Annotated in this window: 103 protein-coding genes and 1 pseudogene (1 of these 104 running past the window's edge); 74 read left to right on the top strand and 30 right to left on the bottom strand. The window is 56.5% G+C overall.

Annotation, left to right across the window (positions count from 1 at the left end):
• The 13 genes from C0U40_RS09490 to purU form a co-directional block, all read left to right on the top strand.
• On the top strand, positions 1-288 hold the final stretch of the coding sequence (locus C0U40_RS09490; RefSeq protein ID WP_101655541.1) for an efflux transporter outer membrane subunit. It extends 1,071 nt beyond the left edge of the window; only the last 288 of its 1,359 coding nucleotides appear in the window; its start codon lies beyond the left edge, outside the window; it ends in the stop codon at positions 286-288.
• Positions 278-1,048 carry a DUF1499 domain-containing protein gene (locus tag C0U40_RS09485; RefSeq protein WP_219619777.1) on the top strand — a complete coding sequence of 257 codons (771 nt, stop codon included), beginning with the start codon at positions 278-280 and terminating at the stop codon, positions 1,046-1,048. Before C0U40_RS09490 ends, C0U40_RS09485 begins: the two co-directional genes overlap by 11 nt.
• Before the next feature lie 12 nt (positions 1,049-1,060).
• Complete coding sequence (locus C0U40_RS09480) at positions 1,061-1,600, top strand: hypothetical protein (RefSeq protein ID WP_101655539.1); 540 nt, start codon at positions 1,061-1,063, stop codon at positions 1,598-1,600.
• Positions 1,601-2,125: 525 nt separating this feature from the next.
• Positions 2,126-3,376: a sarcosine oxidase subunit beta family protein gene (locus tag C0U40_RS09475; RefSeq protein ID WP_101655538.1), complete on the top strand. Its 1,251-nt coding sequence runs from the start codon at positions 2,126-2,128 to the stop codon at positions 3,374-3,376.
• Positions 3,376-3,663: a sarcosine oxidase subunit delta gene (locus tag C0U40_RS09470; protein ID WP_101655537.1), complete on the top strand. Its 288-nt coding sequence runs from the start codon at positions 3,376-3,378 to the stop codon at positions 3,661-3,663. The genes C0U40_RS09475 and C0U40_RS09470 overlap by 1 nt, the downstream gene beginning before the upstream one ends.
• Positions 3,660-6,593, top strand: coding sequence for a sarcosine oxidase subunit alpha family protein (locus tag C0U40_RS09465; protein ID WP_101655536.1), 2,934 nt, complete (start codon positions 3,660-3,662; stop codon positions 6,591-6,593). The genes C0U40_RS09470 and C0U40_RS09465 overlap by 4 nt, the downstream gene beginning before the upstream one ends.
• Positions 6,586-7,140: a sarcosine oxidase subunit gamma gene (locus C0U40_RS09460; protein WP_286134883.1), complete on the top strand. Its 555-nt coding sequence runs from the start codon at positions 6,586-6,588 to the stop codon at positions 7,138-7,140. Before C0U40_RS09465 ends, C0U40_RS09460 begins: the two co-directional genes overlap by 8 nt.
• A 64-nt stretch (positions 7,141-7,204) precedes the next feature.
• Complete coding sequence (locus C0U40_RS09455) at positions 7,205-7,855, top strand: helix-turn-helix domain-containing protein (protein ID WP_286134882.1); 651 nt, start codon at positions 7,205-7,207, stop codon at positions 7,853-7,855.
• 236 nt (positions 7,856-8,091) lie between these two features.
• Positions 8,092-9,018, top strand: coding sequence for a class II glutamine amidotransferase (locus tag C0U40_RS09450; protein WP_101655533.1), 927 nt, complete (start codon positions 8,092-8,094; stop codon positions 9,016-9,018).
• The gene (locus tag C0U40_RS09445) at positions 9,019-9,696 is read left to right on the top strand and encodes a GXGXG domain-containing protein (protein ID WP_101655532.1); all 678 of its coding nucleotides are present in this window, start codon (positions 9,019-9,021) and stop codon (positions 9,694-9,696) included.
• A gap of 9 nt (positions 9,697-9,705) precedes the next feature.
• Positions 9,706-11,049: an FMN-binding glutamate synthase family protein gene (locus C0U40_RS09440; RefSeq protein ID WP_101655531.1), complete on the top strand. Its 1,344-nt coding sequence runs from the start codon at positions 9,706-9,708 to the stop codon at positions 11,047-11,049.
• A gap of 62 nt (positions 11,050-11,111) precedes the next feature.
• A complete protein-coding gene (gene glnT, locus C0U40_RS09435) occupies positions 11,112-12,437 on the top strand; it encodes a type III glutamate--ammonia ligase (protein WP_101655530.1) in 1,326 nt (441 codons plus the stop codon).
• Between the two features lie 143 nt (positions 12,438-12,580).
• Positions 12,581-13,465 (top strand): formyltetrahydrofolate deformylase, encoded by an 885-nt coding sequence (gene purU, locus C0U40_RS09430; RefSeq protein ID WP_101655768.1) that lies wholly within the window; start codon positions 12,581-12,583, stop codon positions 13,463-13,465.
• A 68-nt stretch (positions 13,466-13,533) separates the two neighbouring features.
• Here the strand turns inward: purU and C0U40_RS09425 are convergent, their stop codons facing one another.
• Positions 13,534-14,091, bottom strand: coding sequence for a c-type cytochrome (locus C0U40_RS09425; RefSeq protein ID WP_180957666.1), 558 nt, complete (start codon positions 14,089-14,091; stop codon positions 13,534-13,536).
• 53 nt (positions 14,092-14,144) lie between these two features.
• Here C0U40_RS09425 and C0U40_RS09420 point away from each other — a divergent pair, with 53 nt between their 5' ends.
• On the top strand, positions 14,145-15,194 hold the full coding sequence (locus C0U40_RS09420) for a lipid A-modifier LpxR family protein (RefSeq protein WP_101655528.1): 1,050 nt from the start codon (positions 14,145-14,147) through the stop codon (positions 15,192-15,194).
• 173 nt (positions 15,195-15,367) lie between these two features.
• The gene (rpsD, locus tag C0U40_RS09415; protein WP_101655527.1) at positions 15,368-15,988 is read left to right on the top strand and encodes a 30S ribosomal protein S4; all 621 of its coding nucleotides are present in this window, start codon (positions 15,368-15,370) and stop codon (positions 15,986-15,988) included.
• A gap of 159 nt (positions 15,989-16,147) precedes the next feature.
• Here rpsD and C0U40_RS09410 read toward each other — a convergent pair whose 3' ends face one another.
• Positions 16,148-17,161: a hypothetical protein gene (locus tag C0U40_RS09410; RefSeq protein ID WP_101655526.1), complete on the bottom strand. Its 1,014-nt coding sequence runs from the start codon at positions 17,159-17,161 to the stop codon at positions 16,148-16,150.
• Positions 17,162-17,452: 291 nt separating this feature from the next.
• On the opposite strand from C0U40_RS09410, the gene C0U40_RS09405 reads away from it, so the two are divergent.
• Positions 17,453-19,204, top strand: a complete 1,752-nt coding sequence (locus C0U40_RS09405; protein ID WP_101655525.1) for a SulP family inorganic anion transporter — start codon at positions 17,453-17,455, stop codon at positions 19,202-19,204.
• Between the two features lie 25 nt (positions 19,205-19,229).
• Here C0U40_RS09405 and C0U40_RS09400 read toward each other — a convergent pair whose 3' ends face one another.
• On the bottom strand, positions 19,230-20,861 hold the full coding sequence (locus tag C0U40_RS09400; protein ID WP_101655524.1) for an AMP-binding protein: 1,632 nt from the start codon (positions 20,859-20,861) through the stop codon (positions 19,230-19,232).
• Positions 20,862-21,039: 178 nt separating this feature from the next.
• Here C0U40_RS09400 and C0U40_RS09395 point away from each other — a divergent pair, with 178 nt between their 5' ends.
• On the top strand, positions 21,040-21,690 hold the full coding sequence (locus C0U40_RS09395; protein WP_101655523.1) for a sulfotransferase family 2 domain-containing protein: 651 nt from the start codon (positions 21,040-21,042) through the stop codon (positions 21,688-21,690).
• 8 nt (positions 21,691-21,698) lie between these two features.
• Here the strand turns inward: C0U40_RS09395 and C0U40_RS09390 are convergent, their stop codons facing one another.
• A complete protein-coding gene (locus C0U40_RS09390; protein ID WP_101655522.1) occupies positions 21,699-22,502 on the bottom strand; it encodes a sulfotransferase family protein in 804 nt (267 codons plus the stop codon).
• A 170-nt stretch (positions 22,503-22,672) separates the two neighbouring features.
• Here C0U40_RS09390 and C0U40_RS09385 point away from each other — a divergent pair, with 170 nt between their 5' ends.
• The 3 genes from C0U40_RS09385 (at position 22,673) to C0U40_RS09375 (ending at position 24,916) form a co-directional block, all read left to right on the top strand.
• Positions 22,673-24,247 carry a DUF5928 domain-containing protein gene (locus tag C0U40_RS09385; protein WP_101655767.1) on the top strand — a complete coding sequence of 525 codons (1,575 nt, stop codon included), beginning with the start codon at positions 22,673-22,675 and terminating at the stop codon, positions 24,245-24,247.
• Positions 24,248-24,258: 11 nt separating this feature from the next.
• On the top strand, positions 24,259-24,642 hold the full coding sequence (locus C0U40_RS09380) for an HIT domain-containing protein (protein WP_101655521.1): 384 nt from the start codon (positions 24,259-24,261) through the stop codon (positions 24,640-24,642).
• A gap of 97 nt (positions 24,643-24,739) precedes the next feature.
• On the top strand, positions 24,740-24,916 hold the full coding sequence (locus C0U40_RS09375) for a zinc-finger domain-containing protein (protein WP_101655520.1): 177 nt from the start codon (positions 24,740-24,742) through the stop codon (positions 24,914-24,916).
• Positions 24,917-24,969: 53 nt separating this feature from the next.
• Here the strand turns inward: C0U40_RS09375 and C0U40_RS09370 are convergent, their stop codons facing one another.
• Positions 24,970-25,470 carry a hypothetical protein gene (locus C0U40_RS09370; RefSeq protein WP_101655519.1) on the bottom strand — a complete coding sequence of 167 codons (501 nt, stop codon included), beginning with the start codon at positions 25,468-25,470 and terminating at the stop codon, positions 24,970-24,972.
• A 43-nt stretch (positions 25,471-25,513) separates the two neighbouring features.
• Here C0U40_RS09370 and polA point away from each other — a divergent pair, with 43 nt between their 5' ends.
• Positions 25,514-28,315, top strand: coding sequence for a DNA polymerase I (gene polA, locus C0U40_RS09365; RefSeq protein ID WP_101655518.1), 2,802 nt, complete (start codon positions 25,514-25,516; stop codon positions 28,313-28,315).
• Positions 28,316-28,579: 264 nt separating this feature from the next.
• Here the strand turns inward: polA and C0U40_RS20200 are convergent, their stop codons facing one another.
• Positions 28,580-29,215, bottom strand: coding sequence for a TetR/AcrR family transcriptional regulator (locus C0U40_RS20200; RefSeq protein ID WP_101655517.1), 636 nt, complete (start codon positions 29,213-29,215; stop codon positions 28,580-28,582).
• A 131-nt stretch (positions 29,216-29,346) separates the two neighbouring features.
• Here C0U40_RS20200 and gndA point away from each other — a divergent pair, with 131 nt between their 5' ends.
• Entirely contained in the window at positions 29,347-30,780 is a 1,434-nt protein-coding gene (gene gndA, locus C0U40_RS09355) for an NADP-dependent phosphogluconate dehydrogenase (RefSeq protein ID WP_101655516.1), read from the top strand.
• A 74-nt stretch (positions 30,781-30,854) separates the two neighbouring features.
• Here gndA and C0U40_RS09350 read toward each other — a convergent pair whose 3' ends face one another.
• Entirely contained in the window at positions 30,855-31,334 is a 480-nt protein-coding gene (locus tag C0U40_RS09350) for an AAA family ATPase (protein WP_101655515.1), read from the bottom strand.
• Between the two features lie 4 nt (positions 31,335-31,338).
• The gene (locus tag C0U40_RS09345) at positions 31,339-31,938 is read right to left on the bottom strand and encodes a DUF1285 domain-containing protein (protein ID WP_101655514.1); all 600 of its coding nucleotides are present in this window, start codon (positions 31,936-31,938) and stop codon (positions 31,339-31,341) included.
• 68 nt (positions 31,939-32,006) lie between these two features.
• Between C0U40_RS09345 and C0U40_RS09340 the strand changes: the two genes are divergently transcribed.
• The 4 genes from C0U40_RS09340 to C0U40_RS20195 are packed head-to-tail and all read left to right on the top strand — an operon-like array spanning position 32,007 to position 38,794.
• Complete coding sequence (locus tag C0U40_RS09340) at positions 32,007-33,026, top strand: AAA family ATPase (RefSeq protein WP_101655513.1); 1,020 nt, start codon at positions 32,007-32,009, stop codon at positions 33,024-33,026.
• Between the two features lies 1 nt (position 33,027).
• On the top strand, positions 33,028-33,921 hold the full coding sequence (locus C0U40_RS09335; protein WP_286134880.1) for a DUF58 domain-containing protein: 894 nt from the start codon (positions 33,028-33,030) through the stop codon (positions 33,919-33,921).
• Positions 33,918-36,701 (top strand): DUF4159 domain-containing protein, encoded by a 2,784-nt coding sequence (locus tag C0U40_RS09330; protein WP_101655512.1) that lies wholly within the window; start codon positions 33,918-33,920, stop codon positions 36,699-36,701. The genes C0U40_RS09335 and C0U40_RS09330 overlap by 4 nt, the downstream gene beginning before the upstream one ends.
• Positions 36,698-38,794 carry a hypothetical protein gene (locus C0U40_RS20195; RefSeq protein ID WP_286134879.1) on the top strand — a complete coding sequence of 699 codons (2,097 nt, stop codon included), beginning with the start codon at positions 36,698-36,700 and terminating at the stop codon, positions 38,792-38,794. The genes C0U40_RS09330 and C0U40_RS20195 overlap by 4 nt, the downstream gene beginning before the upstream one ends.
• A gap of 44 nt (positions 38,795-38,838) precedes the next feature.
• Here C0U40_RS20195 and C0U40_RS09315 read toward each other — a convergent pair whose 3' ends face one another.
• The gene (locus tag C0U40_RS09315) at positions 38,839-39,537 is read right to left on the bottom strand and encodes a DUF599 domain-containing protein (RefSeq protein WP_101655510.1); all 699 of its coding nucleotides are present in this window, start codon (positions 39,535-39,537) and stop codon (positions 38,839-38,841) included.
• A gap of 113 nt (positions 39,538-39,650) precedes the next feature.
• On the opposite strand from C0U40_RS09315, the gene C0U40_RS09310 reads away from it, so the two are divergent.
• From C0U40_RS09310 to C0U40_RS09290, 5 genes are all read left to right on the top strand, one after another.
• Complete coding sequence (locus tag C0U40_RS09310; protein WP_101655509.1) at positions 39,651-41,090, top strand: FAD-linked oxidase C-terminal domain-containing protein; 1,440 nt, start codon at positions 39,651-39,653, stop codon at positions 41,088-41,090.
• Between the two features lie 40 nt (positions 41,091-41,130).
• Complete coding sequence (locus tag C0U40_RS09305) at positions 41,131-42,216, top strand: FAD-binding protein (RefSeq protein ID WP_101655765.1); 1,086 nt, start codon at positions 41,131-41,133, stop codon at positions 42,214-42,216.
• Positions 42,216-43,502, top strand: a complete 1,287-nt coding sequence (gene glcF / locus C0U40_RS09300; protein WP_101655508.1) for a glycolate oxidase subunit GlcF — start codon at positions 42,216-42,218, stop codon at positions 43,500-43,502. The genes C0U40_RS09305 and glcF overlap by 1 nt, the downstream gene beginning before the upstream one ends.
• Positions 43,503-43,600: 98 nt before the next feature.
• On the top strand, positions 43,601-44,413 hold the full coding sequence (locus C0U40_RS09295) for a trypsin-like serine peptidase (RefSeq protein ID WP_101655507.1): 813 nt from the start codon (positions 43,601-43,603) through the stop codon (positions 44,411-44,413).
• Positions 44,414-44,547: 134 nt separating this feature from the next.
• Positions 44,548-45,036 (top strand): Hsp20 family protein, encoded by a 489-nt coding sequence (locus C0U40_RS09290; RefSeq protein WP_101655506.1) that lies wholly within the window; start codon positions 44,548-44,550, stop codon positions 45,034-45,036.
• 275 nt (positions 45,037-45,311) lie between these two features.
• Here the strand turns inward: C0U40_RS09290 and C0U40_RS09285 are convergent, their stop codons facing one another.
• Both C0U40_RS09285 and C0U40_RS09280 read right to left on the bottom strand, forming a co-directional pair.
• Positions 45,312-46,334, bottom strand: a complete 1,023-nt coding sequence (locus C0U40_RS09285) for a Hint domain-containing protein (protein ID WP_101655505.1) — start codon at positions 46,332-46,334, stop codon at positions 45,312-45,314.
• Positions 46,335-47,008: 674 nt separating this feature from the next.
• Positions 47,009-47,539, bottom strand: coding sequence for a DUF1415 domain-containing protein (locus C0U40_RS09280; RefSeq protein ID WP_286134878.1), 531 nt, complete (start codon positions 47,537-47,539; stop codon positions 47,009-47,011).
• A gap of 638 nt (positions 47,540-48,177) precedes the next feature.
• Here C0U40_RS09280 and C0U40_RS09275 point away from each other — a divergent pair.
• From C0U40_RS09275 to C0U40_RS09250, 6 genes and pseudogenes are all read left to right on the top strand, one after another.
• Positions 48,178-48,975, top strand: a complete 798-nt coding sequence (locus C0U40_RS09275; RefSeq protein WP_101655503.1) for a transporter substrate-binding domain-containing protein — start codon at positions 48,178-48,180, stop codon at positions 48,973-48,975.
• A gap of 67 nt (positions 48,976-49,042) precedes the next feature.
• A complete protein-coding gene (locus C0U40_RS09270; protein ID WP_101655502.1) occupies positions 49,043-49,786 on the top strand; it encodes an amino acid ABC transporter permease in 744 nt (247 codons plus the stop codon).
• A complete protein-coding gene (locus C0U40_RS09265) occupies positions 49,786-50,622 on the top strand; it encodes an amino acid ABC transporter permease (protein ID WP_101655501.1) in 837 nt (278 codons plus the stop codon). The genes C0U40_RS09270 and C0U40_RS09265 overlap by 1 nt, the downstream gene beginning before the upstream one ends.
• A gap of 9 nt (positions 50,623-50,631) precedes the next feature.
• Positions 50,632-51,378: an amino acid ABC transporter ATP-binding protein gene (locus tag C0U40_RS09260; protein WP_101655500.1), complete on the top strand. Its 747-nt coding sequence runs from the start codon at positions 50,632-50,634 to the stop codon at positions 51,376-51,378.
• Positions 51,379-51,734: 356 nt separating this feature from the next.
• Positions 51,735-51,872 (top strand): hypothetical protein, encoded by a 138-nt coding sequence (locus C0U40_RS20190; protein WP_180957665.1) that lies wholly within the window; start codon positions 51,735-51,737, stop codon positions 51,870-51,872.
• A 65-nt stretch (positions 51,873-51,937) separates the two neighbouring features.
• Positions 51,938-52,099 (top strand): annotated as a pseudogene (locus C0U40_RS09250) (transposase); the annotation flags it as partial.
• Between the two features lie 331 nt (positions 52,100-52,430).
• Here C0U40_RS09250 and C0U40_RS09245 read toward each other — a convergent pair.
• Complete coding sequence (locus C0U40_RS09245) at positions 52,431-53,906, bottom strand: NAD-dependent succinate-semialdehyde dehydrogenase (RefSeq protein WP_101655498.1); 1,476 nt, start codon at positions 53,904-53,906, stop codon at positions 52,431-52,433.
• Between the two features lie 114 nt (positions 53,907-54,020).
• Entirely contained in the window at positions 54,021-54,434 is a 414-nt protein-coding gene (locus tag C0U40_RS09240) for a PACE efflux transporter (protein WP_101655497.1), read from the bottom strand.
• Positions 54,435-54,678: 244 nt separating this feature from the next.
• On the opposite strand from C0U40_RS09240, the gene C0U40_RS09235 reads away from it, so the two are divergent.
• The 8 genes from C0U40_RS09235 (at position 54,679) to ilvD (ending at position 64,209) form a co-directional block, all read left to right on the top strand.
• On the top strand, positions 54,679-55,755 hold the full coding sequence (locus C0U40_RS09235; RefSeq protein ID WP_101655496.1) for a hypothetical protein: 1,077 nt from the start codon (positions 54,679-54,681) through the stop codon (positions 55,753-55,755).
• A gap of 27 nt (positions 55,756-55,782) precedes the next feature.
• The gene (locus tag C0U40_RS09230; protein WP_101655495.1) at positions 55,783-56,901 is read left to right on the top strand and encodes a hypothetical protein; all 1,119 of its coding nucleotides are present in this window, start codon (positions 55,783-55,785) and stop codon (positions 56,899-56,901) included.
• 19 nt (positions 56,902-56,920) lie between these two features.
• Positions 56,921-58,867: an ATP-binding protein gene (locus C0U40_RS09225; RefSeq protein ID WP_101655494.1), complete on the top strand. Its 1,947-nt coding sequence runs from the start codon at positions 56,921-56,923 to the stop codon at positions 58,865-58,867.
• A gap of 79 nt (positions 58,868-58,946) precedes the next feature.
• The gene (locus C0U40_RS09220; RefSeq protein ID WP_101655493.1) at positions 58,947-60,389 is read left to right on the top strand and encodes a DUF6638 family protein; all 1,443 of its coding nucleotides are present in this window, start codon (positions 58,947-58,949) and stop codon (positions 60,387-60,389) included.
• Positions 60,390-60,393: 4 nt separating this feature from the next.
• On the top strand, positions 60,394-60,663 hold the full coding sequence (locus tag C0U40_RS09215; protein ID WP_101655492.1) for a hypothetical protein: 270 nt from the start codon (positions 60,394-60,396) through the stop codon (positions 60,661-60,663).
• Positions 60,664-60,673: 10 nt separating this feature from the next.
• Positions 60,674-61,336 carry a DUF1523 family protein gene (locus C0U40_RS09210; protein WP_101655491.1) on the top strand — a complete coding sequence of 221 codons (663 nt, stop codon included), beginning with the start codon at positions 60,674-60,676 and terminating at the stop codon, positions 61,334-61,336.
• A 16-nt stretch (positions 61,337-61,352) separates the two neighbouring features.
• Positions 61,353-62,195, top strand: a complete 843-nt coding sequence (locus C0U40_RS09205) for a TauD/TfdA dioxygenase family protein (protein WP_101655490.1) — start codon at positions 61,353-61,355, stop codon at positions 62,193-62,195.
• A 175-nt stretch (positions 62,196-62,370) separates the two neighbouring features.
• Complete coding sequence (gene ilvD / locus C0U40_RS09200) at positions 62,371-64,209, top strand: dihydroxy-acid dehydratase (RefSeq protein ID WP_101655489.1); 1,839 nt, start codon at positions 62,371-62,373, stop codon at positions 64,207-64,209.
• A gap of 65 nt (positions 64,210-64,274) precedes the next feature.
• Here ilvD and C0U40_RS09195 read toward each other — a convergent pair whose 3' ends face one another.
• Complete coding sequence (locus tag C0U40_RS09195) at positions 64,275-65,447, bottom strand: M20 aminoacylase family protein (protein WP_101655488.1); 1,173 nt, start codon at positions 65,445-65,447, stop codon at positions 64,275-64,277.
• Between the two features lie 10 nt (positions 65,448-65,457).
• Entirely contained in the window at positions 65,458-66,612 is a 1,155-nt protein-coding gene (gene argE, locus C0U40_RS09190; protein WP_101655487.1) for an acetylornithine deacetylase, read from the bottom strand.
• 385 nt (positions 66,613-66,997) lie between these two features.
• On the opposite strand from argE, the gene C0U40_RS09185 reads away from it, so the two are divergent.
• From C0U40_RS09185 to C0U40_RS20090, 4 genes are all read left to right on the top strand, one after another.
• Positions 66,998-68,701 (top strand): peptide ABC transporter substrate-binding protein, encoded by a 1,704-nt coding sequence (locus C0U40_RS09185; protein ID WP_101655486.1) that lies wholly within the window; start codon positions 66,998-67,000, stop codon positions 68,699-68,701.
• A 77-nt stretch (positions 68,702-68,778) separates the two neighbouring features.
• A complete protein-coding gene (locus tag C0U40_RS09180; RefSeq protein ID WP_101655485.1) occupies positions 68,779-69,816 on the top strand; it encodes an ABC transporter permease in 1,038 nt (345 codons plus the stop codon).
• Complete coding sequence (locus tag C0U40_RS09175; protein ID WP_101655484.1) at positions 69,809-70,774, top strand: ABC transporter permease; 966 nt, start codon at positions 69,809-69,811, stop codon at positions 70,772-70,774. Before C0U40_RS09180 ends, C0U40_RS09175 begins: the two co-directional genes overlap by 8 nt.
• A 168-nt stretch (positions 70,775-70,942) precedes the next feature.
• Entirely contained in the window at positions 70,943-71,137 is a 195-nt protein-coding gene (locus C0U40_RS20090; protein ID WP_145991918.1) for a hypothetical protein, read from the top strand.
• A 52-nt stretch (positions 71,138-71,189) separates the two neighbouring features.
• On the opposite strand, the gene C0U40_RS09170 is transcribed toward C0U40_RS20090, so the two are convergent.
• On the bottom strand, positions 71,190-72,128 hold the full coding sequence (locus C0U40_RS09170) for a DMT family transporter (protein ID WP_101655483.1): 939 nt from the start codon (positions 72,126-72,128) through the stop codon (positions 71,190-71,192).
• A gap of 167 nt (positions 72,129-72,295) precedes the next feature.
• Between C0U40_RS09170 and hemF the strand changes: the two genes are divergently transcribed.
• The 8 genes from hemF to C0U40_RS09130 all read left to right on the top strand — a co-directional run bounded on the left by hemF (position 72,296) and on the right by C0U40_RS09130 (position 78,723).
• Complete coding sequence (hemF, locus tag C0U40_RS09165; RefSeq protein ID WP_101655764.1) at positions 72,296-73,168, top strand: oxygen-dependent coproporphyrinogen oxidase; 873 nt, start codon at positions 72,296-72,298, stop codon at positions 73,166-73,168.
• Between the two features lie 131 nt (positions 73,169-73,299).
• Complete coding sequence (locus C0U40_RS09160; RefSeq protein ID WP_101655482.1) at positions 73,300-74,112, top strand: S49 family peptidase; 813 nt, start codon at positions 73,300-73,302, stop codon at positions 74,110-74,112.
• A complete protein-coding gene (locus tag C0U40_RS09155) occupies positions 74,109-74,300 on the top strand; it encodes a hypothetical protein (RefSeq protein ID WP_101655481.1) in 192 nt (63 codons plus the stop codon). Before C0U40_RS09160 ends, C0U40_RS09155 begins: the two co-directional genes overlap by 4 nt.
• Positions 74,297-75,106: an SDR family oxidoreductase gene (locus C0U40_RS09150; RefSeq protein WP_101655480.1), complete on the top strand. Its 810-nt coding sequence runs from the start codon at positions 74,297-74,299 to the stop codon at positions 75,104-75,106. The genes C0U40_RS09155 and C0U40_RS09150 overlap by 4 nt, the downstream gene beginning before the upstream one ends.
• 285 nt (positions 75,107-75,391) lie before the next feature.
• A complete protein-coding gene (gene uvrC, locus C0U40_RS09145; protein WP_101655479.1) occupies positions 75,392-77,293 on the top strand; it encodes an excinuclease ABC subunit UvrC in 1,902 nt (633 codons plus the stop codon).
• A gap of 54 nt (positions 77,294-77,347) precedes the next feature.
• Positions 77,348-78,031 (top strand): CDP-diacylglycerol--glycerol-3-phosphate 3-phosphatidyltransferase, encoded by a 684-nt coding sequence (gene pgsA / locus C0U40_RS09140; protein WP_101655478.1) that lies wholly within the window; start codon positions 77,348-77,350, stop codon positions 78,029-78,031.
• A gap of 2 nt (positions 78,032-78,033) precedes the next feature.
• On the top strand, positions 78,034-78,279 hold the full coding sequence (gene moaD / locus C0U40_RS09135; RefSeq protein WP_101655763.1) for a molybdopterin converting factor subunit 1: 246 nt from the start codon (positions 78,034-78,036) through the stop codon (positions 78,277-78,279).
• Between the two features lie 3 nt (positions 78,280-78,282).
• Complete coding sequence (locus tag C0U40_RS09130) at positions 78,283-78,723, top strand: molybdenum cofactor biosynthesis protein MoaE (protein ID WP_101655477.1); 441 nt, start codon at positions 78,283-78,285, stop codon at positions 78,721-78,723.
• Between the two features lie 60 nt (positions 78,724-78,783).
• On the opposite strand, the gene C0U40_RS09125 is transcribed toward C0U40_RS09130, so the two are convergent.
• From C0U40_RS09125 to ubiA, 3 genes are all read right to left on the bottom strand, one after another.
• Positions 78,784-79,122, bottom strand: a complete 339-nt coding sequence (locus C0U40_RS09125) for a hypothetical protein (RefSeq protein ID WP_101655476.1) — start codon at positions 79,120-79,122, stop codon at positions 78,784-78,786.
• Positions 79,115-80,977: an OmpA family protein gene (locus C0U40_RS09120; RefSeq protein WP_101655475.1), complete on the bottom strand. Its 1,863-nt coding sequence runs from the start codon at positions 80,975-80,977 to the stop codon at positions 79,115-79,117. Before C0U40_RS09120 ends, C0U40_RS09125 begins: the two co-directional genes overlap by 8 nt.
• Positions 80,978-81,042: 65 nt before the next feature.
• On the bottom strand, positions 81,043-82,050 hold the full coding sequence (gene ubiA / locus C0U40_RS09115; protein ID WP_101655474.1) for a 4-hydroxybenzoate octaprenyltransferase: 1,008 nt from the start codon (positions 82,048-82,050) through the stop codon (positions 81,043-81,045).
• Positions 82,051-82,061: 11 nt separating this feature from the next.
• Between ubiA and C0U40_RS09110 the strand changes: the two genes are divergently transcribed.
• From C0U40_RS09110 to C0U40_RS09095, 4 genes are all read left to right on the top strand, one after another.
• The gene (locus C0U40_RS09110; protein ID WP_101655473.1) at positions 82,062-82,793 is read left to right on the top strand and encodes a 16S rRNA (uracil(1498)-N(3))-methyltransferase; all 732 of its coding nucleotides are present in this window, start codon (positions 82,062-82,064) and stop codon (positions 82,791-82,793) included.
• Positions 82,790-83,323: a hypothetical protein gene (locus tag C0U40_RS09105; protein WP_101655472.1), complete on the top strand. Its 534-nt coding sequence runs from the start codon at positions 82,790-82,792 to the stop codon at positions 83,321-83,323. The genes C0U40_RS09110 and C0U40_RS09105 overlap by 4 nt, the downstream gene beginning before the upstream one ends.
• Before the next feature lie 153 nt (positions 83,324-83,476).
• Positions 83,477-84,847 (top strand): glutamate--cysteine ligase, encoded by a 1,371-nt coding sequence (locus tag C0U40_RS09100; protein ID WP_101655471.1) that lies wholly within the window; start codon positions 83,477-83,479, stop codon positions 84,845-84,847.
• A gap of 143 nt (positions 84,848-84,990) precedes the next feature.
• Positions 84,991-86,475, top strand: a complete 1,485-nt coding sequence (locus C0U40_RS09095; protein ID WP_101655470.1) for a M10 family metallopeptidase C-terminal domain-containing protein — start codon at positions 84,991-84,993, stop codon at positions 86,473-86,475.
• 16 nt (positions 86,476-86,491) lie between these two features.
• Here the strand turns inward: C0U40_RS09095 and C0U40_RS09090 are convergent, their stop codons facing one another.
• A complete protein-coding gene (locus tag C0U40_RS09090) occupies positions 86,492-86,704 on the bottom strand; it encodes a hypothetical protein (protein WP_101655469.1) in 213 nt (70 codons plus the stop codon).
• A gap of 245 nt (positions 86,705-86,949) precedes the next feature.
• Between C0U40_RS09090 and C0U40_RS09085 the strand changes: the two genes are divergently transcribed.
• Positions 86,950-87,243, top strand: coding sequence for a DUF2312 domain-containing protein (locus C0U40_RS09085; protein ID WP_101655468.1), 294 nt, complete (start codon positions 86,950-86,952; stop codon positions 87,241-87,243).
• A gap of 255 nt (positions 87,244-87,498) precedes the next feature.
• Here the strand turns inward: C0U40_RS09085 and C0U40_RS09080 are convergent, their stop codons facing one another.
• From C0U40_RS09080 to C0U40_RS09055, 6 genes are all read right to left on the bottom strand, one after another.
• On the bottom strand, positions 87,499-88,497 hold the full coding sequence (locus C0U40_RS09080; protein ID WP_101655467.1) for an ABC transporter ATP-binding protein: 999 nt from the start codon (positions 88,495-88,497) through the stop codon (positions 87,499-87,501).
• Positions 88,498-88,499: 2 nt separating this feature from the next.
• Entirely contained in the window at positions 88,500-89,486 is a 987-nt protein-coding gene (locus C0U40_RS09075; RefSeq protein WP_101655466.1) for an ABC transporter ATP-binding protein, read from the bottom strand.
• Positions 89,486-90,370, bottom strand: coding sequence for an ABC transporter permease (locus tag C0U40_RS09070; protein ID WP_101655465.1), 885 nt, complete (start codon positions 90,368-90,370; stop codon positions 89,486-89,488). The genes C0U40_RS09075 and C0U40_RS09070 overlap by 1 nt, the downstream gene beginning before the upstream one ends.
• Positions 90,367-91,344 carry an ABC transporter permease gene (locus C0U40_RS09065; RefSeq protein WP_180957664.1) on the bottom strand — a complete coding sequence of 326 codons (978 nt, stop codon included), beginning with the start codon at positions 91,342-91,344 and terminating at the stop codon, positions 90,367-90,369. Before C0U40_RS09065 ends, C0U40_RS09070 begins: the two co-directional genes overlap by 4 nt.
• 64 nt (positions 91,345-91,408) lie before the next feature.
• Positions 91,409-92,959: an ABC transporter substrate-binding protein gene (locus C0U40_RS09060; protein WP_101655464.1), complete on the bottom strand. Its 1,551-nt coding sequence runs from the start codon at positions 92,957-92,959 to the stop codon at positions 91,409-91,411.
• Between the two features lie 206 nt (positions 92,960-93,165).
• On the bottom strand, positions 93,166-94,089 hold the full coding sequence (locus tag C0U40_RS09055; RefSeq protein ID WP_101655463.1) for a LysR substrate-binding domain-containing protein: 924 nt from the start codon (positions 94,087-94,089) through the stop codon (positions 93,166-93,168).
• A gap of 267 nt (positions 94,090-94,356) precedes the next feature.
• On the opposite strand from C0U40_RS09055, the gene C0U40_RS09050 reads away from it, so the two are divergent.
• Both C0U40_RS09050 and C0U40_RS09045 read left to right on the top strand, forming a co-directional pair.
• Entirely contained in the window at positions 94,357-96,030 is a 1,674-nt protein-coding gene (locus tag C0U40_RS09050; RefSeq protein ID WP_101655462.1) for an OmpA family protein, read from the top strand.
• 186 nt (positions 96,031-96,216) lie between these two features.
• Positions 96,217-97,050: a bifunctional allantoicase/(S)-ureidoglycine aminohydrolase gene (locus C0U40_RS09045; RefSeq protein WP_101655761.1), complete on the top strand. Its 834-nt coding sequence runs from the start codon at positions 96,217-96,219 to the stop codon at positions 97,048-97,050.
• Here C0U40_RS09045 and bhcR read toward each other — a convergent pair.
• On the bottom strand, positions 97,047-97,895 hold the full coding sequence (bhcR, locus tag C0U40_RS09040; RefSeq protein WP_101655760.1) for an HTH-type transcriptional regulator BhcR: 849 nt from the start codon (positions 97,893-97,895) through the stop codon (positions 97,047-97,049). The two genes, C0U40_RS09045 and bhcR, sit on opposite strands and share 4 nt — an antisense overlap.
• Positions 97,896-98,063: 168 nt before the next feature.
• Here bhcR and bhcA point away from each other — a divergent pair, with 168 nt between their 5' ends.
• The 6 genes from bhcA to C0U40_RS09010 all read left to right on the top strand — a co-directional run bounded on the left by bhcA (position 98,064) and on the right by C0U40_RS09010 (position 105,879).
• Entirely contained in the window at positions 98,064-99,254 is a 1,191-nt protein-coding gene (gene bhcA, locus C0U40_RS09035) for an L-aspartate--glyoxylate aminotransferase BhcA (RefSeq protein ID WP_101655759.1), read from the top strand.
• 17 nt (positions 99,255-99,271) lie between these two features.
• The gene (gene bhcB, locus C0U40_RS09030; RefSeq protein ID WP_101655461.1) at positions 99,272-100,231 is read left to right on the top strand and encodes a beta-hydroxyaspartate dehydratase BhcB; all 960 of its coding nucleotides are present in this window, start codon (positions 99,272-99,274) and stop codon (positions 100,229-100,231) included.
• A gap of 14 nt (positions 100,232-100,245) precedes the next feature.
• Complete coding sequence (gene bhcC / locus C0U40_RS09025) at positions 100,246-101,406, top strand: 3-hydroxy-D-aspartate aldolase BhcC (protein ID WP_101655460.1); 1,161 nt, start codon at positions 100,246-100,248, stop codon at positions 101,404-101,406.
• Positions 101,407-101,477: 71 nt separating this feature from the next.
• Entirely contained in the window at positions 101,478-102,443 is a 966-nt protein-coding gene (gene bhcD, locus C0U40_RS09020) for an iminosuccinate reductase BhcD (RefSeq protein ID WP_101655459.1), read from the top strand.
• Positions 102,444-102,589: 146 nt separating this feature from the next.
• The gene (locus C0U40_RS09015) at positions 102,590-103,585 is read left to right on the top strand and encodes a type I glyceraldehyde-3-phosphate dehydrogenase (RefSeq protein WP_101655458.1); all 996 of its coding nucleotides are present in this window, start codon (positions 102,590-102,592) and stop codon (positions 103,583-103,585) included.
• A 17-nt stretch (positions 103,586-103,602) separates the two neighbouring features.
• Entirely contained in the window at positions 103,603-105,879 is a 2,277-nt protein-coding gene (locus tag C0U40_RS09010) for an NADP-dependent malic enzyme (RefSeq protein WP_101655457.1), read from the top strand.
• Between the two features lie 149 nt (positions 105,880-106,028).
• Here the strand turns inward: C0U40_RS09010 and C0U40_RS09005 are convergent, their stop codons facing one another.
• On the bottom strand, positions 106,029-107,459 hold the full coding sequence (locus tag C0U40_RS09005; protein WP_101655456.1) for a uracil-xanthine permease family protein: 1,431 nt from the start codon (positions 107,457-107,459) through the stop codon (positions 106,029-106,031).
• Between the two features lie 54 nt (positions 107,460-107,513).
• Positions 107,514-108,005 (bottom strand): ureidoglycolate lyase, encoded by a 492-nt coding sequence (locus C0U40_RS09000; protein WP_101655455.1) that lies wholly within the window; start codon positions 108,003-108,005, stop codon positions 107,514-107,516.
• 384 nt (positions 108,006-108,389) lie between these two features.
• Between C0U40_RS09000 and C0U40_RS08995 the strand changes: the two genes are divergently transcribed.
• Positions 108,390-109,607 carry a calcium-binding protein gene (locus C0U40_RS08995; protein WP_101655454.1) on the top strand — a complete coding sequence of 406 codons (1,218 nt, stop codon included), beginning with the start codon at positions 108,390-108,392 and terminating at the stop codon, positions 109,605-109,607.
• 77 nt (positions 109,608-109,684) lie between these two features.
• Here the strand turns inward: C0U40_RS08995 and C0U40_RS08990 are convergent, their stop codons facing one another.
• Positions 109,685-110,602 (bottom strand): LysR family transcriptional regulator, encoded by a 918-nt coding sequence (locus C0U40_RS08990; protein WP_101655453.1) that lies wholly within the window; start codon positions 110,600-110,602, stop codon positions 109,685-109,687.
• 96 nt (positions 110,603-110,698) lie between these two features.
• On the opposite strand from C0U40_RS08990, the gene C0U40_RS08985 reads away from it, so the two are divergent.
• The 3 genes from C0U40_RS08985 to C0U40_RS08975 all read left to right on the top strand — a co-directional run bounded on the left by C0U40_RS08985 (position 110,699) and on the right by C0U40_RS08975 (position 114,897).
• Positions 110,699-111,955 (top strand): urate hydroxylase PuuD, encoded by a 1,257-nt coding sequence (locus C0U40_RS08985; protein ID WP_101655452.1) that lies wholly within the window; start codon positions 110,699-110,701, stop codon positions 111,953-111,955.
• A gap of 107 nt (positions 111,956-112,062) precedes the next feature.
• Complete coding sequence (locus C0U40_RS08980; RefSeq protein WP_145991917.1) at positions 112,063-113,202, top strand: hypothetical protein; 1,140 nt, start codon at positions 112,063-112,065, stop codon at positions 113,200-113,202.
• Between the two features lie 96 nt (positions 113,203-113,298).
• Entirely contained in the window at positions 113,299-114,897 is a 1,599-nt protein-coding gene (locus tag C0U40_RS08975) for a phospholipase D-like domain-containing protein (RefSeq protein WP_101655450.1), read from the top strand.
• The last annotated feature ends 446 nt before the right edge of the window (positions 114,898-115,343 follow it).

Raw genomic sequence — 115,343 nt, 5'->3', positions numbered from 1 at the left:
GGTGCTGTCGAGGATGTACAGGTCGCCCAATCGAACCTGTCCCGTTACCGTCAGCGCGCAGCATTGTTGCGAACAGCGGCCAATGATTACGGACGTGCCCTCGCGCTTGCACAGGAAAACTACCGCAACGGTGCGATTACGCTTCTGGATCTGCTGGAAACGGACCGCAATACTTCCTCTGCAAGGATAACAGCAGCCTCTGCCGTGAACGATGCAGCGCAAGCCTGGGCAACCTTGAAAATCGCTACCGGAGCAGGTTCCGCAGCAACAGTGCCACTTGGTAATTAATCGAACGCTATACTCGGGAAATGAAAGGCCTTTTAGACAAATGAAACATACCGGAAAGATCGCGATATTTGTTGCAATTGTCGGGGCGCTTGTAATTGCCCTGATACTGTTTGGGGCGCGCTTGGGGCTGTGGCAGCCGGTTACGGGCTTCGGGCTCTATCGCAGTTATTTCAATCCTTTGGGTGCAATCATCGCCTGTGTGGGCTTGCTCGCACTTGTTGTTCACTTGCTGCGCAAAGAAAAGGGTGGTGCCTTGGCGGGTGCATTTGGCTTGCTTATCGGCCTGGCTTGCCTGACTCCATTGGCAGTTGGTAAATTGAATCCGAAACCGCGCGCAGCGCCCATCCACAACATTTCCACCGACACTGTAAACCCACCAGCGTTTGAGGTGTTGGATGACACCCGAGAAGGCGCAAGAAATTCGCTTGAATACGGTGGCCCCGAACTGGCCGAGGCGCAGGCCGTTGCCTATCCCGACATCGGACCGCTTGAGACAGACATGGCGGCGGGCCGTGCCTTTGAACGGGCTTTGGCAGTGGCACGACAAATGGGATGGGAAATTGTGGCTTCCGATGCAAGCCGCTACCGTTTCGAAGCGACAGCGCGCACATCTGTATTTTATTTCGCTGACGATGTTGTCGTCGTCGTCACCCCTCAGGATTCCGGAAGTCGCGTTGACATGCGTAGTGTGTCTCGCGTGGGTCGAAGCGACCAGGGAGTCAACGCAAAGCGTATTCGTGCGTTTCAAAGCCAATTTTGAAAGGAATGATCCATGAGGACCTATATTTCTAAACTTGCGACCTTGGTTGCGGTTCCGATGTGCCTGAGCCTGCCTCAGTTCTCTTATGCTGAAACGCCAACACTTCAGACCAAGGATCCTGTGATTCACCTCTCTGACAACCTCGATGAAGAGGCCTCCCTTGGGTGGTGCATCGATACGGTCGGCCGCGGAAAAAGCGACAAGTTGCATGCACATTCCTGCAAACCAGAAGGGGACGATGTGCTGTTTTCATTTTCGCCAGAAAGCGGGCTGATTGAATCAGCAACGTATGAAGGGGTGTGCATGGCCTACAATGCCCCCGAGGATGCTACCACGCCTTTCGGCTTGATCGCTTGTGACGACGCAGATGCAAGACAGCATTTTTCTTACGATGCCACCAGTATGGAATTACGCTTGGCCTCTGACCCATCTCAATGCGTGACAGTCGCCGCAACAATCGACGATGCAGGGCCCTACCAATCACGCGATCTTGTCCTTGGGGCCTGCGACGAACTGGAACCCGGTTTCAAGCAATGGGTCGTTAAAGAGTAATCGCGCATTAATCCTTGCCGGAACCGTATTCCGTTCGGGGCTTGCAAAATAACATTGAAACAAAAGGTGCAGGTCGTCCGGATAACCGGATCGGGCCTGCACTTTTGTATTGGTGCTCCCAAAAATGATTTTAATTTGATTTACTATTTGTGTTGAAGCTTGAAGTTTCGGGAGGGCATCGCTGTACCAGCCTCCGAATGTACGCGTGGCACGGGTTTGAGCAAAAGAATCTCTGGCAAATGTATCATGAGGCGGGACATTGTGATGTTTCCGGTTAACACTGAATTCGTTAATCCAGTAATCAGGCGTAGGTGTGGAGTTGGACCTGTGTATAAACAGCGCCAAGGCCGTTACAGCCAAGTATAAGCAGGTTTTTGAAATTTTCCGTAAAATAAACTTTTATTCCCCGTGGGATTGTAGTTAACATCCCGACCAAAGGTTCGTCGCGAAAATGATGAAAAGATTCGTTCGCGTTGTCGCTAAGAGCCGACTGTTGACTTCACATCGATCTCGAAAGGGGATCACATGCGATATTCAGGCTTTCGGGTCATTAAAGAGGCCCTGACCGGGCACAAGGGGTGGAAACCGGCATGGCGTGACCCCGAGCCGGCCTCTTACTATGATATTGTGATCGTGGGGGGCGGTGGTCACGGTCTGGCTACCGCGCATTATCTGGCCAAGGAATTTGGACAGGCCCGCGTTGCCGTGATTGAAAAGGGCTGGATCGGTGGCGGAAATGTGGGGCGGAACACGACGATTGTCCGCTCGAACTACCTGCTAGACGGGAACGAGCCGTTTTACGAGTTTTCGCTAAAGCTTTGGGAAGGTCTGGAACAGGATCTTAACTATAACGCGATGGTCAGCCAGAGGGGGATCTTGAACCTGATCCACTCTGACGGGCAACGGGATGCGTTTATCCGTCGTGGCAATGCGATGATCCTGAACGGGGCCGATGCCGATCTGATGACGACCGAAGCCATTAAAAAGAAATATCCCTTCCTGAATACCGATGATGCCCGCTTTCCGATCAAGGGCGGGTTGGCCCAACATCGGGGGGGAACCGTGCGCCATGATGCTGTTGCTTGGGGCTATGCCCGCAGTGCGGACAGTCGTGGCGTCGATATTATCCAGAATTGCGAAGTCACCGGTTTCCGGATTGAAAACGGTGTTTGCAAAGGGGTTGAAACCTCCCGCGGGTTTATCGGGGCAGGTAAGGTCGGCTGTGCAGTGGCTGGCAGTTCCGGCCGCTTGCTTAGCCTTGCGAATATGCGTTTGCCTATCGAAAGCCATGTGCTGCAGGCGTTTGTGTCCGAAGGGCTCAAGCCTGTGTTGCCGGGTGTGATTACCTTTGGTGCGGGGCATTTTTATTGCAGCCAGTCGGATAAGGGCGGGCTTGTCTTTGGGGGCGATATTGACGGTTATAATTCCTACGCGCAGCGGGGCAATCTGCCGGTGGTAGAGGACGTCTGCGAAGGCGCGATGGCGATCTTCCCGATGCTGGGACGCGCGCGTTTGTTGCGGATGTGGGGCGGTGTCATGGATATGTCGATGGACGGGTCTCCGATCATCGACCGGACCCATATTGACGGGCTCTATTTCAATGGCGGCTGGTGTTACGGAGGCTTCAAAGCCACACCTGCCAGCGGCTTTGCCTTTGCCCATCTTCTGGCCCGCGATGAACCGCATCCGACGGCCACGGCCTACCGGCTGGACCGTTTTGAAAAAGGCTACATGATTGACGAAAAGGGGGTGGGCAACCAGCCCAATCTGCACTGATGATTATTGATCACCCGCTCCTCGGCCCGCGTGACAGCTCCGAATTTACCTATCTGGGCGATGCCCGCCTGATCGACCGCCCCGACCCTGACGGGGGTGATGCGGCGGCGGCGTTCTATCAATATGCCTACCTGCGGGACAATCCCGCTGGCTGGCACAGGGAACTGTGGTTCCACGAAGCCGGAGACCGCTCCTGGCTGGTTGTGACCCGCAACACGCTGACCCATGAAATTTCCAAAGTTGAACTGGCCAGCGATGTGGCCCGAGCGCAGGGGCGGTCGAAATGAGCCAGAAAAACCGGATCGAAGGCGGGCAGATCAATCGCGATGTGCCGCTGAACTTCACCTTTGACGGCAGGCGGTATACCGGCCATGCAGGGGATACGCTTGCTTCGGCACTGCTGGCCAATGGCGTGCGGCTGATGGGGCGCAGTTTTAAATACCACCGCCCGCGCGGCCCCATGACTGCAGGCTCGGAAGAGCCTAACGCGCTGGTGCAACTGCGCAGCGGAGCACTTCAGGAGCCAAACACCCGCGCCACCACGGCAGAGCTGTTTGACGGGCTTTCTGCGACAAGTCAGAACAGGCTTGGCACCTTGTCCTTTGACCTGCTTGCGGTGAACGACCGTCTGTCGAACTTCCTGACCGCAGGGTTCTATTACAAGACTTTTATGTGGCCCAAAGCCTTTTGGGAAAAACTCTATGAACCGGTGATCCGCCGTGCGGCGGGGCTCGGATCTTTGTCGCTGGAGGATGATCCGGATGTTTACGATAAGGGATTTCTGCACTGCGATCTGCTGGTAATCGGGGCAGGGCCGGCGGGGTTGATGGCGGCTCTGACAGCGGCGCGCAGCGGAGCGGATGTGATCCTTGCAGATGAAGATTTCGCGATGGGCGGGCGCCTGAACAGCGAAACGCTTTCTGTCGGGGAAGTTTCAGGTGCGGATTGGGCGGCGGGTACAGTCGCTGAACTTGCTGCCATGCCGAACGTTCGCCTGATGCCGCGTACAACTGTGATCGGGGCGTTTGATCACGGCATTTACGGTGCTGTGGAGCGGGTGGGGGATCACCTCGCGGTGCCACAAGCGGGCAAACCCCGTCAGATATTATGGCGGATTTACACAAAGAAAACGGTTCTGGCTGCCGGTGCAATCGAACGCCCGATCGCCTTTGCCAACAATGACAGGCCGGGCGTGATGACGGCGAGCGCCCTGCGCAGCTATGCCAACCGCTTTGGCGTTGCTGTAGACCGCCGTGCTGTCATTTTTGTCAATAATGACGACGGCTACCGGAGCGCAGAGGACCTGCATGCAAAGGGGATCAGGGTTACGGTGGTCGATCCGCGGCCGGACGTATCAGTGCTTAAGGATTACGAGGTGCTTTCAGGTGCGCAGGTGATCGATACCATGGGGCGCTTGGGGCTGACCTTTGTGAAGGTCCGGCTTGCCGATGGTAGCGAACGGACGATTGAATGTGGCGCGCTCGGCACGAGTGGCGGATGGAATCCGAATGTGCATCTAACCTGTCACCAGCGCGGGCGGCCCCGTTGGGATGACCGGCTTGCGGCCTTTGTTCCGGCGGACCTGCCAACTGGTATGCATGTCGCGGGTGCTGCTGCGGGCGATCTTTCAACTGCCGGCGCTCTGGCGGGCGGCCAGCGCGCGGCACAGGACGCGCTGGCATTGGACGGGTCGATGCCCCCGTTGCCAGAGGCGGAAGATGCACCAGTCAACATCATGCCCTTCTGGTATGTCAAAGGGGGCGAACGGGCCTGGCTCGACCAGCAGAATGATGTGACGGTCAAGGATGTCAGGCTGAGTCATCAGGAGGGCTTCCGCTCGGTCGAACATCTTAAACGCTATACGACGTTGGGCATGGCAACCGATCAGGGCAAAACTGCCAATATGGGCGGGCTGGCGATCATGGCGGAACTGGCGGGTAAGGCCATTCCTGAAGTCGGAACGACTATTTTCCGCCCTCCCTATACACCGGTTGCAATCGGCGCTTTGGCCGGACGGCATCGCGGGGCAGAGTTTCATCCCAAACGCCTGACGCCGTCCCACGCTTGGGCCGAAGAACAGGGGGCGGTTTTTGTGGAAGCCGGCAACTGGATGCGGGCGCAGTATTTTCCGCGTACAGGCGAGCAAAGTTGGCTCGAAACCGTCAACCGCGAGGTTCTGGCGACCCGTAATTCGGTCGGTGTCTGTGATGTGACCACATTGGGAAAAGTCGACGTACAGGGTGCGGATGCGGCAGATTTTCTGAATATGATCTACTGCAACGGTTTTGCGAAACTGGCGGTGGGCAAAGTCCGCTACGGGTTAATGTTGCGCGAAGACGGGATCGCGTTTGACGACGGAACGGCGGCGCGTCTGGCAGAAGATCATTTTGTTGTCACGACCACTACAGCCAATGCGCTTCCGGTGTATCGCCATATGGAATTTGTGCGCCAGTGTCTGGTGCCGGATATGGATGTGCAACTTATCTCTACCACCGAGGCGTGGGCGCAATATGCAGTGGCAGGGCCGAACGCGCGACGTGTGCTGGAACAGATCGTAGATCAGGGCATTAGTAATGAAACCTTCCCCTTTATGGCCTGTGGTAATGTCACGATCTGCGGCGGTTTGCGGGCGCGGTTGTTCCGCATCTCCTTTAGTGGAGAGCTGGCCTATGAAATTGCAGTGCCCACAGCCTATGGCGATGCGCTGATGCGCCGGATTATGGAGGCGGGCGCCGCCTTTGACATCACGCCGTACGGGACTGAAGCGCTTGGCGTGATGCGGATCGAAAAGGGCCATGCTACGGGCAACGAGTTGAACGGGACCACTACAGCGGCGAACCTTGGTATGGGACGGATGGTCAGCACCAAAAAGGATAGTATCGGTGCGGTGCTGTCACGCCGGGAAGGTTTGAATACCCCGGATGATCTGAGAGCGGTCGGCGTGAAACCTGTTGATCCAACCCAACGGGTACCGGCCGGGGCACATCTGATGGCGGCCGAAGGTCCGGTGGATGCAACGCAGGATCAGGGGTATCTGACCTCTGCCTGTTACTCGCCGAACCTCGGGCATCATATTGCATTGGCGTTCCTGAAAGACGGGGCCAGCCGCATCGGAGAAACGATGCGTGTTGTCAGCCCGCTGACGGATGAGGTTGTGGACGTGGAGATTTGCAGTCCGCATTTTATTGACCCAGAAGGGGAGCGGCTTCGTGCTTGAACTGACACCAAAACCCGCAATTGATGCGCCGGATCAAACGATCGGCACGGTTACCATTGCACAAAATACCGGCGTCGCGCTGGCTTCGGTCGCCGCGCGCAAGGGGCAGCTTGCCGCGTGTGAAAAGACATTGAATACGCGTCTGGGGGCTGTGCCACAGGTGGGGAAGGCCGTCAGCGGTAAGGTTGAAACCGGCTTTTGGACGGGAGCCGAGCAATGGATGATCAGCGCCCCTGAAGACAGCCACGAAGATCTGGCGGAACAGTGGAAACGTGTGCTGGGCGCGGCCGCATCCGTTACAGAACAATCCGGCGGTTGGGTCGTGTTCGATGTGAGCGGCGCCAATATGCCGGCAATGTGTGAATTGCTGTGCAGCGTTCCGATCCGCAAGATGGAAACCGGTGACGTTCAGCGCACGATGATCCACCAGCTGGGCTGCTTTGTGATCTGCTGTGATGCAGGCAAACACATCCGTATTCTCGGTCCCCGTGCCTCGGCTCTCAGCCTGCATCATGCCCTGACTGCCGCAGCCACCTCTGTCGCTTGACGGCTGGGGTGGACAAGCCCTGTCTTGACCGCTTCGGGTAATGCCTTAGAACTGGAAAAAATTTATGAAAACGAAAAAGAGTTCTATGGCTGTTGCCCCATTTTCCCAAGATCCTCACAGCTTGCGGGAATCCCGCGAGAAAGTGCTCGAAGTGGCTATCGGCCGCGAGGTGCGGGCGCATCGGCGCAAGCAGAATATCACCGTTGCTGCATTGTCGGAAACAACCGGACTGTCGGTGGGAATGCTGTCAAAAATCGAGAACGGCAATACGTCGCCTTCCCTGACTACGCTGCAATCCCTTGCAAATGCCCTGTCGGTCCCGATTACCATGTTCTTTCGCGGCTTCGAGGAAGAGCGCACGGCGATTCACACCAAGGCAGGTGAGGGGGTGGAGCTGGAACGCGAGGGCACCCGTGCCAACCACCAGTATAATCTTCTGGGGCATTTGGGCGCCAACAAAAGCGGTGTTATCGTCGAACCCTATATGATCACGCTGAACGAAAACTCCGATGTGTTCCCGACATTTCAGCACGACGGGATCGAAACGATCTACATGCTGGAAGGGGAGATCGACTACCGCCATGGCGATCAGGTTTATCCGTTGAAACCCGGGGATACACTGTTTTTCGATGCGGATGCTCCCCATGGACCTGAAGTGCTGGTAAAGCTGCCAGCCCGATACCTATCCATCATCAGTTATCCTCAGAATACCTGACCCTACGGCCACCCCGAAACAATCCGGACACTTGGAACCGTCCGCCGTTTATGGCGCGGCGGTGATGCTGTTCTGTGGGGCTTCGTAACCTTCTCTGGCCGGCGTATCCGCTTCAATGCAGGAAATTCGCCCTCATTAGTGAAAAAATATTCCTGACAGTTGCGCTTCTTTCCTGAGAGTGTTAGCTAGGGATTCGAAAACCTGCACTGTGCAGGGCAACAAACGAGGATAGCTGAATGTGTGGGATTGTCGGGTTGTTCCTGAAAGACAAATCACTTGAGCCGCAGCTTGGCGCTTTGCTGGCGGGGATGCTCGTCACGATGACAGATCGCGGGCCGGATAGTGCGGGTATCGCAATTTATTCCAATGAAACCAAAGACTACTCTAAGATCGTCGTGCAATCCGACACGCCAGAAGTGGATTTTGACGGGCTGGAGGCCGCCCTGAGCAATGCTTCCGGCGTGACGGTAAAAATGGAAGTTTCCAGTACGCACGCAGTTCTTTCGGTGCCAAACGGCTCTATCGATGCGGTTCGCACTGCGATTGTGGCCGTCAATCCGGCGCTGCGGATCATGAGCCGCGGCGACACATTGGAAATCTATAAGGAAGTGGGTCTGCCAAAGGACGTGGCCTCCCGTTTTGCGATTGAGGAAATGTCCGGTAGCCACGGCATCGGCCACACCCGTATGGCAACAGAATCTGCTGTTACTACAATGGGCGCACACCCGTTCAATACCGGCAATGACCAATGTCTCGTACACAACGGTTCACTGTCCAATCACAACAGCCTGCGCCGCAAGCTGCGCCGCGAAGGAATCCACATCGAAACCGAAAATGACACCGAGGTGGGCGCGGCCTATCTGACATGGCGGATGCAGAACGGGGCGACACTGGGTGAAGCTCTGGAAAGCAGCCTGACCGATCTGGACGGGTTCTTCACCTTTGTTGTCGGCACCAAAGACGGCTTTGGTGTGGTGCGTGATCCGATTGCCTGCAAGCCTGCAGTCATGGCGGAAACCGATCAATACGTAGCCTTCGGGTCAGAATACCGCGCTCTCGTCGATTTGCCCGGTATCGAGAACGCTCGCGTCTGGGAGCCGGAGCCTGCGACTGTCTATTTCTGGAGCCACTCCGAGCAGCCCATCAAAGAGAAAGCCGCATAAATGCAAATATTAGACATGGCGGAAATCGAACTGCGCGAAATGAATGCAACGCTTCATGCGCAGGCCGAAAAAACTAACCAGACAGCTTGGGAAATCGTAAACCCCAGAGGCGCACACGCAATTGCCTGCGGTCTGGATGCCCCGATCGAAGTGACTGTAAAAGGATCCACCGGATATTACTGTGCGGGCATGAACAAACAGGCGACGATCAACATCAAGGGCTCTGCCGGTCCGGGCGTTGCTGAAAACATGATGAGCGGCACGGTCGTGATTGATGGCGATGCCAGCCAGTATGCAGGGGCCACCGGTCATGGCGGGCTTCTGGTGATCAAGGGCAATGCGTCCTCGCGCTGCGGGATTTCCATGAAGGGGATCGATATCGTTGTGCATGGCAGCATCGGCCATATGTCCGCCTTTATGGCGCAATCGGGCAATATGGTCGTCTGCGGCGATGCGGGCGAGGCCTTGGGCGACAGTCTCTATGAGGCACGCCTTTTTGTGCGCGGATCGGTTAAGTCGCTCGGGGCGGATTGCGCCGAGAAAGAGATGCGGCCGGAACATCTGGAGATCCTGTCGGATCTGCTGGAACGCGCCGGTGCAGATGCCAAGCCCGAAGAGTTCAAACGCTACGGTTCGGCGCGTGAGCTTTATACCTTCAAGATCGACAATGCGTACTGAGGACAAGCCATGACTGATACAACCAACGGCGCGCCCCGCACGACGCCCATTCAATCCGCGACTTTCTCCAACCCGATCAACGCCGAAATCCGGCGGGCTGCGGCAACGGGGATTTACGACATCCGTGGTGGCGGCGCGAAACGCAAGCTGCCCCATTTCGATGATTTGCTGTTTCTCGGCGCTTCTATTTCCCGTTATCCGCTCGAAGGCTACCGCGAGAAATGTGATACCTCTGTCACGCTTGGGACGCGGTTTGCCAAGAACCCGATCAAGCTGGACATTCCAATTACCATCGCGGGCATGTCGTTCGGGGCTCTCTCTGGTCCGGCGAAAGAGGCTTTGGGCCGTGGCGCGACCCTTGCCGGCACTTCGACCACCACGGGTGACGGTGGCATGACAAGCGAGGAGCGCGGCCACTCCAACAAGCTGGTCTATCAATACCTGCCATCCCGCTATGGTATGAACCCTGATGACCTGCGCCGCGCAGACGCGATTGAAATCGTTGTCGGGCAGGGTGCCAAACCCGGTGGGGGCGGTATGCTGCTTGGTCAGAAGATCAGTGACAGGGTAGCGGAAATGCGCAACCTGCCCAAAGGAATCGACCAGCGTTCTGCCTGTCGTCACCCCGACTGGACAGGACCGGATGATCTTGAGATCAAGATACTTGAACTGCGCGAGATTACCGGCTGGAAGGTGCCAATCTACATCAAGGTTGGTGGCGCACGCCCTTACTTCGATACCACACTGGCCGTAAAAGCAGGCGCGGATGTGGTTGTGCTCGACGGGATGCAGGGCGGCACTGCCGCAACGCAGGATGTGTTTATCGAACATGTAGGGCAACCCATACTGGCCTGTATCCGTGAAGCGGTGCGTGCCTTGCAGGATCTCGGGATGCACCGTGAAGTGCAGCTTGTGGTATCGGGTGGTATCCGCACCGGCGCGGATGTGGCCAAGGCAATGGCGCTTGGGGCCGATGCGGTTGCAATCGGGACCGCTGCTTTGATCGCACTTGGCGACAACGACCCGAAATGGGAGTCCGAGTATAACGCACTGGGCACCACTGCGGGGGCTTATGACGACTGGCACGAGGGCCGCGACCCAGCGGGTATCACCACGCAAGACCCCGAACTGATGCAGCGCTTTGATCCGATTGAAGGCGGGCGGCGGCTTAACAACTACCTTCGGGTTATGACGCTGGAGGCGCAAACCATCGCGCGGGCCTGCGGCAAGAGCCATCTGCACAACCTTGAACCGGAAGACCTGTGTGCTGTGACAATGGAGGCCGCTGCAATGGCCAAAATTCCGCTGGCAGGGACCGACTGGTACCCGGGCAAACCCAACACATCCTACTAAACCATAACGAGGGCGCGGCCGCAGGGTACGCGCCTCATTCTTTGACCACAGGGACACAAGCAATGACAACAGATCTTGCCAAATTTGCAGCCGATAACGGCGTTAAATACTTCATGATCAGCTTCACTGATCTTTTCGGCGGCCAGAGGGCCAAACTGGTACCCGCCCGCGCTATCGCGGACATGCAGGAAGATGGAGCAGGTTTTGCCGGCTTTGCCACATGGCTCGATCTGACGCCCGCCCATCCTGATATGCTTGCGGTGCCGGATGCCGAAGCGGCGATCATCCTGCCGTGGAACCGCGAGATCGCATGGGTTCCCGCCGATTGTGTCATGGAAGGGGAGCCTGTGGCGCAAGCGCCTCGTAATGTGCTGCGCCGCTTGATCAGCGAAGCCGCCGAGGAAGGGATGCGGGTTAAAACCGGTATCGAAGCAGAGTTCTTCCTGCTGACACCGGACGGAGAGCAGATCAGCGATCCTTATGACACCGCCGCCAAACCCTGTTACGACCAACAGGCCTTTATGCGCAGGCTTGATGTCATTCTGGAAATCAGCGACCACATGCTTGAAATGGGGTGGAATCCCTACCAGAACGACCATGAAGACGCGAATGGCCAGTGGGAGATGAACTGGGACTTTGATGATGCCCTTGCTACGGCGGACAAGCACAGTTTCTTCAAATTCATGGTTAAAACAGTTGCCGAGAAACACGGATACCGCGCAACCTTCATGCCGAAACCTGTGGAAGGTCTGACGGGCAACGGCTGCCATGCCCATATTTCGGTCTGGGATCTGGACGGCACACACAACGTGTTCGCGATGGAGCCAAACGACAGCAGCCAGACAGCCGAACTGGGGCTATCCGAGAAGGGGCGCCATTTCCTTGGCGGGATCATGAAACACGCAAGCGCGCTGCCAGCGATCACAAACCCGACGGTAAACAGCTATAAGCGGATCAATGCACCGCGCACGACTTCGGGTGCGACGTGGGCCCCCAATACGGTGACGTGGACCGGAAACAACCGCACCCATATGGTCCGCGTGCCCGGTCCCGGCCGGTTTGAACTCCGCCTGCCGGACGGGGCGGTTAACCCCTATCTGTTGCAGGCGGTCATTATTGCGGCGGGGCTGTCCGGTGTACGCACCGAAGCCGATCCCGGAAAACGCTATGACATCGATATGTACGCAGAAGGCTATAAGGTGCGCGGTGCTCCCAAGCTGCCGTTGAACATGCTGGACGCCTTGCGCGGGTTTGATCGGGACAAAGGGCTGAAAGCCGCAATGGGCGAAGAATTCTCTGCGTCTTACATCAAGATGAAGATGCAGGAATGGGACAGCTTTGTCAGCTATTTCAGCCAGTGGGAGAAAGACAATACCCTTGATATCTGATCTTTCTTGAATCCCGACCCTTTGTAGGATTGCAACTGCCGTTCTTTGCGTCCTAGACATTGAGAATGAACAAACAGGGCTGCCATGACAGGTGGTCCTGTCTGATCATGAATGAAGCGAATTTATTTCCCAAGGAAACGCCCATGAGCAAATATGCCCTTACAGTGACCTGCCAGTCCCGTCGCGGGATCGTTGCTGCCATTGCCGGTTATCTCTCCGATCAAGGCTGTAACATCACTGACTCTGCCCAGTTTGATGACAAGGAAACCGGAAACTTCTTTATGCGGATCAGTTTTGATACCGATGGCAGTGTCGGGCTGGAGGGGCTGTCCGATGGGTTCAAAGATGCTGCGGCAACTTTCGACATGACCTACGAATTCCATGACGAAGCGGCCAAGATGAAGGTCATCATCATGGTATCCCGTTTCGGGCACTGTCTGAACGATCTGCTGTATCGCTGGCGCATTGGTGCGCTGCCGATCGACATTGTGGCGGTGATTTCCAATCACATGGATTACCAGAAAGTCGTGGTAAATCACGATATTCCGTTCCATTGCATCAAGGTCACGAAAGAAAACAAGCCCGATGCCGAAGCGCGGATCATGGGTGTGGTCGAGGACACCGGCGCCGAACTGATCGTTCTGGCCCGTTACATGCAAATCCTGTCCGACGAAATGTGCCAGAAGATGTCCGGCAGGATCATCAACATCCATCATTCTTTCCTGCCAAGCTTCAAGGGCGCGAACCCTTACAAGCAGGCCTTCCAGCGCGGGGTGAAGCTGATCGGGGCGACGTCCCATTATGTGACCGCCGATCTTGATGAAGGTCCGATCATTGAACAGGATATTGTCCGCGTGACCCACGCCCAGTCGCCCGAAGACTATGTCTCGCTTGGGCGGGATGTGGAAAGTCAGGTGCTCGCCCGTGCCATCCACGCCCACATCCACCAGCGTGTATTCCTGAACGGCAATAAAACTGTCGTTTTCCCTGCGTCTCCGGGGTCTTATGCCTCCGAGCGGATGGGCTGACGATTTATCCCCGCTAACAGGCGCGCCGCTGTTCTTTCAAAAGCAGCGGCGCGCCAAATTTCTGCGGATCATTTTTTGACGCGATAGTCCTGATGGCATGCGGAGCAGGTTTTGGCGGTCAGCAGGAAAAGTTCGTCCACCGGAAGCGTTGCATAGGATTCCAGATCATGCGGCGTGGAAGATTCCGGTGCCGCGCCAGAGGGCGGGTTTGCCGCAGCAAGGATCAGCCCCTGACCTTGCAATGCCAGCCTCTCGGCTAGTTCCGAAAACCGCTCCCATTCCTTCCAGATTTTCGGACGTGCCTCTGTGGGGTCCTGCAGGGAACCTTCGGGAAATCCCTCAAGCATGGCATCGCCGGCATGATCCCGCAGGGCCTGCGCTGCAACAGAAATGGCATCCGGATCGGGGGAGGGACTTTTGACCTGTCCCGCGATTGCCTTCATGGAGCCCGCCAGCATCCCCATGGCGTCCATCCGCTGTTTGACCACGCCTGTGGCCTTGTCATGGGCGTTTGCCGGTCCGGTTCCGGCCAGGACAGCCAGCAGAACTACGCTGACCACGGGGGAATTGAATGCTTTGATAAAGAAAGTACCGAACCGTGTGCCTGAGTGAATTTTATCTGTCATGAGGGCTCCCTGCTGCATGTTTTTTTGTTTCGATAGGGGTTCGGGCAGGGGGAATGTCAAGGATAAAGGCAGCGGTGCAACACCTGCGCGAAAAGCTGCGCGTCGCGGGCTTTGGCGCTGTCACGGGTGGATGGATGGTTTTAGGGTGGGCAAAACGAATAAGAGCAGAGACTACTAATATGCGGGTCGCAATTCTTGCAGCACTGGGTGTGATGCACGCCGGTCTGGCGCAGGCCGAAGGCTTTGCCTGGCCGAAATTGGACAATATCGTGGGCGTGTCCCGCCTGTTTAACAATGACTTTCTGGGCGATGGCAATGACCGCTGGCGCACCGGCTCCTATGAGGTTTCCGTGACTTTCGGGGAGCAGGTGCTGGACGGAATGCCAAATGAGCCCTTTTCCCTGATCCAATACCGTCTGCGCAGTGAAATCATCGCGCCTGCGGATCTCTCGGTTACGACGGCCTTTCCCGACCGTGCTTATGCAGGGGTGATCGGCCTCGGGGCTTTTACCCATTTCGAAAAAGGCGGCTATAACCTGTCTTACGGCGGGGAACTGGTTTTTGTCGGGCCTTCCACCGGTGTTGGACGGTTCCAGCGTTGGGCCCACAAACAGATCGGTGCACAGACGCCGAATATGCTCGGCGATCAGCTGGGAGACCATATCTATCCCACGATCCAGGGCGAGATTTCCAGAGACCTGCGGGCAGGGGATGCCCTGTTCCGCCCCTTCGCCGAAGCGCAGGCCGGTGTCGAAAGCTATGCCCGTATCGGGATAGACGCGGTTTTTGGTAAAAACCTGTCCCGCAACTTCTTTGTGCGCGAACCGATCACAGGCCATCTGGTTACGAATGTGCGCAGCAGCGATGCACGCAGCTTCGGCTTTATGATGGGTGGTGATCTGGCCTATGTGGGCGACAGCAAGCTGCTGCCCGAAAGTCGTGGTTACACAGTTGAAAGTTTCCGCCCGCGCGCCCGTGCCGGTTTTGTCTACGAAGGGGAAAGCGCAGGTCTGTTCTACGGGCTGACATGGCTTGGCAAGGAATTTGAAGGCCAGAGCGACAGTCAGGTTACGGGCTCTCTTAATGTGAAGTTCAATTTCTGAGCGATTGGCGGGCAGGGACTGTTGACTCCCTGCGCACAAGGCTTATAAGCCGCCCATCCGCGCAAGCGGTTCATTGGTGTTGGTGGCCCCCGCAAGGGGATGCCTGTCGGGCTTCGGGAAACCGGATAAGACCAAAGGACAACGCCCTTCGAAACCTTAGAAGGAGATCAGCCGTGACGAAACGTACAGCTGCCAAATACAAAATTGACCGCCGCATGGGCGAAAACATCTGGGGCCGTCCTAAATCCCCTGTGAACCGTCGTGAATACGGCCCGGGCGTACATGGTCAACGCCGCAAACAAAAACTGTCCGATTTCGGTATCCAGCTGCGCGCCAAGCAAAAGCTGAAAGGGTACTACGGCGATCTGACAGAGAAACAGTTCCGTCGCATCTACGCAGAAGCTGTTCGTGTGAACGGCGATACAGGTGAAAACCTGATCGGTCTGCTGGAGCGTCGTCTGGATGCCGTTGTATACCGTGCGAAATTCGTACCAACAGTATTCGCTGCCCGTCAGTTCGTGAACCACGGCCACGTGACAGTGAACGGCAAAAAAGTGAACATCCCGTCCTATCGCGTTAAAGAAGGTGACGTGATCGAAGTACGTGACCGCTCCAAGCAAATGGCGCTGGTGATGGAAGCTCTTGCAAGCTCCGAGCGTGACTTTGCAGACTATCTGACTGTAGACGCAAGCAAAATGCGCGCCGAGTTCGTTCGCACACCTGGTTTGGCCGATGTGCCTTACCCAGTTGTGATGGAACCGAACCTGGTGGTGGAATTCTACGCGAAGAACTAATCTTCGCCGACCCTCCGAGAATTCAAGGCCGTTCCCTTCGGGAGCGGCCTTTTTCTTTGCTGCGGTGGCTGTGCAGGAGATATGCAAAGCCACCGGCACTGCCGTGCAGCGGCTGGCTGTTACCAGCGCTTACGCACATGCGCCTTGTCTTTTGGGAGCCTAGTCGTCGCCGCAGATGGATTGCAGGGCGATCCAGTCCGCGTCACTCAGCGGAAGGCGGTAGTTTTCGGGGTAAGGGTCACGGGCGATCAGCTCGGCCGTGCTCTCGCCGCTTGCATCAAGTGCGTAAGCATACGGCGTCGTCGTCATTTGTGTCTCTCTGAAAACGGCCAGCAGGGTTTCCGTATCTGCGCGCACCAGTGGTGCAGTCAGCACCTGCCGTGCATAGCCGGCAAGTGCGGTATCCGGCAGGTCGCCGTTAGCGATGAAGGCCAGCGTGCGCCGTGTGCCGATCTTGCGGAACATCCGGTTCATCGGGTTATCCAGCGCCGCAATCGCCCGCTCTCGCAGCACAAAACCCGCAGCGATTTCCGGACCGGCGTTTTCCTCCACCAGCACGCGGTTCAACAGAATATTCCCGCCGGGCAGATGGGCTGCGAAACGTGCGCCCAGATCGACAATGTGGATTTCCCCGCCCTCCGGCAGCAGCCAGTTTTCAAATTTGTCCAGTGCAGAGCGCCCCAAGGGATCCTGACAGGCGGTACCGGTCAGAACATCCGTCTGACGCAATACCTTCTGCCCGATCTGATGGGCTTTCGCGGCCGGAAGGATGCGCGTTGCATAATCCGCCGAAATCGACGGCAGCCAGAACAGCACTATGCCAAGGGTCAGGGCCAGAAACATTGCACCAAGGCCCCAGCGCAACCGGCCGGGGTGGGGGCCGGTTCGACGGATCGCACGGCGCACTTCGTGTATCGCCCCGTTCATCGTCTCGTCGTCGATTTCCAGCGTTTCGGAGCCGCTTTGATCCGGACTGTAAAGATGGGGGCCATCGCCCGAGGACAGGCTGCGCACAGCGGCAAGAGACCAATGTGTCAGAGGCTTGCCGTTTGCATCGGACAACACCAAGGAGGACGCGCCAAAGGATACGATCACCTCGCGTCGTTGATCCGCTTCGGATTCCCTCCAGAGCCCGAGTGCTTCGAGCCGTTGATATTTTTTGAGCGCTGTCACTGCGTGCCTATACCGGCCTGTGGCCTGTTTTTTCGAGAATCATACACCGTCTTGTTGCACGTGTGTAGGCAATTCTCCGAGTTGTGAAGATTCGGCTGGATGCCACTCTGCATTAAGAGGAAACCGGCTTTTCTTGCTTCAAACAGGACTGTTGGACAGGCTTTCAGGCCAGTGCCGGATTTTTTCCGGACCAGTGGGCATTGTTGTCCCCCCAGTGATTGCAATACGGGGCCAACAGGCGTAGGGGCTGGTTTACACCCTTCCTTTCAGTTCAATTGCCCGGAAGCTGTCATGCGTTATTCAGAGTATTTTCCGCCACTGGAGTGGTACAGCCGCGTCAATAAAAACACCGTTGCTGCGGATGCCTATGCGGGTCTGATCAACGCGGCGCTGGTTCTGCCCCAAGGGGTGGCTTTTGCTACGATTGCGGGGTTGCCACCACAATACGGACTCTACACTGCGATTATTACGGCGATTGTCGCCGCTTTGTTCGGCTCTTCGATGATCATGATCTCGGGGCCGACAACAGCGATTTCAGCGGTACTGTTCACTACCCTGTCGGATTTTGCAGCCCCCGGTACAGCACAGTATATCGAGATGGCTCTCACGTTAACGATCCTTGTAGGGCTGTTCCAGATTGCGGGGGGATTTGCGCGGCTCGGGGGGCTTGTCTCTTTTGTGTCCCACTCGGTCATGACGGCCTTTACCATGGCTGCAGCGCTGCTGATTGCCGTCAGCCAGTTGGCAGGTGTGACGGGGCTTGTGGTTGAAAAGGGCGGCAATATAGCAGAGCGGCTGATGCGGCTGGCGGAACATTGGGACGAAATCAATCTGTACGCGCTGCTGATTGCGGGCACCACGCTGGCGCTGGCGGTGATCATGCAGAAGTTCACCCCCAAACTACCGGGCTTTCTGATTGCGCTGCTGGCTGGCTCTGCGCTGGCTTACGGAATCGATGCGGTGAATCATGGGGTGGAAATGGTCGGTGCATTGCCAAGCATGATGCCCCAACTGGCACCGCCATCCCCCACAGTGCGGGAGGTGGTGCAGCTTGCTCCGGGGGCGGCAGCGATCGCGGTTGTCGGTGCGCTGGAGGCGATTTCGATTGGCCGTGCCTTTGCGGTGCGGCGGCGCGAGAGTTTTGATACCAGTCAGGAAATGATCGGGCAGGGTCTGTCCAACGTGGTTGGCGGCTTTTTCCAGTGCTACGCCGGTTCCGGTTCCTTCACGCGCAGTGGCGTAAACGCGACAGCAGGTGCGGTGACGCCCCTGTCCGGTATCTTCGCCAGCGGCTTTTTGCTGCTGATCCTTCTGTTTATCGCCCCTTGGGTGGCCTATATCCCGAAACCGGCAATGGCGGGGCTGATCCTGCTGGTGGCTTACCGGCTGATCGAGTTTTCAGAACTGCGCCACATTATCACCAGCAGCCGTCCCGAGACCGTCATTCTGGTGCTGACACTGGCAGCCGGTCTGTTCATCGAACTGGATTTCGCGATTTACGTCGGGGTTATCGCGTCGCTTTGTGTGTTCATCTACGAAAGCTCCCATCCTGAACTGCCGGTGACAGCGCCGGTCCTTCAACCCGATGGCACCCGCAAGTTCCGCAATGTAGAGCATCAGGGCGTAACCGAATGTCCGCAGCTTATGATCTTCCGGCTGGACGGCCCGCTGTATTTTGGCAGTGTGGAGAACGTGGCCAAAGCCTATAAGAAAAACTGCGCCCGTGATCCGCGCCAGATCCACAAGATCCTCTATATGAAAGGGGTCGGCAAGACCGATCTGGCAGGGGCGGATTTCCTGATTCAGGCGATAAGGGATGCCAAGGCAGAAGGCGGGTCTTTCCGCATTGTAGCCCTGTTTCCGCCGCTGGTGGACAGCCTCTACCGCTTTCACGTGATCGACGAATTGGGCGAGGAAAACCTCCACTCCAACAAGAGCGATGCGGTGAGCGCGGCGATGAACGACCTCAGCCGCAACATCTGCGAAGGCTGCCTGCGCGATGTGTTCTGGGAATGTGACAACGTGATGCGCAGGGACGACTGATCCCTGCGCCAGCCGGTGCTTTGCGCTACAGGGATTTTGCCAGTTTGCGCAGCTCGAATTTCTGGATTTTGCCGGTGCTTGTTTTCGGCAGCTCCTGATAGATAACCGTTTTAGGGCATTTGAATCCGGCCAGATGGGCGCGGGTGTGGGCGATGATCTCTTCCGGGGCAGGGGCGGTGGCATCCTCTTTCAACTCGATAAACGCGCAAGGGGTTTCGCCCCATTGTTCGTCCGGTCTGGCCACCACCGCACAAAGCGACACCGCAGGGTGGGACATCAGCGTGTTTTCCACCTCGACTGACGAAATATTCTCGCCACCTGAAATGATGATATCCTTCATCCGGTCGGTGATCTGGATATAGCCGTCCGGATGGCGCACCGCGATGTCACCGGAGCGGAAGGCACCGCCGTCAAAGGCTTCTGCCGTGGCCTTGGGGTTCTTGTAATAGCCTTTCATCACCGCATTGCCGCGAATGACGATTTCCCCGATGGTTTTTCCGTCCCGCGGCACCGGCTGGCGGGTGTCCTGATCAACAACGTCGATGTCTTCCATCATCGGGTATTGCACGCCCACGCGGGCCATTTTTGCATAGCGTTCTTCGGCGGGCAGAGCAGCCCAGTCGTCAGGCTCCACACACTCGGTGACATGGCCGTAGGTTTCGGTCAGTCCGTAAACCTGCATCACACGAAAGCCCAGCGCCTCAGCCCCTTTGATTGTCGCGGGGGAGGGCGGGGCACCGGCGGTGATGACGTTAACAGTGTGATCAAAGGCGGCGCGATCTTCGGGCTTGGCATTGATCAGGGTATTCAGAACAATCGGCGCTCCGCCGAAATGGGTGATCTTTTCTGCTGCAATCGCCGCGAAAATCGCCTTGGCCGTCATATCGCGGCAAAAGGTGATCTGCCCGCCCAGAGATGGCATCATCCATGTGTGGTTCCAGCCGTTGCAGTGGAACAGGGGCACGATGGTCAGATATTTCGGATAGAGCCCGATTTCCCAGCTGAGCGCGGTGCCCATGGTCATCAGATAGGCGCCGCGATGGTGGCAGACCACGCCCTTGGGGCGTCCCGTAGTACCGGAGGTGTAGTTGAGCGAAATCGCGTCCCATTCATCGTCCGGTAAATGCCATTTGAAGTCCGGATCGCCGGTAGCGATGAAATCCTCATATTCGGTATTATCACCACTGGCCGGAAATCCTGCCTTGGGGTCGGCCACTTCGATCACCTCGGGCGGCGTGCCGTCCATCAGGGCGATGGCGTCCAGTGCAAGGGGCAGGAACTGGCTGTCCACCAGAACGATTTTGGATTCCGCATGTCCGAAGATGTAGGCAACTGTATCCGCATCAAGCCGCGTGTTGATCGTGTTCAGGACGCCACCGCACAGGGGCACGCCGAAATGGGCCTCGGCAATGGCAGGGATGTTGGGGCAGAGCGTTGAAACCACATCGCCGGGCTTGATGCCTTTTGCGGCCAGTGCCGCGCCGAGCCGCGTGCAGCGTTCGTGAAATTCCTGGTAGCTGTGGCGGCGGTCGTGATAGACAGAGGCAGTGCGGTCCGGAAACACATCCCTCGCCCGTGCCAGATGGCTGAGCGGGGTAAGGGGCACGAAGTTGGCCGGATTTTTATCCAGTCCGGTTTCATCTGCCATTTGCGCCATTAAAGTTCCTCCCAAATCCCTGAATTGCGAAGGATACGATGCCCGCTGGCTTTTGCTTTTTCAATCAGCTTTTCGCAGGATTTTCTGATTTCAGCACGGTCGCCGGCTCTGCTGCCCAAATATCAGCCAGAGGCTTTGATAGGCTTGCGCAGGGCAAAGGGATCGCTAACCTGCAGCCATGATTATTTCCCACGGTCGCCGGTTCATTTTTGTGCATATCCCCAAAACGGGGGGCACATCGCTTTCGCTGGCACTGGAACAGAAGGCGATGAAGGACGACATCCTGATCGGGGATACGCCCAAGGCGCAAAAGCGGCGCAAGCGTTTGAAAGATGCTAAGACCAGCGGGCGGTTGTGGAAGCATTCCAAGCTGGCGGATATTTACGGGCTGGTGGATCAGGAACAGATAGAGCGCTATTTCGTCTTTACGCTGGTACGCAATCCTTGGGACCGGATGGTCAGTTATTACCACTGGCTGCGGGAGCAGGGGTTTGACCACCCTGCGGTAACGCTGGCAAAGGCAGTGGATTTTTCATCCTTCCTGAATGATCGTTCGACCCGCGCGTCCCTGTCAGGGGACGGGGCGGCGCGGTATGTCTGTGACCGCGACGGGGTGGAACGCTGCAATCTGTTCCTCCGGCTCGAATATCTGGCCGAGGATTTGGCGCGACTTGAGGAAGGGATTGGGCTGAAACTACCCCTACCGCCCCATGAAAACAGATCAAACCGTAGTGCCTATCAGACGTATTACTCTGCCGCCGATCAGGCACTGGTAGGGGACCTGTTCGCGCCCGACATCGCGCGCTTTGACTATCACTTCGATGGATAGCTGAAGGTTCAATCGCCCAGTTTTGCGTGAATTTCATCCATATCCGGCTCGGACAGGGGTTCCTTGCGGCTAGGATCGGTCGCGTCATATTTGAACAGCACGAAATCCCGTTTGTAAATTTCATAGACCAGATGCATGGACAGATCGTCGAAATAGTCTTCCACCGGATGGGCGCGCTTGGGGCCGTGGCCTTCGCTTTCGTTGAAACGGGGCATGGTGTCGATATCAAGGGGATGTTTCACCTCGACATTCTTCATGACCTCTTTCATGCCTTCCTTGAAATTCTCGGTGGTGATCACCTTGTCATAGCGCCCGCCGTTTACAATCAGCGTAGAGGCATGGCCGGACACAGCAGACCAGTGAATGTCCGGGTCCATCGGGCGGCGGTATTTGATGGTGTCGCGCGCGAACAGAAGAAAGCGGCGGAAGGACTGGATCTGGTCGAAATCCCCTTCCACTTCGACACCGTACTTGCGCATGATATTGGGCACCAGATTGCCGCGATAGCGTCTGCCATTGCGCTGGATGCCGCAGATTTTGTCAAAAAAGGCTGACAGGATGCGGGTATAGGGGTTGCGCACACAGGTAAAGGTATAGGTGTCCTGCGCTTTCACCCGGTCTGTAATCGGTTGTTGGGAATATTCCTGACTCCATTTGTGCAGCCCTTGGGTGCTGTCGTGAATATCGCCGTCAAAGTAATGCCCGTGGTCGGAATAATACATGATCTGTCCAATGGTCGAACACGCACATTTCGGGATCACGCGATAGACCAAGCTTTCGCTTTCGGTCATCCAGGTTCCTGGAAAGCCCATATCAATACTACTCCTGCTGTGGCCCCTGTGGTGCCGGCCCTTACGGTTTGTTGGCTGTGTCTGATCTACCTTTTGGGCGGAAGATTGCCAAGAAAAAGTGTTTATTGAGGCGATTTTTGCAGATAAACCAACGGGTGAGGTAGCATGACAACAAACAGGCGATGTATCTGATGGCAAAAATTGCCTATATCCTTTTATGCCATAAAGATCCCGAAGCGATCATTCAGCAGGCTGAAGGTCTGACCTCTGCGGGGGACTGTATTTCAATCCACTTCGACGCCAGCGCCAGTGCTGCGGACTACAAAGAGATTACCGATGCGCTGGGTGGGAACCCGAATGTGACATTCGCCAAACGGGTGAAATGTGGCTGGGGGGAATGGTCCCTTGTTCAGGGCTCTCTGAATGCGATGATTGCAGCGGACGCCGCATTTCCCGATGCGACCCATTTTTACATGGTGTCCGGGGACTGTATGGCGATCAAGCCCGCCAGTTATGCCCACCGTTTTCTTGACGATAATGACCAGGATTTCATCGAGTGTAATGACTTCTTTGAAAGTGACTGGATCAAAACCGGCATGAAAGAGGACCGGTTGTACTATCGTCACTTTTTTAACGAGCGAAAGAACAAGGCACTCTTTTACAACTCTTACCGGCTGCAAAAGACTTTGGGCGTGAAGCGGGATGTGCCCAAAGGGATCGAGATCAAGATCGGGTCGCAATGGTGGTGCCTGCGCCGCCGCACGGTTGAGGCTGTCTTGCGCTTTGTAAACGAACGGGCTGATGTGGTGCGTTTTTTCAAAACCACCTGGATTCCCGATGAAACCTTTTTCCAGACTGCAGTGCTGCATCTGGTTCCCAAGGAAGAAGTGGTCAACCGCACCCTCACCTTCCTGATGTTCTCGGATTACGGGATGCCGGTGACTTTCTTTAACGACCAGTATGATTTTCTGCTGTCACAGGATTCGCTTTTCGCCCGCAAGATTTCCCCCGATGCGCTGGACCTGAAGGAGAAGCTCGGCCAGCTTTATGCGGGCGGGGATGTGGAACTGAATATCACGGACGAGGGCCGCACACTTTATAAGTTCCTGACCACACGGGGGCGGGAAGGGCGCCGCTTTGCAACCCGTTTCTGGGAACGGGAAAGTACCATCGGGCGGGAAAGAGAATTGCTGGTGCTGGTTTGTAAAAAGTGGCACGTGGCCAAGCGGCTACTGGAATCAGCCGAACAGGTGGCCGGTGTGCGCGGTTTTGCCTATTTGTTCGACGAGCAGGACACGGCCCTGCCGGACCTTGGCGGTATTGAAAAGACACTGGACAAGCGCGCCCGCCATCGCCGCGCCGTGATGCGGCTGTTGTTCGAGCAAGCCGCCACCAACCGGCTGATGATCTGTGCCGATCCGGCCAATATTGCCCTGCTCGACGATTTCTATTCAGACCGTTGTACCACGCGGGTGCTGGAAATTGCCTGTAGCTTTGACGACGACTACCTGCGCGGACACGCCATTCGCACCGGCCTTGCGGCCCATAGCAGTTCCGAAGACACCCTAAAGCGGATCATCCCCACCATTCGCATGGACTTTTCCTATGAAAGCAATGCAATACGGGACCGGAACTATCCCCATTTTTACAGTATTTCGGACCGGAACGAACCGGAAGACAATATCATGCAGATCTCTACCTTCATGGATATCACCGAAGACAAAGCGCGAGAGATCGCGCATACCCCTTACTTGTTTGCAGACTAAGGACGCCTGACATGCCCTATACTTATGACGATCAGAATATCTTTGCCAAAATCCTGCGGGGTGAAATTCCAAATACAACGGTGCTGGAAACAGATCACTCTCTGGCGTTTCGGGATATCGAGCCTCAGGCTCCTGAACATGTTTTGGTGATCCCCAAAGGCCCGTATGTAACCTATGATCATTTTGCCAATACCGCGTCGGATGCGGAAATCCTTGATTTCACGCGGGCCGTAGGGCGGGTTTGTGACATGTTGGGCGTAGCGCCCTCTGACGGTGAAGGTTACCGCATGATCGCAAATGCCGGAACAAACGGCGTTCAGGATGTGCCCCATTTGCATGTGCATGTTCTGGGCGGGCGGAATATGGGGCGTATGGTTGCAAAGGCGGGCTCTTGAACCTGCGCCACCAAGCCAGCGGGCATCAGAATACCCTTTTCCTTCGGCCCGTTTGCCATTATTTGAAGGGGAACACCAATTTGCAGGAACCAGTGATATGACTATCGAAGCACCGGAAGTGAAAGAAGTAGACAGCTACCGTGTGGCCTGTGACGGCGGCGTCGGCGGCCACCCGCGGGTATGGTTGCAAATCCCCCATGATACAGGCTGGGTCGAATGCCCGTATTGCGATTGCAAATATGTGATCAGAGAAGGCGCTGCAGCCGGACATTAATCCGGCTGGCAAGGCGTTAGAATGACAAAACGGCGGCGGAGCGGATTACAGGCTCAGTCGCCTTTTTCCGTTTTAGGCAATTCCGGTAGTGGTATCCAGCTTTCGCCACACTGAAAGCCGGATTCGGTTTTGCCCGGGAATTTGACCCGCAAATATCCCTCAAGATCGGCTCCGGCCCATGAAATCATCCGGCGCCCCTTGTCCGAGATGGCCACACCCGAGACCACCTTGAAATCGCTGCTGCGCGCAAAATATTTGAAACGCGCGCTTTCCGGTCCACAGGTCAGGGTGCTGGCACCGTTTGGTTTTCCCTCTTCATTGGCCCATGTGCCAAAGCAGGTTTCTCCCTCGCTGGTGCGACCCGAAAGGGTGCCCGACGTCTGGCCAATCGTCGTGCCGTAGAAATATTCCCCCTCACCATCAAGACAGCCCACAAAACGGACGCAATTCTGCGGCGACTCCGGGTCGAATACGCAGCTTGCAGGTCGGGTGTCTGCCATCGCGGAAGGTGCACAAAGCAGCAAAATGGCTATCGCCTTGGAGGGGAGGTTCATCTAATCTGGTCGCTGACTGTTTGGTTCATAAAAAGGTAGGGTCGTGGGTAGCATCGGTAAAGGGCATCATCTTCATTTAATTGACGGTTCAGGGTTTATTTTCCGGGCCTATCACGCGCTTCCGCCCCTTACACGCAAGTCGGACGGACTTCCCGTCGGTGCGGTCAGCGGTTTTTGCAATATGTTGTTCAAGTTTGTCGAGGACAATAAGGGTCATGATGCGCCAACTCACTGTGCTGTGATCTTTGATGCCAAGGGTAAAACCTTCCGAAGCGAGATCTATCCAGCTTATAAGGCGAACCGCCCCCCAGCCCCGGAGGATCTGGTGCCCCAGTTCCCCCTGACCCGAGAGGCGACGCGGGCCTTCAATCTTGCCTGTATCGAAGAAGACGGATTTGAAGCCGATGACATTATCGCGACTTTGGCGGTTCAGGCACGCGATGCCGGAGCGCGGGTTACGATCATAAGTTCGGATAAGGACCTGATGCAGCTTGTAGGCGATGGTGTCGAAATGCTCGACGCGATGAAGAACAAGCGGATCGGTGTGGAACAGGTCGAAGAGAAATTCGGTGTGGGGCCGGACCGTGTGGTGGATGTGCAGTCTCTGGCAGGGGATTCGGTTGACAACGTTCCGGGGGCGCCCGGTATCGGGATTAAAACGGCCGCGCTTCTGATCAATGAATATGGTGATCTCGACAGCCTGTTGGAACGGGCTGCAGAAATCAAACAGCCCAAACGCCGCCAGACCCTGATTGATTACGCTGATCAAATCCGCATCAGCCGCGATCTTGTGACGCTGAAGCAGGATATGACGGTGCCGTTCGATTTTGCCGAAATGGAAGTGCGTGATCCTGATCCGGAAACCTGTCTGGGTTTTCTGACACAAATGGAGTTTCGCACGCTGTCCGCACGGATTGCCGGAAAACTGGGCGTAGAGCCGCCGGTAATCGCCGAACCCGAGGTTCTGGGATCAGCGCCGGTGCCTGCATCGGCTGCTGTCGGCTTTGATGCGGATAAATACGAATGTGTGCGGGACATGGCCGCCCTGCAAGTCTGGATTGACCGGATCAGGGACAAGGGCATTGTGGCCGTGGATACGGAGACCACCGGACTGGATGAAATGGTCGTCGATCTGGTGGGCATCTGTCTGGCGGTTGAGGCGGGCGAGGCCTGTTACATCCCGCTGGCCCATAAGGACGGCGAGGGCGATCTGTTCGGTGGAGCCGAGCTTGCAGCAGGACAAATGGATGCGGCCGAGGCGCTGGCCGCGCTTAAGCCGGTTCTGGAAGACCCCGCGATCCTGAAAATCGGGCAGAACATGAAATACGATCTGAAAATCCTGCGCCGGCAAGGGATCGAAATTGCACCGATTGATGACACGATGCTGCTGTCCTATGCGCTGCACGGCGGGTTGCACAATCACGGCATGGATGCCCTGTCCGAACGGTATCTAGATCACAAGCCGATCAGCATCAAATCCTTGCTAGGCACGGGAAAATCCGCCAAGACCTTTGATCTTGTACCGATTGACGAAGCGGTGAAATACGCTGCCGAGGATGCGGATATTACCCTGCGCCTGTGGCAGATGTTCAAACCGCAACTGCACAGTTCCAAGGTGACAACGGTGTATGAAACGCTGGAACGGCCTCTGGTTCCGGTGCTGGCCGGAATGGAGATGAACGGCATCAAAGTGGACCGTGATGTCCTGAGCCGCATGTCCAACAATTTCGCCCAGAAGATGGCTGCGCTGGAGGACGAAATCCACCAGCTTGCAGGGCGGTCGTTTAATGTTGGCTCTCCCAAGCAGCTTGGTGAAATTCTTTTTGACGAAATGGCTTTGGAAGGCGGCAAGAAAGGCAAAACCGGCGCTTATTCGACGGGTGTCGACGTGCTGGAAGATCTCGCGGCTGAAGGCCACGACCTGCCTGCGCGGGTGCTCGACTGGCGGCAGATGTCCAAGCTGAAGTCTACATACACGGATGCGTTGCAAAACCATATCAACGCGGAAACAGGGCGGGTGCATACCAGCTATTCCATCGCGGGGGCAAGCACGGGGCGATTGGCCAGTACCGATCCGAACTTGCAAAACATCCCGATCCGCAGCGAAGAAGGCCGCAAGATCCGCGAAGCCTTCGTTGCGGAAGAGGGTAATGTTCTGGTGGCGCTCGATTATTCCCAGATCGAGCTGCGTATTCTTGCCCATATCGCAAAAATCCCTCAATTGCAGGACGCCTTTGCAGAAGGCATCGACATTCACGCGCTGACCGCATCGGAGATGTTCGGGGTGCCGCTGGAAGAGATGACGCCGGATGTGCGCCGTCAGGCCAAGGCCATCAACTTCGGTGTCATTTACGGCATTTCAGGGTTCGGGCTGGCGCGGAACCTGCGCATCCCGCGCAAGGACGCGCAGGGGTTCATTGACCGTTATTTCGAGAGGTTCCCCGGCATTCGGACTTATATGGACGAAACAGTGGAATTCGCCAAAGAACACGGCTATGTGCAGACCCTTTTCGGGCGCAGAATCCATACGCCGGAGATCAACGCCAAAGGCCCACGGGCCGGATTTTCCAAACGTGCGGCAATTAACGCGCCGATACAAGGCACGGCTGCAGATGTGATCCGGCGCGCGATGATCCGCATGCCTGAGGCGATTAAGGGATTGCCCGCACGGATGCTGTTGCAGGTTCACGACGAACTGTTGTTCGAGGTGCCGGAAGACGCCGCAGAGGAGACTATCGCGGTGGTGCGCGGCGTGATGGAGAACGCAGCGATGCCGGCAGTGCAGATTGATGTGCCGCTGATCGTTGATGCGGGGCAAGGGGCCAACTGGGCAGAGGCGCACTAAGCGATGCGGAGCGGTATCCGCCCCACGCGTTGAAGCTTTGCGGGGCGGTGCGGGTGCCGGGAGAGGACGACAAGCCCGTGTCTGCAAAGGCGCGGGCATATTTATGAATAAAACCTAAACCTTGAAGCTTCATATATGAAGCTTCATTTAAGACGCTTCATATTTGCAGGGTCATCGGTTTTCCTTGTGAAAATCAATGCAGTAGAAGGATCCTCTGCTAGGGGGCGACCGGACTTTGATCCTGAAGGCCCGAAGACCGCAGCTTCAGATTTGTTCCAGATCCAACCCAAGGGCCCTTAGATTGCGCTGCGTTGTTTCATAGATAACTTCATCCAGCCGCTCATGATCCATCCGTGCGCCCGATTGCGCCAGATCGGCGGCGCCGTGAGTGGCTGACCATGTATACCGGATGTCGGCCACGTCCGGACGGCGCGGCAGCAGGCCGTGATGGTAAAGGTCGCTGCACAGCGCCATGCCCACATCAAACAGGGTGTAACGGGTCAGTTCAGGGTCTTTCATCATCTCGTCGCGGCAAATCATTCCGATCCGCCCGAACATCATGTGCCACAGGGCGTTATTATCATGGGCAAAGGTGATATAGGCGCGGGTCACGGCAAAACAGCGGTCGATCGCTTCCTGCGGAGTTTGCGCTACTGCACCTTCGGGCCGCACGGCCAAGAAACGGTCGCGCAGGTCGAAAAAGCCGATTTTTACGATTGCGCCAAGCAGCGTGTCCTTGTCTGCGAAGTGACGGTAGACCGCGCCGGAACTCACCCCGAGATCACGGGCTGCTTGTCGTAGGGACATCACTTCGATATGTCCCTGACGAGCAGCCTCCAGCGCATAATCGATTAACGCATCGTGAAGATCACCGCGTTTGAGTTTCAGTTTATCCGGCATAATTTTGTGTAAGCATTGCCTAAGAAGTGGTCAATCACGGCGTAGCGGCACAGCGGAGACAAGAAGGCTTTTGGGCTGGACAAGGCGGCGGCTTTGCATTGCACTGGCGGCAGAATGAAAGGAAGCAGATTATGGCGCATGTTGGACTGGTTGGCATCGGAGTCATGGGGCGGGAATTCGCGCTCAATCTGGCAGAAAACGGTCACACAGTAAGCCTGCTGGACCGCGATATTGAAAAATCCCGCGAGGTCGTCAGTGCAGGCAGTGCGCTGAAGGGCGAATTGATCGCCTGCGCGGATGAAAAAACCTTTGTCGAGGGTATGGTAGCACCCCGCTCTGTGCTGGTGCTGGTGCCCTCGGGCGGACCGCTTGACTCTGTTATCGAAAGCCTCACACCGCTGCTGGATCAAGGGGATCTTATCGCCGATCTGGGTAATTCCTATTACAAGGAAACCGAGCGTCGTGTGACTGCCTGCGAAGCAGCGGGGCTGCAGTTTCTCGGGATGGGCATCTCGGGCGGGGCGGAAGGCGCGCGCAACGGGCCCTCTATTATGGCAGGAGGATCGCAGGAAAGCTGGGCACGGATCAAGGGACCGCTTCGCGATGCTGCGGCCAAATTCGAAGGTGAACCCTGTTGTGACTGGTTTGGACCGGGCGGAGCAGGGCACTTTATTAAAATGCTCCACAACGGCATCGAATATGCAGATATGCAAATGATCGCCGAGGCTTACGGGATCATGCGGGATGGTTGGGGTATGGAAGCCGCTGCCATAGGCGATGTGTTTGCAGGCTGGATGGACGGGCCGCTCAATTCCTATCTGGTTGAGATCGCCGCCGAAGTCGCTCGTGCTACGGACCCTGAAACCCGCAAACCGATGCTGGATGTGATTCTCGATCGGGCGGGACAGAAAGGCACCGGGCGGTGGTCCGTGATTGAGGCGCTGCACCTTGGCGCACCTGCCAGCATGATGCAGGCTGCTGTTGAGGCGCGGAATATTTCTGCTGATCTGGAAGGCCGGCGCGAGAGTGCCTTGTTGTTTGGTGCTGCTCCGGAAGGCCGGTTTGACAGGGCACAGAAAGATCAGGACGACGCGCTGAAATCCGCTCTGAAACATCTTGAAAGCGCGATGATCGCCGCGAAGGTCTGCGCGTATACGCAAGGATTCGAAGTGCTGCGCCGTGCCTCGGAAGCGTTTGACTGGTCCCTTGACCTCGCCGCGATTGCCCGGGTCTGGCGGGCGGGCTGTATCATCAGGTCTGTGCTGCTCGACGATATATCTGCTGCGTTCGAGGAAGACGTGACGCGCAAGCTCAGCCATGCGCCCAAATTTACGGAACTTCTGAATGACAACGCAGAAGGTCTGAAGCTGGTGGTGGCCCAATCCGTCACAGGCGGGCTGGAAACGCCTGCGCTTTATGCGGCGCTTTCCTATCACAACGCCAGCCGCACGCAGCATTCCACCGCGAATATGATTCAGGGATTGCGCGACAGGTTCGGGGCACACCGGTTTGAACGGGTCGATGCCCACGGAGAGCTGGTGAACGGGCCGTGGCATGAGCGCTGAACGTAGCGCTTGAGGCAGCCTTGGGTGCCTGCGGCGCGGATATTTGCAGAAAATGGAACCGTGAAGGCTGCGTGTTAAGGTTTGTACGTTTTGATATTGAAGCCTTCATCTTCGGCGGGGCGCTGGAAATGGGCAGCAATCTTGTCGAATTGTACTTCTGTTACGGCAAAGGGGTGTTCGCCCGAAGCGTTGCGGATCTGTAGCCGCGCTTTGCACACCTCGGGTGGCGTATCGAGGAAGTGGAGCGTATGACTGCAACCGGCCTTTTCACACAGGCCATGCAGCCAGCGCCGCTGCTCTGGCGTATTTGCGGGGAAATCCAGCACCAGTGTAAGATCAGCTGCCAGTAGTGACAGCAGATGCGGTTCCAGAACGGTTTTCAGCCGTTCGGAATAGGTGATGTAATCCTGAAGGGTTTTCATTTCCGCACCAAAAAGCGGCGAGAGCCATTCGTCTTCTGCCAGAAGAATCCCGCGATCCTTGGACACAAGTTCTGATGCGACTGTGGATTTGCCTGCGCACACAAGACCGCACATAAAATGGAGGTGTGCCATCGGATCAGTCCAGTTCCTCGGAAGGGATGATCGGGAAGAACTGCCCGCCCGAACGCACGCCAAACCAGCTTTTGCCCTCAACCTCTTCATGGGTGCCAAGGTCTACAAGCCGGTAAAACGACTTGCGGTCGATCAATGCTTCGAGATTGGCGCGGACCAGGATGTACGGGCTTGGCTCTCCTGTTTCCGGATCCCGCTCAACGCGGATCGGGTTGTCCGGTCCGGCCGTCACGACGTCCTCTACCTGTGTTGTGAAGGTCAGCGTCTGATCCGGCCCGCTATTGGTGACATCGAAGTCAATCGCAACAAAAGGCGCATCCTCCACGGTGATTCCGACCTTTTCGACCGGCGTGACGAGGAAATAATCGTCGCCGTCCTTGCGTATGATAGAGGAAAACAGCTTTACCAGCGGTTTCCGGCCGATGGGAGTGCCAAGGTAGAACCAAGTGCCATCCCGTGCGATACGCATGTCGAGATCACCGCAAAAGGGCGGATTCCACAGATGAACCGGTGGCGGGCCCTTTTTGGCAGCCTTGGAAGCAGATTGCGCAATGCTGTCCGCACTGGGCTTGGCGGTTTTTTCGGGCTCTTTCGGATTTGTCATTTGTCCTTGCCACGTTAATTGGTCTTTAATGGGTTTGAAGGTTTCTGTTGCCTAGAAAGGTATGTGACATGTCCGCGAATGCAAGTGAATTAGAGAGTTTGGCCCAAGAGGTGGAAACCGCAACGACGCTGCTGGCGCAATCCAAAGCGGGGATCGCCAAAAGAATTATCGGGCAGGATACGGTGGTAGAGCAGACGCTCGTGGCGTTGTTGTGTGGCGGGCACGCACTGCTGGTTGGCGCGCCCGGTCTGGCGAAAACGCGGCTTGTTGATACGCTTGGCACGGTTTTCGGGCTGCACACCAATCGGGTGCAGTTTACGCCGGATCTGATGCCTGCGGATATTCTCGGCTCCGAAGTGCTGGAAAGCAGTGAAGACGGCGCACGGTCCTTCCGATTTCTCAAGGGGCCGGTTTTCAGCCAGCTTTTGATGGCGGATGAGATAAACCGCGCCAGCCCAAGAACCCAGTCCGCACTGTTACAAGCCATGCAAGAGCGGCAGGTGACGATTGCAGGTCAGGAATATGATTTGCCGGCACCTTTCCATGTGCTGGCCACGCAGAACCCGATTGAGCAGGAAGGCACCTATCCGCTGCCAGAGGCCCAGCTGGACCGCTTTCTGCTCCAGATTGATGTGAGTTTCCCCAGCCGTGAAACAGAGCGGGATATCCTGCTGGCAACCACAGGTGCCGCTGAAGAAGAGGCTACACAGGTCTTTACGCCCGAAACCCTGATGGCGGCCCAGGCCGCGGTGCGGCGTATGCCGGTGGGTGACGCGGTGGTAGAGGCGATCCTTGATCTGGTCCGCGCGGCCCGTCCCGAAGATGAAACCGCGCCGGATTTTGTCCGCGAATCCGTAAGCTGGGGGCCGGGGCCAAGGGCGGCCCAGGCGCTTATGCTGGCAACACGGGCGCGCGCGCTGGTGCAAGGGCGGTTGGCCCCGTCCGTGGACGATGTTGTAGCGCTGGCCTATCCGGTTCTGATCCACCGCATGGCACTCGGGTTTGCGGCACGGGCACGGGGTGAAAAGCTGTCAGAACTGATATCACGCCTGACCGAACGCGCCATAACCACAGAGGCGGCCGCCTGACGTGACCCCAGCCGAACACACCACACCGGAACAGTTGCGCCATGACGCAGAGGAAGCCGCCACCGGTTTTCCGGCGCTGATGGCTGCGGCTGACCAACTGGCAGCGACCATCAGCCTTGGGGCGCACGGGCGCAGGCGTTCCGGTCCAGGGGATGAATTCTGGCAATACCGGATAGCGGGGGCCGGAGATTCCCTACGCGATATCGACTGGCGTCGCTCCGCCCGCGCGGATGCGGATTTTGTGCGCCAGATGGAATGGCAGAACCTGCAAGCGGTGCATTTGTGGATCGACCGGTCCGCGGCGATGGGCTACCGGGGGCAGGACAGCCTTCCCACCAAAGGAGAGAGGGCACGCATACTTGGCCTTGCCACCGCGATCCTGCTGGCCAAAGGCGGCGAGAGTGTTGGCCTCATGGAAGACCCGAATCCGCCAAAACACGGGCGTGGACAGATCACGAAAATGGCCATGCGCCTTGCGGCGACGGGTGGGAAGACCGAATACGGCGTGCCGCCGGGCAAGGATATGGGGCGGGGCAACCGCGCCTTGCTGATCAGTGATTTCCTCGGAGACTGGGATCATGTGCTCGCGGCCTTGTCCCGTGCGGCGGACCAGCGGGTGCAGGGTTGTCTTGTGCAAGTGCTCGATCCCAGCGAAGAGAGTTTTCCTTTCGATGGACGCACGATTTTTCAAAGCATGGGCGAGTCCATCAGCTTTGAAACCCGTCGCGCCCGCGCCCTGAGAGACGACTATCTGGCGCGGCTGGCAGAGCGGAAGGACCAGCTGGATTCCTTAGCCCGCCGCACCGGATGGATGTATTTGTGCCATCACACCGACCAGCCGGCGCAAGCAGCTTTAATGTGGATTTATAACGCGATTGCGGGGCCGTCACGATGATCGGAATTGGGTCTTTGGGATTTCTCGCGCCGTGGCTTTTGCTGGGACTTCTGGCCCTGCCGGTTCTGTGGTGGTTGTTGCGGGCTGTGCCGCCCGCACCGCTGCGGCGGCAGTTTCCGGCGGTGACGCTCCTGCTGGGGCTGGAGGATCGGGAAACGACACCGGATCGGACACCCTGGTGGTTGCTGTTACTTCGGATGGGGGCGGTCGCCGCCGCTATTCTGGCTTTCGCCCAACCTGTACTGAACCCCTCGGACCGGATCGCCGGACGCGCGCCGTTGTTGATCGTACTGGACGGCAGTTGGGCCAGCGCCCAGAGCTGGACCGCACGGCAGGACAAACTCGACGAGATTTTGCAATTTGCCACACAGGATGGCCGCTCTGTGGCTGTCATCAACGCGAGCGATCGCCCGCGCGGCGAAAATCCCCTGTCTTTTGACAGTGCGGATAGCTGGCGGGGCCGGATCAAGGGCGAACAGCCTCGGGCTTGGGAGCCTGACTATTCGGTCTGGATGGAAGCGATTGCAGCGGCTGACCCGTTTGAAACCCTCTGGTTGTCGGACGGGCTGGAACGGGAAGGGCGGGCAGAGCTGTTTGATGTGTTGTCCGGAAAGGGAACGGTTACTGTGGTGCAATCGGATCGGGAGGTTCTGGCATTGCGCGGTATCAACATCGAGGGAAGCGCACTTGGCACGACCGCGCTGCGGCTGGGGACCGGAGACGGAAACCGGGAACCGCGGACCGTATCCCTGTTGGCAGAAGGGCCTGATCCGGCGGGAATCACCCGCAGTCTGGCACAAGGCGAAGGGGCTTTTGGGGCGGGCCAGTCCGAAACAACTGCGTCAGTGGACCTGCCATCGGAACTGCGCAATCGCGTGCGGCGGGTCGCGCTGGAAGGCGTTCGCTCGGCCGGTGCGGTGGTTCTGACAGATGACAGCATCCAGCGGCGCAAGGTGGCACTGATCGGTGGCGGAACAGAGCAGGAAGGTGCGGTTCTGGTGTCCCCGCTCCATTTTCTGCGCAAGGCACTGGTGCCCACGGCAGATGTGATAGAGGCAGGGCTCGCTGACAGTTTGCAGGCGACGCCGGATGTTTTGATCCTAGCTGATGTCGCCGAATTGGGCGCGGCTGAAACGCAAGAGGTGCTTGATTGGGTGGAAGAGGGCGGTCTGCTGGTGCGCTTTGCCGGTCCCCGTCTGGCAGCCAGCGGAATCGGCCAGAGCGAGGAACACCCGCTGTTGCCGGTCCGTCTGCGTGCAGGCGGGCGCACGGTGGGTGGTGCAATGAGCTGGGGCGCCCCCAAAGCGCTGGAAGAATTCGCGGAAGGCAGCCCGTTTTTCGGGCTTGAGATACCGGACGATGTTTTGGTGGAAAGTCAGGTCATGGCGCAGCCGGACCCGAATCTGGCCGAACGGGTTCTGGCAAGCCTGCAAGACGGCACGCCGCTGGTCACAGCCAAGGATCAGGGGGAAGGCCGCGTGATTTTGTTCCATGTCACTGCAAATGCGGAATGGTCGAGCCTGCCGCTATCCGGCCTGTTTGTTCAACTACTGGAACGGCTGGCAATTTCGGCGCGCACGACGGACCTAAACAGCACGGCGCTCGAAGGGACGGTTTGGGTGCCCGAACAGGTTCTCGACGGTTTCGGGGTATTGCGGGATGCTCCGGCCCTCGCCGGAGTCGAGGGCGCACAGCTCGCTACGCGGGAATTCAGCGCTGAAATGCCTCCGGGCGTTTACAAAAGTGCCGATCAGCGGGTGGCCCTGAACGTGCTGGCACCGGACCGCCAGCTTGAGCCTGCGCGCTGGCCTGCAGGAACGCCGTTTCTGTCCATGACCCGTACAGAAGAACGCCCGCTGCAAGCCTTGTTGCTGATGGCTGCACTGATCCTGCTTTGCATTGATATACTGGCAACCCTTATCGTCGGCGGGCGTCTGCGCTTGCGCGGAGCGACGGCTGCGGCGATGCTGCTTGCGGTTTGGCCGCAGGCTGATGCGCTGGCGCAGAACGCGGCGCAGGACGATGCCGCCCTGTTGATGGCAGCAAATAATACAGTGCTGGCCTATGTGGAAACAGGCGATACGCGGCTCGATGACATCTCGCGGGCGGGGCTTCTTGGCCTGTCCACCGAGCTTTTCCGCCGCACCAGCGTGGAACCGGTGGAACCTGTCGGGGTAAATCTGGAAACAGACGAACTGGCGCTTTACCCGTTTTTGTACTGGCCGGTGACGGATACGGTGCGGATGCCTTCGGAAGCGGCGTTTGAAAAGGTAAACGCCTTTCTGCGTGGTGGCGGGTTGATCTTGTTTGATACGCGGGATTCCAACATCGGGCGCGGCATCAGCGGCGGCACGCCAAACGGCAAGATGCTGCAAAATCTGGCGCGCAATCTGGATATTCCTGCCCTTGAGCCAGTGCCTGAAGACCACGTTCTGACACGGGCATTCTATCTGCTTCAGGATTTTCCGGGTCGTTATGGCGATGCCAACGTCTGGGTCGAGGCGGCGCCACCTGACGCAGAACAGGTGGAAGGCATGCCGTTTCGCAATCTCAACGACGGGGTGACGCCGGTGGTGATTGGGGGCAACGACTGGGCGAGCGCCTGGGCCGTTACGGAAACCGGCCGCTTTGCCTATCCGGTGGGGCGTGGCGTGGCTGGCGAGCGCCAGCGCGAGATTGCGATCCGCTTTGGGGTGAATCTGATCATGCACGTTCTGACAGGCAATTATAAATCGGATCAGGTGCATGTACCTGCACTTCTGGACCGGCTGGGGCAATGAGCATGCAGATACTGGATTATGAAATCGCATTCACGCCGCTGATCCCGCAAAACCTGCTGCTGGTTCTTGCGCTGGTGGCACTGGCCTGTACCGCGCTGGCACTTTGGCGGCGATTGCCGGGATGGGCGCTGCGGGGGCTGGCGCTGTGTCTGGTGCTTGGGGCACTGGCGCAGCCGGTGATCCGGCAGGAAGATCGTGAGTATCTGAGCAACATCGTGTTTGTGGTTGTCGACAAAACCGAGAGCCAGTCCGTTGACATCCGGCCTGAACAGATTGCCCGAGGCGTAGAGGCTTTGCGGGCGGAGATTGGCACGCTTGAAGGATTTGAAACCCGCATTGTCGAAGTCGAAAACGATCCAGGCGAAGCCGATGACGGCTCCATGGTTTTGGGTGCGCTGGCCAAAGCGGCATCTGAGGTGGCCACAAACCGGATAGCCGGTGCGCTGCTGGTAACAGACGGGCAAATCCACGACGCACCCGTGCTCGACAGTTTTCCGGCCCCTGTGCATGTGTTGCTGACGGGGCAGAAAACCGATTGGGACCGGCGGCTGGTGATCACCAACGCGCCTGCCTTTGCGATTGTCGGTGAACCCGTGACGCTGCAATTGCGCGTGGAAGATCAGGGCGCGGTGCCTGCGGAAGTGCAGGGCATGGCGCATCTGTCGATTTCGGTGGATGGTGGTCCCCCACAGGAGTTCAACGTCGAAACAGGCCGCCAGTTCGAGCTGCCACTGACCTTGCCCCATGGCGGGGCCAATGTGTTGCAGTTTACCGTGCGAAGCGAAGCCGGAGAACTGACCGACCGCAACAATGCCGCTGTCCTGTCAATCAACGGAGTACGGGACCGGTTGCGGGTGCTACTGGTGTCCGGCGAACCCCACGCAGGTGAACGGACATGGCGCAACCTGCTGAAATCCGACAGCGCAGTGGATCTGGTGCACTTCACCATTCTGCGTAGTCCAGACAAACAGGACGGCGTTCCGGTGCGCGAGTTATCCCTGATTGCCTTTCCAACGCGCGAGTTGTTTCTGGAAAAGATCGACGAATTCGACCTGATCATCTTTGACCGCTACCGCCGGCGGGGCATTTTGCCGAACAGGTATATGCAGAATGTGGCTGATTACGTGCGGCGCGGCGGCGCGGTTCTGGTGGCGTCGGGTCCGGCCTTTGGCGGTACGGAAAGCATTGCGCGCACCCCGTTGAACAGTATTCTGCCTGCTGCCCCCACTGCGCGGGTGATTGAAAAAGGCTTTGTGCCCCGAATTTCCGAATTGGGAGAGCGCCACCCTGTAACGGAATCGCTTGAAGATTTTGCGCCCCGCCCTGTGGGCGAGGATGGCACGCCCGGTTGGGGGCGCTGGCTGCGACTCATCGAAACGGTTGCCCCGCAAGGGCAGACTGTAATGACCGGTGCCGACGACAAACCGCTGCTGGTTCTAGACCGCGTGGATGAGGGCCGTATCGCGATGTTAATGTCCGATCATGCGTGGCTGTGGTCCCGCGGGTTTGAGGGGGGTGGCCCGCAACTGGAGCTGCTGCGCCGACTGGCCCACTGGACGATGAAGGAACCTGAACTGGAAGAAGAACGGTTGTCCGGCAGTGTGGAAGGGGATTCCATCACAGTGACACGGCGCTCTCTGACCGAAGAACCGGGCGACATCACTGTCACCGGACCGGATGGTAACGGGCGCGTTCTGGAAACCGTTGAGGTTTCTCCGGGCCGTTGGGTCGGCCGTTTCAAAGGGGAAGAAAACGGACTGTACCGGCTGAGCGACGGCGACTTGGAGGCGGTTGTGGCCATCGGTCCGACCGCTCCGCGAGAGTTCGAGCAGACCATGGCGGATTTGTCCCGACTGCAACCGGTTATGGCCGCCACAGGTGGGGGATCGTTGCGGCTGGAAGACTACGCCGCGCCCCAGTTGCGTCTGGTCCGTGAAGGGCGGACTGCGGCAGGGCGCGGCTGGCTCGGCGTGACGCCGCGCAATGCCTATATCGCCACCGATATCCGGCAGACACCGGCGCTGCCTGCTTGGTTGCTGTTGCTTCTGGTGTCCGGTGTTATGGTCGCCGCATGGCGCTGGGAAGGCCGTTAACGGCCTTCTAGGAGTATTTTTGGAACATTGAAGCGGCGGGCGCTTTAGGACGCGAGCGCTGCGCGGGAGCGGGAGTTGAACTCTCGGCGGTAAAGTACAACGGTGGTTGTTACGGCGGCGATGATCAGAGGAACCGGACCGATAAGCCACGTCAGGGTTGCGATTGTAAAATAGACGCTGCGCAGGCCGCGATTAAAGCTTCGGGCCGCGTGGTTTGAAATATCGGCGGCCTTGCGGGCGGTCGGGGTCGCTTCGGGATCTTCAGGATCGTTCGGGACCGAGGCCATGACGATCGCGCAATAGCCGAACAGGCGCACGGCCCAGACGAATTTGAGAAATCCGTTGCCCAGAAACCCCATCAAAACGAGGATTTTAACCTCCCAGACAATTTTGGGTACAACCAGCGCATCCGACAGGTCAGAGGCAATGACGGTGAGTTGTTCTGCCCCGCCCAAAAGGGCGACACAGCCGCCGATGGCGATCATGCAGGAACTGGCGAAAAATGTTGCGCCGTTGCGCATAATCCCGAGGATCGCGCTGTCGAAAATGCGTGGCTGGCGGGTGATCATCTGTTCCATCCAGCGGATACGGTAGGACTCCATCAACATATGGGTAGAAGGTTTGGCAGCATTGCGCCGCTCGATCACGTAGGCGCAATAAAACCAGCACAACAACAGGCCAAGCAGGGCAATCCCGTCCAGCAGGGTGAAATGGAATAAAAGGTCAGGTAATCTTTCGCGCATATGCCGTCTGTAGCGCAGGATGTGGTACAGAGAAAGGGGATTTGCAGCGGGTAATGCTTGCAATCCTATAAATTGGTCATATTAAGTTACCAAAGCCGCAAGGAGTGCTGATCATGGAAATGCCTGTACCTAAGGGATCGGTGCTCGACCGGAAGCACGAACTTGTTGCGCGGTTGCAAGCGGTCCTGCCCGGTGAATCTGTGATCCACGAGCCGCATGAAACGCGGGTTTACGAATGTGACGCCCTGACCGCCTATAAATGTGCACCCCTCGCAGCCGTGCTGCCCTCTACCACGCAAGAGGTGTCCGAGGTGCTGAAAATCTGTCATGAGATGGGCGTGCCGGTGGTGCCACGCGGTGCGGGAACTTCTCTTGCGGGGGGGGCTTTGCCCACAGCGGATTGTGTGATCCTTGGCGTGGCCAAGATGAATGACGTGCTCGAAACCAACTACGCCGACCGCTACATTCGTGTTCAGACAGGGCGCACCAATCTGAGCGTAACCGGCGCGGTCGAGGAAGAAGATTTTTTCTACGCCCCCGATCCTTCAAGCCAGCTTGCCTGTGCCATTGCGGGAAATGTCGGAATGAATTCCGGCGGCGCCCATTGCCTTAAATACGGCGTGACCACAAACAACCTGCTCGGGGTGACGATGGTCCTGATGGATGGCACGGTGATCGAACTGGGAGGGGCGCATCTGGATGCGGGCGGGCTGGATCTGCTCGGGGTTGTCTGCGGATCGGAGGGGCAGCTTGGCGTGGTGACGGAAGCGACCTTGCGAATCTTGCGCAAACCGGAAGGGGCGCGGCCCGTTTTGATCGGTTTTGACAGCAACGAGGTAGCAGGGGCCTGTGTTTCGGACATCATCAAGGCCGGAGTTCTGCCTGTAGCAATCGAATTCATGGACCGCCCCTGTATCGAGGCGACTGAAGCTTTTGCCAAGGCCGGATACCCCATGTGCGAGGCGCTGCTGATCGTTGAGGTGGAAGGATCGGATGCGGAAATCGACATGCAGCTTGGCGTGATCAGCGGCATTGCACGGCAGCATAATCCGGTAGAACTGCGCGAGAGCACCTCGGCCGAGGAAAGTGCCGCGATCTGGCTGGGCCGCAAATCCGCTTTTGGCGCGATGGGCCAGATCAACGATTACATGTGTCTGGATGGCACGATCCCTGTGTCCAGCCTGCCGTATGTGCTGCGGAGGATTTCCGAACTGTCAAAAGACTACGGGTTGGGTGTAGGCAATGTGTTTCACGCAGGCGATGGCAATATGCACCCCCTGATCCTGTTTGATGCCAATAAACCGGGCGATCTGGAACTGTGTGAACAGATGGGTGCGGATATTCTGAAGCTTTGTGTCGAAGTGGGCGGCTGCCTGACGGGCGAACACGGGGTCGGGGTTGAAAAGCGCGATCTGATGCAGACCCAGTTTGACGCCGTAGATCTGGAGGCGCAACTTCGGGTGAAGGACGTGTTCGATCCGCAGTGGCTGTTGAACCCGTCCAAAGTTTTCCCGCTCTCTGTCACGCAAAGCCGCCGAGAAGCTGCCGCCTGAAGGGGTGGTGCGACAAGGCATAGCAGAAAGGCTACACATGATCCGGCCAGATACCGAAGCAGAGTTAAGCGCGGCAATCAAAGAGGCGCGTGGTCCGCTGCGCATCATCGGCGGTGGCACCCGCAGTATCGGGCGTGCGCAGGGCGATTTTCTGTCCACGGCGGGGCTGTCGGGAATTTCATTATACGAGCCGGGTGCCCTGACCATCGTTGCTGGCGCCGGAACGCCGCTTGCCGAGGTAGAGGCCGCATTGACAGCGGAAAACCAGCGTCTGCCTTTTGAACCTCCGCAAATGGGGGCGCTGACCGGGAAAACAGGTGCGTCCACCATCGGCGGGGTCGTCGCGGCCAATGCCTCTGGGCCGCGCCGGATACAGGCCGGCGCCTGTCGTGACAGCCTCATCGGTGTGCGCTTTGTGGACGGGCGTGGAGACATTATCAAGAACGGCGGTCGGGTAATGAAAAATGTCACCGGTTATGATCTGGTCAAGTTGCTGGCCGGATCCCAAGGCAGCCTTGGGGTGATCAGTGAGGTGGCGTTCAAGGTGTTGCCCGGCGTGGAAGCGACAGCGACAGTAGTGGTGCACGGGCTTGACGATCAGAGTGCGGTTGAGGCCATGTCTACAGCACTCGGTTCGCCCTATGAAGTTTCAGGTGCGGCGCATGATCCGGCTCGGCAAACAACAATGCTGCGTCTTGAGGGCTTTGCAGAGTCGGTGGCCTATCGTAGCAAGAAATTACAAGAAACACTGAAGCGGTTTGGCGATGTTTCGGCTGATGTAAACGCCGATTGGACAGCCATCCGCGATGCCAGCATGTTTGCAGGGGGCAGTGGTGATGTGTGGCGGATTTCGGTAAAGCCGTCAGACGGGCCATCAGTGGGCGCTGCTCTTGATGGGTGCAAGATAATTTACGATTGGGGCGGTGGCCTGATCTGGGCCGAAGTGCCTTCGGCGTTCGATCTGCGCGGTGTCATGGGCGGTATCAAAGGCCATGCAACACTTGTGCGCGGGCAGGGCTGTGGTCCGGTGTTCCATCCCGAACCCGCGCCGGTTGCGGCCTTGTCCAAAGGCGTGCGGAGGCAGTTTGATCCGCGTGGAATACTGAACGCGGGGATTATGGACTGATGCAAACCACTTTCACACCGGAACAACTGGCCGATCCGTCTACGGCGCGAAGTAACGAAATCTTAAGAGCATGTGTGCATTGTGGATTTTGCACGGCAACCTGTCCGACCTATCAGGTGCTCGGGGATGAGCTCGACAGCCCGCGCGGGCGGATTTACCTGATAAAGGACATGCTGGAGGCAGGTCGCCCTGCTGATGAAAAGACGGTCAAACATATAGACAGGTGCCTGTCCTGTCTGGCCTGTATGACAACATGCCCGAGCGGGGTTCACTACATGCATCTGGTGGATCACGCGCGGGCCCACATAGAGGAGACTTATAAGCGCCCCCTGATGGACCGTCTGCTGCGCTGGATGCTGGCGCGGATTCTCCCCTATCCGGGGCGTTTCCGTGTTGCCTTGCTTGGCGCCAAGATCGGGCGGCCCTTCGCACGGTTTATGCCGGACCCGCGATTGCGGGCGATGCTGGAAATGGCGCCAAAACATATTCCCCCGGTCAGCCGGAATGACGACGCACAGGTTTTTCCCGCCATTGGCGTGCGCAAGATGCGCGTGGCTTTAATGACGGGATGTGCGCAAAAGGCGCTGAACACGGATATTAACGATGCCACCATCCGCCTGCTGCGGCGTCTGGGCTGCGATGTGGTGATTGCCAAGGGGCAGGGCTGCTGCGGTGCGCTGGTGCATCACATGGGCAAGGTTGATGAAAGCCATTCGGCGGCGGCAAAAAACATTAAGGTCTGGGCAGGGGAGATGGATCGCGACGGGCTGGATGCAGTGGTGATCAACACTTCGGGCTGTGGCACGACCGTGAAGGATTACGGCCATATGTTCCGCAATGATCCTTTGGCCGAAGATGCGGCGCGGGTCTCTGCCGTGGCGATGGATGTGTCTGAGGTGCTGATGAAGCTTGATGTACCGGAAGGCGCGCAAAAAGGTCTGCGGGTTGCGTATCACGCGGCCTGTAGCCTGCAACATGGCCAGCAGATCAAAACCCATCCCAAGACCCTGCTGAAGCGGGCCGGATTCGAGGTGGTAGAGCCTGCGGATAGCCATTTGTGTTGCGGTTCCGCAGGCACGTATAACCTGATGCAGCCCGAGATTTCCGGCCAGTTGAAAAAGCGCAAGGTTGCAACCCTGGAAGCCAAAACGCCGGATGTGATTTCTGCAGGCAACATCGGTTGTATGATGCAAATCGGCAGTGCAACGGGTGTGCCGGTTGTTCATACTGTGGAACTGCTGGACTGGGCGACGGGTGGTCCGAAGCCTGCCGCGCTCCGGTCCTGAGAGGCTGCCCCAACCTTGACACAATCTTTGGCTGTTACAGCCATGTTTTGGACCAAGTGTTCCGCCAGAATGGCAGGGTGGAACAACGGGTAGCTGTCATGATCGCGCGTCTTTTAACTATAATCTCGGTTTTTCTTGCATCGGTTGCATCCGCTGATGGCAGTGGTCCCCTGCGCAAGCTTATGACGGCGGATGAAGCCCGTGCATGGCAATCTGTCGGGCGGGTGAACACGGCGGGTGGCGGTTTTTGTACCGGTGCTCTTATCGCGCCCGATCTGGTGCTGACGGCGGCCCACTGCGTGTTTGACCCGCGCACCGGCGGTTTGCTTGACGCGGGCCAGATCTCCTTTGCCGCAGGATGGCGGCAGGGGCGCGCGGCGGCCCACGGCGTCGGACGCCGCGTTGTCGTACATCCGGCCTATGTTCATCAGGGCTCGGCTGAATTCAATAATGTCGGCCATGATATTTCCATTATCGAATTGCAGCATCCCATCCGGAACACCACCATTATGCCGTTTGATCGCGCCCCGCGCCCGACCATTGGTACATCTGTCAAAGTGGTTTCCTATGCACGAGACCGCGACGATTTCCCTTCGATTGAGGAACCCTGCGAAATCCTCGGCAAGAGCATGTCGGTGCTGGTCCTGTCCTGTCTTGCGACCTTCGGTGCATCCGGTTCCCCGATTTTCGTCATGGAAAACGGGTATCCGAAAATTGCCTCGGTCATTTCCGCCAAAGCGACATGGAACAACCGCGAAGTTGCGCTGGGCACATCGCTCGGCCGCCCTTTGGAAGAGCTGATGGGCCAGTTGAAATCGAACAATGGCGTGTTCAAATCCAAACGCCCGTCGTCCAAATCCCTGAGCGAACAACTGGGCCGGACCGATCAGACAAGTTTTTTGAAATACTGATCTTGAAAGGGTAAAACCCGCCTCCTAGATTGTGTGTTACCGGATGCCCAGGACGGGGTCCGGTGTCAGTAAACGGCCTGTCCATGACGGAAGGCCATACCTGAAGTATCGCTTCTTAAGGAGGATGTTTCCCTATGCGAACTTATGATTTTGCACCCCTTTACCGTTCAACAGTCGGTTTTGACCGTCTGGCTTCTATGCTGGATCGTGCCATGACCGTTGATGTAAACACAAACGGCTACCCCCCATACAACATCGAAAAGACCGACGAAAATGCCTACAGGATTTCTGTAGCTGTTGCCGGTTTCACCGATGATGAACTTTCCATCGAAATGCGTGATGGCCAGTTGGTTATTTCCGCGAAAAAGGCGGAAACAGACGGTGAGACAGAGGCTGTGACCTACCTGCACCGTGGCATTGCTTCCCGTGCCTTTGAAAAGCGCTTCCATCTTGCGGATCACGTCCGTGCCACCGGCGCGAAGACGGAAAACGGCATCCTGCACGTGGATCTGGTGCGCGAAGTGCCCGAAGCCCTGAAGCCGCGGCGCATTGAAATCGCCGGTCCCGGCAAGGCTATCGAAGCCAAGGCGGATAAGAAAGCAGACAAAAAAGAGACTGCTTAACAATTGTTCCGGCGCCCTGCGTCCTCCCGATCAGGGGCGCCGGACACCAGCTTATCTCCCCGAAAGCTGGCCAAACCGTCGTAGCGCTTCACTGTCCCTTCCAAAGCCACGCGACCTGCCATTGCAGAACCCCCGTTGTGAGACACAGCGGGGGTTGGTTTGTTCAGTCTTTGGATGTCCGTGACGCGCCCGTGGGCAGCAGTGCCGCAAATAGATACGTAATTTGTAACGCAGTGTAACACCTGAAAGGCCGCGCAGGGACGGCAGGACTGTGTTCAGGATGCAAGCAAGGTTGAGAAACTTCGAGAGTAAGCCACACCCTGTATATTTCGGGGAAGCTCCTCAGCTTGCCGGCATGTAATCGTCGTTCGTGCTTTTGGACCGTAGGCATCCGGCTTTTCTTTGAGACAGGGCAGAACCTGCTCGATCTCCAGCCTCTGGCGCGGCGACAGCATTTGTATCGCCATTGCTCCGGGATAGAAGCTTTCCGTTGCGAGCCCTTCGGAGAAAATGATGTGGTGGGCAGGCAGGAGGATGTGGAAATACTCGGCCTGTGTGCGACCATTCATCCTCCGGATTCCCGGACGTGACACAAGGCCCTTTGCCGGTGCCAGCACTTCCACATTATCTTCCTGTACAAGCAGCACCTTATGCAGGGGCGACACAGCCAGATCCCGTACCGGAGCGTCGCGGCCCAAGGCCTGTGCCGCAATCAGAACCGGCTTCTGGCGGAGATCATTATCGTAAAAACTGCGTTTGTTTTTACCAACCCAGAGCACAGGTTGCGGCCCTGCATTCAGCGTCACCAACAAATCACCGGCCCGCACATCTTCTACAGCCATTTCACCTTTCGTTGTCAGAACCGACGTACCCTTCAGGAAACAGGCAACCCCTGGAAACTGGACCTCTGAAGTCGTATCCAGATCGTTTACCGAGCCTTTGGTGTTGCCGTTCTGAAGGTTCGGATAATCCGGGTCCCCCGGCTCGCCCGTCAGGTCGATTGCAAAAGTCGTGCCTTCGGTTAACGTGCCACCTTCCGGCAGAGGGCCAACGATCCTGATATATGCCGCAGGTTGGTCAGGATCACCACGCACATCGTGTGAGCCCAAATAATCATAATGGTAGACCAGCCCGCCAATTGTGATTGTGTCTCCATCGGCGACGTTGCTGAGCGATACTGTGTCAAATTCGGTAAACACGGCATCAGAGGTTGTACCTGTGGTGATATTAATGTTGCCGCCATCTGCAAACGGGTCACCGTTAACGTTTTGAAGCGAGAATGGAATCGTGGCTGGCATAGTCGGGTTGATTGATCCTGAATGATGCTGGTTCAACTGAAAGTTGTTTAACTTTGGGTCAGGAAGATGGATGAATTGTGACGATTTAAAGGCTGTTCCGGCGCGCACAGGCGGTGCCTGATGCAATAAATATTACCTCTGGCGGTCATATCGTCGAGGCCACAATGCTTAATGTTACTTGGTCGGAATGCGTCAGATACAAGAAGCATCTACAATTTTATCTTGTTCTTCTTTCTCGAAGTATTCCTTCTGACCGAAACTGACGTCAAAATCTCGATGGATCGGGGAGTCCGATATTTTCATCAAACGCCTTTGGCGATCACTCAAACAGGAGACTGTCTAACTGCATGAATTGCAGGGCGGTTTCCAAGCCGATTGCGTAATCACAGCCTTGATCAGCACCTACGTCATTGAGCGGCCTCGCACGATCCTAGAAAAACAATCTCCTGACGACGCATTCTTCAACACACAACGGCCCCAGAGGGCGACATGAAACCAACCAAATCACATTTTGCCGAAGCCACAAGTTGTTCCAAAAAGCGGGACCACTTTTCCGCAACGTAGGGCCAGAGCTATGCAACAGATCCGATAAGGTAAACTCTCTCATAGTTTAAACCGCCTTTGCACCCCAAACCTTGACGGCGAACGCGGTTAAGAGGCGGTGCAACAGGTTTTTATATACCCCAGGGACAGAGTGCTTCGACTTGTCGGCGACCGAGCTTATTTAATGTTTCTATGTTTTCTAAATAGATATTCTCTGGGTTCGTAATGTGAGCGAGGGCTTTCGTCATCTGATCCTGACGCAGAATATGTATGGTTGGATAGGGTGAGCGATTAGTAAAGTGGCTAAGATCATCTGCCGCCACCCCTTCAAATTGATATTGGGGATGAAAAGATGCCAGTTGCAAATATTCTGTCAGTTCTGCTTGCTCCAATAGCTGCTGAAACCAGTCGAGTAAGGCGAGGTAATCATCGAACTCTTCCAGTCCTTGGGTAAACATGAGCAAGCTAGTGGCGACATCATTTTCGTTAGCCCCAAGCAGGCGCTGTAATTCGTCCACAAAGAACTGCTTTAAGTGCTCATCGGTGGTGGCATCACATACGGAATAATGCACTTGGTCTCGGGCTATAACGCTATGGGAAAAAGGGCACAGATTTAATCCAACCACCATTTGGTCAAGCCATCGACGGGTGTCTTTAACCACGTCTTGATGAGCAATTGATAGCGTCTTAGGGTTAAACTTATTGATGGGATCAATCCTCTCCTATTTGCCTAAATTAATGCGTATTTTGCCTGCATTTCCAACCTGTTTGCGTCAGCTAAAACCATCGATTTGGCGCGTTCGCAACTGCTATTGCGTCTTACCATTCCTTGCCATTGGCAAACAGCCCGGAGATGACAACTGGAAACCGGCATCGTTGCTCCATCGTTGGCCAGTGAAGACCGTATACTGTCACGCCCAAACTATCAATTTCTGCGATACAGCCATTCAATTTGTATGAGCCAATTGAGAATTCTTCAGTTCATTACAGAAAAGCCACAGATTGGTCCGATGTAGAAAAGTGAGCCTTTGAGCAAGGATTACCCCGGGTGCTCGATATCCACACCGCGCTTTGTGCTTGATCATCTTTGCCGACAGTCTGACCTGCGACCTTATAAAGTGTCAGTGAAAACAATGCTTAGTCGATGTGTTGACATTACAGGTTTATGCTGGCTGGATGATCTTTCTGATTGCAGAGCGGTTAGCCGCTCTCAAACGTATTAACCGTTCATGATGTGAATGTCCTCAGATCGAAAGGGCAGCGCAGCTTATTAGAACTATAACAGCAACAGGGAAAACTAATGAAAATCAAGACACTTGCAGCGACGCTTGTTGTATCGGCGCTTAGCATCTCGGCCGCCACTGCCGATATTCTGGATACAATCAAGGAACGCGGGACACTGATCGTTGGCACAAAAGCTGACTATAAACCTTACGGTTTTCTAGACACTTCGGGCGCAGTGATTGGCATTGAACCTGATCTTGCGAAAGACGTGGCGGACAAGTTGGGCGTCGACATCGAATTCGTACCAGTGGTCAGTTCGAACCGGATGCAATTTCTGGAACAGGGCAAGATCGACCTGATGATCGCGACAATGACGGACAAACCAGACCGCCGCGAGGTCGTCTTGATCCCGGATCCCAACTATTATTCTTCTGGCACTAACGTTCTGGCGCTTAAGAGCCTTGGCCTGAAGGAATGGGAAGATCTGCGCGGCAAACCGGTCTGCGGCATTCAAGGCGCATTCTACAACAAAGCCACATCGCAGACCTACGGTGCGGAGATCGTCGCGTTTAAGGGCACCGCCGAAGCCTATTCAGCGCTGAAGGGCGGCAACTGTGCAGCATTCGTTTATGATGACAGTGCGATCGTGGCCAAAGCGGCTGATCCTGATTGGGCCGACTACGAAATGCCACTTCAAACTATTGATGATGCGCCTTGGGGGCTGGCTGTCGCTTTGGGCGAGGAAAAGTTTGCTCAAATGATGAGTGATATGATCATCGAATGGCACAAAACCGGCCGTATCCTTGAGCTTGAGACGAAATGGGGTGTGACCAACACGCCGTTCGCACAAGCCATGCACGACAAATATAAATAATAATAAGTCGGCGGTCGGGCGGTGCATTCTTGTTCCGTCCGACCGAAACGCCTGAGGGGATATATATATGGAAATGGTCTACGAATGGTTTCGTACTCTATACCAAGAGACAGGTATAAACCTTCCATTTCTCTATGATGAATACGACCGGAACCGTATGATTGATGGTCTGTTCACTACGATTAAGCTTTCGCTCGTTTGCTTGTTCTTTTCTATCATCATTGGAGTTATCGGTGCATGGCTTCAGGGCTCGTCATTTAAATGGACGCGACGCTTTGTAAGCGGCTACATTCAGTTATTCCGCAATACACCACCACTGGTTCAACTCTATTTCTTCTACTTCGCTATCGGCACCTTGCTGCCACGGGTAGAGAATGACTGGGGTGGGCAATCGCCGATTTTTGGCAGTTTCGCGTGGGCGGCGATTTCGCTGTCATTCTTTGCAGGGGCCTTCAACGTCGAGATCTTCCGCTCCGGCATTGAAGCTGTGCCAAAATCCACAGTTGAGGCCGCCGAAGCGTTGGGCTTTTCCAAACTGCAAATCTACCGCGACATCACGCTGCCATTGGCGTTCCGTGTTGTCCTGCCGGCGCTGAACAATAACTTGGTTAACTTGGTTAAAACCACCACACTGGCCTATGCAATCGCAGTGCCGGAAATGCTGTACGAGGCGAACCAAATCTGGTCTGACAATGTCAATGTCACCGAAATGATGGTGTTCTTGCTACTCGCCTATTTTGTACTGGTAGGCATTTTGGTGAGCGGCATGAACCGGTGGGAACGTGCTATGAAAATTCCGGGGTATGGCTGATGAAATATGAAACCGATCTTCCCGTGATGCTGCCGCTAAAGCGGCATCAGAGCGAGCCATTCCTGGGCCTGAAATCAAAACACATTCTAACAGTGGCTTTAATAGCGATTATCGGGCCGTGCGTAGCGTTCGCGCAGGCGCCTTCCGGTCAGGAATCGCCTTTGGCCGTTCTGCTAAACTGGGCCCCGTTGTTGTTAAAAGGGTTCATATTCAACTTGATCATTTCGATCAGTGCTATGGCATTTGGAACAGCCATCGGCGCCATTTTGGGGCTGGGGCAGATATCGCTGATCGCGGCGACCCGCCACAGTTCGTGGTTTGTCACACAGTTCTTCCGCAACGCGCCGTGGTTGGTCCTGTTGTTCTTTGCAATGTTCTTGCTGCCGTTTGAAATTAACGTTTTTGGCTTCAAAATACCTTTCCCCGATTGGCTGAAGGCAATTTTGGGCCTGTCCTTGCCTGTCATGGCTAACGTATCCGAGATCGTGCGCGGGGCGGTTCGCTCGTTGCCAAGTGGTCAATGGGAAGCGGCAGAAAGCCTAGCCTACACCAGAATGCAAACTCTGTGGCTGATCATCCTGCCGCAATGCGTTAAACGGATGCTGCCACCTTGGATGAACCTTTACTCCATTCTCACAATGGCCACAGTTCTGGCTTCAATTGTTGGTGTATCCGAGGTGATGACCCTAACCGGACAGGCGCTTGCCTCGGAAGGCGGACGCCCCGAGCTGCTGGCCCCTTTCTACGGCTTCGTCCTGCTGCTGTTCTTTATCTATTGCTATCCAATTGCACGCTTTACCGTGTGGCTGGAGAAGAAATACGCTGTCATTAACTGAGGAAAATACATGAGCTGGACAACCGCAGACCCTATGGTCTCTCTTAAGGATGTGCACAAATCGTTTGGGGAATTGAAGGTCTTGAACGGCGTATCGCTCGACGTCATGAAAGGCGATGTTATCTGTATAATCGGCCCTTCGGGGTCCGGTAAATCGACCCTGATCCGCTGCATAAATGCGCTCAACGATATTCAACAGGGATCAATTCTGGTGGAGGGCCAAGAGGTCAACGACCCAAAAGTGGACAAGCTTGAATTGCGCAAAAAAGTGGGCATGGTTTTCCAGCAGTACAATCTTTTTCCGCACAAAACGGCTTTGCAAAACGTCATGATGGCACCTGTCCGCGTTTTGAAACAAGACAAGGTCAAAGTGGAAGAAGTGGCGCGTGCTTTGATCAAAAAAGTACGGTTGGAAGGAAAAGAAAACGCTTATCCGGGGGAGTTGTCTGGCGGGCAACAACAGCGCGTCGCAATTGCACGATCTCTGGCGATGCAACCGGACGTGATTCTGTTCGATGAAGTGACCGCAGCCCTTGATCCTGAAACTGTTGGCGAGGTTCTGCAGACTATCAAAGACCTTGCCGAGGACGGTATGACCTGCATTCTGGTGACCCATGAAATGGCATTTGCACGGGAAGTCGCGGATCACATCTACTTCACTGATCGCGGCGTTATCGTGGAACATGGCCCGCCCGAAACATTCTTCCAGAATGCCCAAGATCCAAGAACCAAAGAATTTCTAAGCCAAATCCTGTAGTTAAGCTGAGGTGGAGTTGCATCTCCAAACGCAAATCGAACGCTCACGGCAGCAAACTTTGTAAAAAAACCTCAACCAGAATGCCGTTGGAACTGCCTTTGGACCTAGCTGTCGTTCCGGGGAAATTTATTGGATGGCCGTTCGCGGTGCAAACCTTCTCAAGTCGCAGTTCTGACTAATCTCAGTAATTCAGGAAAGGTTTGAATCTCAATTCCAGGCGCGTGAAGGCCCTTGCGCAAGAGTGCGAAAATTTCGAAACCATCCGAGGTCACACCAAAGGAATGCTCAAATCTGTTGCAAGGGCTGACTTCAGACACTTCATTCTCATGGAAGACAGCTTCACTGCGGCGATAGTCATGGGAATCGCCGACCACACTGCCATCGAGCCGGATGCGGTCGGCTGCGATGTGGATAAGATTCCCGTGGCAGACGGTCATATAGCCGTCAAAGCCCATCTGTTCGGCCCAGAGGTCGAAAATCTGCGCCCACTCTAGATGACCTGCTCTCCTGAAAAGTCCGGTGTTTTGAGTTAGTCTGTTCTCCACCAAGGAGACAGTGGATGAGGGGAAGCCGTTTTAGTGAAGACCAAATATTTGGGATGTTGAAAGAGCATCAGGCTGGGCTTGGCGCGAAGGAGTTGTGCCGGACGCACGGTGTCAGCGGTGCCACGTTTTACAAATGGCGATCCAAGTTTGGTGGCATGGAAGTGCCTGAAGTGAAGATGGTCTTGTCACGGTTTAGTTCCGGTCTCTTTCTAGCAATGCTTGCCAGGCGGCAGGGTCTTTAACTGTGCAACTGTAAAGAAATTGGATTTTGCCATTTGGGCGCTTGCGAAATATCTACAAACGCAGGTGGCACTGCCCGGGAAATTCCGGACCGCGCTGAGACGCTACCGCACTCTTATTAAAGCAGGATTTAAATCTCAGAGCGTTTGTGATAGCGCTTGATACGAAGGATATACCCCTCCGGCGGGAGTGTTTCAGGAACATTGAAAATCAACAGAAAAAAACCGCGCCGGTGGGGGCGCGGTTTCGGTTTGGATATCCGGCAGATCAGATGGATGTGCAGATATATTTCATTTCCAGATAGTCTTCGGTGCCATGGCGGGAGCCTTCGCGCCCGATGCCGGATTGTTTGACACCGCCGAACGGCGCGAGCTCGGTCGAGATCAGGCCGGTGTTTACACCAACCATTCCGTATTCCAGCGCTTCCTGAACGCGGTGCACGCGGGATAGGTCGTTGGAGTAGAAGTAGGACGCCAGACCAAAGATCGTGTCATTAGCAGCTGCGACTACTTCTTCTTCAGTATCAAACTTGAACAGCGGCGCAACCGGTCCGAAGGTTTCGTCGTTTGTAACCATCATGTCAGAAGTGACACCTGTCAGGATTGTCGGTTCAAAGAAAGTGCCGCCAAGTGCGTGACGTTTGCCGCCTGCGGCGATTTTCGCGCCTTTTTCCGTCGCATCCTTGATATGTTCTTCCACTTTTTCCACCGCATCTTCCGAGATCAGTGGCCCGACGGTGACGCCGTCTTCCAGGCCGTCACCTACATTCATCTCTGCCACTGCTGCAGCGAGCTTTTCAGCAAAAGCATCATAGACGCCGGCTTGCACGTAGATCCGGTTGGCGCAGACGCAGGTCTGGCCGTTGTTGCGGTATTTGGAGATCATCGCGCCCTCGACCGCTTTGTCGAGATCAGCGTCGTCAAACACGATGAACGGTGCGTTGCCGCCCAGTTCCATCGAGGTTTTCATGATCTGTCCTGCGGCCTGTTCCATCAGGATGCGGCCCACTTCGGTAGAACCTGTGAAGGTCAGTTTGCGCACGATCGGGTTGTCGCAGAATTCCTTGCCCACAATGGAAGCGCGGGTGTTGGTGACAACCGAGAACACGCCTGCGGGAACACCGGCCCGTTCCGCCAGCAGAGCCATCGCAAGGGCAGATAGCGGGGTTTCCTTTGCGGGGCGGGCGACAAAAGTACAGCCGACTGCCAGAGCAGGGGCCACTTTGCGTGCGATCATCGCATTCGGGAAGTTCCACGGCGTGATGGAGGCCACGACGCCTACGGGTTGTTTGATCACGGTGATGCGTTTGTCGGGCTGGTGGCCCGGAATGGTTTCGCCGTAGTTGCGTTTTGCTTCCTCGCCAAACCATTCGATAAATGAGGCACCATAAAGGATTTCGCCGCGGCCTTCGGCAAAGGGCTTGCCCATTTCTGCTGTCAGGATGCGGCCCAGATCGTCGGCGTTTTCCACCATCAGATCATACCATTTCCGCAGGATTGCAGCGCGGTCCTTGCCGGTGCGTGCAGCCCATTCCTTCTGGGATTTCTGTGCGGCATCAATGGCGCGTTTGACTTCGTCGATACCCAGATCGGGCAGGGTGGTCAGCACGTCACCGCGTGCGGGGTTCTTAACTTCGAATGTCGCGCCATTGTCTGCGTCGATCCATTCCCCCGCGACATATGCCTGAGAGCATAGAAGCGAAGGATCGTTCAGAAGGTTCTTCAAATCAGTCTTGTCAAGCATACGGGGCTCCTCCGTTAACATGTTCAATTTCGCGGCGAGGTGACACGATTTCTGCCCTAAGGGCAAGACCACATCACCGCTTTGAACTGCCAAATTCGACTGATCCGGGCAGAACTAGGCGGGAACAGGGAAAATCCGGTCATATGCCCAAGTGAATACGAAGGTGTAAAACAGGTAAAACAGGGTAAAGGATATATCGAGCACAAGGGCGTGCATCAGGGTCAGATCCAGCCACCACATCACAAAAGGCAGCATGATCATCAACATTGAGATTTCAAAGCCGAAGGTATGGATCACCCGCGCAGGCAGGGATTTTTCCGTGCTGCCGGTTCTGGATTTGAGGGCCAGATCGAAAATCAGGTTGTAAACATAGTTCAGTACAGTCGCCAGAACCGATCCGGCAACAGCGATCACGCCAATTCCCGCAAGGGAGAGGTCGAGAAAAAGCATCCCGACACTGACAAGAATGAAGAGGGCAAGACCTTCAAATAGAAGAGCCTGTCGGATACGGTCAAATGAAGTGCGCACGGGATTTCCCTTAAGATAGAATTAAAGGGTCGTCCCTTTCTGTTTGTACCCCGCTGAAGAAGCGGCGGGGGAGGTCGTCCTCTGGAAACAATTATATCAAACGGGAAAACCAAGGCAAGGAACCTTTAATCGGCCAGAGTTCTGCGAAACGCTCGACAATTTGGATAATTCGCCGCAAAACTATTATAAAACGCGTTTACGTTATTAGATAGAACCGAAGAAGTTGCATTTGAAAGGGATCAAGATGGCAGATTTTGATGCGCAGATCAGGGAATCTCAGGCACAGGTGGAGGCGGCGCAGTCCAAAATCTCGGAACTGTCCTCCAAGCTGGAACAGGCGCAGGACAAGATGAAATCGGGCAGTGATATCTCGATAGATATTGAAAACGCCTCTCTGGATGATGTGCACGCCCATTCGGACGCAATGAATGCGAATATCGCCGAACTGATAATGGGGCTGGACGATGTCACAGCGGCCTTCAGTCAGGATTTCGATGCGATGCGCACGAAAACCGGCTGGGAAACCTTTGTGGGAATCTTTTCCAAGGGGCGGTCCGAAAGCCTGCGTCAGGAACGGATGCGCACCGCCAGTATTGATGATAAATTGCAGGATCTGATTTCAAAATCGGATGTGATTGTGAACCTGTTGCAGGGTCAGCTTGCGGTTCTGAACGAACACAAGACTCGGGTGGAAGGCAATTTGCAGGAGACCCTGACAGAGCGGGAAGCCGTAGTGGGCGAGCTGGAACAGATCAAGGCCGACCTGCTGGCGATGGACCCGAGCATTATCGAACTGGAAAACAAGATCTCGATGGAGCAGGACGCGGCCGCGCGCACCAAGCTGGAGAGCGAACTGGCGGCGCTGAATGCGAAGTATAATGAGCTGGCACAGGCTGAACAGGTCAAGCTGGCCAACTCCCAGACACTGGAACGCTATATCGAGAAGGGCAAATCCTGGGTCGACAGTTTGCAAAATCAGGCGGCCACCCAGATGGTTCTGATCAACAAGTTGCAGACAGACACCAAGCAGCGGGTGGTATTGTATGACGCCCTGACGAAGTCTTTAAAGACGGCGCAACAGCAGGATGTGGCCCACAAGATCAACGAAATTGGCGTGCAGACGGATCAGGAAGCACAAACCGCGATGGCGGCGATTGGCTCGGCTACAAACCAGCGTATGGCCGAGATGATGGAGAAGCACGAGGACCATATGGTGTTTGCCCGCAAAGTCTTGGAAGAGAAAGCCAAATCCGACGAGCGCTTCGCACGGCGTTTTGAGAAAATTGTCGAGAAACATGACAAGAATCTTTATGGCGCGTAAAGGCAGGATCGTCGCGGAGCCGTTTGCATGACTGCCGATCTGACCCTTGATCACGAATATCTGGAAGGCGCGGCCCGCACGCGGCGCTATTTCGCGAAGTTCGCTAAGATTATCGGCCATCTGGAACGGGTGACGGATCTGTCCAAAAATGAAGGGTTGGTTGGCCATGCGGAAGCGGAAATCATCAAGGATTATCTGTCACGGCTAAGCCACACGTTTTCCGCACTGTCTTATAAGTACCTGATGACATGGCGGGTCTCGGGTGCCTTGCCCAACGGTATGTCTGTGGACCGTCAGGACAGCGGCTTTCCGGTGTTTCAAGAGCTGTTGCAGATGGCCAACGACGCCCTGAATGTGGAGCACCACCTGCGGACCTCCCAGTCGCCCGAAGAAATAAAAAAAGCTATGGTGCGGCATATTCTGAATGAACAGTCTCACCCTACTGCTCTGCAATACGCGCTGTCCCAGCGGCTCTATTACGAAGCCTTGGCGGGGCGGGATCTGTTCTTTGCGGGCAATGATCCTCAGGCGGTCTGGCGGGGCAACATAGACGACGACCGGCGGCGGTATCTGCTGCATTGGGCGAGTTATGATAGCCAGACAAACCTTCCGGCGATCTATATGATGGAGCTGGAGGATTCAGGGCGCACGGCGCTGGTACAGGATGACCGGCGGTGGCCGCAGGTGCAGGCCCATCTGATGGCGCAAGCTGTTTCGGGGTTGAAGCTGGTGACGATTGCCACGGGCTTTGATCAGGATTTTGATGATCTGCACCCCAAGAAACTGCGCCGTATTCATATCGGTCCGATGTATTCCCATGCCTATACGGAACAGACCGGACCGCTGCGCGATGTTCTGGCGGAAACGGCAGGGCAGGAAGGTATGGACTGGGCGCTCGCCTGGACGGTGGAAACTTTGTGGTCGAAATCCGTGACACAGGAAAAAACGGGTTGGTTTTCCGTGGCAGAGCGGGAGATTTTCAATCTGGAGGATCGGGGCGAACTGACTGGTGCGACGGAACAGAACCGTTCTTTGATCCTGCCGCAGCGGGCCTATCAGGTGCTGAAAGACCGTGATCCGGCAGGTATGCGCAACGTGCGCAAATATGTTGTGGGGAGCAGCGGGCGCGTGGCCAGTTACAATTGACGACAGGGATTTTTCAAAAATGAATGAAACCGGCAATTTAATGGAATTGAAAGAGGAATTGATCCTCGGGAAATATGATGCGGCAGTGGCCTTGCTGGACGGGTTTGACCACACGCCACGGCTTGCGCAAAAGCGGGAGGCTGCGCCGCAAAAGGAACGCTCCAGCGGAATCGGGACGCGGCGGCGGTTCCGTTCCACCACTCCGGGGCTGGTGACGCGCAGCACCGCGCGGCCCGAAGGCGTGCATCTGATCGACCGGATAGAGGGCGCGGATGAAAGCGATCCGCTGACCTCTCCCAAACAGGCAACGGTGTTACAGGGCTTGCGCCGTGCGCTGGCGGTGGCCCATGTGGTCAGCGACCAGTTTGCCGACCAGACGGGGCTGTCCGCCCTGTTGAAAGACAATCTCGCCGGTGCATTGCCCCCTTCAAAGAAAGCCGAGTTCAGCGAACTTCTAGCGGCCGCGGCTGCGATCTCCTTGCATGTGTTTGCAAATATGACTGCCTATCTGCTGGCTCCGATTGGCTCGGCCGAGGGGGAGGCCGCCGTGGACATAGGCGAGATCGAAGAGGTGCTGACAGACAACCCGCAACTGGCCCTGCACGGTGCGTTATGGGAGCTGGACCAGGACCTTGCGCTGTTCGCCAAGGATGAAGCCGCAGTCGTTCACGTGGTGCAGGCCTTTTGTGAAAAGCTGATGGAAAAGGTTGCGCTGCGGGCAGGTTCCCTGCCTCGGCTGGAGCCCTTCAGGACTGTGTCCTATCGCGTGGAGGCCGATGATTTTGAGATCAACGGTTTTAGTACCAGCCACAAGGCGAAATCCACCAAGCTGACCATGACGTTCAAGAAGCCGAACGAAGTGGTTGGCAACCACATCGCAAAATATCAGGCGATGAAGCTGGCCAAAATGCTGATGGCCTATGATTTTGACCGCCAGTTGAACCCCTTTGCCGAACTGGGCGGCTTTATCTTCACCTTCATGGGGGATGGCGCACCCGGCACGGGGAAAACCACGCTGATCCAGATGATGGCGGGGATGATTAATGATTATTGCACCAATGCGGGATATGCCTTTCGTTACCAGAACCTCAGCACGGATTCGATTGACAGCTATCAGGGGAAGTCGGCCCAGAACGCCAAAGCGTTTATTAACAACGTGATTGATCCCAAGGTGATCGGATTTGGCACAATCGACGATATCGACCAGCTTGCCGGCAAACGGGGCGACAGACAGTCGAGCGCGGGGCAGTTGGAAATCACCGCCGTTCTGATGGAAAGCTTCGCCGGTGCCAATACCGTGGTACGGGGCAACTGCACCTTTGGCATGTTTTCAAACTATCCCGAAAACGTGGACGACGCCTTGCGCCAGCGGGCCGGGGCGCGGTTTCTGGTGGACGGTCCGCAAACGCGGGAAGATTATATCGACATCCTCCACCTGTTGATGGGCAAGAACCATTCGATCCCGACAGGGGAACACGAACTCTTCGCGGCCCAGCAGATCAAGAAGGCAGTCGCGGCGAGCTATGAAAGCCACTCCAAACCCCATGAAACAGGGCTGTTGAACGTGTTTGACCGTGTCACCTCGGAAATCGGTGCGCTCGACACGATTGCCAAGCTTGGCACCTATCTGAAAGGAATCCAGCAGGCCGATGCGCGATTTACCGGCCGCGCCATCAAAAACATTACGGATGCCGTCAAAGTCCGCGCGATGGATTTTGAACTGCCCGATGAATGGATGGAGAATACCGATCTGTTTCTGGCAAAGGACTACGATACCAAAAAGGCGATGATCGCCGAACTGGCCCAGCCGATCACCGTTGAGATGGTCATTCAGGAAATCAACCGCTACGCCGATTCCGAATTCCGTTATGCCGATAAATCCGACGAAGTGGCGATTGAAAACATGGTGCGGGAGTTCGGGCGGAATGAAGAAGCCAAGCGGCGGTATCTGGAGGGGAAAGTTTGAGGGCTTTCGATAAGTTTTGCGCACTGTTTTTTGCGGCGGGTATAGTCGGGCTGAAGCCCGGCCTACGGGGTGCTCTCTCATGATGCGTCTTGTCCGCCGCGGGTTGATGTTCGGGAACCTTTTCGAGGTGCGCTCCCCCACTTTGGTGGAACGCTACAACCGTGCGCTCGAACATCTGACGGGACGGCGGACTGCGCTAACGGAATTCCATCTGGATATTTCGGGCTATTCCCCTGAAATCGGGGATGAATTTGGCGATGATCTTTATCTTAACCCGAACGGGTGCAACCGTCAGTTCATCCTGCTGTCCACCGAGCAGAAGACCGCGCCGCTGCTGAATGCAAAATTTTCCACTTCCCGCAGCATCCTGCGGCGCTGGATGGACGAAAACGAACTCCAGTTGTTCGCGCTGACCGCCAAGGATGCCGTGGCGGGAGAACTGGTGAATTCTGTCTTTTCAATCGACAGTCCGAATGATCTGCTGGCTATCCGGCGGATCGAGGTTGAGGCTGATACCACCGCTTCCACAGTTGAGGACGGTAAGATACTGCAAGGCAAGATCGACCGTTTCCTGCGGGAAGAAGACGCCTGGTGGGATGATGTCTTGATTGCCGAAATGATCGAAATCAGTAAGAAAACCGGTGATATCACCCGCAATCCTGTTGTGTTTACTCATAACAGTTTCCAGCAGAACAACTTTTACACCTCTCATTTCGGCGGACTGTATGTCTTTCGCGATCTGGAAGAAGCTGCCGTCATTTCTGTGCGTAAGGTGGACGATGTGTCGGACTGGGATGTCGAATATGTTATGGATTTCACCCAGCGCAACGACATCGCGACCTTTCTGGCAGTGAACAATCTGGTAGAGCCTGTGACTTCGGCGCGCGGGCGGGACGTGGCGGCCATCCTGCAACAAAAGCTGGATTTTATCGTCGTTGATACCGCTGCCGCACTGGGAGAGCGGTTTGAAAACCCCGATCGCAGGGCACTTCGCCAGTTGGCACGGCGCAACCTTAAACACCTGCCCAAGGAATACGAGGGCCTCTACCGTCTGTGGCAATGGGCGCGGGGGCAGGGGGACTGGCCGCGGATTACCTCCGAACATCCGGCCTATTTCTATACGCTGCGGGCCAGCGATCACGCCGACAAGGATTTGGTCAACATGCTGCTGGCCGAACTCGCCCCGCTAGATGTGCGCCAGTTGTTCATCTGCCACAAGGAAGCCTTTTATCGGGCCTATGCAGGATGGTCCGACAGTAAGAAAGACTATGTGGCAGAGTATCTCGCGTCAGAGTATATGATGGATAAGGCGGGCGCGCGGGAGGAACTTTTCGGGCATGAACCCGCAATGGAAGAACCCGAACCAACCCGCCCCGCGCGAAAGCGTAAACCGGTGGGACAGCCTTGGGGGCGCCGCGACGATGACGACGACGACGATGATGATGATCACGACAATTACGACGATGATGACCGTGATATGATACAACGGGTTGGCCCTTGGGGGGCGGTAAAACGGAGATAGTCCTATGTTCGGATGGGTGAGATTAACTATTATCGGGTTGTTTTTGCTGACAATCGTCTACATCTGTCTGTCATGGTATTCCCGTTCTGTGCGGCGCGAAAAACTGGAGAAGCAGTTTGACGAAGGCGCAGAGCATCCCGGCCCCCGTGAACAGTTCATCGAGGACGGGCTGAAAGCCTATGAAGGATCGCTCCGGCGCAAGCTGATCTGGGGCGTTTATGTTATTCCGGTCATTCTGGTGATCGCGATGCTTTATGTGACGAATTTTATGTGAGGATGGCCGAATGCGCTGGTTCAAATGGGGTTTCTGGATTGTTCTGATCGCGCTGGTCTTTGCTTTCCTGCATTACACGCTGCCACAGCGCGATATCGTGCGGGTGACTGGCACAGAGATCATCCGGCAGGACTTTTCCAAGTGGAACAGGATTTTCTATGCCCAGACAGACAGTGGCAACAACGAAGGCGTGAACCGCGATTTGCGTCTGATCAACACGTCCTATCCCGACGGCAAGGTCATGGTGTTCCGCAACGAGGACACCGGTTTCGGCTGGCCCTGGTATTTCAAACTGGACAGTTCCAACCTTCAGGCCGAGGCCGCAGACAGAATTTCCACCCGCGCCGCACCGGAGTGGGTTGTGATCAAACATTACGGCTGGCGGAACGAATTCCTGTCGATCTATCCCAACGCGGTTACGATCTGGGATGTGGAAGGACCTGATGTGCGGATCATCCCTTGGTCTAACATCGCGATTTACATCGTTATGGGGCTGTTCATGCTCGGCTTCTACCGGTTGGTACAACGGTTCAAACGCCGCAAGATCGATCCCGCGCTTGCCCAGATAGAGGAACGCTGGGACGCCGTAGAAGCCCGCGCTGCCGAAGCGGGGGAGGATGTGGACCGCGCCAGAGGCGGCGTGAGGGCATGGTTCAAACGCTGGTTCGGATAACTCGGCAGGGGGCAGGATGCAGATCCGCAAGTTGACAGGGTTTATGGGAGCGGAAATTTCCGGCCTCGACCTGAAACATCCGGTCAGCGCGGATGTCGCCGGACTGCTGCGCGCGGCCCTTGCCAGCCACCAGATGATTGTTTTGCGCGGTCAGTTCCTGAACATTGCAGAACAGAAACGGCTCAACAGCGTCTTCGGACCGGCCATGCAGCTGCCCTATGTCACTCCGATGGAAGGTGAGCCCGAAGTGATCGCCGTCCTGAAGGAAGCGGAGGAACGCAACACTGGCGTATTCGGAGGGGAGTGGCATTCCGACTTTTCCTTTCTGGAGAATCCCCCCGCCGGATCGGTTCTGAATGCGGTGGAAATCCCCGAAGTCGGAGGCGATACGGTCTGGTCGTCACAGGTTGCGGCCTATGAAAGCCTGCCAGCGGATCTGAAATCAGTTGTAGAGGGACGGGAAGCAATTCACGTGGGAAAACCCTACGGCGTGAAACATGCACCGCCCCGGGAAACACGCTCGGGCGCATCGATCCGGATGGTGCGCGGTGATCCCGCAGCGGATCGTGAAACCCGTCATCCGGTTGTGATTACCGGTCACGAAGGGCGCAAGGCGCTGTTTGTAAACCCGATCTACACCACCCGTCTGAGCGGCATGACAGAGACCAAAAGCGCCCCGATCCTCGAAGCCCTGTATAAACATGCCACACGGCCCGATTTTTCCTGTCGCCTGAAATGGCAGGCCGGTGATGTCGCAATCTGGGACAACCGGATGTCGCTGCATTATGCGACCAATGATTACGACGGCGTGCGTCGGCTGCTCTACCGGACAACCTTCTCTGCAGACCCACCGCGCTAGGGGCCGGCAGTGGAGTATTTGAAGAACATTGAAGCCTCGGTTCCATTTTCTTCAAATATCCCCGCCGGAGGCCTTAAATTTTCGCAGCGCCATAACAGGGCGCGGGGGCTGGCAATTCCTTGCGCCTTAGGGCAAAACACGGTGGAAAACCAGATTTCCACGCGAGGGCAGCCCAATGATTCCGTATCGTTCAAGAACTTCCACACATGGCCGCAACATGGCAGGGGCCCGCGGGCTCTGGCGCGCGACGGGTATGACGGACGAGGATTTCGGCAAGCCGATCATTGCGGTCGTCAACTCCTTTACCCAATTTGTGCCCGGTCACGTGCATCTTAAAGACCTTGGCGGTCTGGTGGCTGAGGAAATCCATGCAGCCGGTGGTGTGGCGAAGGAATTCAACACAATTGCGGTAGATGACGGCATTGCGATGGGCCATGACGGGATGCTTTATTCCCTGCCCAGCCGCGAGGTTATTGCTGACAGTGTGGAATACATGGTGAACGCCCATTGCGCGGATGCGATGGTCTGTATTTCCAACTGTGACAAGATCACCCCCGGTATGATGATGGCAGCGCTGCGGCTGGATATTCCGGTGGTATTTGTGTCCGGTGGTCCGATGGAGGCCGGTAAGGTCGATATCGACGGGGAATTGCAGAAAATTGATCTGGTGGATGCGATGATGCAGGCCGCCAATCCCGACCGCACCGATGAGGAAGTGCTGGCGATCGAGGAAAGCGCCTGTCCGACCTGCGGGTCTTGTTCCGGCATGTTCACTGCGAACTCTATGAACTGTCTGGCCGAGGCGCTGGGGCTGGCGCTGCCGGGAAACGGGTCCACACTGGCCACGCACTCCGACCGCGAGATGCTGTTCCGCAAGGCGGGGCGCCGGATCGTGGAACTGACCAAAGATTACTACGTGAACGGCAATAAGGCTGTGTCTGCCCGGGGGATTGCAACCAAAGCCTCCTTTGAAAACGCGATGCGGATGGACATCACCATGGGCGGGTCTACAAACACCATTCTGCACCTGTTGGCGATGGCACAAGAGGCGGAAGTAGACTTTACCGTAGACGATATTGACCGTCTGTCCCGCAATACGCCGTGCCTGTGCAAGGTTGCACCCGCGGTCGCCAATGTGCACATGGAGGATGTGCACCGTGCCGGTGGTATTTTCGCGCTTCTGGGAGAGATGAACCGTGCGGGGATGCTCGACACTTCTGTGGGCACCATTCATGAACCTACCCTTGGCGATGCGATTGCCAAATGGGACGTGCGCACAACCAATGATGAATCCGTGCGTGAGCTGTTTCTCGCAGCGCCCGGTGGCATACGCACCACGAAAGCGTTTTCCCAATCCCGCCGCTATAAGGAACTGGATCTGGACCGCGAAAACGGTGTCATCCGTGATGTAGATCACGCCCACTCGCAAGAGGGCGGTCTTGCGGTTCTGTTCGGCAATCTCAGTCAGGAAGGCTGCGTGGTGAAAACCGCCGGCGTGGACGAGAGCATTCTGAAATTCGAGGGCCGCGCGGTCGTGTGTGAATCCCAAGAAGAAGCCTGTAACCGCATTCTTGGCAAGGAGGTCAAGGAAGGCGATGTCGTTGTGATCCGCTATGAGGGACCACGTGGCGGGCCGGGGATGCAGGAAATGCTTTACCCGACCACCTACCTTAAATCCATGAAGCTCGGCAAAGCCTGTGCGCTGATCACCGATGGCCGTTTTTCAGGCGGGACATCCGGACTGTCTATCGGGCACGTGTCTCCCGAAGCGGGTGAAGGCGGAAACATTGCGCTGGTCGAAGAAGGCGATATCATCGAGATCGACATCCCGAACCGCAGCATGAACGTAAAGCTGACCGATGAAGAACTTGCAGAGCGTCGGGCTGCCATGGAGGCACGGGAAAATCCCTGGGCTCCAGCGAAGCCGCGCAAACGCAAGATCAGCCGTGCGCTGCGGGTTTATGCGGCGAATGTCGGGAATGCGTCTCAGGGTGCGGTTCGTCTGGAACCGTAAACTTCCCGAGTATTTTGAGAACATTGAAGCCCCGCTGACGGAAAGTCGGCGGGGCTTTTGTCTGATCAGGCAGCTGGCATGGACTTTTCGATGATACCGGCCCAGAGCGAACAACCGGTTGGAATGACTTCGTCATTGAAGTTGTATTCCGGGTGGTGGACCATGGCACCTTCGCCGTTGCCCACAAGGATGTATGCACCGGGACGGGATTCCAGCATGAATGCGAAATCCTCGCCGCCCATTGTCGGTTCCATATCCGTGTTTACGTTATGGGCGCCTGCAACGTCTTTGGCGACATCGGCCATGAATTCGGTTTGTGCGTCGTGGTTCACCATTACCGGATAATTGCGCTGGTAATTAACCTTGGCTTTGGCACCAAAGGCAGCGGCTGTGTTTTCCGCGATGCGTTTGATCTGCTCTTCTGCCATGTCGCGCATGGCGGGCGAGAGGGTGCGTACGGTACCGCGCAGTTCAACTTTTTCGGGGATCACGTTGAAGGCTTTGCTTTCGGTTTCAAAGCTGGTGACAGAAACCACAACGGATTCCAGCGGATCGGCCACGCGGGAGGCGATGGTTTGCAACGCAATCACAATGTGAGAGGCGACAACGGTGGTATCGATCCCGTCATTGGGTTTTGCCGCATGTGCGCCTTTGCCTGTCACCTCGATTTCGATCAGATCGGCTGCCGCGAAGAAAGATCCGGGGCGAATGGCAAAGCTGCCGACAGGCAGGCCGGGCCAGTTGTGCATGCCATAGACCTCCTGAATGCCGAAGTCCTCCATCATGCCTTCGTTGACCATCTCGCGCCCGCCGCCGCCGCCTTCTTCAGCAGGTTGGAAGATCACAACGGCGGTGCCGTCGAAGTTGCGGGTTTCACAGAGGTATTGGGCTGCACCGAGCAGCATGGCTGTATGGCCGTCGTGGCCGCAGGCGTGCATTTTGCCTTCGGTTTTCGAGGCATAGTCCAGGCCTGTTGCCTCGTAGATTGGCAACGCATCCATGTCGGCGCGCAGGCCGATCACCTTGCCGGATGTGTTTTGCTTGCCTTTGATCACTGCAACAACGCCGGTTTGGCCGATGCCGGTTTTTACTTCGTCACAGCCCCATTCGCGCAGTTTCTCCGCGACGATACCGGCGGTGCGGTGACAGTCGAACTGCAACTCGGGATGTTCGTGCAGATCGCGGCGGATTGCGGTGATTTCTGCGTGGGTTTCAGCGAACCTGTTGATCACGGGCATTGTCTTATCCTTATGAAAGTGCGTCGATCAGATCGCGCATGAACCGCGCGCCCTGATCCAGTTGGTCGATTGATATGTATTCATCTGCCTGATGGGCCTGTTCGATGGAACCGGGCCCGCAGATGATCGTTGAGATGCCTTCGGCCTGAAAATGGCCAGCTTCCGTGCCGTAGCTGACGACATTGCTGGAGTTGTCTCCGGTCAGGCGGCGGGCAAGGGCTTCGGCCTTGCCGTTTTCTTCTGGTTCCAGTCCGGGCATGTCGTAAAGGCGGGTGATGCTGATACCGGCTTCGGGGCGGACGGCTTTGATTTTGGTTTCCAGTTCCGCTGCAAAGCTGCGATAGGCATCCGTTGCCTCTGTCAGGCTTTCGTTGGGAAGCAGGCGGAAATCATTGATGAAGCGGCAGGTTTTGGCGGTAATGTTGCCAGCGGTCCCGCCGTTGATAATTCCGACGTGATACGTGGAGAAGGGTGGCTCGAATATGCAGTCTGGATCCTGCGCAGCGGTGGCCGATTCGTTTCTGTCATTGTGCCACTCTATCAGGGTTGCCGCTGTCATGATCGCAGAGACGCCTTTGTGGGCAAGGGAGGAATGCACCTCGTAACCTGTAACTTCGGTTTCAAACCCGATGCCGCTTTTATGGCCTGTCACGACCTTCATCAAAGAAGGTTCCCCAACGATGCAAATGTCTGCTTTGGGCATCTTTCCGGCCAGTTCTTTAACCATTGGAATAACGCCTTCACAGCCGACTTCTTCATCATAGCTGAGTGCAAGCTGGATCGGGGTTTTCAAACCTGCGGCCAGCATTTCGGGCACAAGGGCAAGTGCGATTGCTAGAAAGCCTTTCATATCACAACTGCCACGGCCGTAGAGCCTGCCGTCGATTTCCGTGAGGGTGAAGGGATCGGTGGACCAGTTCTGCCCTTCCACCGGCACCACGTCTGTATGACCGGACAGGATCACGCCGCCGGATTCCATCGGGCCGATATGGGCATAGAGATTCGCCTTGTCGCCGGTTTCATTGTAAACCCGCGTACTCTCGACCCCGTGCGAGGCGAGATACTCTTCAACATAGGAAATAAGTTCGAGGTTGGAACGGTGCGAGACCGTATCATAACCTACCAGTTTTTCCAGCATGTCGCGGGGGGTATAGCTGTCAGCCATCTTCGATTTATCCTGTTTGGAATGGCCGGAGTGTGGGAAGACAGGGGCAGGGCGTCAAGCGCAAAACCATGCGTCCTTCCCTTGGGGCAAGTCATTGGAAAACCAAGCTGTTTGGCAAAGTTTAAGAAAAAACGTTGTGTGATAGGAATTTATCGGTTTAGTCTTTGCCATGGTCTGTATGCCGGAGACCGATTCCGGCACTGAAACGTATCAGGAGAAGCTGTTGCAAAACCTCTGTTTGGTTTGTTCCCCTAAAAGCGATCAATCAAAACGGCTGCCGGTTTTGGCGAATTCAGCCCCTGTGAGCTTTGCACCTTGCGCTTTTAGCGCGCAGGACGGCGCAGCTTCTAAGACCTAAAACATAACAATTGGGAGTTAAGTTACTATGAAATTCAAATCATTGACCGTTGGCAGCGTTCTTGCGCTTTCAATGGCTACCATGGGTCAGGCAGAGCGCGGCTCTGACGGCCATGTGAACGTTATCTACTGGCAGGCTCCGTCTATTCTGAACCCGTTCCTTTCCGGTGGCACTAAAGACGTAGAAGCTTCCTCTCTGGTGATTGAACCTTTGGGCCGCTACGATCAAGACGGGGCTCTGGTGCCTTATCTGGCTGAAGAGATCCCAACCGTAGCAAATGGCGGTGTATCAGAGGATCTGACCTCTATCACATGGAAGCTGAAAGAAGGGCTGAAATGGTCTGACGGCACACCGGTGACATCGGCGGACGTGAAATTCACCGCAGAATATTGTATGCACCCAGAGGGAGGCTGTGCGCAGGCGACATTCTTTGACGGTGTTGTTTCGGTCGAGGCAATCGACGAACTGACCACTAAAGTTACGTTCAACCAACCTAAACCGAACCCTTACGGCCCGTTCATGGGTGGTCAGTCGCCCATCATTCAGGCGGCACAATTTGCCGATTGTCTCGGGGCCAAGGCGCCGGAATGTACCGAAGCAAACTTCAACCCCATCGGCACAGGTCCTTTCCGTGTAACCGATTTCCGTCCGAACGACGTTATCCAGATGGAAGCGAACCCGCACTATCGTGATGCAGCAAAGCCTGCCTTTGCGACGCTGACCCTGAAAGGCGGCGGTGATGCGGCTGCTGCGGGTCGCGCAGTGCTTGAAACCGGCGAGTTCGACTATGCGTGGAACCTGCAACTTGCACCTGACGTGATTGCCAAGATGGCAGAAGGCGGCAAGGGCAAGCCGATTGCAGCTTTCGGTTCGCTGGTGGAACGTCTGGAAATGAACCTGACCGATCCGTCGCCCGAACTGGACGCGGATACACGCGCGACCCGCAAGGCGCCACACCCGATCCTGTCGGATCTGAAAGTGCGCAAGGCGTTGTCCATGGCAATCGACCGGGAACTGCTGGTTGAAGTGGGCTACGGTCAGGCCGGTCGTCCGACCTGTAACCTTGTTCCTGCGCCAAAAGTCTTTGCATCGCCGAACACCGATTGTCTGACACAGGACATCGAAGGGGCGAAGGCCCTGCTGGAAGAAGCCGGTTGGACCGATACGGACGGTGACGGTGTACGTGACAAGGACGGCAAGAAGCTGGCGCTTCTGTACCAGACATCCACAAACGCCGTGCGTCAGGATTTCCAAGCGCTGATCAAACAGTGGTGGTCCGAAATCGGTGTTGAAACCGAACTTCGCAACATTGATGCGTCTGTATTCTTCGGCGGTGATCCGGGTTCCCCTGATACCTTCCAGAAGTTCTATGCGGATGTGGAAATGTACGCCAACAACTTCAACGGCACAGACCCGCAACAGTACCTTGCGGCCTACCGTTGTGGCGGCGAACCCAAACCCGAGAGCCAGTGGCAGGGTGAGAACATCAACCGGTTCTGTGATCCGGCCTATGATGCGCTGATCGACAAACTGGCCAATACCGGCGATCTGAACGAACGCGGCAAGCTCGGCATCCAGATGAACGAGATGCTGACCAAAGATACATATACAATTGTACCTCTGGTGGATCGCGGTCGTGTGTCTGCCCACTCCAACACGCTGGGCGGCGTCGTGCTGAATACATGGGACAGCGAGCTGTGGAATGCAGCGGACTGGTACCGCACAGAATAAACCGCACTTCTGGCCCTGCACCCGCTGGTGCGGGGCCTTTATCCGGTTGCACGGCAAAGACATAAACCGAGGCGTTCATGCTCACATACACGATCCGTCGTCTGCTTTTTTCTATCCCGACCCTTCTGTTTATTTCTTTGATCATATTTTTACTTCTGGAACTTGCACCGGGTGACCCCATGGCGCAGGTGCCTCTGACGGTGCCTCCTGAAGTGAAACAGAAAATGCGCGAGGCGCTGGGGCTCGGAGAGCCTTTGCACATCCGCTATTTTAAATGGCTGATCCAGTTCTTCTGGATCGAACCGCAGGTCTTTATCGACTGGCTTACACGGGACACATGGTTGCTTGGCTGGTTGCCGGACACCAGCCTTTCCGAGGGCAAGCTGCGGGTGATCAGCTGGCAGACCCGTTCGCCGGTGATGGATATCGTGATCCAGCGTATTCCCCAGACGCTCTGGGTTGTGGGGCTGGCCTATGTGGTCGGTATCCTGATTGCACTGCCGATCGGCATCTATTCGGCCTACCGCCAGTATTCGGTATTCGATCAGGCCGGTACGTTCGTTACCATGATCGGCTTTTCCATCCCGCCATTTTTTACCGGCCCGCTGCTGATTGTAGTTTTCGCCGTCGGGCTGGGCTGGTTTCCGTCGATCTATGACACCACCCATGTGGTGCGGGACTGGGCATCGTTCAAAATCCAGCTCCAGCAGATGATCATGCCGGTGATGGTGCTGGCGTTGCAGACGACGGCGCAGATCAGCCGGTTTATGCGCTCTTCCATGCTCGACAACCTCAATCAGGATTATGTGCGAACCGCGCGGGCCAAAGGACTGAAGGAAAGCGTGGTTGTGATGGTGCATGTACTGCGCAATTCGATGATCCCGGTGGTCACAGTGATCGCGCTGGGCATCCCTTCGATTTTCGGCGGTGCCATCATCACTGAGAATGTTTTCAAGGTGAACGGCGTGGGGCAGTTGCTGCTGACAGCCCTTTTTGCCAATGACCTTCCAATGGTGCAGACGCTGACCTTTATCTTTGCGCTGCTGATTGTGGTGTTCAACCTGATCGCCGATATTCTCTACGGCCTGCTAGACCCGAGGATCCGCTATGACTGATCAAACCGCGACCCCGAAGTCCTTCGAGCCGGTGCCAACAGCACCGCCACGCAGCCAGTGGGCCGATGTCTGGCGTCAGTTCCGCCGCCATAAGGGTGCGCTGTTCGGCGGCGGCTTTCTGGTGTTCATCACGCTCGCCGTGCTAATCGGTCCCTACTTGTGGACGGTAGACCCGCAGAAGCTGAACATCCGTTTCAAAGACATCCGCCCGATCTATACGGCGCTTTGGGACGGAGATGCCAAGGTGAACTGGGCACATCCGCTTGGCTCGGACAATTTGGGGCGCGATATTCTGGCGAACCTCTTGTCAGGCGGGCGGGCGTCAATGGCAGTGGGTTGGGCGGCTATGGTGATCTCTGTCGTGATCGGGACGGTAATTGGCGTTGTTGCAGGTTATTTCAAGCGGCTGGACGGCTTGTTCATGCGTTTTACCGATCTTGTGCTGTCCCTGCCGATCCTGCCCCTGCTGCTGGTTGCCGTGACCCTCTTCCGCCAGCCCCTGCGCAAGAACTTTGGCCCCGAGACCGGCATGTTCATTCTGATCGTCGCCATCATCGGTATTACGAGCTGGATGCAGACCGCGCGGATTGTGCGCGGTGAGGTATTGGCGCTGAAAGAGCGCGAGTTCATTCTTGCCGCCCGGTCCATCGGGACCAAGCCGTTCAAGATCATCACCCGCCACCTGCTACCAAATGTGCTTTCGCCGATTATGGTGTCGGCTACATTGGGACTGGCCACGGCAATCATCACCGAAAGCGCGCTGTCTTTCCTTGGGGTGGGCTTTCCGTCCGACTTTCCTACATGGGGTAAACTCCTGTCCGATGCGGTGCCGCGGATGGAAGAATTCCCCGAGCGCGTGGTGCTGCCTGGTTTGATGATTTCGCTGACGGTTCTCTCCGTGAATTATATCGGCGACGGGCTTAGAGATGCGCTCGATCCGCGTATCCGCGGGCGTTAGAATGTGAGTATTTCAGGAACATTGAAGCGGCGTTGAACCGTCACAATTTGTTCATCATTGTTCCTGAAATCGTCTAAAATTGGTCCATCCGGCGCCGCCTTCCTCTGCGATGATTAACTTGGATGCGATAAAATCCGCGTCCAAACCTGTAGAGTTGAGGTGTTTAATATGAGTAATTCTCCCCTACGTCTGGAGAGAGAGATGATGACCAGTGTTGTTGTCAGCGCCGCCGACACGGCTTCCGAGCGGATGTACGCTCTGGTGGGAAGTCCAATTCCCACAGTGATGACGCGGTTGCGCCATACGCCGCTTCGGTTCTCTCTGACGGCCCAGCCAAAGCGCAAGATTCGCGTCGCGGCCTGAGCCCTTAAAATCATGCAAAAGAGCGCGGGCCAACCGGCCCGCGTTTGCCGTTTTAAAGGTCGCTATCTTTGCCGGTCCGTTCCCGCTGTGCAATGTAAAGGGTCGAGGCGACAATGATCGACGCCCCCACAAGGGTTGGCCCGTCAATGGTTTCCGAGAAAAACAGATACCCCGCACCGCCAATGAAAACGAGCCGGAGGTAGGTGATTGGTGTCAGCAGGGCCGCATCAGCATAGCGGTAGGCTTCGATATCGGCGATGCCGCGCACGGAGCCGGTGATCACCAATGCAGCAAGTGCGAACCAGGTAAAGGTCATGTCCGGAAGGATAAAGACCGGAGCGGCAACAGGTACAGAGAGTACGGCCATTATCACGGTCGAAGACAGGTAGGTCGACATCGGACCGTCTGCATTGGCCAGATTGCGCGACATGGTGAGCGCCATTGCGAACGTCAGAGAGCTTAGGATTGCTGTGATCAGGCCGATTTCAAGTGCATCGACGCCCGGTCGCAGAATGATCAAAACCCCTGCGAACCCGGCAAAAATAGCGCCGATCCGGCGGGGGCCGATGGCTTCCTTATGGATGAAAACGGCCAGCACCGTAGCAAAGATCGGAGCGGTGAAAAACAGCACCGTGGTCGTGGCCAGCGGAACGGTGGCGATCGTGTAAAAACCGAAATGGGTCGAGGCCGTTATCAATACGCCCCTGATGATATGGGCCATAGGTTGGGAGAAGCGGATCTTCTGCCGGATGTGGGACGAGGCCGCCAGCAAGGCAAGCAGCATGGCAACCGTCATCAGCCCCCGCATCAGCACAACGACGCGGCTGTCCAGTTCGAGCGATGCATAACGTGCAGCGATGGTCATGGCCGATGATGACAGGACTGAAAGCAACATCCATTTCAGCCCGCGCCAGTTGTCCTTATTCTTTCCGGCAGAGACCGGCATGGGGGAGGGGCCGGGGCCGATGATAAAGTTGTTGCGATTGCTCATGAGTGGTCTTTCGGTTCTTCGGGCTTTTCCTGATCTGGATCAAGGCGCGCCAGATGGCGTCGTCGTAAAGCCGCTGAGACAGACCTAGACTCTTGGCGCGAGGGGTGCAATGACCTCTGGCCAAAGACTGCGGGTCGGCTGGACTGGAAGGATGCATAAGAATGTCAATGGAAGAGAATAAAACACGGGCCGCCAATTGGTTCTCTGCCCTCAGGGACGAGATCGTCGCCGCTTTCGAACAGCTTGAAGACACGCAGGACAGCGGCCCTTTCTCGGATCAGCCTGCGGGCCGGTTCGAATTGCGCGAAACAGAACGGGACGGCGGCAAGGGCGGCGGCGGGCTGATGTCCGTGATGCGGGGCGGACGGGTGTTTGAGAAGGTCGGCGTGAATATCTCTACCGTGCATGGACAGCTTGGAGAGCGGGCGCAAATGGCGATGGCCTCGCGCCCCGGAATGGCGGGAATGGCGGAAGATCCGTCTTTCTGGGCATCGGGTATTTCGCTGGTGGCCCATATGCAGAACCCGCAGACACCTGCGGTTCACATGAACACGCGGATGTTCTGGACGCCCCACGGCTGGTGGTTCGGGGGCGGGGCCGATTTGAACCCCTGTCTGGAATATGCCGAAGATACGGCGGAGTTTCACGCTGCGCTAAAAGCCCGCTGTGATCTGCATGATGCCGCGTATTACCCGCGCTTCAAGGAATGGGCGGACCGCTATTTCTACATCCCCCACCGCAAGCGGGCGCGGGGGGTTGGCGGCATCTTCTATGATGATCTGAACACCGGCGACTGGGAGTCGGATTTCGCCTTTACGCAAGATGTGGGCCGCGCCTTTCTGGAGGCTTTCCTGCCGGTCACGGAAAAGCGGCGGAATGACGGGTGGAGCGATGCAGATAAAGAAGCGCAGCTGGTGCATCGCGGGCTTTATGCGGAATATAACCTTGTCTATGACCGCGGCACGAAATTCGGGCTGGAAACAGGACATGATCCCGATGCGGTCCTGATGAGCCTGCCGCCTATGGCCAAGTGGATCTGAACCAATTGACTTGCGGCGCTGCTGACAGGCGGCGTCGGCAGGATTGGGATATTTGGACCAAAAAGAGCGCGGGGCAGTCTTTCTGGCTGGCAGGACTTTAACCGCCGCCGGTTTCACCCTATGTCTTTGCCATGAGAAAATATATTCCCGGGCTGAAAAGCCATCCTGTCGTTTCTGTGGTGCGTCTGTCCGGCGTGATTGGTGGCTCTTCCCGATTGGGAGGCAGCGGGCTGAGCGATGCCGGCGTTGCGCCGTTGCTGGAAAAAGCCTTTCGAAAAGGCAATCCGAAAGCTGTTGCGCTGGTAATAAACTCGCCCGGCGGATCGCCGGTGCAATCTTCCCTGATCGGGGCGCGTATCCGGCGGCTGGCCGAGGAAACCGACACCAAAGTCTACGCCTTTTGCGAAGATGTAGCGGCATCCGGCGGTTACTGGCTGGCCTGTGCTGCGGATGAGATCTATGTGGATGCGTCTTCTGTCGTCGGATCTATCGGAGTGATATCGGCATCCTTCGGATTTACCGGATTGCTGGAGAAACATGGTGTCGAGAGACGGGTTCATACGGCGGGTGAAGACAAATCCATGCTTGATCCGTTCCGCCCCGAGCGGGCCGAAGATGTTGAACGACTCAAAGAGTTGCAGCGGGTAATTCACGGCAATTTTATAGATCACGTGAAAGCGCGGCGCGGTGACAAACTGTCGGGTGACGATCTGTTTACCGGCGAAATCTGGGTCGGGCAGAAGGCTGTTGAGGTCGGTCTTGTGGACGGTGTGGCCCATCCGGTGCCATTCCTGAAAGAGCGGTTTGGCGATAAGGTGAAGTTCAACGTACAGGGGCAACGCAAATCCCTGCTGCAACGGTTCGGGCTGGCAGCAGCGGCGCAGGATGTGATCGGCAGTGTCGAGGACCGGACGCTCTGGTCCCGCTATGGGGTACACGGATGATAAAGGTCGTCACTCTCTTTCTGGTCTTCATACTGGTGCTGGCCATGTTCGGGCGCTTGCGGATGCCCAAACTGCCGAAATCTTTGAAGCGCAAGGGGGTGCAGACCGGCGTGAAATGCAAATCCTGCGGGCGATATAGTCTGGCAGGCGAGAAATGCCCCTGCGGGGGCACAGGAGACAAAACATGATTTATCGGGCGGCGCTGGTCACAGGAGGCGCTCGGCGCTTGGGGCGGGCTATGGTGCTCGCGCTGGCTGAACGGGGCGTGGATGTAGCTGTGCATTACGCAGGCTCTGCGCAGGAAGCGGAAGAAACCGTTGCCGAGGCGCAGGCGCTGGGTGTGAAGGCTGTGGCACTACAGGCGGATCTGTTGGAGTTGGAAGATACCCTGCGGTTGATTCCCCGCGCGGCAGAGGCCTTGGGACAACCCTTGGATGTGTTGGTGAACAATGCCTCCGTATTTGAATACGACACCTTGCAAACCTCTACGGTTGAGGGCTGGGACCGGCATATGAATTCCAACCTGCGTGCGCCTTTCTTTCTGACACAAGCTTTTGCGGAACAGGCGCCCGAAGCTCGCAAGGTTGAAAACGGTGAGATGATTGCCACAAGTGCCGTGATTAATATGGTAGATCAGCGCGTGCGCAAGCTGACACCGGAGTTCATGACGTACACGCTGGCAAAGATGGGGTTGTGGGCTTTCACACAGACCGCTGCACGGGGGCTGGCACCCGCCGTAAGGGTCAATGCCATCGGGCCTGGTCCAACGATGATCGGTGAGCGGCAGAGCGATTCCCACTTTGCCAACCAGCGTCAGAACACGGTTTTGCAGCGTGGGTCCAACCCCGAGGAAATTGTCGCTACGATGAACTATCTGCTGGATAGTCCGGCCACTACAGGACAGTTGCTCTGTGTCGATGGCGGGCAACATTTGGGATGGCAGACCCCGGATATTCAGGGTTCCGCGGGGGCAAAAGTAGAAATATCCGGTTGACACTACCTTGTTTGTCCACTGGCTTAAGATTCTTTAAATTCGCGTAACAAATTTGTTAACGATTTCAGGAATTTGCCCCGCGATAAAGTTTTTTTCGTTTAAAATCAATGGGTGCGAGGCTTGCCTAAAAAATGTGCAAACCGCTGAAACCCGCCGAAACAAAGGGGAAAACCCATATGATCAGGAGTTATCCGCAGAGTTATCCACAGCTATGGTGGACAAAGAAACACTTGTTCAGCTTTGCGGTTCGGTGCAGCCATTCTGGGAATCAGGCATAAGAGTGTGATGACAGACACATCCAAAGACAGGTTGCCCGAAGAAGAAGGGCAGGCCGGGGAAAATACCCCGACCGGAGCGAAGGTCATTCAGGGCTATCTCAAAACTCTGGACAACAGTCCGGGGGTCTATCGGATGCTCGATCAGAAGGGGGATGTGCTTTATGTGGGCAAAGCGCGCAACCTGAAGAAGAGGGTGTCAAACTATGCGCAGGGGCGCGGGCATTCGGCGCGGATCGGGCGGATGATCGCGGCAACGGCAGCTATGATGTTCCTGACGACCCGCACGGAAACCGAGGCACTGCTGCTGGAGCAGAACCTGATCAAGCAGTTGAAGCCACGCTATAATGTGCTGCTGCGGGACGACAAAAGTTTTCCGAATATTCTGGTCACGAAAAATCACGACTATCCCCAGATCACCAAACATCGCGGCGCGAAAACCGAAAAGGGCGATTATTACGGTCCATTTGCCAGTGCGGGTTCTGTGAACCGGACGTTGAATCAGCTGCAAAAGATCTTTCTGCTGCGCAATTGTTCGGACTCCATGTTTGCGAGCCGTACCCGGCCTTGCCTGCAATACCAGATCGCGCGATGTTCGGCCCCCTGTGTAGGGCATATCAGCAAGGAAGATTATGCCAAGCTTGTGCAGGATGCGAGCCGGTTTCTTCAGGGCAGCTCGACCTCGGTGCAGGAAACACTGGCCAAAGATATGGCCCAAGCCAGCGCGGCGATGGAGTTCGAGCGGGCCGCCGCCCTGCGGGACCGGATCCGCGCGCTGACACAGGTTCAGCAAACCCAGGGCATCAACCCGCAAGGGGTGGCCGAAGCGGATATCGTCGCCCTTCATATGGAAGGGGGGCAGGCCTGTGTGCAGGTGTTCTTCATCCGCGCCAATCAGAACTGGGGCAACCGCGCCTATTTCCCGCGCACCGGATCGGGTGCGGGCGGAGCAGAGGTGCTGGAGGCGTTTCTGGGGCAGTTCTACAGCAACAAGACGCCGCCACGTCTGGTGCTGTTATCCGAAGGGATCGAGAACCGCGATCTGATGGAGCAGTTGCTGAGCGACAAGCTGGAACGGCGGGTCGAGGTTTCAGTCCCCCAACGGGGTGAGAAATCCGAACTGGTGGCCGGTGCGCTGCGCAATGCACGGGAATCACTGGCGCGTAAGATGGCTGAGACGGCGACACAGGTAAAACTGCTGGAAGGGCTGGCCGAGGCTTTTGATCTGGAAGGCCCGTTGCGCCGTGTAGAGGTTTACGACAACTCTCACATTCAGGGCAGCAATGCGGTGGGGGGCATGGTGGTGGCCGGACCCGAAGGGTTCATCAAATCCGCCTATCGCAAGTTCAATATAAAGGACACCAACCTGACGCCGGGGGATGACTTTGGCATGATGAAAGAGGTGCTGACCCGCCGGTTCAAGCGATTGTTAAAGGAAGATCCGGACCGGAAATCGGAAAACTGGCCGGATCTGGTGCTGATCGATGGTGGTGCCGGACAGGTTTCAGCGGTTGCCGAAATCATGGAGGAGCTCGGTATTGATGATGTGCCCTTTATCGGTGTGGCAAAAGGCACGGACCGCGATGCAGGGAAAGAGGAATTCTACCGACCCGGACAGCGCCCCTTTGCGTTGCGGTTCAATGATCCGGTTCTTTACTTTGTGCAACGCCTGCGGGACGAGGTCCACCGCTTTGCCATCGGCACCCACAGGGCGAAACGCACAAAGGCAACTTTCGCCAATCCACTGGACGAAGTGCCAGGAGTCGGAGCCTCGCGCAAACGTGCATTGCTGACGCATTTTGGCAGTGCCAAAGCTGTGTCTCGTGCCGATCTGGCGGATTTGAAGGCGGTTGAAGGCATTTCCAGCGCATTGGCGCAGGTGATTTATGACTTCTTCCATGACAAAGGCTAAGGCATTGGCTACATCTTCTCGCGGAACCGTTGAAGTGATTTGGAAGGGCTTGTGATGCAGTGGAACATCCCCAATACGTTGACTGTCATGCGCCTTTTTGCGGCGCCCGGTGTTGCGATCATGTTTTTGTATTTCCAGCGCCCTCTGGCTGACTGGTTCGCACTTTTGCTGTTTGTTTCGGCGGCGATTACGGATTTCTTTGACGGGTATCTTGCGCGTTTGTGGAAGCAGGAAAGCAAGTTCGGCGCAATGCTGGACCCGATTGCCGATAAGGCGATGGTTGTTATTGCACTGGTTGTCATTGTTGCCCTGTCCACGGCAGACAAGCTGGTTATGGATCCATGGATTTTGCTGCCCGCTACCATCATCCTTTTCCGCGAAGTGTTTGTTTCCGGCCTGCGGGAATTTGTCGGCGCGTCAATGGGATCTCTGCCAGTGACAAACCTGGCGAAATACAAGACCACCGTGCAGATGATCGCAATTGCAGTGCTTTTTGCGAAAGGTGTGTTTGAACACTATTACCTGAACCTTGTTCAGGGCATGGATGCCGAGATATTCAACGGTGTCATGGACGGCTCGATTGAGGACGTAAATGGCGTTCTGAATTACTGGACGGTGATGAATTCTACCTGGACTGTAGGGGTCGCTCTGCTGTGGCTCGCCGCAGTGCTGACGGCTGTGACCGGTTGGGATTACTTTTCCAAGGCGCGGCCCCATCTGGTGGAGCCGGGCCAATGAAACTGGACGTGGTCTATTTTGCATGGGTTCGGGAGCGTATCGGCGTGCCGCGGGAAACTGTTGAAACCCAAGCGGCGACTGTAAATGATCTGGTTGCAGAACTGCGCGCGCGGGAAGACCGCTATGATCTCGCCTTTAGTGACGTCTCAGCCGTACGGGTGGCACTGGATCAAAGTCTGTCAGACTTTGATGCGTCGTTAGCTGGTGTACGTGAAGTTGCCTTTTTCCCACCTATGACGGGCGGATAAGCCATGGTCGTACGGGTGCAATTGGAAGATTTCAACCTCGGGCGCGAATTGGAAAACCTGCGGGCAGGGCGCACGGATATTGGCGCGCTGGTGAGTTTCACAGGGCTGGTGCGCGATGATACCGGCGATCTGACGGCGCTGGAGCTGGAACATTACCCCGGTATGACAGAAGCTGCCTTGACAGAAATAGAGACCGAGGCACAGCGGCGCTGGTCGTTGAATGACAGTCTGATCATCCACCGCTACGGCCCGTTAAAGCCCGGTGAACTGATCATGATGGTGGCGGCCGCTGCCCCCCACCGCCGTGCAGCCTTTGAGGCTGCGGATTATTTGATGGATTTTCTTAAGTCCCGCGCCCCGTTCTGGAAGAAGGAACATGGGGTGGACGGGGCCAAATGGGTTGACGCCAAAGAGGATGACGAGGCCGCGTTAAAGCGCTGGTAGCCGATCCGTCCGTTCCTGCGGGTGCCGCAGGAACAAGTATTTCAGGAACATTGAAGAGATTCAGGTCGTTTTTTGTTGCGCGTGGATTGCGTCCAGTTGGGCTTGCAACTCTCCGGCTTCGCGCCGTGCAGCGCCAAGCCCTTCCATGGCTGCCGCGAGTTCGGCTTCGGATTGGGTCAGCTGGTTGGTCAGTTCCCATTCGCGCTGCTGGATGTAGGTCATGGCCTGATCGCGGGCTTCTTCTGCTTCGTGGAGCCGGTTTGCCAAGTCGTCGATTTCCGTGACATTTACCGAATTCACGCTGTTCAGGCGGCCATAGGCCCAACGGAACGCCCAACCGGCGACAAAGGTTAACAGCAGGACAATCGCGATTGTGACGATCAGTTCTGTTCTATTCATCGGTCTCTTCCTCGGTGGCCGGTTCTTCCGGAGTGTCTTCTGTGATCAGGCGGAACCAGATCCGCCGGTTGGCAGCGCGGCCTTCCTCGGTGCTGTTATCCGCGATCGGCTGGTCCTCGCCGTACCCTTTTGCTGTCAGGCCTCCGATCAGTACACGGCGGGCCAGCAACCCGTTCAGAACCGCTTCGGCCCGTTGCTGGCTAAGATTGCGGTTCATCTCTGCGCCGCCCTGACTGTCTGTGTGGCCTTCGATTTCGAACGGCGCGTCGGGGCATTCCTTGATAATGTCCGCAATGGCATCCAGTACGCCCTGACTCTCTGCCTCGATTGTGGTCGAGGACGGGGCAAAGATGATTTGCTGGTCAATCAGGACCGCACGGATTTGCGCCTCGCACTGGCGGTGATCGAGGGTAGAGGCTTTGGGAATTAGTTTCGGGTCATGTTTGACCGAGATTGTGTATTTGTCGCCATCGCCGATCCGCTGGGCGAACAACCCGCTGAGGTCGGACGTTATTTCTGGATTCGCGCTGATGCCGCGGATCGTCAGCTTTTCGGGGTGAACCACAACGGATCCGTGGTGCATGTCAGACAAACCTTCCAGTCCAGCCAGAACACGGCCCGGCCAGCCGTCGGGCAATTCGGGATCAATGCGGGTCCGGTTGTCTACATTCTCGGAGCCGAACAGCGCGCGGGCAAAGGCACCGATGCTTTGCTTGCCCAATGCACTTTGAATGCGTCCGCGCAGTTGTAACTGGCCTTCGGGGCTGAGTGTGGCGATGAATTCCGGAAGTTCGGCTGTTTTTTCCGCGCCGTCTTCGAGGATTTTCGGTGGCAGGATCGCGTGGAGTGAAAAAAGCTCTGGCAGGGCGTTTTCAAGGCTGCCGACAACGGTGTCAAACCGGCTCTGGCTGATGTTGTCGTCCGCCACCAGCGAGATGTCGCTGTCAGCAACCGAAAGAGTGCCACCACCCAGTTGCTTGAGCGAACGCACGCTCTGGATAATGGCTTGATCCCACTCGGTGGTGGGGACGCCAAGGCCGACGTCGCAGGTCAGCGTGTCGATTGCGCCGGCAGCCCGTACTGCGCGCAAAATCCGGTCCCGCGCGGCGGTTGTGTCTGCAGAACAGCTTTGCAGCTCCAGCCCGTTTTCATCCATCCGCACGCGAAAGCGGAAGGGGGAGATCACAGGGCGGGGCGCCGTGATGTCCATCAGGAGGACCAGTCCTTCGGGTTTGGCATCACGCACGGCTTTTTCAACGCGGCGCTGTTCTTCATGGGACTCGGTCACGGCAGTGATGCGGACACTGTCCGCTGTAACAGAGATCTTGGAACGGGGCAGTTTTTCAAGGCTCGAGAGGCCAAAGTCCAGATTGCGTGCCCAGCCCGATGGCACACGGTGTTCGGTGCTTTCCAACATGTCCGTCACAGTGCCGCCATCGGCAATTTTGGTGGCGCGGTCGAGAATGAAACTGCGCCCGACACGTTCGGGAATGAGCCCGATCAATGAAATCCGGTCCACATTTCGCAGCATTTCAAGGGAAAAGCGAGGTTCTACGATCTCGGAAGATTGCAACACCGTCGTCCTGTCGGAAATCCGGTTGGCGTCAATCACCTGTCCCATTATCTCGATAGCTTGCAGGCGAGCAGCTTCGTCTGGGGCCAGTCCGGTCAGATGAACGATCAGGCCGTCTGGGCGGATGGTGGCCCAGTTCTGGCCCGATGCCCGCAGCGCGGTATCCACCTGTTCCTGTGTTGAGCTTTCAATATAATCCGCCGCACGGTTGCCCAGAAAGAGAGACCCCGCCGCAACCAGAATGAACCCGATTGCAGAAAACAGTAGTGCGGTACGATGCATTCAAAACCCCGGTGCCGGTTTGGCGTTACGGGATTGATGTAAATGAACACGGGCGCGGGTTCAAGCTAGGTCAGTAGGACCGCCAGTGCCCAGAACACGACGGGGATCAGCCCGGCCTCGCGGTTGGAACGGAACAGGCGCAAGCAAACCTGTGTGTCGTCGATATCAAGCCGCCGCAACTGCATGGTCAGATGGGCGCCAAACCCCCAGATACCAAGGAAAACCATGAGAAAAACAAGTGGATTGGGCAACAGTTGCGCCATCGCAGCAGGGGTGATGACAGCCAGCAGCAGCAGGGTCATTGCGACCACCTGAAAGATGAAGAGCCAGCGCGGAGTGTTATCGGCGAAAAGCCGCGCAGTGGACTTAACCCCGATCAGTGCGTCGTCTTCTTTATCCTGATGGGCGTAGATCGTATCGTAAAACAGCGTCCAGCAGATTCCAGCAAGGTACAGCAGGACCGGCGTGATCGAGAGCGATCCGCTGTGCGCGCCCCACATCAACAGGGCGCCCCAGTTGAAGGCCACCCCGAGGAAAATCTGAGGCCACCATGTAAAACGTTTTGCGAAAGGGTAGATCGCAACAGGCGCCAACGCCACGATGCCAAGGAAAATCGCAAATCCGTTGTAGGTCAGCAGGATGGCGAAGGCCAGAAGTGCCTGAACCACCATCCAGACCGCCGCCTGTCTGGTCGTCACCTGACCCGATGGCAACGGGCGCGAGCGGGTCCGTTCGACCGAACCGTCGATGTTCCGGTCTGCGATGTCGTTCCATGTGCATCCCGCACCCCGCATCAGGAAGGCGCCCATCGCACAGCTTATGGCAAGCCAGCCGTCAAATGCGCGCAATCCGGAGGGATCAAGCAGGATCGCCAGCAACAGACCCCACCAGCAGGGCAGCAGCAACAACCATGTTCCGGCAGGGCGGTCGGCACGGGACAGGCGCAAATATGGTCGCGACCATCGGGGGCAGAAACGGTCCACCCAGTTCAGGTCCGTAGCATCTGCCACACGGCCCCCGTCATCGGGCAAATCGGTGCGTGGTGGCTCTGGCGTCTGGTTCGGATCGGTCATAAACTGGGTCCATGGATAAGACAGCAAAAATCAGGCTCTATGTAGACGCGGAGTTGGGCGCGGGGCAACCCGTTGCGGTGACGAAGGATCAGGCGCACTATCTGTTCGGGGTGATGCGGCTGAAAACCGGCGCGATGGTGGCCTTGTTCAACGGGCGCGATGGCGAATGGCAGGCCGAAGTGATCGTCGCCAACAAACGCAACGCGGTGCTGGAGTGCCGCAGTCAGAGCAAACCCTTGCAGATGCCCCCCGATCTGTGGCTGTTGTTTGCGCCGATCAAAAAGGCGCGCACGGATTTTATCGTGGAAAAGGCCGCAGAGATGGGCGCGGCGCGGATTTGTCCGGTGGTGACAGATTTTACCCAGTCCGAACGAATGCGGCAGGACCGATTGCAGGCCCATGCGGTTGAGGCTGCCGAGCAATGCGGCGGAACCTATGTACCGGAAGTGGCGGATCTGATGAGACTGGACAAGGTGCTGGCGGATTGGCCTGCCGACCGTCAGTTGCTGTTCTGCGATGAAACGCGGGTCGGGGAACCGGCCGCGGACCTTGCCAGTTTACCGACTGGTCCTTGGGCGATCCTGATCGGGCCGGAGGGCGGGTTTTCCCCGTCTGAAGTCGCGCATCTGCGCGGACTGGCGTTCACCCATTCCATCAGCCTCGGGCCGCGGATCTTGCGGGCAGATACTGCGGCGGTGGCAGCTCTTGCGCTATGGCAGCGGGCCTTGGGGGACTGGACATGAATTTTATACGTCCCGAAGTGCGCGCCGGATTATGGCGCTGGCGGGAGGTCTTGATCACCGGCGCACTGGTGATTTACGGCGTCTATATACTGGGGCGCGGAATAGACCGTTCCAGTGTCACCCTGACAGGGCTTGGCGCTGTGATGACGGGGCTGTGTGCGGTGCTGTTGTTCTGGGCCATCCTGCGGGCGAAACTCTACAAGCCTGTATCGGCTGCGGGTGTTGTCGAAGTAAAGGAGCGGGAAGTTGGATACCTTGCCCCTGACGGTGGAGCTTATGTATCGCTTGATAACCTCACTCGGCTGGAGATTGTCACCAATGACAAAGGGCCGGCGCAGGACGATGTGTTCTGGGTGCTGACCCATCTCGGGGGCGATCCCTTGTATATCCCTGCTTCCGCGCAGGGCAGCGAACTGCTGTTTGATGCTTTTGCCGCCCTTAAAGGAGTAAATTTCGAAGAAGCGGTCCGCGCCATGGGGAGTTCACAGAACGCGCGGTTTCTGATTTGGGAAAAACGGGTTTTGCACTAGCACACAAGGGGCTGGCGCGTTTCCGGCAAGGACTTCACCTGCGAACCTGCCGGTTCTATTCCGTTTTGTGACCTGCGGCTTCACAACTTCCTGCCTTGACACCCCTTGCCATCCGTTTCAGGTCTAATTCAACTTTTGTTTCGGAGATCATCCATGTCTATCCCCCAGTCCGGTGGCGGCACCATCGAACACCACGACCAATTGGCGCAATATTTGTCTGACGGGTGTAAACCCAAATCGGACTGGCGCATTGGGACTGAACACGAAAAATTCGGCTATGACACGGCCAAACTGCTGCCACTGCCCTATGAGGGGGCTTGCGGTATCAAGACCATGCTGGAAGGGCTTCGCGATGCCTTTGGCTGGTCGCCGGTGGAAGAAGCGGGCCGGATTATCGGGTTGGAAAAGGACGGGGCGAATATCTCGTTGGAACCTGGTGGCCAGTTGGAACTGTCCGGTGCACCACTCGAAACCATCCATGAAACCTGTGACGAAGTGAACGAGCATCTTAAGGAAGTCCAGCATATCGCCGACAAGATGGGCGCAGGATTTATCGGACTGGGTGCGGCGCCTGTGTGGACCCACGAACAAATGCCACTAATGCCCAAGGGACGTTACAAGCTGATGGACGCCTATATGGGCACTGTTGGCACCCACGGCACGCAGATGATGCGCCGGACCTGTACCGTGCAGGTGAACCTCGATTTCGCATCCGAAGCCGACATGGTGCAGAAATTCCGCGTAGGTCTGGCGTTGCAGCCGGTGGCAACAGCGCTGTTCGCCAATTCCCCTTTCTTTGAAGGCAAGGAAAACGGCCATAAATCATGGCGCTCTCGTGTTTGGCGGGGGCTGGACAATGCCCGCACCGGTATGTTGCCATTTGTATTTGAAGACGGCATGGGTTTTGAGCGTTATGTGCAATATGCGCTCGATGTGCCGATGTATTTTGTCTATCGCGACGGCAAGTATCTGGACGCTCTGGGCATGTCCTTCCGCGATTTCCTAAAAGGCGAACTGGCCGCACTGCCCGGTGAAAAACCGACGCTGAGCGATTGGGCAGACCATCTGACAACCTGTTTTCCCGAAGTGCGCATCAAGAAATTTATGGAAATGCGCGGGGCGGACGGCGGCCCGTGGCGCCGGATTTGTGCGCTTCCGGCCTATTGGGTCGGTCTGATGTATGATCAGGGTGCGCTCGATGCGGCGTGGGATTTGTGCAAGAACTGGGACGCCGAAACCCGCGAAGCCCTGCGCGTTGCAGCCAGTGTTGACGGGATCGGGGCCGAGGTGAACGGCATTAAAATGATCGATCTCGCCCGCGAGACCGTCGCGATTTCCAAAGCGGGTCTGGCGGCCCGTGGCCGATCTGGTGCAGGCGGGATGGTGCCCGACGAAACCCATTTCCTGAATGCGCTGGAAGAAGTTGTCGCCACCGGACACTCCCCTGCCTGTGAGTTGCTGGGGAAATACCGCGGCGAGTGGGATGGCGATCTGTCGCGGATTTACAGCGAATACAGCTATTAAGACATAAGGGTATCTTTACCATTGCAGGTGATACTTTTCTTGTGCCGTTGCAGTGCAGCGGCGCAGGGTTTAGTGTTGCCTGTGCTGGTGCTCAGATCTGAAAACAGGCGCGCACCCGAAGAATAGACGAGCAGGACAAGACTATGACCGTGGTTTCCGATTACACCGCATTGTTGCAGATAGAAGATTCCACTAGCGCCCGCTGGAACGCAACTGAGGAGCTGGGAACACCGGTCATTGTGACCTACAGCTTTGCGGAAGGGGATGAAATTCCCTCTGTCAGAGACAGCGCCTATCCGGTGACACGCACCTTTGCCTTCACCGAATTGCAGCGACAAAACTTCCGTGATGCTGCTGATGTTTACGAACGCGCCGCAGGTGTCGTGTTTGTGGAAGTCGACAGCGGCGGAATGATCGATATTTCCAATGCAGACGGGTCTGCTTACGGGGGATGGGCAAGCTATCCCAGTACCTCTGCGCGATACACCAGCAACGGCATTTTTGTCATTGATAGCGAAGGTGATTACCGCGAAGGCACTTACGGCTTCCAGATTATGCTGCACGAACTGGGCCATGCAATGGGGCTGAAGCACACCCATGACGGCAGCCTGATCCTTGATCCTGCGCTAGACAACCAGACCCAGACGGTCATGACCTATAACAATGCCTCTCCTTACACATCTCAGTTGGGCGTGCTGGATCTTGAAGCGCTGGAACATCTGTACGGTTCAGCGGTGGAGTCTTCTGCTTGGATGTTCGATCACGACGCAGCCAGCAACACCATGACTATCGCGGGCAGCAGCAAGGCAGATGTTCTGTTCGGAGTGGGCGGTTCAAACGTCTTGATCGGCGGAGCAAAGGGCGACCGCCTGATCGGCCGTAACGTTGAAGACACGCTGTTCGGCAATCAAGGCAATGACACGCTTTCGGGCGGGGATGGTGCTGACACCCTTTCAGGGAACGGCGGCAAGGATGCTTTATATGGTGGCTATCACAGTGACAGTGTGAACGGTGGTCGTGGCGCAGACCAGCTTTATGGCGGGGCAGGGTTGGACGTACTGGAAGGCGCACAGGGCGGGGATACGCTCTACGGAGAAGACTATAACGACAGCCTGTTCGGAGGCCGGGGCGCAGACATCCTGTTCGGAGGCGATGATCAGGATACGCTTTACGGAGAGGCAGGGAAAGACCGCCTGTACGGGGGCGGTAGTGGTGGCGATGTGCTTTATGGCGGGAACGGAAAAGACTGGCTGTACAGCGGAGCCGAAGAGGGTGGTGGCGGCAGCTATGCCCGCGATTACTACGGTGGAAACGGAAACGATCGCATGTTTGGCGGTGACGGGTATGATTATTTCTACGGCGGGGCCGGCAAGGACACGATGACCGGCGGCGCGGGTTACGACGTCTTCCATTTCAGTGAAGATGCAGCGAAAGACCGGATCAAGGATTTCGAGGATGGTATAGACCGGATAAGCCTGACCGAAGTCAGCTTTGATTTCAGTGATTTGAAATTTGTCAGCAAGGCAGATGGCGCGTCCACCCTGATCAAGGTGAACGGCTACAGTGCATCTATCTTCCTGAACGATGTGGCCGCTGACACGCTGGACGCGTGGGATTTCGTCGCCTGACTTTGCCCGTGTAGGGTCAGAGCAGTTTGCTGACGACCACCAGCGCCAGACCGATACCCGCAACGCAGACAGAAGCCAGATTGATCGGGATAAGGCGCTGAAGTTGTGCGGTCATGTCTTCGCCCTCAAGGCTGGAATTGCGCAGGCCATTGGCTTTCCAGATGCAATAGAGCAGACCGCACAGCCCGAGAAGCGTCACAAAAATGCCAGGGTAAACTAGCCAGCCCATATCATACTCCGTAATGGTTTTGGCGGCGGTATCATACTGGTCAGGGTTTGTCCAAAGCGGAATTTACCTCATAGGGAGGGATTAGTTGCCCGACCGGGTAGTATCGGCGTGTGAAGGAGTGATGGTGTTGCCCTGTGGTTTACAATCGGCGACCGTCCGCAGGGAATGGCGCAACGGGGCTTGTCGGGCGCGAGGCTGGGCGTTAGGCAAAGATCCTGAGAATCTATTAGCGACAGGAGCACCCTATGGAAGATGTTTTGGATGACGCACAAGGGTTTGGCCAGAACTCTGCACCGGGCGAGGGGTCTTACCGTGTGGCCGCTGGCGAATTGCGCGCCTTTGTGGAGCGGTTCGAGCGTTTGGAAGCCGAGAAGAAAGACCTTGCTGAACAGCAAAAAGAGGTGATGGCCGAGGCGAAATCCCGTGGTTATGACACCAAAGTCCTGCGCAAGATCGTAGCGCTGCGCAAGAAAGATCCGGCCGAGATTTCCGAAGAGGAAGCGGTGCTGGAAATTTATAAGGAAGCTCTTGGGATGTAAGGGCTTATACCTTCGGGTATGCGTTGAAAGGGCGGCTTCGGCCGCCTTTTATGCGTCTGGAATCACGTGGCGCCGAAAGGGATGAGAAAATACGAAGGCGCTATGACCCTGCAAATATGAAGCGTCATATATGAAGCTTCATGATTAATGGTTTGTTAACCGTTTGGCGGCGGGTTGTCGGGTAAATCCCCTCTTGCGTTCTTGCCTTACCTTGAAATGAGAACGGCCAACCCGTAACAGGCTAGCCGGATCAGATCAAAGGGGCGAAACCGCGTCTTCCCCCACCAGATGGCAGGCAACCTTGTGGCCGCCTTTCACATCCCGCAGGGCAGGATCCTGCTGGCGGCAAATATCGGTCGCGACCGGACAACGGTTTGCAAACCGGCAGCCCGCAGGCAGGTTCACCGGATCGGGCGGGTCGCCCGGAATAAGGATGCGTTTGGTGGCTTCGCGCCGCGCTTTATCCACGCTTGGCACCGCAGACAGAAGGGCCGATGTATAGGGATGCAGCGGATTGTTAAACAGGTCCATCCGGCTGCCATGTTCCACCACACGGCCCATATACATCACAGCGATGCTGTCACACATGTGCTGCACAACGCCAAGATCGTGGGAAATAAACAGATAGGTCAGGTTCAAATCCGCCTGCAGCTTGCGCAGCAGGTTCAGAATTTGCGCCTGCACGGCGACGTCCAGCGCCGATACCGCTTCGTCACAGATAATCAGGTCCGGTTGGGTCGCAAGCGCGCGGGCGATGCCGATCCGCTGGCGTTGACCGCCGGAAAACTGGTGGGGGAACAAGCGCTGCTGCTCGGGGCGCAAACCCACTTCGGCGAACAGACGGTCCACGATCTCTTTCTTTTCCGCTTCATCCATAGTGCCCAAACTGTCGAGCGGTTCTCGTACGATCTGTTCGGCCCGCAGACGCGGGTTGAGGCTGGAGTAGGGATCCTGAAAGATGAACTGCATCTTGGCGCGCGCCAGCCGCAGTTCTTCGGGGTCCAGCGACAGAAAATCGGTTCCGTCCAGATCAACCTTGCCCTGATAGGCCTCTACCAATCGGGCCACCGCCAGCGCCGTGGTGGTCTTGCCCGAGCCGCTTTCACCCACAATCGCAAGGGTTTCGCCCCGTTTGATTTCGAAGCTGACGTCATCCACAGCATAAAGATAAGAGGCTTTGCCCCAGCCACCGCCCCGCTTTACCGCAAAGCGCACGCCAAGGTTTTCGACCGATACCAGTGTTTCGTTGCTCATGCTCATACCTCCTCTGCGTACCAGCAGGCCGCTTTTTGTCCGTTGGCGAAGGGTTTCTCCGGCGGTCTTTCCTCAAGGCATTTTTGCGTCACCATGTTGCAACGGGAGGCAAACAGGCAGCGGTTCTGGCCGAAATCCGACAGGCTCGGAACGATGCCTGGTACTTCTGTAAGGGCGTGACGTTCTTCGGAAATGGTGGACATGATGTGGGGCACACAGGAAATCAGACCGCGTGTATAAGGATGGCGCGGATGTTCGATTGTCTGTTCGACCGGACCTTCTTCGGCCTTGCGCCCTGCATACATCACGATCATGCGTTCCGCCATTTCGGCCACGGCCCCCATATCGTGGGTGATCATGATGATGGATGCGCCGGTCTGGCGCTTCATATCATTCAGCAGATCGAAGATTTGCGCTTGCACGGTTACATCCAGCGCTGTGGTCGGCTCGTCCGCGATCAGGATTTTCGGCTCGCAGGCCAGTGCGATGGCGATCATCACCCGCTGGCGCTGGCCGCCTGACATCTGGAAAGGGTAGTCCGAGACCCGCCCTTTGGCGTTTGGAATGCGGACTGCGTCAAGCAATTCGATCGCCTGATTCCACGCGGCTTTTCTGGACAATCCCTGATGGGCGCGGATCACTTCGGCGATTTGCTCACCTACGGTATAAACCGGATTGAGCGAGGTCATCGGCTCCTGAAAGATCATGGAGATGTCATTGCCCCGAATGTCCCGCAACCGTTTGGGGGATGCCGTGGTCAGTTCTTCCCCGTTAAACGTGATCGAACCGGATGCGATCCGCCCCACTTTTTCCGGCAGCAAGCCCATGATGCCAAGCGCGGTCATGGATTTGCCGCAGCCGCTCTCTCCGACAAAGCTGATGCTTTCACCAGCGCCGAGTTCGAACGACAGATTGTCGATCACAGGGGCAACGCCTGTGCGGGTGGTCAATTCAATGCGAAGGTTTTCGACTTTGAGTAGCGGTTCCATTAGCGCTGCCTTAGTTTTGGGTTCAGCGCATCGTTCAATCCGTCACCCACCAGCGAGATGCACAGTACGGTGATGAAAATAGCGAGGCCGGGAATTGTAACGGTGAAAGAGGCATCCAGAATGTATTGCCGGTTGGAGCCGATGACCTGACCCCATGACACGACATTGGGGTCGGTCAACCCCAGAAAGGACAGACCTGCCTCAAACAGGATCGCAGAGCCGACCATCAGGGCGGCCTGTACGATGATCGGGGGCAGGGCGTTGGGCAGGATGACACGGAACATCAGCTTGCCGTTCTTGGCACCCGAGGCGCGCGATGCGGTGACATATTCCAGTTCGCGGATGCGCAGGAACTCGGATCGGGTGATCCGCGCCACAGCGGTCCAGCTTACAACGCCAATAGCAAAGGTGATCATGGGCAGGGAGGCGCCAAAGAGTGCGACAATCACCATAGAGAACAGCAGGGTGGGCAGAACCTGAAAGAATTCGGTAATCCGCATTAACAGTTCTTCAACCCAGCCGCGGTAAAACCCTGCCAGCGCCCCGACGGTGACGCCGATAACCACAGATACAATTGCAGCGGCCAGACCGATGACAATGGACACCCGCGCGCCGTGGATCAGCGCGGCCAGCAGGTCGCGGCCCAGATAATCGGTTCCCAACAGGAAACCGTCGGCTCCGGGCGGTGAGAACGGGGCCCAGACCATATCGAAAGGATCGACTGGATAAACATAGGGGCCGATGATGGCGGCAAGAATAATCAGGATCAGGACGACCAGCGCTACCATGGCGGCGTGATTGCGGCGGAACATCTCCCATGCTTCGGCAAAGGGATGGCGGGCCTCTGGAATCTCTTCCTTTGGCATAAGGGGTGCATCGGTCATCGTTTGCCTCCTACACGGGGGTCTACAAGGCGCAGGGCCAGATCGGTGAGCAGGTTGCCTGCGATCACCACAAGGGCTGAGAAGAACAAAATGCCAAGGATGGTCGGCGTGTCCCGCGCGATAATGGATTGAAAGGCAAGGGTGCCAAGGCCCGGCCATGAGAACACGGCCTCTACCAGCACGGCGCCCGAAATAACGGCGGAGAACTGCAAACCGGCCAGTGTAATGACCGGTGAGAGCGAGTTTTTCAGCGCGTGTTTGTACACGACTTCCCGTTCGGTCAGGCCTTTGGCCTTTGCGGTGCGCACATAATCCGACCCCAGAACCTCCATCATGGTGGCACGGGCAAGCCGCGAATAGAGCGCAAGGAACAGGGAGCCAAGCGTAATCACCGGCAGGACGAGGTGCCTTGCAACATCAAGGGCATGGGTAAAAAAGCCGCCTTCGATTGTCACGTCGCGCATACCGGCAACAGGGAACCACTGAATTTTAAGAGAAAAGGCGATCAGCAAAAGGATGCCAGTCCAGAAAACCGGCGCGGAATAGCCGAACAGCGCCAGCATGGTGACGAAATGGCTGGCGATCCCGTTAGGACGCCGCGCCGAGATGACGCCAAGCACAACACCGATCCCGAGCGCGAGAATCTGTGCGGTAAACACCAACAGCAGTGTTGCGGGCAGCCGGTCCAGGATCAGGTCGGTAACAGGGGCGTTATAAAAGAACGAATAGCCCAGATTGAACTGCAACACATTGCCCATGTATCGGCCCAACTGGACCAGAAAGGGTTGATCAAGGCCGTAATCGGCGCGGATCTGTGCCAGCACCTCTTCATCGGCGCCGCCCATGGACTGGCTGATTGTGTCAGCTACATCACCGGGGGCGAGGTGCATCATTGAAAAGTTGAGAACCAGCACCGCTGCAAGCAGGATCACAGCATAAAGCGTGCGGATAAGGAATTTCTGGAGGAAAGCCACGAGCGTTCTTCTTCTGAATAGAGTGGGGGAAGCGGCAGGCCGGAAGGCCCGCCGCACTGGATGACTAGTCTTTGAGGTAAGTCATATCGATCGGGGTAGAAGTGCCCCAGATTCCCAAAGGCGGATTGCCCACCTTGTCACTATATACCGTGTGATACGGCAGCGCATTGATGTGATAGACTGGCAGTTCATCTGCGATAATGGTCTGGAATTCGTCATAAAGCGCCTTGCGCTTGTCGGAATCCGTTTCCACCGCAGCCATTTCCAGCAGTTCGTCCACACGTTCGTTGGAATAGCCTTGCGTGTTGGACCATACACCCTTGCCGATGTTGGAGGAAATATAAGTCCGTTGAACACCAATCACCGGATCGCCCCAGTTGAACACGGAATCCCAAGACATATCGAAGTCCATTTCGCCCATGCGCTTTGCCCATGTCGGGAAATCCGCACTGGCGCGTACTTCTACGTCGATACCAACCTTCTTCAACGCAGCCTTAACATACTCCGTCTGCGGTTTCACATCAGCCCAGCCGAAATCAATTGTCAGGCTGAAGCGGCTGTCGCCTTCCATCGGGTAACCGGCCTCGTCCAGAAGGGCGTTGGCTTTATCGAGATCAACCTCGTACGCTTCAACATCTGCCTTATAAAACGGGCTGTCGGGGTGAATGCCGGTTCTGGATTCAACAGCTGTGCCTTGCATCAACGCTTTCAGGATGAAGTTCTTGTCCACCGCATAAGCGATCGCCTTACGCACGCGCACGTCTTTCAGGGGGCCGCGTTGCGTATTCATCGCCAGCCAGTCGAGCGGACCAACCGCACCGTAACCTTCAGGCGTCACAGTCAGATTTTCCACCTTTTTCAAACGGTTCACGATACGTGGCAACAGTTCGAAAGCACCCATATGCACTTCGCCGTTTTCATAGGCAATGGCGCGGGCTGCGGGATCGGGAATGATCCGCATAACAATCTTGTCCAGATAGGGGCGGCCTTCGATGAAGAAGTCGTCGAAGCGTTCCAGAATGACGTGTTGACCGTTCACAAATTCTGCCAGCTTGAAGGGGCCGGAGCCAACCACATTCTCATTGTTGCGCGGGTGGGTTTTTACCTCGTCAACCGGAACATCACCGTAAATGTGTTGCGGAATGATCGACATCAACTGACCGGACATTGCCAGCATTAGGGCGGGGTGAGGTTGGGACAGGTTTAGGACAGCTGTGTAGTCATCCGGCGTATCAACTGATGTAACCGGTGCGAACATGGCTTTAAACGGGTGGTTTGCCTTGATCACCTCTACCGAAAAAGCCACATCCTTTGAGGTTAGTGGAGTTCCGTCGTGGAACTTGGCATTTTTTACCAGATTGAGCGTTACCTTCAGGCCGTCCTCGGAAACTTCCCAGCTCTCGGCGAGATAGGGTTGAGGCGTCCAGTCTTCGTCGTACCGCAAGGGAGAGGCGAAGAGCTGGGCACCGGGAAAACCGGTTACGATGCCTGATTGTACAGCAGAGTTCAGGTTGCGGACGTTTGTGCCGAGAACGGTGACCAGAGTGCCACCTTGTTTGGGTTCTTCTGCGAGCGCGGTGCTGGCCATCATTGATGCAAGCGCAGTAGCTGTCATCAAGCCTTTGAATAAATTTCTCAAGGGATAGTACCTCCGGTTGGTTGATTCTTAATTATTATGTCCGAAGCCTAACGCAGCCCGATTCACCTCAAAACCATTATATTAGAGGGTCTTTCCGCTATTTTTCTGAGGAATGGATTTTACTTGTTTGTTTACAGAGTGTTACAAATCGTGCCTGAATGCTGGGCAGTCTGTGTATGCTGTCAGGTGACGACAATTTCATCAAAAACCCCTTTTCCACGGAGTGTCGTGCAGTGTTTGATAAAGGCTGTCACGATCTGTGGGCGGCGGGTAAGTTCACTTGTTATGATGCCGAAAACGGGAACGTCTACTGCATCACGGATAGGGAGAACCGTAAAAGGTTGGCTGTTTTTACCGTGGCCCGGAGGAAGGATGTTCAGGATAGAAAACCCGAAGCCGCCTGCCACAAGGGCGCGCACGATTTCGGAAGATCGGGTGGAATGAACAATGTTCGGAGTCAGGCCCCGCTTGGTAAACATGTTTCCAAAATAGGCGCGTGTGCCCGGCAAATCCAGAAGCACCATCGGCAGGGTACACAGCTCCTCATAGCTGACGTCCTGCTGTGCGGCTAATGGATGGTCAGGCGGTATCAATGCATAGGGTGGGGCGTTGAAGAGTGGCACAAAACCCTGACCTTCCAAAACGGTCTGGTCATAGGAAAAGACCAGATCCACATCTCCTTCGCTCAGGAATTTTGCGGCCGCATCCATGCTGCCTTCCAAAAGGATGATGGAAACGCCAGGATGGTCTTCTGAAAAGCTTTTCAAAATGAGCGGCAGGAATGATGGTGCCGCCGTGGCATAACAGCCGATCCGCACAGAGCCTGTGGTCTGTCCGTCAACAGACTGGACTTCGGCCTCGAAATGGCGACTTTGTTCAAGGAAACGGCGGATCGCTTGCAAAACTTCGCCGCCAAGAGCTGTTGGCTTCACACCTTTCGCGGGCGTTCGCACAAAAATGTCATAGCCAACTTCCCGTTCCATCGCATCAATTGCAGCCGAAATGGAGGATTGTGAGATAGAGAGATCTTCGGCTGCCATAGCAATGGAACCATGGCGTCCGGCGGCATCTACATAGCGGAGTTGTTTTAGCGTGTAATTCTGCATGTCTGTCGCGGCTCCCGGCTCCGACTCTTTACGCCATAGAAGCGGCTCCTCCGAAAAAACTCAACCCTGTCAGATGTTTAATTGCATATCAGGCGCATTTATGGCGCGCTTGGGTGCTGTTGTTTGGTATCTTTAGGTAGATGCTGTGCGATAAAAAACACGCATAGGGTGCGGTGGGGCGATTAACTGCCTATTTCTTGCACTGGCCTGAACCTTTTATGGGCATGCCGCGTTAAGGAGCTATATCCACTCGAAAGGGAGATCGTGATGACTATGCAAAAACTTAAAAGCACCACAGCTGTGGTCCTGAGCTTCGCCTTGGCGGCCCCACATGTCGTGTTTGCTCAAACACTGGACACTGCAAACAATGTGTCGGTGGTTTCCGATCTGAAGATCGCGCAGGCCAATACAACGGATGACAACGGCCGCGAAGCTAAAAAGAAAAAGAAAAACAAAAACAAGGCTGAATCAGAGGCCGAGGTGGAGGCTGAGGTCGATCCGGAAACCGGACTGGTGGTTGAGGTCGAGACCGAAACTGATGCGCAGGCCGCAGCAGATGAGGCTGTAAAAAAGAACAAAAAGAAAATGAAGAAAGCGGCTAAAGCAGAAGCTGAGGCTCAGGCCGAGTCAAATGCTGTGACCGCTGAACAGCTTGAAGCCGAACTGGAAAAGAACGGTAAGAAGAAAAAGAATAATCAAGCCGCTGAAGTGGAAGCAACCACACAGGCGGACGGCTCTGTCGTGACTGACGATATGACCAAAAAGGAAAAGAAACAGGCAAAACGCGAGGCAAAACGCGAGGAGCGCCGTGAAGAACGTCGTGCCGAGCGCCGGGAAGAACGCCGCGAAGCCCGCCAGATGGAAGCTGTGCAGGAAGATACAGAAGCCAGCACAGAGGCGGCCAACCGCACTCCGGAAGTCGCTGCCACACAGGACGGCCAAGCGGATGCCAAAGTTAAAAAGCGTAGCGAGAAAATTACCAAAAAGAACCGTCGTGCCAGCAATCAGGAACGCGCCGAAGCAGCGGTCGTTGCCAATGACGACGACGGTCTCAACAATCTTGAAAAATTCCTCATCGGTGCTGCCGGTGTTGGTATTCTTGCTGCGGTCCTGAACAACAACGACAAAGTTGTTGAAACCGAAGGCGACCGTGTCGTTGTGCAGCGTGGTGACGGCGACTACTACGTCCTGAAAGACGACAACGCCCTGCTGCGTCAACCGGGTTCAACAGTAGAAACCGAAACGTTTTCTGACGGTTCGTCCCGCCAGACCATCGTGATGCCCGACGGCACACAGGTTGTTACTGTACGTGCGCCAAATGGTCAGGTGCTGAGCCGGACGCAATATCTGACAAACGGCGAAACAGTGCGTCTGTTTGATGATACTGCCAACGAAACTCCGGTACGGATTTCGGAACTGCCGCAAGTGGAAGAATTCTCGTATGCTTCTACCGGGATGAGCGAGGCCGACCTGCGGGCAGCCCTTGCTGCCAACAGCAGTCAGGAACTGGATCGTACCTTTAGCCTGCAACAGATTCGTCAGATCCGTGCGGTGCGCGAACTGATGCCTGTGATCGAGCTGAGCGCGATTACCTTTAACACAGGTTCCGCCATCATCGAAGCGGATCAGGCCCGTGCGCTGGCCACTGTCGGGACGGCCATTGCGGAACGCATTGCGGAAAACCCGTCCGAAGTCTTCCTGATTGAAGGTCACACCGATGCCGTTGGTTCTGCCACATCGAACCTTGCCCTGTCAGACCGCCGTGCGGAATCCGTTGCGCTGGCCTTGACCGAGTATTTCGATGTACCGGCGCAGAACCTTGTGGTTCAGGGGTATGGCGAAAGCAATCTGCGTATCCCGACCGAAGCCGCGGAAGAAGCCAACCGCCGTGCCGCTGTACGCCGGATTACACCACTGTTGAAATCCTCAACATCCGGTTAAGCCGACTCACTGGTAAACCGATAAAACCGAAGGTGCCGGTCTGGAAACAGGCCGGCATTTTTCATGGATAGCCGCATAACCGTTTCGGACTATCAAAAAATCCCGAATGAACCTTCATGCATTCGCAAGCTTCCCTTCACCCTGCAAAACCGCGATTTTAAGGGCAATTCTGTACTGGAGCCTTTGATGACTAAGACAAGCTATTTCGCCCCGACAGGCGGGCACCCCGACCAGACGCAACTTCTTTCGGATCGCGCTGTCTTTACCGATGCCTATGCGGTGATTCCGAAGGGCACCATGCGCGATATCGTGACGAGCTTTCTGCCGTTTTGGGACAAGACGCGGCTTTGGGTGATTTCGCGGCCGCTGAGCGGATTTGCCGAAACCTTTTCCCAGTACATCATGGAAGTGCAGCCCGGTGGCGGGTCAGACCGGCCGGAAACCGATGCGGGGGCACAGGGTGTATTGTTCGTGGTTGAGGGAAGTTTCGAACTGACTTTCAAGGGAGAGACCCACAAGCTGGAAGAGGGCGGCTATGCCTATCTGCCTGCCGGAATGGAATGGACCCTGCGCAATACCTCCGATCAGGTCACGCGGTTCCATTGGGTGCGCAAGGCCTATGATGCGGTTGAAGGGTTGGACCTGCCTGATCCGGTCATCGCCAATGAAAATGACATCGCGCCAAGCGTAATGCCCGACACCAATGGCGTCTGGGCCACCACCCGATTTGTGGACCCGAACGACCTGCGCCACGATATGCACGTCACCATCGTGACCCTGCAACCGGGCGGGGTGATCCCGTTTTGCGAAACCCATGTAATGGAACACGGGCTTTATGTGCTGGAAGGCAAGGCGGTTTACCGGCTCAATCAGGACTGGGTAGAGGTCGAGGCCGGTGACTATATGTGGTTACGCGCCTTCTGCCCGCAGGCCTGTTATGCTGGTGGTCCGGGGCCGTTCCGGTATCTGCTTTATAAGGATGTGAACCGTCACATGAATTTGAAGCTGTCTAAAAACTAATCCGTGCGGGGCTGGTTTGATCCGGCCCCCATCGCATTCGAGACGCGGGCGGCAGCGTCTATAACTGCTTCGGCTAAGGCGGGAATTTGTGTCTGGTCGATCCGGCTGGTGGGGCCGGAGACGGAGATTCCGGCAATGACCTCGCCCAAGGCGTTCCGGATCGGAGCCGCGATACAGCGCATACCCACATTGCGTTCCTGATCATCCACCGAATATCCCCTGCTGCGCACCTGTTCCAGATCAGCTTCCAGTGCCGGCTGAGTATGAAGCGTCTGATCTGTAAACCGCTCCAGCCCCGATCTTGCAAAACGGTTCAACCGCGCAGAGTCAAAATACGCCAAAAGCACCTTGCCGATGCCCGAAGCGTGCAGGGGCGACAGGGTGCCGGGGGGGAAGAAGGCACGGATCGGTGCGTGGGTTTCTACCTGACCCAGAAACAGCACATGTCCATCCTTTTCCACCCCGAGGTTTGCAGTCTCTCCGGTGGTTTCCATCAGTTCGCGCAGGATCGGGCGGCTGGTTTCCACAAGGCTGGTGCGGCGCAGGAAAGCGGAACCGATCAGAAAAGCCCCCGCACCGATATGCCAGGTCTGTGTACTCTCTTTGGTTTCCACGATCTGATGCAGGGCAAGGGTGGTTAAAACGCGGTAAAGCGTTGCCGGAGATTCCCCGAGCCGCTGGGAAAGCTCGCTCAGGGATGCGCCGTCATTGCTTGCGACTTCTTCCAGTACAACCATTGCGCGGTCCAGTGACTTGATGGTGTTCTGTTCGGTTTTCGAGTGAAAGGCGCGGGGGCGGCCCCTTGGTTTACGCTCTGCCGGATTGCCATTGTCTTGGAAAGCCATCAAATCTTCCTCGTCAAAGTGAAATATAATTTCACAATATGAAAAATGTAAAACGCTGGCAAACAATAGTTTTTTCTGATTTTTGAGTTTATGAAAAACGTTTTCAAAAAAATTGTCAAAAATTGGGGGAAGGAATAGCCTTTGTGAAACAGTCTGATGGAGGACATTATGAGTTTTCAGAATCCCGTCTTTATTCCCGGCCCGACCAACATGCCCGAGGCGATCCGTCAGGCATGCTATATGCCCACAATCGACCACCGCTCCCCCCTGTTCGGTGACATTCTGCATCCCTGTCTGGAAGGCGTGCGGCGGGTTCTGAAATCCGACACTGCGCGTGTCTTTATCTTCCCGTCCACGGGGACAGGGGGCTGGGAAACCGCCCTGAGCAATTGTCTGTGCGCGGGGGACAAGGTTCTGGCAGCCCGCAACGGCATGTTCTCCCATCGCTGGATTGATATGTGCCAGCGTCACGGGCTGGACGTGCAGGTAGTAGAAACCCCTTGGGGGGAGGGGCTGCCTGCGGACAGATACGAAGAAATCCTGCGTGCAGATACGTCCCACAGTATCAAGGTTGTTCTGGCGACCCATAATGAGACCGCGACCGGGGTGAAATCCGACATCGCTGCGGTGCGGCGGGCTTTGGATGCGGCGGGGCATCCGGCGATGCTCTTCGTGGACGGGGTTAGTGCCATCGGTTCGATGGATTTCCGTATGGACGATTGGGGTGTGGATGTTGCAGTGACCGGATCGCAAAAAGGCTTTATGCTGCCCGCTGGTCTGGCCATTGTCGGCGTTAGTGAAAAGGCTTTTGCGGCCACGAAAACCGCCACCCTGCCACGCACCTTTTTTGATTTGGGGGATATGCAGAAGGGCTATGACAACTACGCCTTTCCCTACACGCCGCCAGTGGGTCTGATGAACGGGTTGAAGCTGTCCCTTGAAATGCTTGAGTCCGAGGGGCTGGACAAGGTTTTTGCACGTCACACACGTATTGCGACAGGGGTGCGCAAAGCTGTCGCGGCTTGGGGGCTCGACCTTTGCGCCGCGTCGCCCGAGGTTTATTCCGACAGTGTTTCCGCCATTCGCACGCCGGAAGGGTTCAATGCGACAGAAATCGTGAATCTCGCCGCGCAGGACTATGGCATGGCCTTTGGTGTCGGACTGGGCGAGGTTGCGGGCAAGGTGTTCCGCATCGGCCATCTGGGTATGCTGACCGATGCGATGATGTTGTCGGGTCTGGGCGTTGCCGAAATGGTGATGGTCGATCTAGGGCTGGACATCAAGCTTGGCTCCGGTGTGGCGGCGGCACAGGAATATTACCGCCACGGGGGGCAGGCCACCCGTCAGGCGGCAGCGTGAACAAGGAAGTGCGACGAATGAATATACCCGATTTTAACGATGTGCTGGCCGCCCATGAGCGGATGAAACCCTACGTCCACCGCACGCCGGTACTGACCTCTTCCTTTGTGAACGCTCTTGCAGGGTGCGAGATCTTCTTCAAATGCGAAAACTTCCAGAAGGCAGGGGCATTCAAGGTGCGCGGAGCGTCAAATGCGGTGTTCGGTCTGTCCGATGCCGAGGCAAAGAACGGTGTCTGCACCCATAGTTCGGGCAACCACGCGCTCTCCCTGTCCTATGCGGCGGGGCGGCGTGGGATACCCTGCAACGTGGTGATGCCGCGCACGGCACCGCAGGCCAAGAAGGACGCGGTGCGGGGCTATGGCGGGACGATAGCCGAATGCGAACCTTCGACATCGTCCCGCGAGGCGGTTTTCGCGCAGGTTCAGGAGGAAACCGGCGGGAATTTTGTCCATCCTTACAATGATCCGCGCGTGATTGCAGGGCAGGGCACCTGTTCGCTGGAGTTGCTGGAGCAGATGGAGGATTTCGGCGGTGGTCTTGATATGGTGGTGGCCCCGATTGGTGGCGGCGGGATGATTTCGGGCACCTGCCTGACCCTGTCCCGTCTGGCCCCTGACGTGCAGGTCATCGCCGCAGAACCGGAGCAGGCGGATGACGCCTATCGCAGTTTCAAGGCAGGCCATATCATCGCAGATGATGCGCCGGAAACGGTGGCAGACGGGCTGAAAGTGCCGCTGAAGGAACTGACGTGGCATTTTGTGAAAAACCATGTCTCTGACATCCTGACCGCCAGCGACCCCGAGATCGTCGAAGCGATGAAGTTGATCTGGCAGCGTATGAAAGTCGTGATGGAACCCAGCAGCGCCGTGCCGCTGGCCGCCATCCTAAAGAACAAGGACATCTTCGCAGGCAAACGCGTAGGTGTCATCATTACCGGCGGTAACGTCGATCTGGCTAAGCTGCCGTGGCTGTAAAAGGAAGTGAACCGATGAAAGATACAAACTTTGACCAACTGGAAGTCGGCTTTGACGTGCCCGCAGTTCCCGGTATGGATGCGGCCGATATTCAGACGCCTTGTCTGGTGCTCGATCTGGATGCGCTGGAACGCAACATCAAGAAGATGGGCGATTACGCAAAGGCGCACGGCATGCGGCACCGCGCCCACGGCAAAATGCACAAATCCGTGGACGTGCTGAAGCTGCAACAGGACCTTGGCGCAGCGGTTGGGGTGTGCTGTCAGAAAGTCTCGGAGGCTGAGGTGTTCGCCCGTGGCGGCATCAAGGATGTGATGGTTTCCAATCAGGTGACAGACCCGGCCAAGATCGACCGGCTGGCAAGGATGCCAAAGCTCGGCTGTCGCGTGCTGGTTTGCGTTGATGACCCCGACAACGTCAAGGCGCTGTCCGAAGCGGCGGTGAAACACGGTACACAGATCGAAGCGCTGGTAGAGATCGACTGCGGCGCGGGGCGGTGCGGGGTCGGCACAACACAGGATGTGGTGAATATCGCCAAGCTGATCGACAGCGCCGAAGGGCTGAAATTCGCCGGTATTCAGGCCTATCAGGGTGCGATGCAGCACATGGACCTTTATGCGGATCGCAAGGAAAAGCTGGATGTGGCCATTGCGCAGGTGGCCGATGCGGTGCAGGGGCTGAAAAGCAACGGGCTGGAATGTGACATCGTTGGTGGCGGCGGCACGGGGTCCTATTATTTTGAGAGCGGATCGGGTGTTTATAACGAACTTCAATGTGGGTCTTACGCCTTTATGGATGCGGATTATGGCCGGATTCTGGATAAGGACGGCAAGCGGATTGATCAGGGCGAATGGGAAAATGCGCTGTTTATCCTGACCACGGTGATGAGCCACGCAAAGGCGGATCAGGCCATTGTGGATGCGGGACTAAAGGCGCAGTCAGTGGATTCCGGTCTGCCCTTTGTTTTTGGCCGCGATGATGTGGAATACCTGAAATGTTCCGATGAACACGGTGTTGTTGCGGACCCGAACGGCGCATTGAAGGTTAATGACAAGCTGCGTCTTGTGCCCGGCCACTGCGACCCGACCTGTAACGTGCATGACTGGTACGTGGGCGTGCGCGGCGACAAGGTGGAAACCGTCTGGCCGGTTTCAGCCCGCGGTAAAGCCTACTAAGCCGCCTGAGCATACCAAACTACGGGGCCGGTTCGCTGGCCCCGATGTGTTCCAATTCAAAGGTATTCCCGATGTTGATCGTTCCTGAAAAAGAAATTGCCGCCCTGATGACCCGCGATGCGGCGTTTGATGCTGTTAAAGGCGTGTTTGCTTCCATGTCTGCCCGCACTGCCTCTAACTTTCCGGTGATCCGCGAGGCGATCGGCCATGCAGATGCGCTTTACGGGTTCAAATCCGGTTTTGATAAGGCGGCACTTAATCTGGGGCTGAAATCTGGCGGCTACTGGCCGGGGAATGCTGAAAAGGGTCTCACCAACCACCAGTCCACCATATTCCTGTTTGATGCGGACACGGGCCAGTGCCGCGCTGTGGTGGGGGGCAATTTGCTGACAGCCCTGCGTACGGCAGCGGCGGCGGCGGTGTCGGTGGACTGTCTTGCGCGGCAGGATTGCGACGTTCTGGGGATTGTGGGTGCAGGGCATCAGGCGGCCTTTCAGCTGCGCGCAGTGGCAGAGCAGCGGGAGTTTAAACGGGTGGTTGCCTGGAACCGCTCCCCCGAAAAGCTCGACAGTTTGCGCAAGGTTGCCGAAGAACTGGGACTTGGTTTTAAGGCGGTGAGCCTTGAGGAACTTGGCGCGCAAAGCGATGTGATCGTAACAATTACATCCAGCTTCGACGCGATCCTACAGGACGGGCAAATCCGTGCGGGCACCCATCTGGCCTGTATGGGCACAGATACCAAAGGCAAACAGGAAATCGCTGCTGAACTGGCAGTAAATGCCCGTCTGTTCACCGATGAAATCGCCCAGTCCATAACCATAGGCGAGTTCCAGCATCCGGTGGCTGCGGGTCTGATCCAGCAAAAGCAGATCATCGAATTGGGAGCGGTCATCAACGGCGCAGAAGAGGGGCGCAGTTCTGACAAAGAGATCACGATTTTTGATGGCACGGGCGTTGGCTTGCAGGACCTCGCCGTGGCGTCGGCGGTCGTAGATCTGGCGGTCGCGCAAGGTATCGCACAAGACGTGGATTTTTAATGCAGGCCCTTGGCAAGCTTGATAGGCTGGGCGGGCAGGTCTGAAGTTGCCCTAACGGCAACCGGTTTCGGTCTGGCCCCGATCAAAGTTGTAAGCCCAAGAAAAGCCGCGTTTTTTCCGCGTGCCCAGTCATAAGAAAAGTGAAGATGAAAAAGGTCCGTGTTGCAATTCATGGGTTCGGGAGGATCGGGCGTTCGATCCTGCGTGCCCTGTCTACCAGCCGTCAGGACAGCCCGCTAGAGGTGGTGCTGATAAACGATCTCGCTCCGCTGGAAACCTGTGCCTATTTGTTTGAATACGACAGTGTTTTTGGTCCGTTCCGCGGGCAGGTGGAAACCCGCAGCGGGGCGCTGGTTGTGAATGGTGCTGCCATTCCGTTTCACCAGATTGATCCTGCTGCACCGCTGCCCGATCTGACAGGTGTGGATATCCTGCTTGAATGTTCGGGCCGTGCCACCAGCCGCGCCGTGGCCGAAGCGGGGCTTCAGGCCGGCGCGGGCGCTGTGCTGATTTCCGGCCCCTCTGACGCCGCAGATGTGACCTTGGTGCTCGGGGCAAATGATGCAGCTTACACCGGACAGAAAATTGTCTCTAATGCGTCATGCACCACCAATGCGCTCGGGCCTCTACTGCGTCTGCTTGAGGACCGTTTTGGCGTGTCGGGCGGCCACATGAACACGATCCACTGCTACACCAGCAGCCAACCCACCATTGACACCGCAGGCAAGGATCTCGCCCGCAGCCGTGCGGCGGCGCTGTCTATGGTGCCCACAACCTCTAGCGCGACAAAACTGATTGATCGCGTCGTCCCCGATCTGGCCGGACGCATCACAGGCAGCGCGGTGCGCGTTCCGGTGGCCAGCGTCTCTGCTGTGGATCTGGTCGTGAAGCTGAAACGGCAGGGTGCGGATTTCAAAGACGCGCTGAAAGCGGCAGTCGATGCCTCTCCGGTGCTTGGCTGGACGGATAAGCCGCTGGTCTCCACCGATCTGCGCAGCCGGCCGGAGTCCCTTGTGCTGGCAGGACCGGAACTGATCACAGGCCCCGAGTTTACCCGCATTTTCGGCTGGTATGACAATGAATGGGGCTTTTCCAACAGAATGATCGACGTGGCCCAGAGGATGGGCGCGGCGCAACAATAACCCAGAGGAGACAAGACATGGTTGACGAGACCAAAAAGGCCGTAGAACGGCAGGCGGCGCTGGATTATCACGAATTTCCCAAACCCGGAAAACTGGAAATCCGTGCGACCAAGCCGATGGCCACAGGCCGTGATCTCAGCCGTGCCTATTCTCCGGGTGTGGCCGATGCCTGTCTTGAGATTGAAAAGAATCCAGCAGATGCCGTGCGTTATACCGCCAAGGGCAATCTGGTCGCGGTGATCTCTAACGGGACTGCGGTTTTGGGACTGGGCGACATCGGGGCGCAAGCCTCCAAGCCGGTGATGGAAGGCAAGGCCGTCCTGTTCAAAAAGTTCGCCGGTGTGGATTGCTTTGACATCGAGGTTAACGAGACCGACCCCGAAAAGCTGGCCGATCTGGTGTGCAAGCTGGAACCGACCTTCGGCGCGATCAACCTTGAAGACATTAAAGCGCCCGATTGTTTTGTGGTGGAACGGATCTGCCGCGAACGTATGGGCATTCCGGTGTTCCACGATGATCAGCACGGCACCGCCATCGTTGCCGCTGCTGCTGCCACTAACGCATTGCGGGTGGCGGGTAAAAAATTCGAGGATATCAAAATCGTCGCTCTGGGCGCAGGCGCAGCGGGGATTGCCTGCCTGAAGATGATGATGGTGATGGGGGCAAAGAAAGAGAACATCACCATGCTCGACAGCAAGGGGGTGGTGCACACGTCGCGCAACAACCTGACGGAAGAGAAGCTGGAATTCGCGCGGGATACCGAAATGCGCACCACGATGGATGCGATGGAAGGGGCCGACCTGTTCCTTGGCGTTTCGGGGCCGGGGTTGCTGACTCCGGATATGGTGAAAAAGATGGCGGATCATCCGATCATCTTTGCGCTGGCCAATCCGACACCGGAAATCATGCCCGAGGTTGCCCGCGAAGCCTCGCCCGATGCACTGATTGCGACAGGGCGCTCGGATTATCCCAATCAGGTAAATAACGTGCTGTGCTTCCCCTTCATCTTTCGCGGCGCGCTTGATGTAGGGGCAACCCAGATTAACGATGCGATGAAAGTGGCCTGCGTAGAAGCGATTGCAGGTCTGGCACGGGAAACCGCAAGTGCAGAGCTTGGCGCGGCCTATCAGGGGGAGCGCCTGTCTTTCGGGCCGGAGTATCTGATCCCCAAACCCTTTGACCCGCGCCTGTTGCCGACCATCGCCGTGGCCGTAGCAAAGGCGGCAATGGAAAGCGGTGTGGCCACGCGGCAGGTGGATCTTAAGGACTACCGCGCAAGGTTACAGTCGCAGGTTTACCGTTCTTCCATGATCATGCGACCCGTGTTCGAAGCTGCCCGCCTTGAAAAACGCCGCATCGTCTTTGCCGAAGGCGAAGAACCCCGCGTGCTGCGGGCAGTGCAGGCCATGTCCGAAGAAATGCACGTCAATGCCGTGATTGTCGGCCGCCCCGACGTGGTGGAACGGCGGATTGAACGGGAAGGGTTGTCGATTGTCCCGGGACGGGATTTTGAGGTGGTAAACCCCGAAAACGACAGCCGCTATCGCGATTACTGGGGCAGCTATCACAAGCTGATGGCACGCAGGGGCGCGACGCCGGATCTGGCCAAAGCCATCATGCGCACCAACAGCACCGCAATCGCCGCGACAATGGTACATCGGGGAGAGGCGGACAGCATGATCTGCGGTGTCTTCGGGCAGTATCACTGGCACTTGAACTACATTCGCCAGATTCTCGAGACACCGGACCTGCATCCTGCGGGGGCACTGTCGCTGGTTATTCTGGAAAAAGGGCCGCTGTTTGTGGCTGACACCCATGTGCATATCGAACCCACAGCACAGCAACTGGCAGGAACTATGATCGCTGCCGCCCGCCATGTGCGCCGCTTCGGGGTGACACCGAAAGTGGCGCTCTGTTCCAGCTCGCAATTCGGCAATCTGGACAGCACTTCGGGCCGGCTGTCCCGCGATGCGCTGGCAATCCTAGATTCCGTTGAAACCGACTTCGAATACGAAGGCGAGATGCATACGGATGCGGCCCTAGATCCTGACCTGCGCGAACATTTGATGCCCAACAATCGTTTGACAGGGAAGGCCAATGTTCTGGTCTATACCAACTCGGACGCATCGGGCGCGGCCCGCAACCTGCTGAAATCCGTGGCTGACGGGTTGGAAGTCGGCCCGATCCTGATGGGCATGGGCAACCGCGCCCATATCGTGACATCCGGCGTGACCGTGCGTGGCCTTCTTAACATCGCGGCTTTGGCCGGAACGCCGGTTTCCAGCTACGGCTGACCGCGGTCGTTCCATTTTCTGAAAATATCCCCGCGCGGAGCGCAGGAATTTTGCCTCCGGCGGGGATATTTGAAGAAAATGGATAAGGGGGGCAGAATTGAAAAAGGGCGCCGTAAGCGGGCGCCCTTTTGTGTGTTGGAGCTTCGGGTTTACCCGCTCAGCTTGCCGGTGCCACGGCCTGACATGCCGCCGGACACTTCCTCGGTGGATTCGCTGGAAAGTTCCTCGGGCAGCACAAGGTTGAGGACAATCGCAATCACGGCTGCGGGCAGCAGGCCCGATGTCATCAGGATGCGCAGGGTGTCTGGCAGGTACTGCACTGCTTTGGGGTCCAGTTGCAGGCCAAGTCCCACCGACAAGGCAATTGCAAAAATCACCATGTTGCGGCGGTTCCAGTTCACATCCGACAGCATCGAAATACCGGCTGCAACCACCATGCCGAACATGACGATCACACCACCGCCAAGCACCTCGATCGGGATGGTGCGGATCAGCGCGCCGACTTTGGGCACAAGGCCGCAGATGATCAGGAAGACCGCACCGATCGTCACCACATGGCGGCTCATCACGCCGGTCATGGCGATCAGGCCCACATTCTGGCTGAATGATGTGTTTGGAAAGCCGCCAAAAATACCTGCAACCGCAGAGCCGATCCCGTCTGCATAGGTTGCGCCGGTGATCTCGGCGTCTGTTGCTTCGCGGCCTGCGCCCCCACGGGTGATACCGGACACGTCACCCACGGTTTCGACCGCTGAAACAAAGGCCATCAGGCAGAAGCCGATGATCGCGGCAAAGCCGAATTCCAGCCCGTATTTGAACGGCACCGGCATTGCCACAGGTGCGGCGCGGGACCAGCTTGTGGCGATACCTTCAAACGTTACCAGTCCGAAGAGCATGGAGTAAAAGTAGCCAACGATGATGCCAATCACCACGGCGGACACGGCCATCATGCCACGGGCGAAAAACTTCAACCCCAGTGTCACAAGGATCACAACACCGGCAACCGACCAGTTCAGCAGGCTGCCGTATTCCGGTTTGTCGATCGCAGGCACACCGCCAGCCGCGTATTGGATGCCGACCTTGACCAGTGCAAGGCCGATCATGGTGACGATCAAGCCGGTAACAAGCGGGGGCAGGGCAAAACGGATCTTGCCAATGAATGTGCCGATAATCGCATGAAACAAGCCGCCGACCAGCACACCGCCGAACAGGGCGGGCATGGCTTCTACGCCTTTACCGGCCACCAGCGGAATCATGATCGGGATAAAGGCAAAGCTGGTGCCCTGCACGATGGGCAAGCGCGCCCCGACCGGCCCCATTCCGATGGTCTGGAACAGGGTTGCGATGCCGGCAAACAGCATGGACATCTGGATCAGATAGGTCATATCCGGAAAGCCTTGCGCGCCCGCATCGGACCCGAAACCGAAACCGGCGGCCCCTGCAATAATGATTGCAGGCGTTACGTTCGAAACGAACATCGCCAGTACATGCTGGATGCCAAGCGGAACCGCTTTAAGCAGTGGCGGCGTGTAATTGGGATCGCGGAGTTGTTCCGCAGTCCCGAGTGAAGTGTCTGACATTTAGTGTCTCCCTATAAGACGTTTCCCTATTGCCCGCTCTTGTTGGCGGTTCGATTAATTGCTGTCAGTGATTTGCCAAGGCTGGTCAAACCAGTGTTCCTGAAGATTGGCACCGTCGCCGATGCGGTCCACCACGGCGAAAAGCCCCGGATCATGCAGCGGGGTCAGCACGCCGTGCCAGACGTTGCGATGAAAATTGATGCCCTGACCGGGGGTGGTGACAAAGGCCAGCGGCTTTGCCGGTGCGCCGTTGTCATCTGCGGCCACGACCACCAGAAACGGGTTCCGGTGCATGGGCAGGAAGGCCTGGCTGCCATCGGGGTGGCGCTCCATCATGTTAAGCGTCAGGGGCAGGCTACGTTTTTGCGCGTTGAACAGGCTGATTCCTGCACGACCGTCGTTGAAATCCAGCTTTGCGCGATCATGATAACGTCCGCACAGCCCCTCGTTGATCATCTTGTCCGCCGGTCCGTCAACATCCAGAACCTCTCCGAAAGGGGTAAAAGCTGCGCGGGTCAGGGGGCTTGTCTGGATCGTGCGGGGCATAATGGGCCTCCCGAGTCTGTTCGGCTTTATTGGATATGAAGAAACTGTCTAACGAATTTCAACGTATTCTTGGTATAGGGCACAAAGACCGCCGCGTTTTTCAAGAAAAAACGAAAGCACTGTAAAATTTTACAGGATCTTGGGGGGTATTGGCTAAGATATTGACAGAATATGAATAATCCTACGCCACTGTTTTCCCTTTGTGACAAGGCGTTGCGCAGGCTGTGTCGCGGTTTTGAGACAGAACCTCCCCCAATTTTCCCGGTTGGCCCCTTGAGTCTAAAAGATTTTTCTGATGTCTCTTGGCGCTCATTCTACCTCAGGTTTTCAAAATTGTATTTACCCCTTTGAAGGCCTGACCAATACCAAGTGGAGGCAAAGTAAATGGCGAACGTAACGATCTATTCCTCCGCAAACCATTGGTCCTACAGCGATCTGTACTCCACGAATTTTAATGACGCCCGCGTCAACAGCTATTCGGGCAGCTACATTTCAGCTTCGGCCGGAGGATTTAGCATCAGTGCTACCGGATCATTCTATTATGACAGCTACGGGCTGTCTGGCGGCACATTCAACTCTCTGAGCATGAGCTATGGTAGCAGCCAGATTGTAACGGCCAGCGGCTTTTCCCTTAACGTGTCCGACCTTGCTTATGGCAGCCCTTCCAGCATAGAGCAGCGGCTTCTTTCCGGCTCCGACACAATTGTTTCAGCTTGGGCTCAAGGCGATTCCTATCGCACATTCGGGGGCGACGACCGGATCGAGCTTGGGACCGGAAACGATACTGTGGACGGTGGGACAGGTACGGATACTTTTGTGGTGTCCGTCCATTCCTCGACTGCTTCTATATCAACCACAAGCTCCGGTTTCCGTATCGACAGTTCTTATGGCAGGGACAGCCTGAAGAATGTAGAGATCGTTGCGTTTACGGATGCAACCGTTTCGCTTCTAAAAGGCGGTTCATCAAACGAGACCCTGACAGGGGACCGTGTCGCAGTTGCCCTGCCGGATTATATTTCCGGTGGCGCCGGAGACGATACTATTGATGGCGGACGCGGCGAGGATTTTCTGTTCGGGGATGCCGGCGCAGACGTGCTAATCGGCAAGGAATCCGGCGATAGTCTTTATGGCAATGCAGGTTCGGACAGGCTGCTGGGCGGAGCAGGAAGTGACCTTCTGAACGGAGCCAACGGGGCGGATACATTGCTTGGCGGGAATAAAGCGGACAAGATTTATGGTGGTCGCGGAAAGGATGCCTTGTCGGGCGGTAAAGGCGCTGATGTCATGGTTGCCGGTAATGGCAAGGACACACTGAAAGGCGGGGCCGGAGACGATCTGATGACCGGTGGCAAGGGGGCGGACACATTTGTGTTCCAGAACAAGTTTGGCGACGATGTGATCACCGATTTTGGTGCGCGCAATAGCAACGAAAAAATCGATCTAAGCAGCGTTACCCAGATTAAACACTGGAACGACCTTGCGAATAACCACATGGAACAAGCAGCAAACGGAACCGATGTTGTTATTTCGCAGGGCGGTAACTCCATCACGCTGGTTGGCGTGGATCTGGCCGATCTGGGGGCAAACGACTTTTTGTTCTGAACTTCAGAAAAAGCACTATGTGACCACCGGCTCGCACAAAGCCTGCCGGTGGTTGCAAAGGGGTAAAGGATAATCTTTCAGCTTTGTTCGGTTCCGCGGATCGCGCTTTCGATGCGTTCGATCATGAACTCCATGAACAGCCGCGCTTTGGGGTCTTGATGGCGGCGATGGGTATAAAGACAGGCCATCTGAACGGGCAGGGGCGGGGTCTCTTTCACCACGGGAACCAGGGCACCACTGTGGAGATGTTCAGCGATTTCAAACACAGGTTTCAAGGCGATGCCCGCACCCGCCAGCGCCCAATCCGTCAGCACATCCCCGTCGTCACATTCAATCCGGCCCCGCACGTTGAACTTTTGCGGGCCTTTTGGGGTTTCCAGCTCCCACTGGAATTCCGTGGCGCCCGGGTAGCGCAAGTTGAGACAATTATGCTGGCCGCGTTCAATCTCGGCGCCCGTCTTGGGATGGCCATGGGTTTCGATATAGGCGGGACTGGCGCAAAGCACCCGCTGGCAGTCGGCAATCTTGCGGATACGCAGGTTGGAATCCGCCGGACGCCCCAGAAAGAACGAGATATCCAATCCTTCGGCGGTCAGGTCGATGTTCCGGTCGCTTAGACGCAAGCGCACATCTACCAGCGGATATTGCGCGGTAAACGCCGGAGTATGAGGCGCAATCAAACGCCGCCCCACCCCGAGCGGCGCCGCGATATACAGCGTGCCGCGGGGGTTGTCCGTCACATCCCCGATGCTCGCCTCGGCAGATTCCACTGCCTCCAGCACCCCGCAGGCGCCTTCATAAAACAATTGTCCCTGTTCGGTCGGGGTCAGGCTGCGGGTGGTCCGCTGGAACAGGCGCACGTCCAGATGGGCCTCAAGCTGGGAAATCCGTGCCGAGGCCACCGCAGGGGATATGCGCTGGTCCCGCGCAGCCGCAGACATGCTGCCCAGTTCATACACCCGTATAAAGGTTCTGATATTGTCGAAATAAGACATTGTAAGTTTTTTTTTGACACTGTTTGCTGAATGACAGGCGTAGCGCGAAAATCAGGCGGACGATAGGGTGAATCCCGGACAAAGGAGAACAGATTAATGTATGATATCGCAATCTTGTGGGATTGGTTTGCTTTTGCGGTCCGCTGGCTGCACGTCATCACGGCTATCGCATGGATCGGGTCTTCCTTTTACTTTGTCGCACTGGATCTGGGGCTGCGCAAGGCGCCTGACCTGCCGGTTGGCGCCCACGGCGAAGAATGGCAGGTGCACGGGGGCGGGTTCTATCACATCCGCAAGTTCCTTGTGGCACCAGAAAACATGCCCGACCATCTAATCTGGTTCAAATGGGAGAGTTACGCAACATGGTTGTCCGGTGCCGCACTTTTGATGATCGTCTATTGGGTCGGCGCAGAGCTGTTCCTGATTGATCCGGCCAAGGCGGATCTGGCAGTGTGGCAGGCCATTCTGATTTCCGGTGGTTCGCTTACAATTGGCTGGATTTGTTACGATTTCCTGTGCAAATCCAAGCTGGGCGAAACCCCGACCGTGCTTATGCTGCTGCTGTTCGTAATCCTTGTGGCGATGTCATGGGGCTATAACCAGATCTTCACAGGGCGGGCCGCGCTGTTGCATCTGGGGGCGTTCACCGCGACCATCATGACAGCCAATGTGTTTTTGATCATCATGCCGAACCAGCGCATCGTGGTGAAGGATTTGCAGGAAGGCCGCACCCCTGATCCGAAATACGGCAAGATTGCCAAGCTGCGCAGTACCCACAACAATTATCTGACGCTGCCGGTTCTGTTCCTGATGCTGTCCAACCACTATCCGCTGGCTTTTGCGACCGAATACAGCTGGATTATTGCCTCACTGATCTTTTTGACTGGTGTCACAATCCGTCATTACTTCAACACCATGCACGCCACCGGACGGGGACCGACCTGGACCTGGGCGGCGACGGTGATCCTGTTTGTGATTATTGCGTGGCTCTCCACGGCCTCAAGCTGGGACGGAGATTACGACACGGTAGAGAACCAGCCGCTAACAAAATACGAACAGCGCTATGCACAGGCCGAGGGGTTTGAGAAAGTCCACGAAATCGTCCTTGGCCGCTGTTCCATGTGCCATTCCCGCGAACCGGCATGGGAGGGTATGCATTGGGCGCCCAAAGGGGTGCATCTGGAAACAAAATCCGACGTCGCCCGTGCCGCCCGCCAGATCTATCTGCAGTCCGGCGTCTCTCACGCGATGCCCCCTGCTAACATAACCTATATGCCTGACGAAGACCGCGTGAAGATCGTAAAATGGTTCCGAGGAGCAAACGAAAATGCACTCGCACGCCTGATGGAGTGACGTGAGGACTATTGGAGCGCAAGCCGCTCTTGCGTCGCGCTGCGCGATTTGGGATGTAGGTTTGTAGCGGCTTTGCAATGCCGCAGCGGGTGCAAGGTCTACAGTCTTTGATAAAAAATCTGGTAATTCACATTGGCGATCCCAAAAACGGGTCGAGTTCCATTCAAAAAACACTGGCAGAGGCGCTTTGGCAGAGCGAGCACCGGACGGTGCGTCTGTCCCGAAACCGCAACGAGGTTGCGCTGGGCAAGGCAATGCGGAAAAATGCCGGTCCGGGCGAAAAGGCCAAGCGATTTCCCGAACTGGCAGAGTGGGCGCATGCTGAAGAGGCGGATTACGGCGTCATTTCCTCCGAATTCCTCACCCGTGCGAAACCCCGCGAATTCAAGGATGCTCTGGACCAGTATCTGCCTGAATTTGCGGACAGTTGCCGGATCGTGGCCTATGTACGGCCTCATGCGGACCGGTTTGTGTCCACCTATGCCCAGAGGGTTAAAATGGGTTTGTTCGTGCAGGACATGGCGCCTCTGTTTGATACTATGGGAGCAGACCGTTTCCTGACCTATCACAAGCGGTTTACCCGCTGGAGATCCGTGTTTGGAGAGCGGTTTGTCCTGCGGCCCTTTGTGCGCGAAGGGCTGCGCGATCAGGATGTGGTTTCGGATTTCCTTCACATCGTGCTGGAAGGGGAGCCGTTTACATTGCAACAGGCTGACAATGTGAACCAGTCGCTTGGTGTGCGCCAGATCGCCGGTATGCGCGTTTTTCAGAACACGTTGATCACGGAGGGCGTTCCCAAGGTTCTGCGAACAATAATCGGCGGTGCTGTCGGGTATAGCGTTGGCCATGTTCCCGGCGCCAAGGACGAAAAACTCGCTCTGGATCGATCTCTTATGGAACAGGTAGACCGTCGGTTCCGCGCGGATGCCCGCCAGACCGATGATACATTCTTTGACAGCCCGTGGCTTGAAAATGCATTGGATCGGTCACTGGAGAAAGCCAGACCGGAACCTCAATCGACCCAGCCGCTGGATCATCTTACGTCTGGGAAGATAAAAGAAATCGAGCAGGTCGCGAAGGACTGCGTGACCCGGGCCGAAGGGACTCCGAAAATCTGGCGTGCGGTGAATTCTGTCCTGCGCGGTTACGTGGACCCGCAAGAGGCGGAAAATTTGAATGCCAATCAACGGCACGCACGGGATAGGGCTGTGGTTCTATGTGAACAGGCTGCCCGCCTGATCGCCTGATCGAAAGCCAAGCGCCGTTCTTTCTGTAGGAACTTCGGAACCGATAGCGCCCGCAGCCGTTTCTTTTGTAGGGGCCTCGTAGCGGGGCTTTCACGCATGGGCGATTATGTCCATGATGAAACCCAGAACCGGAGTGCCGAAATGCCAGATCAAGCCGATCCAGAACCAGAGCTGTCCGCCAGCGATGGCCCTTCAGTGCACCAGCAGCAGACGATGTTCCGGGATGAGACCGCGTGGAAGGTGGCGCGGGCGCATAAATTTGCGCTGATCGTTGATGCTGCGGATTACTTCCGAGTATTGCGCAAGGTGTTCATTGGCGCGAAAAAAGAGCTTCTGCTTATAGGGTGGGACTTCGATTTTGAACTGGAAATGCTGCCCGGAGAGGCGGACGAAAACGGGTTGGCCCCGGATGGTCTGCCCAACCAGCTTGGCAGCTTTATAGAAGCAATCGTAGAGCGTTCACCGGAGCTTAATGTTTACATGCTGAAATGGAACGGCGCCGTACTGGCGGCACCGGGCCGGTTGGCGCCCTCTGTCGCGCTCAGCATGTTCGGGAGTGACCGTATCCATTTCGCATTGGACGGGCATCACCCGTTCGGCGCCTGCCATCACCAGAAGATTGTCGTTGCCGATGATGCGCTGGCCTTTTGCGGCGGGATTGATGCAACGGAAAAACGTTGGGACACGTCAGAGCACCTTCCTGACGACCCGCGCCGGATTTGCAAGGATGGTACACGCTCGGGCCCTTGGCATGACGCCACTTCGGCCATGTCAGGCCCTGCAGCCGCTGCTCTGGCGAAACTTTCCCGCAGACGCTGGCACAGAGCCAACGGAGAGACCCTGCAACCGCCCGAAGACACACCGCCGACTCCCTGGCCGGAAGGTTTGGACGTGGATGCAAGAGACATTGACGTGGCAATCTCTCGCACGGAGCCACCGTTTGACGGAAAACCGCTGATTAACGAAATAGAGCAGCTGTATCTCGACGGGATCAAGGCTGCACAGCAGATTATTTACATCGAATCCCAATACTTCGCTGCGGAGAGCATATGCGCAGCACTTGAAGAACGTTTGAGAGAGCAGAACGGCCCCGAGATTGTCGTAATCAATCCGGTGGAGGCAGAATCCCAGCTTGAAGACGATGCAATGCACGTAACCCGCCAGAGGATGATAGAGCGTTTGGAAGCAGCGGACCATCAGGACCGGTTCCGGATCTATTACCCCGTGACCAAAGCAGGGGAGCCGATATATGTTCATGCCAAGATAATGGTCGTGGACGATTTCCTGCTGAAGATCGGGTCGAGCAACATAAATGACCGCTCGATGGGGTTCGACACGGAATGCAACGTGGCCATTGCGGAGCCTGCAGATGTAATCGAAAGCTTTCGCGTCCGATTGATCTCTGAGCACCTCGACGTTTCCACGGAAACCTTCGAACAGACCTTCGCACAAGAAAAAGGCTTCATCGCGACCATCGGGCGTCTGAACCGTGCATCGGGGCGCGGGCTTCGTGACGTAGAACGTGACAGCGCGACGGTTATGGGAGAGCTCCTCGCCAATACGCGGCTGTTGGATCCGCGATATCATCCGGGCGAGGAAACCAATGCAGGCAGGGGCCTACGCCCCCGCCACATCGCATTTCTCGTCACAGGACTGGCGCTCGGCTGGCTGGCATGGCGGAAGTGGGGCAACTGAACCAGTGTTGAACGTTCTGGCCAAGCCGTTCTCCTTTTAAAGAAGGACTAAGAGCTTACAGGCAAGAAAGAGATGCGATGCGCAGATTATGCCGGCTAACGGATATGTGAGCTGAAGTCCCCCCAACGTTTACCTTGGAATGGCCAATCCCGCGCCCGTAAGGTCCTCTCGACATCTGTTACTCGCAGAGTGGTGATACCTGAGCTTCAAACCTGCGCGTTCAATCGGCAGTTCGGGCTGGCGGACACGTTGAAAGTTAAAAAGCCTATCGGGTGTGGAAGGCGAGCAAAAGGCATCAAGGGGATCTACAGGAGGAATAATCAATACAGCTTGAGTGCTTGTTTTTTTCCGCCGACTTGAGCTGCTCCCCATTTGTCGGACAGGATCTGGCGTAAATTAAGCTACTCTCTGCTCCTGCTGATCGGGTTGTGTTCTGTCATTTCTCA

The sequence above is a fragment of the Neptunicoccus cionae genome (assembly GCF_002860325.1).
Lineage (GTDB): Bacteria > Pseudomonadota > Alphaproteobacteria > Rhodobacterales > Rhodobacteraceae > Amylibacter > Amylibacter lutimaris.
Note: the sequence above shows the minus strand (reverse complement) of the source record. Positions and strands in the feature narration are given on the sequence as shown.

Bases quoted from the DNA above. Each gene is read 5' to 3' on its own strand.
- C0U40_RS09210 (WP_101655491.1), top strand. From the start codon at position 60,674: ATGCGCTGGTTCAAATGGGGTTTCTGGATTGTTCTGATCGCGCTGGTC.
- C0U40_RS09120 (WP_101655475.1), bottom strand. From the start codon at position 80,977: ATGCATCGTACCGCACTACTGTTTTCTGCAATCGGGTTCATTCTGGTT.
- C0U40_RS09055 (WP_101655463.1), bottom strand. From the start codon at position 94,089: ATGCAGAATTACACGCTAAAACAACTCCGCTATGTAGATGCCGCCGGA.
- C0U40_RS09150 (WP_101655480.1), top strand. From the start codon at position 74,297: ATGATTTATCGGGCGGCGCTGGTCACAGGAGGCGCTCGGCGCTTGGGG.
- bhcA (WP_101655759.1), top strand. From the start codon at position 98,064: ATGAGTTTTCAGAATCCCGTCTTTATTCCCGGCCCGACCAACATGCCC.
- C0U40_RS09180 (WP_101655485.1), top strand. From the start codon at position 68,779: ATGCTCACATACACGATCCGTCGTCTGCTTTTTTCTATCCCGACCCTT.
- C0U40_RS09450 (WP_101655533.1), top strand. From the start codon at position 8,092: ATGTGTGGGATTGTCGGGTTGTTCCTGAAAGACAAATCACTTGAGCCG.
- C0U40_RS09225 (WP_101655494.1), top strand. From the start codon at position 56,921: ATGAATGAAACCGGCAATTTAATGGAATTGAAAGAGGAATTGATCCTC.
- argE (WP_101655487.1), bottom strand. From the start codon at position 66,612: ATGGCTGACAGCTATACCCCCCGCGACATGCTGGAAAAACTGGTAGGT.
- uvrC (WP_101655479.1), top strand. From the start codon at position 75,392: ATGACAGACACATCCAAAGACAGGTTGCCCGAAGAAGAAGGGCAGGCC.
- C0U40_RS09125 (WP_101655476.1), bottom strand. From the start codon at position 79,122: ATGAATAGAACAGAACTGATCGTCACAATCGCGATTGTCCTGCTGTTA.
- C0U40_RS09050 (WP_101655462.1), top strand. From the start codon at position 94,357: ATGACTATGCAAAAACTTAAAAGCACCACAGCTGTGGTCCTGAGCTTC.
- C0U40_RS20190 (WP_180957665.1), top strand. From the start codon at position 51,735: ATGGGAATCGCCGACCACACTGCCATCGAGCCGGATGCGGTCGGCTGC.
- C0U40_RS09170 (WP_101655483.1), bottom strand. From the start codon at position 72,128: ATGAGCAATCGCAACAACTTTATCATCGGCCCCGGCCCCTCCCCCATG.
- C0U40_RS09380 (WP_101655521.1), top strand. From the start codon at position 24,259: ATGCCCTATACTTATGACGATCAGAATATCTTTGCCAAAATCCTGCGG.
- C0U40_RS09010 (WP_101655457.1), top strand. From the start codon at position 103,603: ATGGTTGACGAGACCAAAAAGGCCGTAGAACGGCAGGCGGCGCTGGAT.
- C0U40_RS09175 (WP_101655484.1), top strand. From the start codon at position 69,809: ATGACTGATCAAACCGCGACCCCGAAGTCCTTCGAGCCGGTGCCAACA.
- C0U40_RS08995 (WP_101655454.1), top strand. From the start codon at position 108,390: ATGGCGAACGTAACGATCTATTCCTCCGCAAACCATTGGTCCTACAGC.
- C0U40_RS08990 (WP_101655453.1), bottom strand. From the start codon at position 110,602: ATGTCTTATTTCGACAATATCAGAACCTTTATACGGGTGTATGAACTG.
- C0U40_RS09480 (WP_101655539.1), top strand. From the start codon at position 1,061: ATGAGGACCTATATTTCTAAACTTGCGACCTTGGTTGCGGTTCCGATG.
- C0U40_RS09445 (WP_101655532.1), top strand. From the start codon at position 9,019: ATGCAAATATTAGACATGGCGGAAATCGAACTGCGCGAAATGAATGCA.
- C0U40_RS09395 (WP_101655523.1), top strand. From the start codon at position 21,040: ATGATTATTTCCCACGGTCGCCGGTTCATTTTTGTGCATATCCCCAAA.
- C0U40_RS09060 (WP_101655464.1), bottom strand. From the start codon at position 92,959: ATGACAGCTACTGCGCTTGCATCAATGATGGCCAGCACCGCGCTCGCA.
- C0U40_RS09085 (WP_101655468.1), top strand. From the start codon at position 86,950: ATGGAAGATGTTTTGGATGACGCACAAGGGTTTGGCCAGAACTCTGCA.
- C0U40_RS09245 (WP_101655498.1), bottom strand. From the start codon at position 53,906: ATGCTTGACAAGACTGATTTGAAGAACCTTCTGAACGATCCTTCGCTT.
- C0U40_RS09195 (WP_101655488.1), bottom strand. From the start codon at position 65,447: ATGCCCGTGATCAACAGGTTCGCTGAAACCCACGCAGAAATCACCGCA.
- C0U40_RS09370 (WP_101655519.1), bottom strand. From the start codon at position 25,470: ATGAACCTCCCCTCCAAGGCGATAGCCATTTTGCTGCTTTGTGCACCT.
- C0U40_RS09390 (WP_101655522.1), bottom strand. From the start codon at position 22,502: ATGGGCTTTCCAGGAACCTGGATGACCGAAAGCGAAAGCTTGGTCTAT.
- C0U40_RS09000 (WP_101655455.1), bottom strand. From the start codon at position 108,005: ATGCCCCGCACGATCCAGACAAGCCCCCTGACCCGCGCAGCTTTTACC.
- C0U40_RS09110 (WP_101655473.1), top strand. From the start codon at position 82,062: ATGGATAAGACAGCAAAAATCAGGCTCTATGTAGACGCGGAGTTGGGC.
- C0U40_RS09340 (WP_101655513.1), top strand. From the start codon at position 32,007: ATGTCCGCGAATGCAAGTGAATTAGAGAGTTTGGCCCAAGAGGTGGAA.
- C0U40_RS09310 (WP_101655509.1), top strand. From the start codon at position 39,651: ATGGAAATGCCTGTACCTAAGGGATCGGTGCTCGACCGGAAGCACGAA.
- C0U40_RS09105 (WP_101655472.1), top strand. From the start codon at position 82,790: ATGAATTTTATACGTCCCGAAGTGCGCGCCGGATTATGGCGCTGGCGG.
- C0U40_RS08975 (WP_101655450.1), top strand. From the start codon at position 113,299: ATGGGCGATTATGTCCATGATGAAACCCAGAACCGGAGTGCCGAAATG.
- C0U40_RS09385 (WP_101655767.1), top strand. From the start codon at position 22,673: ATGGCAAAAATTGCCTATATCCTTTTATGCCATAAAGATCCCGAAGCG.
- C0U40_RS20195 (WP_286134879.1), top strand. From the start codon at position 36,698: ATGAGCATGCAGATACTGGATTATGAAATCGCATTCACGCCGCTGATC.
- C0U40_RS09220 (WP_101655493.1), top strand. From the start codon at position 58,947: ATGATGCGTCTTGTCCGCCGCGGGTTGATGTTCGGGAACCTTTTCGAG.
- C0U40_RS09095 (WP_101655470.1), top strand. From the start codon at position 84,991: ATGACCGTGGTTTCCGATTACACCGCATTGTTGCAGATAGAAGATTCC.
- bhcR (WP_101655760.1), bottom strand. From the start codon at position 97,895: ATGGCTTTCCAAGACAATGGCAATCCGGCAGAGCGTAAACCAAGGGGC.
- C0U40_RS09155 (WP_101655481.1), top strand. From the start codon at position 74,109: ATGATAAAGGTCGTCACTCTCTTTCTGGTCTTCATACTGGTGCTGGCC.
- ubiA (WP_101655474.1), bottom strand. From the start codon at position 82,050: ATGACCGATCCGAACCAGACGCCAGAGCCACCACGCACCGATTTGCCC.
- C0U40_RS09205 (WP_101655490.1), top strand. From the start codon at position 61,353: ATGCAGATCCGCAAGTTGACAGGGTTTATGGGAGCGGAAATTTCCGGC.
- C0U40_RS09230 (WP_101655495.1), top strand. From the start codon at position 55,783: ATGACTGCCGATCTGACCCTTGATCACGAATATCTGGAAGGCGCGGCC.
- C0U40_RS09400 (WP_101655524.1), bottom strand. From the start codon at position 20,861: ATGGCGCAAATGGCAGATGAAACCGGACTGGATAAAAATCCGGCCAAC.
- C0U40_RS09235 (WP_101655496.1), top strand. From the start codon at position 54,679: ATGGCAGATTTTGATGCGCAGATCAGGGAATCTCAGGCACAGGTGGAG.
- bhcD (WP_101655459.1), top strand. From the start codon at position 101,478: ATGTTGATCGTTCCTGAAAAAGAAATTGCCGCCCTGATGACCCGCGAT.
- C0U40_RS09405 (WP_101655525.1), top strand. From the start codon at position 17,453: ATGCGTTATTCAGAGTATTTTCCGCCACTGGAGTGGTACAGCCGCGTC.
- C0U40_RS09475 (WP_101655538.1), top strand. From the start codon at position 2,126: ATGCGATATTCAGGCTTTCGGGTCATTAAAGAGGCCCTGACCGGGCAC.
- C0U40_RS09350 (WP_101655515.1), bottom strand. From the start codon at position 31,334: ATGGCACACCTCCATTTTATGTGCGGTCTTGTGTGCGCAGGCAAATCC.
- C0U40_RS09100 (WP_101655471.1), top strand. From the start codon at position 83,477: ATGTCTATCCCCCAGTCCGGTGGCGGCACCATCGAACACCACGACCAA.
- C0U40_RS09070 (WP_101655465.1), bottom strand. From the start codon at position 90,370: ATGACCGATGCACCCCTTATGCCAAAGGAAGAGATTCCAGAGGCCCGC.
- C0U40_RS09425 (WP_180957666.1), bottom strand. From the start codon at position 14,091: ATGACAGATAAAATTCACTCAGGCACACGGTTCGGTACTTTCTTTATC.
- pgsA (WP_101655478.1), top strand. From the start codon at position 77,348: ATGCAGTGGAACATCCCCAATACGTTGACTGTCATGCGCCTTTTTGCG.
- C0U40_RS20200 (WP_101655517.1), bottom strand. From the start codon at position 29,215: ATGCCGGATAAACTGAAACTCAAACGCGGTGATCTTCACGATGCGTTA.
- C0U40_RS09440 (WP_101655531.1), top strand. From the start codon at position 9,706: ATGACTGATACAACCAACGGCGCGCCCCGCACGACGCCCATTCAATCC.
- C0U40_RS09470 (WP_101655537.1), top strand. From the start codon at position 3,376: ATGATTATTGATCACCCGCTCCTCGGCCCGCGTGACAGCTCCGAATTT.
- C0U40_RS09090 (WP_101655469.1), bottom strand. From the start codon at position 86,704: ATGGGCTGGCTAGTTTACCCTGGCATTTTTGTGACGCTTCTCGGGCTG.
- purU (WP_101655768.1), top strand. From the start codon at position 12,581: ATGAGCAAATATGCCCTTACAGTGACCTGCCAGTCCCGTCGCGGGATC.
- C0U40_RS09295 (WP_101655507.1), top strand. From the start codon at position 43,601: ATGATCGCGCGTCTTTTAACTATAATCTCGGTTTTTCTTGCATCGGTT.
- ilvD (WP_101655489.1), top strand. From the start codon at position 62,371: ATGATTCCGTATCGTTCAAGAACTTCCACACATGGCCGCAACATGGCA.
- C0U40_RS09265 (WP_101655501.1), top strand. From the start codon at position 49,786: ATGAAATATGAAACCGATCTTCCCGTGATGCTGCCGCTAAAGCGGCAT.
- C0U40_RS09345 (WP_101655514.1), bottom strand. From the start codon at position 31,938: ATGACAAATCCGAAAGAGCCCGAAAAAACCGCCAAGCCCAGTGCGGAC.
- C0U40_RS09260 (WP_101655500.1), top strand. From the start codon at position 50,632: ATGAGCTGGACAACCGCAGACCCTATGGTCTCTCTTAAGGATGTGCAC.
- hemF (WP_101655764.1), top strand. From the start codon at position 72,296: ATGGAAGAGAATAAAACACGGGCCGCCAATTGGTTCTCTGCCCTCAGG.
- C0U40_RS09275 (WP_101655503.1), top strand. From the start codon at position 48,178: ATGAAAATCAAGACACTTGCAGCGACGCTTGTTGTATCGGCGCTTAGC.
- C0U40_RS09290 (WP_101655506.1), top strand. From the start codon at position 44,548: ATGCGAACTTATGATTTTGCACCCCTTTACCGTTCAACAGTCGGTTTT.
- C0U40_RS09015 (WP_101655458.1), top strand. From the start codon at position 102,590: ATGAAAAAGGTCCGTGTTGCAATTCATGGGTTCGGGAGGATCGGGCGT.
- gndA (WP_101655516.1), top strand. From the start codon at position 29,347: ATGGCGCATGTTGGACTGGTTGGCATCGGAGTCATGGGGCGGGAATTC.
- C0U40_RS09465 (WP_101655536.1), top strand. From the start codon at position 3,660: ATGAGCCAGAAAAACCGGATCGAAGGCGGGCAGATCAATCGCGATGTG.
- glcF (WP_101655508.1), top strand. From the start codon at position 42,216: ATGCAAACCACTTTCACACCGGAACAACTGGCCGATCCGTCTACGGCG.
- C0U40_RS09375 (WP_101655520.1), top strand. From the start codon at position 24,740: ATGACTATCGAAGCACCGGAAGTGAAAGAAGTAGACAGCTACCGTGTG.
- C0U40_RS09045 (WP_101655761.1), top strand. From the start codon at position 96,217: ATGACTAAGACAAGCTATTTCGCCCCGACAGGCGGGCACCCCGACCAG.
- C0U40_RS09215 (WP_101655492.1), top strand. From the start codon at position 60,394: ATGTTCGGATGGGTGAGATTAACTATTATCGGGTTGTTTTTGCTGACA.
- glnT (WP_101655530.1), top strand. From the start codon at position 11,112: ATGACAACAGATCTTGCCAAATTTGCAGCCGATAACGGCGTTAAATAC.
- C0U40_RS09330 (WP_101655512.1), top strand. From the start codon at position 33,918: ATGATCGGAATTGGGTCTTTGGGATTTCTCGCGCCGTGGCTTTTGCTG.
- C0U40_RS09130 (WP_101655477.1), top strand. From the start codon at position 78,283: ATGGTCGTACGGGTGCAATTGGAAGATTTCAACCTCGGGCGCGAATTG.
- C0U40_RS09420 (WP_101655528.1), top strand. From the start codon at position 14,145: ATGTCAAGGATAAAGGCAGCGGTGCAACACCTGCGCGAAAAGCTGCGC.
- C0U40_RS09455 (WP_286134882.1), top strand. From the start codon at position 7,205: ATGAAAACGAAAAAGAGTTCTATGGCTGTTGCCCCATTTTCCCAAGAT.
- C0U40_RS09285 (WP_101655505.1), bottom strand. From the start codon at position 46,334: ATGCCAGCCACGATTCCATTCTCGCTTCAAAACGTTAACGGTGACCCG.
- C0U40_RS20090 (WP_145991918.1), top strand. From the start codon at position 70,943: ATGAGTAATTCTCCCCTACGTCTGGAGAGAGAGATGATGACCAGTGTT.
- bhcC (WP_101655460.1), top strand. From the start codon at position 100,246: ATGAAAGATACAAACTTTGACCAACTGGAAGTCGGCTTTGACGTGCCC.
- C0U40_RS08985 (WP_101655452.1), top strand. From the start codon at position 110,699: ATGTATGATATCGCAATCTTGTGGGATTGGTTTGCTTTTGCGGTCCGC.
- C0U40_RS09185 (WP_101655486.1), top strand. From the start codon at position 66,998: ATGAAATTCAAATCATTGACCGTTGGCAGCGTTCTTGCGCTTTCAATG.
- C0U40_RS09080 (WP_101655467.1), bottom strand. From the start codon at position 88,497: ATGAGCAACGAAACACTGGTATCGGTCGAAAACCTTGGCGTGCGCTTT.
- C0U40_RS09270 (WP_101655502.1), top strand. From the start codon at position 49,043: ATGGAAATGGTCTACGAATGGTTTCGTACTCTATACCAAGAGACAGGT.
- C0U40_RS09075 (WP_101655466.1), bottom strand. From the start codon at position 89,486: ATGGAACCGCTACTCAAAGTCGAAAACCTTCGCATTGAATTGACCACC.
- C0U40_RS09005 (WP_101655456.1), bottom strand. From the start codon at position 107,459: ATGTCAGACACTTCACTCGGGACTGCGGAACAACTCCGCGATCCCAAT.
- C0U40_RS09315 (WP_101655510.1), bottom strand. From the start codon at position 39,537: ATGCGCGAAAGATTACCTGACCTTTTATTCCATTTCACCCTGCTGGAC.
- C0U40_RS09160 (WP_101655482.1), top strand. From the start codon at position 73,300: ATGAGAAAATATATTCCCGGGCTGAAAAGCCATCCTGTCGTTTCTGTG.
- bhcB (WP_101655461.1), top strand. From the start codon at position 99,272: ATGAATATACCCGATTTTAACGATGTGCTGGCCGCCCATGAGCGGATG.